At 61.0% G+C, this 88374-nt stretch carries 98 protein-coding genes and 7 pseudogenes; 49 read left to right on the top strand and 56 right to left on the bottom strand.

What is annotated here, in order from left to right:
* Positions 1-302: 302 nt before the first annotated feature.
* Positions 303-455, bottom strand: coding sequence for a hypothetical protein (locus K663_RS24515; RefSeq protein WP_006949649.1), 153 nt, complete (start codon positions 453-455; stop codon positions 303-305).
* Between the two features lie 255 nt (positions 456-710).
* Between K663_RS24515 and K663_RS22750 the strand changes: the two genes are divergently transcribed.
* Genes K663_RS22750 through K663_RS24185 form a run of 17 tightly spaced genes read left to right on the top strand, consistent with a single transcriptional unit; the run spans position 711 to position 14924 of the window.
* Positions 711-1019 carry a hypothetical protein gene (locus K663_RS22750; RefSeq protein WP_004213195.1) on the top strand — a complete coding sequence of 103 codons (309 nt, stop codon included), beginning with the start codon at positions 711-713 and terminating at the stop codon, positions 1017-1019.
* A 59-nt stretch (positions 1020-1078) separates the two neighbouring features.
* The gene (locus K663_RS22745; protein ID WP_011627755.1) at positions 1079-1402 is read left to right on the top strand and encodes a hypothetical protein; all 324 of its coding nucleotides are present in this window, start codon (positions 1079-1081) and stop codon (positions 1400-1402) included.
* A gap of 14 nt (positions 1403-1416) precedes the next feature.
* Positions 1417-2082, top strand: a complete 666-nt coding sequence (locus tag K663_RS22740) for a lytic transglycosylase domain-containing protein (RefSeq protein ID WP_011627754.1) — start codon at positions 1417-1419, stop codon at positions 2080-2082.
* Positions 2083-2103: 21 nt separating this feature from the next.
* Positions 2104-2445 carry a TrbC/VirB2 family protein gene (locus tag K663_RS22735; RefSeq protein WP_004213202.1) on the top strand — a complete coding sequence of 114 codons (342 nt, stop codon included), beginning with the start codon at positions 2104-2106 and terminating at the stop codon, positions 2443-2445.
* A 6-nt stretch (positions 2446-2451) separates the two neighbouring features.
* Entirely contained in the window at positions 2452-2796 is a 345-nt protein-coding gene (locus tag K663_RS22730) for a type IV secretion system protein VirB3 (protein ID WP_006949650.1), read from the top strand.
* Positions 2783-5167, top strand: a complete 2385-nt coding sequence (locus K663_RS22725; protein WP_011627753.1) for a VirB4 family type IV secretion/conjugal transfer ATPase — start codon at positions 2783-2785, stop codon at positions 5165-5167. The genes K663_RS22730 and K663_RS22725 overlap by 14 nt, the downstream gene beginning before the upstream one ends.
* A 13-nt stretch (positions 5168-5180) precedes the next feature.
* Complete coding sequence (locus K663_RS22720) at positions 5181-5894, top strand: type IV secretion system protein (RefSeq protein WP_011627752.1); 714 nt, start codon at positions 5181-5183, stop codon at positions 5892-5894.
* A 2-nt stretch (positions 5895-5896) separates the two neighbouring features.
* The gene (locus tag K663_RS22715) at positions 5897-6202 is read left to right on the top strand and encodes a hypothetical protein (RefSeq protein ID WP_011627751.1); all 306 of its coding nucleotides are present in this window, start codon (positions 5897-5899) and stop codon (positions 6200-6202) included.
* 40 nt (positions 6203-6242) lie between these two features.
* Entirely contained in the window at positions 6243-7259 is a 1017-nt protein-coding gene (locus tag K663_RS22710) for a type IV secretion system protein (RefSeq protein ID WP_011627750.1), read from the top strand.
* 10 nt (positions 7260-7269) lie between these two features.
* On the top strand, positions 7270-7590 hold the full coding sequence (locus K663_RS22705; protein WP_021223057.1) for a hypothetical protein: 321 nt from the start codon (positions 7270-7272) through the stop codon (positions 7588-7590).
* Positions 7591-7599: 9 nt separating this feature from the next.
* The gene (locus K663_RS22700) at positions 7600-8283 is read left to right on the top strand and encodes a virB8 family protein (protein WP_004213217.1); all 684 of its coding nucleotides are present in this window, start codon (positions 7600-7602) and stop codon (positions 8281-8283) included.
* Positions 8280-9122, top strand: a complete 843-nt coding sequence (locus K663_RS22695; protein WP_011627748.1) for a TrbG/VirB9 family P-type conjugative transfer protein — start codon at positions 8280-8282, stop codon at positions 9120-9122. The genes K663_RS22700 and K663_RS22695 overlap by 4 nt, the downstream gene beginning before the upstream one ends.
* Position 9123: 1 nt before the next feature.
* Positions 9124-10392: a type IV secretion system protein VirB10 gene (gene virB10 / locus K663_RS22690; RefSeq protein WP_062121904.1), complete on the top strand. Its 1269-nt coding sequence runs from the start codon at positions 9124-9126 to the stop codon at positions 10390-10392.
* The gene (virB11, locus tag K663_RS22685) at positions 10389-11381 is read left to right on the top strand and encodes a P-type DNA transfer ATPase VirB11 (protein WP_011627746.1); all 993 of its coding nucleotides are present in this window, start codon (positions 10389-10391) and stop codon (positions 11379-11381) included. The genes virB10 and virB11 overlap by 4 nt, the downstream gene beginning before the upstream one ends.
* Positions 11359-13275, top strand: a complete 1917-nt coding sequence (locus K663_RS22680) for a type IV secretory system conjugative DNA transfer family protein (RefSeq protein ID WP_011627745.1) — start codon at positions 11359-11361, stop codon at positions 13273-13275. Before virB11 ends, K663_RS22680 begins: the two co-directional genes overlap by 23 nt.
* Entirely contained in the window at positions 13265-14473 is a 1209-nt protein-coding gene (locus tag K663_RS22675) for an LPD7 domain-containing protein (protein WP_011627744.1), read from the top strand. Before K663_RS22680 ends, K663_RS22675 begins: the two co-directional genes overlap by 11 nt.
* 37 nt (positions 14474-14510) lie before the next feature.
* On the top strand, positions 14511-14924 hold the full coding sequence (locus tag K663_RS24185) for a hypothetical protein (protein WP_145902398.1): 414 nt from the start codon (positions 14511-14513) through the stop codon (positions 14922-14924).
* 25 nt (positions 14925-14949) lie between these two features.
* On the opposite strand, the gene K663_RS22665 is transcribed toward K663_RS24185, so the two are convergent.
* The 9 genes from K663_RS22665 to K663_RS22625 form a co-directional block, all read right to left on the bottom strand.
* Positions 14950-16017, bottom strand: a complete 1068-nt coding sequence (locus tag K663_RS22665) for a relaxase/mobilization nuclease domain-containing protein (protein WP_011627743.1) — start codon at positions 16015-16017, stop codon at positions 14950-14952.
* The gene (mobC, locus tag K663_RS22660; RefSeq protein ID WP_011627742.1) at positions 16004-16555 is read right to left on the bottom strand and encodes a plasmid mobilization relaxosome protein MobC; all 552 of its coding nucleotides are present in this window, start codon (positions 16553-16555) and stop codon (positions 16004-16006) included. The genes K663_RS22665 and mobC overlap by 14 nt, the downstream gene beginning before the upstream one ends.
* Positions 16556-16745: 190 nt before the next feature.
* A complete protein-coding gene (locus tag K663_RS22655; RefSeq protein ID WP_011627741.1) occupies positions 16746-17765 on the bottom strand; it encodes a ParB/RepB/Spo0J family partition protein in 1020 nt (339 codons plus the stop codon).
* Positions 17762-18520 carry a ParA family protein gene (locus tag K663_RS22650; RefSeq protein WP_011627740.1) on the bottom strand — a complete coding sequence of 253 codons (759 nt, stop codon included), beginning with the start codon at positions 18518-18520 and terminating at the stop codon, positions 17762-17764. The genes K663_RS22655 and K663_RS22650 overlap by 4 nt, the downstream gene beginning before the upstream one ends.
* A 30-nt stretch (positions 18521-18550) precedes the next feature.
* A complete protein-coding gene (locus K663_RS22645) occupies positions 18551-18898 on the bottom strand; it encodes a hypothetical protein (protein WP_235589637.1) in 348 nt (115 codons plus the stop codon).
* Positions 18899-18907: 9 nt separating this feature from the next.
* On the bottom strand, positions 18908-19210 hold the full coding sequence (locus K663_RS22640) for a helix-turn-helix transcriptional regulator (protein ID WP_011627739.1): 303 nt from the start codon (positions 19208-19210) through the stop codon (positions 18908-18910).
* A gap of 57 nt (positions 19211-19267) precedes the next feature.
* Complete coding sequence (locus K663_RS22635) at positions 19268-19582, bottom strand: single-stranded DNA-binding protein (RefSeq protein WP_004213277.1); 315 nt, start codon at positions 19580-19582, stop codon at positions 19268-19270.
* A gap of 393 nt (positions 19583-19975) precedes the next feature.
* Complete coding sequence (locus tag K663_RS22630) at positions 19976-20674, bottom strand: recombinase family protein (RefSeq protein ID WP_011627738.1); 699 nt, start codon at positions 20672-20674, stop codon at positions 19976-19978.
* The gene (locus tag K663_RS22625; protein ID WP_235589636.1) at positions 20664-21377 is read right to left on the bottom strand and encodes a sigma factor-like helix-turn-helix DNA-binding protein; all 714 of its coding nucleotides are present in this window, start codon (positions 21375-21377) and stop codon (positions 20664-20666) included. Before K663_RS22625 ends, K663_RS22630 begins: the two co-directional genes overlap by 11 nt.
* Positions 21378-21589: 212 nt before the next feature.
* Between K663_RS22625 and K663_RS23705 the strand changes: the two genes are divergently transcribed.
* Together K663_RS23705 and K663_RS22620 are read left to right on the top strand one after the other, a co-directional pair.
* On the top strand, positions 21590-21811 hold the full coding sequence (locus K663_RS23705) for a helix-turn-helix domain-containing protein (protein ID WP_235589635.1): 222 nt from the start codon (positions 21590-21592) through the stop codon (positions 21809-21811).
* A 113-nt stretch (positions 21812-21924) separates the two neighbouring features.
* The gene (locus K663_RS22620) at positions 21925-22104 is read left to right on the top strand and encodes a hypothetical protein (protein WP_062121890.1); all 180 of its coding nucleotides are present in this window, start codon (positions 21925-21927) and stop codon (positions 22102-22104) included.
* Positions 22105-22121: 17 nt separating this feature from the next.
* Here the strand turns inward: K663_RS22620 and K663_RS22615 are convergent, their stop codons facing one another.
* From K663_RS22615 to K663_RS25025, 3 genes are all read right to left on the bottom strand, one after another.
* Entirely contained in the window at positions 22122-22361 is a 240-nt protein-coding gene (locus tag K663_RS22615) for a hypothetical protein (RefSeq protein ID WP_062121888.1), read from the bottom strand.
* Positions 22362-22423: 62 nt separating this feature from the next.
* A complete protein-coding gene (locus K663_RS22610) occupies positions 22424-22645 on the bottom strand; it encodes a hypothetical protein (RefSeq protein WP_004213291.1) in 222 nt (73 codons plus the stop codon).
* 81 nt (positions 22646-22726) lie between these two features.
* Positions 22727-23260, bottom strand: coding sequence for a hypothetical protein (locus tag K663_RS25025; RefSeq protein WP_235589634.1), 534 nt, complete (start codon positions 23258-23260; stop codon positions 22727-22729).
* Positions 23261-23761: 501 nt separating this feature from the next.
* Between K663_RS25025 and K663_RS22600 the strand changes: the two genes are divergently transcribed.
* The 6 genes from K663_RS22600 (at position 23762) to K663_RS24510 (ending at position 32594) form a co-directional block, all read left to right on the top strand.
* Positions 23762-24052 carry a type II toxin-antitoxin system RelE/ParE family toxin gene (locus K663_RS22600; RefSeq protein WP_011627736.1) on the top strand — a complete coding sequence of 97 codons (291 nt, stop codon included), beginning with the start codon at positions 23762-23764 and terminating at the stop codon, positions 24050-24052.
* A 9-nt stretch (positions 24053-24061) separates the two neighbouring features.
* Positions 24062-24394, top strand: coding sequence for a HigA family addiction module antitoxin (locus K663_RS22595; RefSeq protein WP_062121885.1), 333 nt, complete (start codon positions 24062-24064; stop codon positions 24392-24394).
* A 55-nt stretch (positions 24395-24449) separates the two neighbouring features.
* Complete coding sequence (locus tag K663_RS23700) at positions 24450-26501, top strand: site-specific DNA-methyltransferase (protein WP_062121882.1); 2052 nt, start codon at positions 24450-24452, stop codon at positions 26499-26501.
* Positions 26501-29434 (top strand): DEAD/DEAH box helicase family protein, encoded by a 2934-nt coding sequence (locus tag K663_RS22585; RefSeq protein ID WP_011627733.1) that lies wholly within the window; start codon positions 26501-26503, stop codon positions 29432-29434. Before K663_RS23700 ends, K663_RS22585 begins: the two co-directional genes overlap by 1 nt.
* Positions 29435-29442: 8 nt before the next feature.
* Complete coding sequence (locus tag K663_RS22580; RefSeq protein WP_011627732.1) at positions 29443-32250, top strand: TrlF family AAA-like ATPase; 2808 nt, start codon at positions 29443-29445, stop codon at positions 32248-32250.
* Positions 32251-32450: 200 nt separating this feature from the next.
* The gene (locus tag K663_RS24510) at positions 32451-32594 is read left to right on the top strand and encodes a hypothetical protein (RefSeq protein ID WP_158511244.1); all 144 of its coding nucleotides are present in this window, start codon (positions 32451-32453) and stop codon (positions 32592-32594) included.
* A 17-nt stretch (positions 32595-32611) separates the two neighbouring features.
* On the opposite strand, the gene K663_RS22575 is transcribed toward K663_RS24510, so the two are convergent.
* The 5 genes from K663_RS22575 to K663_RS22555 all read right to left on the bottom strand — a co-directional run bounded on the left by K663_RS22575 (position 32612) and on the right by K663_RS22555 (position 36129).
* Complete coding sequence (locus K663_RS22575) at positions 32612-33874, bottom strand: Y-family DNA polymerase (RefSeq protein ID WP_011627731.1); 1263 nt, start codon at positions 33872-33874, stop codon at positions 32612-32614.
* A gap of 10 nt (positions 33875-33884) precedes the next feature.
* Complete coding sequence (locus K663_RS22570) at positions 33885-34181, bottom strand: LexA family protein (protein WP_443019043.1); 297 nt, start codon at positions 34179-34181, stop codon at positions 33885-33887.
* A gap of 80 nt (positions 34182-34261) precedes the next feature.
* Positions 34262-34792: a GNAT family N-acetyltransferase gene (locus K663_RS22565; RefSeq protein ID WP_007686150.1), complete on the bottom strand. Its 531-nt coding sequence runs from the start codon at positions 34790-34792 to the stop codon at positions 34262-34264.
* Complete coding sequence (locus K663_RS22560) at positions 34789-35340, bottom strand: recombinase family protein (RefSeq protein ID WP_083536069.1); 552 nt, start codon at positions 35338-35340, stop codon at positions 34789-34791. Before K663_RS22560 ends, K663_RS22565 begins: the two co-directional genes overlap by 4 nt.
* Before the next feature lie 24 nt (positions 35341-35364).
* Positions 35365-36129, bottom strand: a complete 765-nt coding sequence (locus K663_RS22555; RefSeq protein WP_001389365.1) for an IS6-like element IS6100 family transposase — start codon at positions 36127-36129, stop codon at positions 35365-35367.
* 61 nt (positions 36130-36190) lie between these two features.
* Between K663_RS22555 and K663_RS22550 the strand changes: the two genes are divergently transcribed.
* Positions 36191-37021: an SRPBCC family protein gene (locus K663_RS22550; protein ID WP_235589633.1), complete on the top strand. Its 831-nt coding sequence runs from the start codon at positions 36191-36193 to the stop codon at positions 37019-37021.
* Between the two features lie 12 nt (positions 37022-37033).
* Here the strand turns inward: K663_RS22550 and K663_RS22545 are convergent, their stop codons facing one another.
* Positions 37034-37627 (bottom strand): recombinase family protein, encoded by a 594-nt coding sequence (locus tag K663_RS22545; RefSeq protein ID WP_013039114.1) that lies wholly within the window; start codon positions 37625-37627, stop codon positions 37034-37036.
* Between the two features lie 139 nt (positions 37628-37766).
* On the opposite strand from K663_RS22545, the gene K663_RS22540 reads away from it, so the two are divergent.
* From K663_RS22540 to K663_RS22530, 4 genes are all read left to right on the top strand, one after another.
* Entirely contained in the window at positions 37767-40724 is a 2958-nt protein-coding gene (locus tag K663_RS22540; protein ID WP_011627729.1) for a Tn3 family transposase, read from the top strand.
* Between the two features lie 65 nt (positions 40725-40789).
* Positions 40790-40942 carry a hypothetical protein gene (locus tag K663_RS24175; protein ID WP_235589632.1) on the top strand — a complete coding sequence of 51 codons (153 nt, stop codon included), beginning with the start codon at positions 40790-40792 and terminating at the stop codon, positions 40940-40942.
* A 46-nt stretch (positions 40943-40988) separates the two neighbouring features.
* Positions 40989-41750, top strand: a complete 762-nt coding sequence (locus K663_RS22535; RefSeq protein WP_007682039.1) for an SDR family NAD(P)-dependent oxidoreductase — start codon at positions 40989-40991, stop codon at positions 41748-41750.
* Between the two features lie 27 nt (positions 41751-41777).
* Entirely contained in the window at positions 41778-42464 is a 687-nt protein-coding gene (locus tag K663_RS22530) for an EthD domain-containing protein (protein WP_011627728.1), read from the top strand.
* On the opposite strand, the gene K663_RS24505 is transcribed toward K663_RS22530, so the two are convergent.
* Positions 42409-42702, bottom strand: coding sequence for a hypothetical protein (locus K663_RS24505; protein WP_145907151.1), 294 nt, complete (start codon positions 42700-42702; stop codon positions 42409-42411). The two genes, K663_RS22530 and K663_RS24505, sit on opposite strands and share 56 nt — an antisense overlap.
* Positions 42703-42857: 155 nt before the next feature.
* On the opposite strand from K663_RS24505, the pseudogene K663_RS22525 reads away from it, so the two are divergent.
* Positions 42858-43559, top strand: a pseudogene (locus K663_RS22525) (IS5 family transposase); the annotation flags it as partial.
* 461 nt (positions 43560-44020) lie between these two features.
* Here K663_RS22525 and K663_RS22520 read toward each other — a convergent pair.
* The 3 genes from K663_RS22520 to K663_RS22510 are packed head-to-tail and all read right to left on the bottom strand — an operon-like array spanning position 44021 to position 45234.
* Positions 44021-44353 (bottom strand): BrnA antitoxin family protein, encoded by a 333-nt coding sequence (locus K663_RS22520; protein ID WP_007682049.1) that lies wholly within the window; start codon positions 44351-44353, stop codon positions 44021-44023.
* Positions 44334-44642, bottom strand: coding sequence for a BrnT family toxin (locus tag K663_RS22515; protein ID WP_007682056.1), 309 nt, complete (start codon positions 44640-44642; stop codon positions 44334-44336). Before K663_RS22515 ends, K663_RS22520 begins: the two co-directional genes overlap by 20 nt.
* Positions 44643-44673: 31 nt before the next feature.
* Positions 44674-45234: a recombinase family protein gene (locus K663_RS22510; protein WP_029987071.1), complete on the bottom strand. Its 561-nt coding sequence runs from the start codon at positions 45232-45234 to the stop codon at positions 44674-44676.
* A gap of 44 nt (positions 45235-45278) precedes the next feature.
* Here K663_RS22510 and K663_RS22505 point away from each other — a divergent pair, with 44 nt between their 5' ends.
* Positions 45279-46043, top strand: coding sequence for an IS6-like element IS6100 family transposase (locus K663_RS22505; protein ID WP_001389365.1), 765 nt, complete (start codon positions 45279-45281; stop codon positions 46041-46043).
* A 159-nt stretch (positions 46044-46202) separates the two neighbouring features.
* Here K663_RS22505 and linB (K663_RS22500) read toward each other — a convergent pair whose 3' ends face one another.
* Both linB (K663_RS22500) and K663_RS22495 read right to left on the bottom strand, forming a co-directional pair.
* Positions 46203-47093: a haloalkane dehalogenase gene (gene linB / locus K663_RS22500; RefSeq protein ID WP_007682110.1), complete on the bottom strand. Its 891-nt coding sequence runs from the start codon at positions 47091-47093 to the stop codon at positions 46203-46205.
* A gap of 85 nt (positions 47094-47178) precedes the next feature.
* Positions 47179-47475 carry a hypothetical protein gene (locus tag K663_RS22495; protein WP_235589608.1) on the bottom strand — a complete coding sequence of 99 codons (297 nt, stop codon included), beginning with the start codon at positions 47473-47475 and terminating at the stop codon, positions 47179-47181.
* Here K663_RS22495 and K663_RS22490 point away from each other — a divergent pair.
* A complete protein-coding gene (locus K663_RS22490; protein WP_001389365.1) occupies positions 47462-48226 on the top strand; it encodes an IS6-like element IS6100 family transposase in 765 nt (254 codons plus the stop codon). The two genes, K663_RS22495 and K663_RS22490, sit on opposite strands and share 14 nt — an antisense overlap.
* A gap of 159 nt (positions 48227-48385) precedes the next feature.
* Here the strand turns inward: K663_RS22490 and linB (K663_RS22485) are convergent, their stop codons facing one another.
* Together linB (K663_RS22485) and K663_RS22480 are read right to left on the bottom strand one after the other, a co-directional pair.
* Positions 48386-49276: a haloalkane dehalogenase gene (gene linB / locus K663_RS22485; protein WP_007682110.1), complete on the bottom strand. Its 891-nt coding sequence runs from the start codon at positions 49274-49276 to the stop codon at positions 48386-48388.
* 85 nt (positions 49277-49361) lie between these two features.
* On the bottom strand, positions 49362-49658 hold the full coding sequence (locus K663_RS22480) for a hypothetical protein (RefSeq protein ID WP_235589608.1): 297 nt from the start codon (positions 49656-49658) through the stop codon (positions 49362-49364).
* Between K663_RS22480 and K663_RS22475 the strand changes: the two genes are divergently transcribed.
* Positions 49645-50409: an IS6-like element IS6100 family transposase gene (locus K663_RS22475; RefSeq protein WP_001389365.1), complete on the top strand. Its 765-nt coding sequence runs from the start codon at positions 49645-49647 to the stop codon at positions 50407-50409. The genes K663_RS22480 and K663_RS22475 overlap by 14 nt on opposite strands.
* Before the next feature lie 409 nt (positions 50410-50818).
* Here the strand turns inward: K663_RS22475 and K663_RS22470 are convergent, their stop codons facing one another.
* Together K663_RS22470 and traA are read right to left on the bottom strand one after the other, a co-directional pair.
* A complete protein-coding gene (locus K663_RS22470) occupies positions 50819-51541 on the bottom strand; it encodes a DUF6118 family protein (RefSeq protein ID WP_015460630.1) in 723 nt (240 codons plus the stop codon).
* 7 nt (positions 51542-51548) lie between these two features.
* On the bottom strand, positions 51549-54683 hold the full coding sequence (gene traA, locus K663_RS22465) for a Ti-type conjugative transfer relaxase TraA (RefSeq protein ID WP_015460623.1): 3135 nt from the start codon (positions 54681-54683) through the stop codon (positions 51549-51551).
* A gap of 172 nt (positions 54684-54855) precedes the next feature.
* On the opposite strand from traA, the gene K663_RS22460 reads away from it, so the two are divergent.
* From K663_RS22460 to K663_RS22440, 6 genes and pseudogenes are all read left to right on the top strand, one after another.
* Positions 54856-55161, top strand: a complete 306-nt coding sequence (locus tag K663_RS22460; RefSeq protein ID WP_015460622.1) for a conjugal transfer protein TraD — start codon at positions 54856-54858, stop codon at positions 55159-55161.
* Between the two features lie 37 nt (positions 55162-55198).
* Positions 55199-55423 (top strand): conjugal transfer protein TraD, encoded by a 225-nt coding sequence (locus K663_RS22455; RefSeq protein WP_015460621.1) that lies wholly within the window; start codon positions 55199-55201, stop codon positions 55421-55423.
* A pseudogene (locus tag K663_RS23685) lies at positions 55416-55968 on the top strand (AAA family ATPase). Before K663_RS22455 ends, K663_RS23685 begins: the two are co-directional and overlap by 8 nt.
* Positions 55969-56028: 60 nt before the next feature.
* Positions 56029-56214, top strand: a pseudogene (locus tag K663_RS25340) (hypothetical protein); the annotation flags it as partial.
* Positions 56211-56411, top strand: a pseudogene (locus K663_RS25020) (type IV secretory system conjugative DNA transfer family protein); the annotation flags it as partial. The pseudogenes K663_RS25340 and K663_RS25020, both read left to right, overlap by 4 nt.
* Before the next feature lie 957 nt (positions 56412-57368).
* A complete protein-coding gene (locus K663_RS22440) occupies positions 57369-58280 on the top strand; it encodes a replication initiation protein (protein WP_015460618.1) in 912 nt (303 codons plus the stop codon).
* A 56-nt stretch (positions 58281-58336) separates the two neighbouring features.
* Here K663_RS22440 and K663_RS22435 read toward each other — a convergent pair whose 3' ends face one another.
* The 5 genes and pseudogenes from K663_RS22435 to K663_RS22420 form a co-directional block, all read right to left on the bottom strand.
* Positions 58337-58618: a hypothetical protein gene (locus K663_RS22435; protein ID WP_015460617.1), complete on the bottom strand. Its 282-nt coding sequence runs from the start codon at positions 58616-58618 to the stop codon at positions 58337-58339.
* A 25-nt stretch (positions 58619-58643) separates the two neighbouring features.
* A complete protein-coding gene (locus K663_RS22430) occupies positions 58644-59279 on the bottom strand; it encodes an AAA family ATPase (protein ID WP_015460616.1) in 636 nt (211 codons plus the stop codon).
* Between the two features lie 80 nt (positions 59280-59359).
* Positions 59360-59493 (bottom strand): annotated as a pseudogene (locus tag K663_RS25015) (transcription elongation protein SprT); the annotation flags it as partial.
* 274 nt (positions 59494-59767) lie between these two features.
* Complete coding sequence (locus K663_RS22425) at positions 59768-60220, bottom strand: hypothetical protein (RefSeq protein ID WP_007685995.1); 453 nt, start codon at positions 60218-60220, stop codon at positions 59768-59770.
* A gap of 28 nt (positions 60221-60248) precedes the next feature.
* Positions 60249-60941, bottom strand: a complete 693-nt coding sequence (locus tag K663_RS22420; protein WP_007685994.1) for a hypothetical protein — start codon at positions 60939-60941, stop codon at positions 60249-60251.
* Positions 60942-61106: 165 nt separating this feature from the next.
* Here K663_RS22420 and K663_RS22415 point away from each other — a divergent pair, with 165 nt between their 5' ends.
* The 4 genes from K663_RS22415 (at position 61107) to K663_RS22400 (ending at position 64995) form a co-directional block, all read left to right on the top strand.
* Positions 61107-61703, top strand: a complete 597-nt coding sequence (locus tag K663_RS22415) for a recombinase family protein (RefSeq protein WP_007685993.1) — start codon at positions 61107-61109, stop codon at positions 61701-61703.
* Complete coding sequence (locus tag K663_RS22410; protein ID WP_007685992.1) at positions 61696-63348, top strand: IS481 family transposase; 1653 nt, start codon at positions 61696-61698, stop codon at positions 63346-63348. The genes K663_RS22415 and K663_RS22410 overlap by 8 nt, the downstream gene beginning before the upstream one ends.
* Positions 63348-64325 carry an ExeA family protein gene (locus K663_RS22405; protein WP_007685991.1) on the top strand — a complete coding sequence of 326 codons (978 nt, stop codon included), beginning with the start codon at positions 63348-63350 and terminating at the stop codon, positions 64323-64325. The genes K663_RS22410 and K663_RS22405 overlap by 1 nt, the downstream gene beginning before the upstream one ends.
* Before the next feature lie 100 nt (positions 64326-64425).
* A complete protein-coding gene (locus K663_RS22400) occupies positions 64426-64995 on the top strand; it encodes a hypothetical protein (protein WP_062121710.1) in 570 nt (189 codons plus the stop codon).
* Positions 64996-65154: 159 nt separating this feature from the next.
* Here the strand turns inward: K663_RS22400 and K663_RS22395 are convergent, their stop codons facing one another.
* Together K663_RS22395 and K663_RS25010 are read right to left on the bottom strand one after the other, a co-directional pair.
* Positions 65155-65829, bottom strand: coding sequence for a TetR/AcrR family transcriptional regulator (locus K663_RS22395; protein WP_062121711.1), 675 nt, complete (start codon positions 65827-65829; stop codon positions 65155-65157).
* 47 nt (positions 65830-65876) lie between these two features.
* A complete protein-coding gene (locus tag K663_RS25010) occupies positions 65877-66206 on the bottom strand; it encodes a hypothetical protein (protein WP_235589640.1) in 330 nt (109 codons plus the stop codon).
* Between the two features lie 39 nt (positions 66207-66245).
* Between K663_RS25010 and K663_RS22385 the strand changes: the two genes are divergently transcribed.
* Entirely contained in the window at positions 66246-67019 is a 774-nt protein-coding gene (locus tag K663_RS22385; protein ID WP_083536068.1) for a TonB-dependent receptor plug domain-containing protein, read from the top strand.
* Positions 66985-67749 (top strand): IS6-like element IS6100 family transposase, encoded by a 765-nt coding sequence (locus K663_RS22380; RefSeq protein ID WP_001389365.1) that lies wholly within the window; start codon positions 66985-66987, stop codon positions 67747-67749. Before K663_RS22385 ends, K663_RS22380 begins: the two co-directional genes overlap by 35 nt.
* Here the strand turns inward: K663_RS22380 and K663_RS22375 are convergent.
* Positions 67721-68098 carry a glutathione S-transferase N-terminal domain-containing protein gene (locus K663_RS22375; RefSeq protein WP_015460613.1) on the bottom strand — a complete coding sequence of 126 codons (378 nt, stop codon included), beginning with the start codon at positions 68096-68098 and terminating at the stop codon, positions 67721-67723. The two genes, K663_RS22380 and K663_RS22375, sit on opposite strands and share 29 nt — an antisense overlap.
* Positions 68099-69063: 965 nt before the next feature.
* Between K663_RS22375 and K663_RS22365 the strand changes: the two genes are divergently transcribed.
* Positions 69064-69681 carry an alpha/beta hydrolase gene (locus K663_RS22365; protein WP_013054035.1) on the top strand — a complete coding sequence of 206 codons (618 nt, stop codon included), beginning with the start codon at positions 69064-69066 and terminating at the stop codon, positions 69679-69681.
* A 111-nt stretch (positions 69682-69792) separates the two neighbouring features.
* Here K663_RS22365 and K663_RS22360 read toward each other — a convergent pair.
* A pseudogene (locus K663_RS22360) lies at positions 69793-70161 on the bottom strand (iron-containing alcohol dehydrogenase); the annotation flags it as partial.
* A gap of 63 nt (positions 70162-70224) precedes the next feature.
* On the opposite strand from K663_RS22360, the gene K663_RS22355 reads away from it, so the two are divergent.
* A complete protein-coding gene (locus K663_RS22355) occupies positions 70225-70989 on the top strand; it encodes an IS6-like element IS6100 family transposase (RefSeq protein ID WP_001389365.1) in 765 nt (254 codons plus the stop codon).
* Positions 70990-71086: 97 nt separating this feature from the next.
* Here K663_RS22355 and K663_RS22350 read toward each other — a convergent pair whose 3' ends face one another.
* The 6 genes and pseudogenes from K663_RS22350 to K663_RS23670 all read right to left on the bottom strand — a co-directional run.
* Positions 71087-71449: a hypothetical protein gene (locus tag K663_RS22350; protein ID WP_007682395.1), complete on the bottom strand. Its 363-nt coding sequence runs from the start codon at positions 71447-71449 to the stop codon at positions 71087-71089.
* Positions 71449-72135 (bottom strand): EthD domain-containing protein, encoded by a 687-nt coding sequence (locus K663_RS22345; RefSeq protein WP_007682394.1) that lies wholly within the window; start codon positions 72133-72135, stop codon positions 71449-71451. The genes K663_RS22350 and K663_RS22345 overlap by 1 nt, the downstream gene beginning before the upstream one ends.
* Before the next feature lie 21 nt (positions 72136-72156).
* Positions 72157-72909, bottom strand: a complete 753-nt coding sequence (linC, locus tag K663_RS22340) for a 2,5-dichloro-2,5-cyclohexadiene-1,4-diol dehydrogenase LinC (RefSeq protein WP_015460611.1) — start codon at positions 72907-72909, stop codon at positions 72157-72159.
* Between the two features lie 39 nt (positions 72910-72948).
* Positions 72949-74319, bottom strand: a complete 1371-nt coding sequence (locus K663_RS22335; RefSeq protein WP_007682392.1) for a TonB-dependent receptor — start codon at positions 74317-74319, stop codon at positions 72949-72951.
* 41 nt (positions 74320-74360) lie between these two features.
* Positions 74361-75125: an IS6-like element IS6100 family transposase gene (locus K663_RS22330; RefSeq protein ID WP_001389365.1), complete on the bottom strand. Its 765-nt coding sequence runs from the start codon at positions 75123-75125 to the stop codon at positions 74361-74363.
* A gap of 54 nt (positions 75126-75179) precedes the next feature.
* Positions 75180-75293: pseudogene (locus K663_RS23670) on the bottom strand (recombinase family protein); the annotation flags it as partial.
* 125 nt (positions 75294-75418) lie between these two features.
* On the opposite strand from K663_RS23670, the gene K663_RS22325 reads away from it, so the two are divergent.
* Positions 75419-78310 (top strand): Tn3 family transposase, encoded by a 2892-nt coding sequence (locus K663_RS22325; RefSeq protein ID WP_011627727.1) that lies wholly within the window; start codon positions 75419-75421, stop codon positions 78308-78310.
* Between the two features lie 276 nt (positions 78311-78586).
* Here the strand turns inward: K663_RS22325 and K663_RS22320 are convergent, their stop codons facing one another.
* The 12 genes from K663_RS22320 to K663_RS22265 form a co-directional block, all read right to left on the bottom strand.
* Entirely contained in the window at positions 78587-78928 is a 342-nt protein-coding gene (locus tag K663_RS22320) for a hypothetical protein (RefSeq protein WP_062121872.1), read from the bottom strand.
* 175 nt (positions 78929-79103) lie between these two features.
* Positions 79104-79580, bottom strand: coding sequence for a hypothetical protein (locus K663_RS22315; protein WP_235589639.1), 477 nt, complete (start codon positions 79578-79580; stop codon positions 79104-79106).
* Positions 79577-79786: a hypothetical protein gene (locus K663_RS22310; protein WP_062121870.1), complete on the bottom strand. Its 210-nt coding sequence runs from the start codon at positions 79784-79786 to the stop codon at positions 79577-79579. Before K663_RS22310 ends, K663_RS22315 begins: the two co-directional genes overlap by 4 nt.
* Positions 79787-79799: 13 nt before the next feature.
* Entirely contained in the window at positions 79800-80189 is a 390-nt protein-coding gene (locus tag K663_RS22305; protein WP_008831643.1) for a DUF3768 domain-containing protein, read from the bottom strand.
* 328 nt (positions 80190-80517) lie between these two features.
* Complete coding sequence (locus tag K663_RS22300) at positions 80518-81675, bottom strand: Fic/DOC family protein (protein ID WP_235589638.1); 1158 nt, start codon at positions 81673-81675, stop codon at positions 80518-80520.
* 126 nt (positions 81676-81801) lie between these two features.
* On the bottom strand, positions 81802-82062 hold the full coding sequence (locus tag K663_RS22295) for a hypothetical protein (RefSeq protein WP_062121867.1): 261 nt from the start codon (positions 82060-82062) through the stop codon (positions 81802-81804).
* 147 nt (positions 82063-82209) lie between these two features.
* Complete coding sequence (locus tag K663_RS22290) at positions 82210-83082, bottom strand: ArdC family protein (RefSeq protein ID WP_011627725.1); 873 nt, start codon at positions 83080-83082, stop codon at positions 82210-82212.
* A gap of 438 nt (positions 83083-83520) precedes the next feature.
* The gene (locus K663_RS22285) at positions 83521-85296 is read right to left on the bottom strand and encodes a ParB/RepB/Spo0J family partition protein (protein WP_011627724.1); all 1776 of its coding nucleotides are present in this window, start codon (positions 85294-85296) and stop codon (positions 83521-83523) included.
* Between the two features lie 281 nt (positions 85297-85577).
* Complete coding sequence (locus tag K663_RS22280; RefSeq protein WP_062121864.1) at positions 85578-85898, bottom strand: hypothetical protein; 321 nt, start codon at positions 85896-85898, stop codon at positions 85578-85580.
* Between the two features lie 116 nt (positions 85899-86014).
* A complete protein-coding gene (locus K663_RS22275; RefSeq protein ID WP_011627723.1) occupies positions 86015-86512 on the bottom strand; it encodes a thermonuclease family protein in 498 nt (165 codons plus the stop codon).
* Between the two features lie 86 nt (positions 86513-86598).
* The gene (locus tag K663_RS22270; protein ID WP_011627722.1) at positions 86599-87480 is read right to left on the bottom strand and encodes a DUF7146 domain-containing protein; all 882 of its coding nucleotides are present in this window, start codon (positions 87478-87480) and stop codon (positions 86599-86601) included.
* A 111-nt stretch (positions 87481-87591) separates the two neighbouring features.
* The gene (locus K663_RS22265; protein ID WP_011627721.1) at positions 87592-88374 is read right to left on the bottom strand and encodes a hypothetical protein; all 783 of its coding nucleotides are present in this window, start codon (positions 88372-88374) and stop codon (positions 87592-87594) included.

Genomic DNA, 88374 nt, shown 5'->3' with positions numbered 1-88374 from the left:
GCGGACCTCCCTTCGTCGGTCCCGCGAGGCCAAGCGCCATCGCTCCCGAAAGCACGCTTTCGAGATTGACTTTCGCCGCCGCACCACCGATAAAGGGAGCCAAGTTAGAAGCGCTCACTTCGGTGGCACAAACAGCCCTCGCTCAGCCAAGCGAGGGTTTTTTGTTGCCCTGTCGCTTCGGGGAGCCACCCCGCACGCAACAGATGAATCGCCGACTCCAAGGCGGAATCAGCGCGTCATAACTGGCTCAAGTTTAAGGGGTTGGCAAGAATAAGCGTGCGCGCACGCTTATAACGCGCTCGTCACGCCAGTTTGCGATAGTGCCGCAAATAGTCGGGATATTCGATCCCGCGTGCCTTCAAGAGATTGATCGTCGCCTCTTCGACCAGGGCGGCAACGGACGTTTGTTCGCGCTCAGCGAGGTTCTTGATCTCGGCCGCCAGCTCGGGTTTCACCGATGCTGCGAGATTGCGCGTGTTAGCGCGGCTCGGCCGACGCCGGGGCAAGGGAACCGGTAGAAGAGGGTCTTCCTGTCTTTTCGGGCGCGCCATAGGTCTAGAACACAATAGGTTGATGTGGTGCCGGAATAAGCGTGTTGACACGCTTAATGGCTGCAATGTGATTGCGCGGCAAGAGACGACAAGCCGGGTTGCCCTCGCCGTCAAAGCGAGGATAGACATATCCTAATCGGTAAAAGGGAATAAATCACGATGCCGCATAGCGACGATTGGCAGTATGATCCGATCCTTGAGCGCGAACTAACCACCCGCCGCCCTGCTGGCGGAATGATCCAAGCGGTCGAGATTGCGCAGCTGCCGTCGAGTGAATGGATCATCAATGTTAAAGTATCGTGGCGTGGCGATAAGTGGCTGAATGTCTGCCTCTTCGAGCAACCAACGCTTAAAACCTACAAGCGCCTGTCAAGCGCTGTGCGGCATGTCGTGCTCGATTACGGATATGAGGATGACCATATTCGATTGGTCCCTGATAAACAATGTAGCAACAAATTGGCGTTTTAGGCTTCCCTTTCCCCTCCATCGTGATATGTGCATAAATCTCGATGACGAGGGAGAAAGCGATGAAAGCTTTTAATTTCGCGCTCGCGACCGCCCTGATGGGGGCTGCGGTGCAATCGACCCCCGCTGTTGCGTCGGATAATACCTGGGCATGTGAGGTTGTGTTGTGCATCTCCAACCCGGGTGGTCCGACACAATATCCAGCCTGTGTTCCGCCCATAACGAAACTGTGGCGCGTGCTGGCTCTCGGCGGCAGCTTCCCCACATGCACGGGCGGGGGCATCGCCAAGACCAAATACAAGAAGCCGGATGATGGGAGGCCTGGGCGCTTGACGGTCACTTGGACTGACGGGCGGCAACAGACCTACTATCAGCCGCGCAACTGACCGGGAACGGGAGCGTGTTCCTCGAAACCGGAGCCGTTCTTTCGCTGGCGGCGCAATGCGCCCCAGCAGTAGCACCGCATACGATCGCGGCGATCGTGGATGCGGAATCCTCGAACTATGTTTTTGCGATCAACGTCAACGGCGTGGCTAGTCAGCCGCGCCGTCCGCGTAATGAGGCTGAGGCAATCGCAACCGCGCGCTCCTATGTTGCGCGCGGCTACAGCGTGGATCTCGGCCTCGGCCAAATCAATTCACGCAACATGGGCTGGCTCGGCCTGACGTGGGACACTGTTTTCAAGCAGTGCGCCAATGTCGAAGCGGCAGGCCGTGTGCTTCTGTCCAATTTCCGTTCGGCCAAGACGGGTCGCACCCCGCAAGAGGCCCTGCGGGTCGCACTCAGCATGTATAACACAGGCTCTCAATCGAGAGGTTTCCGCAACGGCTATGTCGCCCGCGTGGAGAATGCAGGCCGCCGCGTTAGCGGTCGGCCTGCGACCGCAATCCCGACTGTCATCGTGGGCGATCAGCCCGCCAGCGCCGCCATGAGCGACACTGGCGCCGGTCGTGTGCCGGTGGAGCTGGCGGAAATCGCAGCGGAGAACATGGAGGCGGCTCCACCGCCTGCACCGCCTGCGTGGGATGTTTTCGGCCGCGCCCAACACGCGCGGATTGGTTCGTAAGGCGAAGATAGGAGTTGTCGAATGTTTCGTATCTGGAAGATCAAGGCTGAATCCCGGCTCGATGCGCTGCTCGCGCGTCTCAAGCCCTCGCCGCTCATGGCGCGCGCGCTGCCCTTGTCGCTGCTGGCAAGCCTGCTCGTAGCCGAGCCGGCCTTTGCGCAGGCAAACTTTGAAGGCTTGGCCGACAACATTCTCGGCCTGCTGAGCAACGGTTTGCTCCGCACGCTGGCGATCATCGCGATCATCGTCGTCGGCCTTCTGTGGTTCCTCGGCCGCGCGTCGGTGCAGATGCTCGTCACGGTCGTAGTCGGCGTGGTGATCGTGTTCTCCGCGCCGTGGATCGTCGACACGATTACGGGGTGATCGGGGATGGACGGTCAGGAAGAAATGACAAAAGACCCGCTGTTCTTGGCCGTCACCCGCCCCGCATTGTGGGCGGGTGTTCCCATTGAAGCGGGCGCGCTCATCATCATGGCGGGCGCAATCACGTTGGTTGGTTCGGGCAATCCTCTCTACGGCGGCGCGGCCGCCGTCGCGCTTTATGCGATGGCGCGGCTTATCGTTCGGCATGACGTGAACGCATTCCGGCTGATCTTCCTGTGGGGCCGGACCAAAGCGGCGAACCGGAACCGCGTCTTTTGGGGTGGGTCGAGCTACACGCCGCTGCCGCTCTACGGAATCAAGCGAAAGGGATTTGGTCGTGGTGTTCGGTAAGAGCGCGCTCGCTGAGAAGGTGCCTTTTGACAAGGCCAAGCGGGAGGAAATGCCCGAGAAATTCTTGCCGTATTCGCGGCATGTCAATGAGCATGTGGTCGCCCTCGATAATGGCGATCTGATGCTCATGCTCGAACTGGATGGGAGGCCCTTCGAGACTTCGGACGTGCGCGATCTGAACGATTGGCACACGCGCCTCAACGGGGTCTGGCGCAATATCCATGACGAGCGGCTTTCGATCTGGACGCACATGCTTCGGATGCGCGTGCGCGACTATCCTGGCGGTACGTTCCGCTCCCATTTCGCCGCGCAGCTCGATCAAAAATATTATGAGCGGATGACGGCCGAACGCATGTTCCGCAATCGCTTCTTTATGACGGTCGTGATCCGCCCAACAGCAAACACGACCGACAAGCTGATGGATTTCCTTCGCAAGAAGCAGGCGGACAAGAACGCCAATATCGCGGAAGCCCTAGAGCTGCTGGAAGACAAGGTGCGCGATCTGGAAAAGCTCCTTCTGCGCGTTCGTCCCCGCCGTGTCGGCATCTATGAGCACCGCGGCCTCCTGTTCTCCGAACCGCTGGAAATACTGAACCAGGTGATGACCGGACGCTATCGGCGCTGCCCTCTGGTCCGTGGCCGTCTCGGTTCGGCGCTCTATGCGAGCCGCGCGATCATCGGCGCTGAGACATTTGAAGTCCGTGACGCCGACCATTCGATGTTCGGCGGCATTTTCGGCATTCGCGAGTATCCGTCATCGACAACGCCGCGCCAGTTTGAATCGCTGCTCTCGGTCGATTTCAGCCTCGCCATAACGCAGTCGTTCACGTTCCTGTCGCGCACGGCGGCAACAGAGCGGTTCCGGCTTCGTCAGACCCAAATGGCGAACGCGGGTGACAAGGCGATCAGTCAGATGGATGAGCTGATCGACGCGGCCGATGATTTGCAATCGAACCGCTTTGTGCTGGGGGACCATCATTTCACGCTGACGGTGTTCGCGGAAGATTTGAAAAAGCTGCGCGATAACATGTCGATCGCGCGCGCTGCGCTGGCCGATACGGGCATGGTTGCCGCCCGTGAAAGCGCGGCGCTGGAAGCTGCCTATTGGTCGCAGCTGGTCGGCAATTTCGCGTGGAGGGCGCGCCCCGCGCCGATCACGTCATATAATTTCTCGGCGTTCTCGCCCTTCCATACGTTCCCGGCAGGGCACGAGGACGGCAATCATTGGGGGCCTGCGGTCGCCTTGCTCAAGACAAGCGCTCGCAGCCCCTATTACTTCAATTTCCATGCGGCAGACCTGGGCCATTCGATGGTCATTGGTCCATCGGGCGGCGGCAAGACGGTGCTGGTCAACTTCCTGATGGCGCAGCTCGAAAAGTTCAACGCGCGCCATATCTTCATCGACAAGGATCAGGGCGCGGAAATTTTTGTCCGAGCCAGCGGCGGCACCTATCTCGCGCTGCGCAACGGGGAGCCTACGGGCTTCGCTCCGCTCAAGGCGCTCGACAATACGGCTTCCCATCGCGCGTTCCTCGGTCGCTTCATCCGCCAGCTGGTGAAGCAAGAGGGTGCGCCGATCACGGTGCAGGAATCGCACCTGATCGACGATGGCATTGAAGCCGTGATGAAGCTGCCACGCGAGCAACGCTCGCTGTCGGCGCTGCGGACCATGCTCGGCATGTCGGACTCGGGAGGCGTCGGCGCGCGCCTGGTCAAGTGGACCTCCGAGGGGAACCTTGGCTGGGTTTTCGATAATGAGGAAGATTCCATGTCGCTCGAAGCCCGTTTCGTGGGCTTCGATATGACCGACTTCCTCGAAAACGCGGAAATTCGCACGCCGGTCATGCTCTACCTGTTCGAGCGGATAGACGCGCTCCTGACAGGCGAGCGCATGGTTATTGCGATTGACGAATTTTGGAAGGCGCTGGCCGATCCGGCGTTCACGGCATTCGCGCAGGATGGCCTCAAGACATACCGCAAGCGCAATGCGTTCCTCGTCTTTGCAACACAGTCGCCTGCGGACGCGCTGCGGTCAACGATCAGCCATTCGATCTTGGAGCAGGTCGCGACGAAAATCTTCCTGCCCAATCCGTTCGGCCAGCGCCGGGATTACATCGAAGGATTCTCGCTCTCGGAGGCGGAATTTAAGCTGGTGCGCGAAGAGCTGTCGCCGGAAAGCCGCAAATTCCTCGTGAAGCAGGGCCATGACTCCGTTGTGGTCGGCCTGGATCTCATTGGCATGGACGATGAACTGGCCGTGCTGTCGGGGCGCGCTGAGACAACGGGCGTGGCCCGCGAAGTGATTGCCGAACTGGGCAATGATCCGAAGCTCTGGTTGCCGGAATTTCACCGGCGCCGGCGCCCAAGCTGAAAGGAGTGAGACTATGAAGCAGCTTTTCTTGGCGGCTGTGTCGATCGGGAGCCTTGCGGCCGCGACGCCAGCCAGTGCGCAGGGTATCCCTGTGTTCGATAGCACGTCCGTGCTCAAGCATATCGAACAAATCCAGAAGACCATGCAGATGATTGAGCAGGGTCGCCAGCAGATTGCGGAAGCGCAGCAGCTCTACCAAGGGCTGAACCAGCTGACCGATGTTTCCTCGATCGCCAACCAGCTCAAGACGGATTCGCTTCGCACGCTCGGCGTCGATGTGAACTCCCTCCAACGCATGGCGCGCGGCGATTTCAGCGGCGGCGGCGGCTACGGCGGCCGTTCCGATGCGATCTATCAGGACATGCTCGAACGTCTCGGCGTGTCCGCGAATGGCGATCAGACTGATGTTCGCTATCAGTCGGCGCGCTCGATCGCGATGGACAAGGCCATGGCCGAAGGGATGGGCGAAGCGGCCACATCGCGCGGCGAAGGCCTGGAAGAACTGCGCAGCCGCCTAGCGTCGGCATCAACGGCCAAGGAAGTTGCTGACCTTCAAGCGCGCATCCAGCTTGAAAGCGCGTCGATGATGAACGACCAGCTCCGCGTCGATGCCATGGAGCGGGCGCGTCGGGCCGAACAAGCGGCCAAAACGGCGGAAGCGCTCTCTAGCTATTCCCGCGATCGTGAAGAGCAACTGGCCCGCGCGCGGGCAGCGGCGGGAATGTAAGAATGCGGAAGATGGCCTTAGTAGCATTGAGCGCAGCCGGCATAATTGCCGGCTGCCAACGCGCGCCCGTTTTCCCTGAAATCCTCATGACCTACCACGACGTGGAATGGCTCAAAGCCAATGAAGATCAAATTCCGGTGATCGTATCGGAGTGCGACAAGATCATGAACAGCGAACTCAAACAATCCGATCTTCCCATTCCCGTCGCCAAGAATTGCGGAGGCATCAAGTCTGCCATCGCGTCGATCAAATATTCCCGTGACCGAGAAGATCAGATGGCTCGCGCACGCAAAGCGGCGGGAATGTGAAAGCTCGAAGCTCGATTATATAATAACGCGGAGCGATCTGGTGGAATACGATCTATTCACGAATGCCTATCAGGGCTTTGTCAACGAACTCAATTCGTCTGTAGTTTCAAACTACGCTGGGTTCGTTGGCTGGATCGCTGGGCCGCTCCGCACGGGAATGGTGATTTATATTATACTGCTCGGCTACGCTATCATGCGCGGTGCTGTGCAATACCCATTCCGCGAATACGTCTATCGCTCCCTCATGCTCGCTGCACTCTATTGGGCTGTGACAAGCCTTTACGGAGCATCAATTGCACAAATGATCGTGACGGGGCTTCCTAACGAGTTTGCCTCAATCATCGGGAACTCGCCTAATGGCGTCGGCGGGTCGTTTGATACGATGTGGGCGCGCGTCGATGTTGCGCTGATAGGGATGCAGGATGCCACTAAGGAATATGCTGAGCAGAACGCCAGCATGTGGGATTTGCAGGGGGCGGCGACTGCGATCATTCTGTGCATCGGCGCAACCATAATCATCTTGCTAACCGCTGTAGCCGCGTTGTTCGCGCTCGCGGTTGGTTTTGTGATCGTACTCTATGCGCTGTTCGCGCTGGCCTGTCTGGCGGTGGTTGGCCCGATCTTTGTCGGTGCGCTGCTCTTCGATTCCACCAGAAGCTACTTCTTCTCGTGGCTCGGTAGCGTCCTGAATTTCTTGATGCTGTCGTTGTTCGCGCTGTTGCTGGTGCTTGTCGTCGCCAACGTCGCAGAATCCGCAACAGCATCCTTCGACGGTCAGTTCGAGCACGTTTGGGACACATGCGTTCGCATCATCGCCTTCTACGTCCTCGCCTGCTTCTTCTTCCTACAAATCCCCGGAATTGCGGCCTCGCTGGGCGGCGGTGCTGCTGCGATGGTTTCGCAGTTCGGCAACGCCGTAATGAGCGGTGGCGGGGCAGTGGCAACGGGCGCAGGCCACGCGGCCAGCGATGCCCGCGCCATGGGGGCCAGCATGGGACGGGGCTTCTCGTCGGCGGTTCGCCGTTGGCGCAACCGAAACACAATCACCAGAGCTTGAGGGAACGAATATGCGCAAGTTGCTTGGACTCGGAATCTGCCTAGCGCTGGCGGCCTGCGCCGGTCAGCCCGTCAAAAAGCCAGCCAAATGCGAGGGGCCGATGCGGCCCGCAAATCCGCATGGGCTTACCCTTCCCTCGATCCCGGATCAGGCCGCACAGCGAACCGCCCCGGCAAATGTGGACGTGTTCAATCAGGGTGCACCGGCAACGCCGGACGTGGCCCCGGCGGACCCTGCAACTCCGGGCAATGAACAGTCGGACGCATCGCGGGCGGTCGAAGTGCCGCGCCTAAGCGCCTCGCTGCGTGGCCCGATCTACTCGAATTGCTGAGGTGTTACGATGGCAGTTGGTATTCCAAAGGACGAGCTGAAAGCCTATTTTGAAGAGGCTGCAAGCTGGGAACGTGACAAGCTTGCGGCGGCCGAGCGCTCCAAAAAGCTGGCGTGGGTCGTCGCTGGCGTTGCTGGCGCCCTGGCGACTGCTGGCGTTGTGGCCGTTGCAGCCCTGACGCCTCTGAAAACGGTCGAGCCATATGTTATCACGGTGGACCGTAACACGGGCGAGGCGTCGATCGCCGCCAAGCTCCACGGTGACGCGACGATCACCTATGACGAGGCGGTCCGTAAGTATTTCCTCGCAACCTATGTTCGCTATCGCGAAGGCTGGATAGCAGCCGCTCGCGAAGAATATTTCGATGCGGTCATGGTCATGTCAGCGCGGCCCGAACAGGATCGGTGGTCGCGCTTCTACAAGACTGACAATCCCCAAAGTCCGCAAAACATCTTGGCGAACCGCACCGATGTTTTTGTCGAAATCAAGCGGGTGTCATTCCTGGGCGGCAATGTCGCGCAGGTCTATTTCACCAAAGAATCTGTGACCGGCTCGAACTCGACCAAAACCGATGCCGTCGCGACCATCAAATACAAGGTCGATGGCACGCCGAGCAAGGAAGTGGACCGCTTCAAGAATCCGCTTGGCTATCAGGTCGAGAGCTATCGTGCTGACGTGGAGGTGCCCCAATGACCGTATTGAAGTGGAGCGCCCCGTTTGCGCTCGCGATCGCGCTGGCAGCGTCGCCGGCGATGGCCGAAGAAACGCCCCATGCGACTGTGCTCGATCACCGGGTTCGTGAAGCGAACTACAATGATCGGCAAGTCTATGAGATTCCGGGCGTGTTCCGCATCGCCACGGAAATCGTCTTCGCCAAGGATGAAGTGGTCGAGCATGTGGCGCTGGGTGATACCGTGTCCTGGGAAGTCGCACCGGCTGCCAATTCGCTCTTCATCAAACCGCGCGAGCGCGCGGGTCGCACGAACCTGACAGTCATTACCCGTTCGCGCTATGGCCCTCGCAGCTATCGGTTCGCTCTGTCGCCAACGCAGCGGGGCAGCGGCTTCTATACTGTCGTGTTCCGCTATCCTGAACAGGAAGCGGCCGAAGCGCAGGCGCAAGCCGCAATGGCCCAGCTCGCCCAGCTGAAAGCCTTGGAGCGCGGCGCGGTAAAGTCGGCGCTCGATATTGGCGTGCTGGAAGGCACGCGCAACGCCGATTACATCATGCAAGGATCGACGGCCATCCAGCCCTCCGAAGTGTCTGACAACGGACAGTTCACGGTGATGCGCTTCCCCAACCAGCGTGAGTTGCCTGCGTTCTTCGTCGTCAATCCTGATGGATCGGAAGCCATCGCCTCCTTCGATGTGCGCGATGAATATGTGGTGCTGCACGGGGTTTACAGGACGATCCGGCTGCGCCGGGGCCTCGAAGTGCTCTGCATCCACAATCAGAAGACTGATTACTACGGGCGCGATCCCAAAACTGACACGGCCTCGGGGCTGGTCGAGCGAACCACAGGGGTTGAGTAAGATGGCTGCGAACGATCATGACAATGCGCCGCATGGCGACAACATCATTTCGCAGGGCGAGACGGTCGAAAACCGGCCCCTTGCGTCAGAGCCGGTGCCCGATCCGGAAGACATTGAGCGGCAAAGCGAGCGCCAGGCGAAGATTGCCGCTCTTCCGAACAGGTCGATCGACCCCAAAAAAGCGGTCGTTCTCGCTGCGGTTGCCTGCGGCGCGATCGTGCTCGGTTTCAGCACAATCGACGCGATGCGGAGCGATCCAACCGAAAAAGCCGAGAAAGCCGAAAAGCCGGATGAAAGGCAGCTCGCCAACTACGATCCCAAGTCGATCATAGCGCCAACGCTTGCCGATGCGCCAAATGATCCGAACGCGCCGGTGCCCATGACGGAAGTGCCCGCCCTTGATGGAAGCCAAGCGCCCCGCACAGCCGGGGCAAGCGGCCGCCCCCAAAAATCTGAGGGGCAAGTCATCGCAGAGGCCCAACGCCGCGCCGGGATCATGGCTTATGGTGGCGAAAACAGCGGCGGCGTCGGTGGAGCGGTGGCAGCTGCCACCGGCCTGCCCATGGGCGGCGGCACAGGAGCACAGGGCGCGCAGTTGATTGGTGCGTCGGCCGATGGCGATGGGCAGGGTGGATCGCGACGGACCAATCTCGAAAACATGCGCCAGACCTCGCAAATTGATCGGGTCTCGGGCCGCGACATTGGCAACCGCGATATGCTGATCCTCGCGGGTTCGTTCATTCCGTGCGTGCTGCAAACCGCGATGGATTCCAGTCAGCCCGGATATGTCAGCTGCATCATTCCCCGCGACATTTATTCGGACAACGGCCGCGTCGTTCTGCTGGAAAAAGGAACGCGCGTCCTGGGCGAATATCAAACCGGCGTCCAGCGCGGGAAATATCGTCTCTTTGCGGTGTGGAACCGCGCGGTCACGCCTCGCGGCGTGGCGATCGACGTAGGTTCGCCCGCCAGCGATGCGCTTGGCCGTTCAGGCATGGCAGGCGGCGTAAAGAACTTCTTTTGGGAACGCTTCGGGGCCGCACTGTTGTTCAGCTCGCTTAACGACGCCGCCTCGATCGCCGCCTCGGAAGTCTCCGACGCGGATAATGTCACGCGGGTTCCCAGCCAAGCGTCCGACACGATCTTGCGGGACACGATGCAGATTCAGCCGGTGCTTCGCATCAATCAGGGCGCGGAAGTGGGGATCATGGTCGCGCGCGATTTCGATTTCTCCAACATCTACGGCCTGCGGCTTCGGCGCGGCCAATGAGCAATACGGCTGTCCTCGAAAACGCCTTGCTGCCGCTGCGCCCTCTGCTCGCGCGTGAGGACGTAACGGAGCTGGTGATTAACAAGGCTGGCGAGGCTGCGATTGAAACGCGCGATGGGTGGTCCTGGGAGACATTGCCCGACCTCAATGAAAAGTCGCTGCTCGCGCTCGCGCGGGCAGCGGCGGCGTTCACGCATCAGGACATAAGCCAATCCACGCCGATCTGCTCCACAATCCTCCCCAGCGGCGAGCGTGTGCAGCTGGTAGTGCCACCTGCTGTGCCTGCCGGCACAGTGTCCATCACGATCCGCAAGCCATCATCGGTGACGTTGACGATGGAGGATTTCGAGCGCGGTGGGCTGTTTAGCGAGACAAAGATCGCAACCCGGCAAGTCTCGCCGCTCGATGTTGAATTGCGCGATCTGCTCGACGCAGGAAAGCACGTCGAATTTTTCCAAAAGGCAGTCCAGGGCCGCAAGAATATCCTGATTTCTGGCGCTACCGGCTCGGGAAAGACGACGCTCTCTAAGGGGCTGATCCAGCTCATTCCGCCGCATGAGCGTCTGCTGACGATCGAAGACACGCGCGAACTGGTGGTCCCGCATCGTAACGTGGTCCACATGCTCTACGCGAAGGACAAGCAGGGCACCGCGAAAATCTCTGCAAAGGATCTTCTGGAATCGGCCCTGCGTATGCGGCCTGACCGGATACTGTTGCAGGAGCTGCGCGACGGCACCGCGTTCTTCTATCTCCGCAACGTCAACTCGGGCCATCCTGGCTCGATCACGACGATCCATGCGGACTCGGCCGAACTCGCGTTCGAACAGCTGACATTGCTGGTCAAGGAAAGCGAGGGCGGCGCCGATCTGGCCCGTGACGACATTCGCAGCCTGCTCAAGCTGCTGGTTGATGTGGTCGTGCAGACCAAGAAGGTCGAAGGCCGCTTTCGCGTGACGGAGATATATTTTGATCCAGAAAACAGGCTCTAACAGGCTCGCACTGGCCCTCGTCCTCCTTCCGATCACGCTCCTGCTGATCGGCCTGCTGACCGGCACGGTGGCGTGGTTCTTCCTCAAGATGCCCGCCGCGGCTTATGATCCGCTCAAGCTCCCCGGCTTCTTCTGGTATTACCGGCATGATCCTGTCGTGACCGAAGCGCTTTGGCGAGGCGCGGTCATAGGCGTGCCGCTGCCGGTATTGCTCATGGCGATCGTCCTGCGGCCGAAAAAGAACCTTCACGGTGAAGCTCGTTTCGCGCGCGAAGGTGAAATCCGCAAGGCGGGCCTTCGCGCGAAAAAGGGCATTGTGCTCGGCCGCGTCCGCAATGGTTTTTTCCGCAACGGCTTTCTCATGGTGGGTAAGATGGAGCATGTATTGCTCGAAGCCCCTACCGGATCGGGCAAGGGCGTCGGCATCGTTATTCCCAATCTGTTGCAATGGCCGGATTCGGTTGTCGTGCTCGATATTAAGCGTGAGAACTACGAAATCACGGCGGGTTTCCGCCGCAAGGGCGGCCAAAAGGTTGTGCTGTTCAACCCTACGGACAGAGAAGGCCGCACGGCCCGCTACAACCCGCTTAGCTACATCAACAGGGCCGATCCAATTGAGGTCCTGGTCGAATTGCAGAAGATCGCGACGATGCTCTTCGTGCCCCCGGAGAAGGGCGAGGCATTCTGGACAGAATCAGCCCGCACGGCCTTTGTCGGCATTGCATCATGGATCGCGGCCAAGTCTGAACGTCCCTTCTCGTTTGGCGAGATATACCGGACCATCACGATGCCGGGGATGAAGGCATTCTTCGCCAAGGAAGCTGGCGATAGTGCGCTATCGGAAGGGTGCCGCGCCGCGTTGAGCGATTTTACGTCCAGCGCGGACAACACATTCACCGGCATTATCCAGACCGTCACCTCGAAGCTCAATCTCTGGATCAATCCCATTGTCGATCGCGCGACGGCCGAAAGCGACTTTTCCCTGACGGACCTTCGCCGCATCCCGACCTCGATCTATCTCGGCGTTTCGCCGGATGAACTCGATAGGGTCGCGCCGCTCTACAATCTGTTTTTCCAACAGCTGATCGACCTCAACACGCGGCAACTGCCCGACGAAAGCGAAAAGCTGTCCGTGCTGCTCATTCTGGACGAATTTGCGCGGCTCGGCCGCGCCCAGGTCATTGCAAATGCGTTCTCCTATGTGCGCGGCTATGGGCTTCGTCTGCTTCCCGTCATCCAGTCCCGCTCCCAGCTGCGGAATGTCTATGGTGAGCATGGCGCGGACGAAATCGTATCAAACTGCGGGGTCGAAATTGCCTTCACGCCCAAGGAGCTGCGGGTCGCAAAGGAACTGTCCGAACGCCTCGGCTATCTCGGTCAGGATGCGGAAAGCCGGTCCCTGACGATACATGGATTGCTCGCCAATCGAAGCAAGACAATCTCCGAACAGCGGCGCGCACTGATGCTCCCTCAAGAGCTGATGCAGCTGCCCGAAGACGATATTCTCGTCATCCGGGGCGGTATCCCCGTCATTCGCGGGAAGAAAATCCGCTATTTCAAGGATTCCGTTTTCCGCTCGCGCCTGACGACTGCCCCGGCAGTGCCGGCGCTGCCCAAGCCGGTCGCGCCGATCGTGCCCGTCGATGATCTGAGCGATGAAGAGCTGGCGGCTTTCAACGATTATTCCGCACTGGCCGATGACCAGGTGCAGGACATTCCCGAAGACGTTCTCGCCCTCGATCGCGACATGCCGAACCTCACGGTGAAGGACGGCAGCATGGCTTTCGATGAAATCGACTTCGACGACATTATTGGTCCCGATCCGACGAAAGAGGAATGGGAAGGTCAGCGCCGGGATCTAGTTCTAAGTGAAGGAGAAGAATATGGCCGATAACGGAGAACAGGCACCCGCAAAATCAGCAGATGCACCGGCCAAGGCGTCGGATAAAGCCGATGCGCGCCTTTTTACGGTCAGCGACACGCGAGGCGCTAAGGTATTCCAGACCTTCCCCGAAGCCATTCAGGCGTTCGCAAAATCAAATATCCACGGCGATGTGGCACTTGATATGAAAGTCGGTGACAAGCGCGTGCAGCTGGCTTGGACGTCCTGGGAGAATGATGGGTCCAACGCCGTGCCGGGCTACTACAGCCCCTCCGTCAAATCCTACCTCCAGTCGGCGGACAAGGCCACGCCCGATCAGCTGCGCGAAAAGCTGGCGGCCGCGCAGAAAGATATTGATAACTGGCCGAAGAAACCCAAGCGTGAAGCGGTGCCCTCCCCCTCGGCCGACAAGACGCTCAACATTCATGAGGGTGCGCGCGCAAAAGCCGGCCCGGAAGAAATGGCCGCACCTTCGCGGGCCGATCAGGCGGCAACGTCGAAGCCCCAAGCCAAACAGGTTGACGATAAAGCCTTGGCGCTACCGGCCCAGCTCGAACGAAAATATCTGCGCGTAGGCGACGATCTGTTTCGGAGCGGTCGCGATGAAAAGCCCGATATGTCGATCAAGGGGCAAGATGGCATCCGCATCAACAAGGACCATGCGATTGGCGATGCGGTCGCCATTGCGAAGCATAATGGCTGGCAGTCGATCCGTGTTCATGGCAGCGATGATTTCAAGAAGGCGGTCTATCTGGAAGCTGCCCGCGCCGGTGTCGCCGTCAAAGACTTCGAGCCTTCTCCCCAGCTGAAGCTTGAGGGAGAGAGGCTGGCGGCGCGCGATAAGGCCCGCGAAGCTCAAGACCCTACGAAAAGAGCGAGCATGGCAAAGCAAGACCCTACCGAATCTCGCGCGGCGGCCGAACAATTCCGCCGCAACTCTCACCGCGAGAATGCGACCGATCCGCAATTCAAGGCCGCTCAATCGCACGTCCTGGCCGCCTCAATCGAAGCTAAGACGCGCTTTCCCAAAAAGGAGGACCAGGCGCGCTACATCGAGAATGCGAAGGAAACGGTAGCCAAGCGGATCGAGAACGGTGGACCGATTCCTGCGGCCCGTTTTGAGCAACAGCGCCAGAATGAGGCTGTTCGGATAGCACGGGAGGATACCGTGCTGCGCCAGCAAGAGCGCAAGCCCTCTCGTTCGCGGTAAGAACATGATGTGGCTTTTGCGAAAAAGGCAGCGCTCATTGTCCATCCCCCGTCCTCGCTCGGATTTGCCGAAGCGAGCGCACGCGATCGAGCATCATATTGAGTACGTCCTCGGCATGATACACGCGCGAAGCATTGCGTTGTCCGATCTGAGTGAGGTTGGAAAACCTCAAGGACGACAACCCAATCCAACCGAACAGATGATTGCTGCCGTTGGCGAGGACGCACATCAAATTGCGCTCGCCGTGGAAGCTCTTCTCGAAGCATTACGCTATCAACGAAATCGCCACCGAAGGCGTATCGGGACGATCCTCGTTCTGATGATCCCGGTTCTGTTTATCGGGATGCTGGTGGGCGCAAGCTACGGAATTGAGGAAGGGCGCTCGCGCGAACGCTATGACGCCCAATTCAACACGTTGACGATGCTGCCAGAGGAAAGCCGGTTGCGATGAGCTGGCCGGTGGCAGCTGCCACCGGCTAGCGTTGTGGACCGCGTGGCCGATCCTCGTTTGCTTTCTGCGGTCCTGCGCGGCTGACGCCTTCGCGTCGTTCCTTCTCGCGCACCAGCGATGACACAAGCTGTTCGTGCAAGGTAGGCACCCGCCCCGCCCTCACGAACTCGCGCACCTGGCCTGCCAACATTCGGTCCTGATGATCCTTGCTCCGGGCGAGGCGATCTGCCGCCGCGAGGTAGATCCGCTGGGCCTGTCCCCATTGCTCGCGACTTGCGGCCATGAACGGCGGTGCCGATGCGCGGCCAAGAAAATGGTCGCGAGCCGCATTGCGGCAACGATCGCTCGTATGGGGACGCTGCGGACGCTTCCCGCGTGCGAAATCGTCTCGCGCCCGTCTGAGGGCGGTGGTCGGTTCTCTTGTTCCGACACCACGCGCGGCGCGCGGCGTGGCCTCGGCTGTAACTCCCAGCGCCCGCAATTCCTCGGCAAAGCGTTCCCGGTAGTGATGCAGGGTCTGAGGCCGTGGATTGAAGCGGCGGCCTGTGTCCCCCCGTGCGGCGACCGTCAGGTGAACATGCGGCCTGGGCGTGTCCGTGTGGAGCGCCATGACGAAATCCCATTCGTCCGCGATTTCGCTCCGCGCCACTTCCCGAACGGCCGAAAGAACCTTGTCGGGGTCTGTGCCTGCCGGCATCGAGAAAACCATGCTGACAGCTGCCACGGTCGAATTGTCGCGCCAATAGACAGGATCGCCCCAATCGCGCGCCAGCTCCGCCCGATCTTCCTTGTCAGTCAGAATGTCGCCATCTCGCGTTTCAAGCGGCACATCGCCTTTGCGGCCGATATAGTCGAGATGCGCCGCCGCATGGTTCTTTCCTTTCGGCCTGCCCGTAACCTTGACCATGACCTCCGGGGCACGGCTGACGACGCGGGCAAGCCGCGCCCGAGTGCTTCCGCCCTGGCCTGCTCGCCGCGAACTAAGCGAGCGCAGCAACATGTCAGTGCCGCGCCTGTTCGGGTCGCTGGTCAGCTTTGGTTTGAAGAGCGCGGCGAGCTGGCCCGCCTCAAAGCTGCTGTCAAAGTCGCTCACCGGGCACCTCCCAATAGACAAGATCGGCCTTTGTCGCTGCACCGATACCTTCGACGGCCGCGCCGATCGCCGCGCGCAGGTCGTTGACCTTTTGCAGCTCGCCAGCGATCTCCGCTGCATTGTCCGCCAGTGCCATCTTGTTCGCTGCGCGGGCGATCTGATTCACGTTGCGGCCGATGCGCTGCAACGCCTGACGGCAATTCAACAGCTCTTCGCGCAACTCGCGATCGACGGGCGCGGCGATGCCGATGTGTCGCCGCACAAGAGCCATGGCCCAGGTCGCAGGGGTCATGCGCCGCTCTTTTGCGCGATGGCGGATAACGGCCAGTTCGGTTTCGGTCGGCCGAAGATAAAGGCGGTGCTCGCCAGCGGCTTCGCGCTCGGCAATGGGGGCAGCTTCCATAGCCGCTCCGGACTGCCGGAGCACGGCGTCAACCAGCTGACGCATGAAGGGGCCGCGCCCTCCCCTCGTCTGCGCGAGCGCGTCGATCTTTGCGAGCTTGGCCGCCTCGATCTTGAAGCCCAGCGTCTTTTCCATGTGGGGTAGGTATCTCCCAACCGTGAAGCGCGATCCGATGGGATTGAGCGTAACGGTTAACATTAGCCGCCGCAAGGCTTATCCCGCCATACAGTAGATATTTACCCCACAAACAAAAAGCGGTGGCAACTGCCACCGCTCTAAATTCCACGTCGCCTCGATGCTGAGTGAACGTGGACGGTAAAAGCTATCAGAAGTCGAAGGTTTGGGGCGCGGCCTCGCCGTCGAACCGAACCGTGACCTGGCCGCTTAGAACAATCCCGCGACGGCCCTGAATGATGATGGCCGGTGCGTCGGTAGCCTCTTTCGGCTGACGGGGGGCGCGCGGCTTGTGATCGGAAGGATCGGCAAGCTCGGCCCCCTCCCCTTCCCGCTCGTCGTCAGCGTCCAGTTCGGGCCGCTCCCGATTGTCCGTCGCACTGGTAGCAGCTGCCATCGACGCGCGCGATTCTTGGGGCGGCGCTGGATCGTCGATCGCTTTAGCGGCACCGGCCTGCGCGCTCTCTTCATCGGGACTGCCTTGGAGCGTAGCAAGAAACTGCTCACACGCGGCGGCTGTCGGATTTTCGTTTGCTGCCACGAAATTGCGCGTTGCCTGCTCGTCCAGTTCGATCGCGTGTTTGATCGCGACGGCGGCACGCGGAGAACAATTCTTCAACGCGGCAAGAATGTCCTCGGGCAAGGTGCGCAGCGAGTAGAGCCGCTTCACTTCCGAATGCGGCTTGGCGATGCGCGCGGCTAGATCCTTTGTCGAGAGCGTGTCACTGACGCGGCTCGCGATGAAACTGACGCGCTCAGCCAGGCTTAGGGCTTGGCGTTGCTCGTTCTCAAGAAACTGGTCGAGGCCAATATCGCGCTCGGCGTCCGCCTGATCCAGAACGGTGTCGATCTGGTCGAAACCAAGCTGGCGGCACGCGCGATAGCGCCGCTCGCCGTAGCGGATGATGTAGCGACCGTTCGATGTTGGCGCGACAACGATGGGTTGTAGCAAGCCGCGGTCCTTGATGGTCGCGGCCAGTGCATCAATCTCGGCCTGGTCGAACTCCCGGCGAACCTGCGTTGGGTCTGGATCAATGTCATCGAGCGGAAGGCGCTGAAACCGTCCAGCTGCCTTGAACTCGGTATTCGCGGGGACGGCCGAAAAGTCCATCGCGTCCATATCGAAGTCGGCAAAGCTCTTCTTCGCCGGTTTGACAGCTGCCTTGCTCATGCGGCTTCCCTCTCAGCTTGATCGACAATGTAGGAGACGACTTCGCGCACGATCGGCGCGCTACGCCGCGTGTCCTTTGCCAAGCGCCAAACGGGAATTTCGAGTAACGCCGCCTCGCGCATGTGCTCGCGGTGCGGAATGGTGTGCGGCACCACATTGGCAGGAAGCGCCTGCCCAATGCGGTCCATCAGCATTTTTGAAACTTCGCTAGTTGTCTGAACGCGATTAAACACGATCCCGAACCGGGTCGCGTTCCCCTCCCCGCGCACCTTGTTTGCAAGGCTGATGCTTTGCGAGATTTCGTTGAGCGACTGACGCGCGGTTTTGTCGGGGTCCAGTGGGACCGCGACATAATCGGACGCAATCAGGGCCATGAGATTCCGGCCATCCCACGCGGGCGCAGTGTCGATCACGCAGTAGTCGTAGTGTTTGGCAAGGCCAGCACGAATGGCGCGGACATAAGCGCCGATGTGCTGGCCTTGCTGCGGGCTGTCAGTCGTCAACTCGACAATCTGCCGTGTGTTCTTGAAACAGGCCAGCGCCGGAGGTTCTTCGTTCGGCTCGAAATCAAGAATCGACTGAACCGGGCCGATCTGCTCGAACTCGGCTTTCAGCATCCCGGCACTGTGGCATTGCTTGTCCAGGTCCAGAACCACGACACGCTTGCCCTGCTCGGCCAGATGCCACGCGATATGACAGGTAAGCGTGGTCTTGCCGATGCCGCCGCGCTCGTTGGTCACTACGATTGTTCGCATTGAGAATCCCTTCAATGGCTGCGCCACGGGCTACTTGTGCCAGCGGTTGTGGGCGGCGCTGTTTCCCGATCCGAAGCGATACTGCGACTGCATATACCAAGGGTTCGGATCGTCATTCAGGTTGAGGCCCTTGCCCTTGCGGCGCGGGCCGGTCTGTTCGGTTGGCGGGTCTTTGCCGAAGAAAACGATCAGCACGAGGACGGCGACGGTTCCCACTCCGAGCCAGCCAAAAGCGAAATAGGCCGCGAGACCGACTGCAAGGACGACGATCAGCGCAATTGCCGCGATCGCAAGCCACAGGGCAAGCGATGCCCAAAGCATGACAGTCTGTAGCACGCTGGCTGCGCGCCGAAGTTTGCTGGCAATCTCACGGCGCATAGCGGCCTCCTAAGCTGTTCGGCTCTCGCCTCGCTCGGAGCCGATCAACTTAGGGAAAGGCTGCTCCCTGAAGATGTTCGGCACCTCGGTTCGCAGGGCACGCGACATACGGAGCGCCGTCAGCAAAGTGGCGTCCTGCCTGCCGTTCTCGATGGCGGCGACTGTTTCAGGTGAGACTTGAATCCTCGCTGCCAGCTCGGATTGCGTAAGTCCGGAAGCGACGCGCAAGCTCGCTACACGATTGAACAGTTTGGCCGCCACAGATGCCTCGCATAATTGAACCCTATTATTGTTAGGGTCTGTGGAAGGCATTGTCCACAAAAAAGGGTGGCCACAAGGCCGCCCGTTTTAGGAGAAAGGGGAGGGGGCTTAGTCAGCCCCGCCCCGAACCAAGATACCCAGCCCCTCAGCGATCAGGTCCACCGAGTAGCGGGTTTCGCCATTGCTCTCGTAGCTGTTCTGGCGGACCCGTCCGGTGATGTGAACCAGGTCGCCCTTGCCCAAGTCAGCGGCGCGCTCTGCCAGCTGGCGGAAGAACGTCACGCGGTTCCAGTGCGTATCGGTCTTCCATTCATCGCCGTCCTTGCGGTTGTAGTTCGCGGCGACGGAAACATGGGTGACTTTATCGGTCGTATCGACGCTGCCAACGCGACCGATGATCCGAAATTCAGCGATGTTCTGCATGGTAGTCTCCTTTGGATAAGCGTTGCTGACGGATTTTTTGCGGCGGAGCTGAGCCACGCGGGCAAGCTGAAAATGGGAGGGTCCGCTTGCGGAAACCCAAGGCCGAAGGCCGGTTTTCTGCTTGCCCGCATTAGTGGCGATGCGGAGTTCGTATCCGTCAGACAGCAACGCCCAAAGGAAACGGCCCGAGTAGATGCAGCAATTTGGACTGGCGGCGGTGGCAGCTGCCACCGGCCATTGGCGCCCATAGATCGCTGCGCTCGATCGGCGCGGCGGCGATTGGAAAAACCTGTCGCGGTTCCGCCGCTCTTTCCCTGGCTGGTAGTCCGATGACGCGGGCAGGGGACTGCCGGTGGCAGCTGCCACCGGCTTGAAGCCGAACAGAAAGGGCGATCAGCGATCCCGCTCATGGTGATTTCGTTGAGGGCTGGGTTCTTGCACCTGGGCGGCACGATGGGCCGCCCACACCCGCTTGACGGTGCTGCGGTCGCAATCGGCCAGTTCTGCGGTTTTGGCGATGCTCTTTCCCGCTTCGCGCAATGCCACAATGCGGGCGTGCGTTGCCCGATCGCCTTTGCGCCCTCCGCTGCGACCTGCGGCCTTTGCCAAGGCGATACCTTGGCGTTGTCGCTCGCGGCGATCGGTGTAATCGTCGTGGGCCATCTGCAGGGCGATCTTTAAGAGCATCGCCTGAACAGATTCGAGCACGATGCGGGCGATGCCCTCGGCGTCGGCCGCGAGGTCGGACAGGTCCACGACGCCAGGGATGGCAAGTCGCGCGCCTCGCGCACGAATTGTCTCAACCAGCTGCTCGGCCTCGGCCAAGGGAAGACGACTAATCCGGTCGATCTTCTCGGCAATCACCACTTCACCGGGTTGAAGATCGGCAATCATGCGCAGCAACTCGGGGCGGTCGGCACGGGCACCCGATGCCTTCTCCCGATAGACTGCCGCGACATAATAGCCCGCTGCCTTCGCCTCGGCCACGATGGCATCCTGCCGGCGTAAGTCCTGCGCATCGGTGCTGACGCGCAAATAAACGCGGGCGATCTGCGGCGCGAGGGCAGGGGACGGCTCAATATCAGTGGCCATCGTTTGTTGAAGCTTCCTTGCCTAGCTGGGGACCATCCGGGGGAGAAGCCAGCATGTTGGATATGCTGGCTTCTGCGCTCGCGATCGCATCGCGGATTTCATCGGCCTGCTCGCGCAGCGCCGCCAATCGGCGGTCGCGCGGCAAAATTGCCCTCAGCCAATTAGCGCGCTGCTCGATTTGAGCGATCTGTTCGGCAAAAAACTGAGCGTCGGATTTCATCCGATCAAGCTCAGCCTGCGCCACGCGTAGTTTGCGGCTCCAAGCGGAATCGCGTGCCTTCGCTCGCCTGACCTCATCCCGGTCTTGCTTGGCCTTGCGCTTCCGCTCCTGATCTAGCGCCTTTTGCAAGGCATCCAGTTTCCTGATCCGCTCGGCCTCAGCCGCTTCATCACGCCTGCGCGCGATCAAAGCATCCAGCGCCGAACGATCGTGAATGTCTATGTTGTTGCAGACCCATCTGATCCTTCGGAATGCCTTGTCCTCGATTTGGCCGATGCGGCTTGGCGACACACCGACGATCTTTGCAGTCGCGGCAAGAGTGAGCGCGGGAGAGGGGCCAAGCCCGATCCGCAAGCGGACAACCTGTTGCTCATGCGGTTCCAGCATCGCGATCAACTGCTCGACGGTTCGATGGTCGGCGATCGGCCTCTCCACATCGCGCTTTGCAAGCCGAGCTGCGAACAGCTCCATGGCCGATTTCATCGCGTCGTCCTCACCGTCCATGCAAAGTTTGAACCTCGCTCGTCCAAATATGGCGCACAATCTATACCAACTGCGCTAGGCGCGAAAGCCATGGCGCAAATAGCCGTTTGAGCAACCCTATTGCGCCATGCTGCGCGTGCCGACATTCTGCGCCTAGCGAGAAGGACGCGAACACGATGCCAACCATATACCTGAAACGAACATCGCCGTTGATGACCCAGATCGGGGCCAACATCGCTCGCGAACTAAAGAATCTAGGCATAACTCAAGGGGAGTTGTCCGAACGCTCGGGCGTTGCGGCATCGCATATTTCATACATGGTTCGCGGACAAGGCAATCCAACGCTTGCTACCTTGGAGAGCCTTGCCGATGTTTTCAGATTATCGGTTGTCGAATTATTGGCAGCGGATAGCACTTCCGATGATAAGTCCTGAAAGGCAGTCGCTTTATTTGATTGGAACAATCTATGTCCAGTAACCCACCCCACGAATTTGACCGTCTGCTACAAGATGCGCCGCTTGTGCGAGCAATGGGGGGAGCACTCTCGATGTTTGCCACGCTGCTAGCGCGTCAAGGCATTGCCGAGACGGGAGAGGTCGCAAACTTGCTGGGTATCTATGCGGTCGCGACAAGCGAAGTCCATAATGAAGAGGGCATGATTTTGGGATGCTGGGCAGCTATGATCCGCGACATAGCTGAGCAACAGCGCATAGCTGTTCGCGGCTAACCACGACGCGCATGGCGCTAGCCGTGCGTCGCCTCGATCTGCTGGGCCAACTCGGCCAGGTGATCGGGATCAAGTAGATCCTCTGCGGCAAGATCGACCGCGAAAAACTCGCGTTCGCTGGAAGGTGCGCGATCGGCAGCGAAAGCGGCCAGATAGGGCCGCGCCTCGACCGTGGCGATCCAGCGCCAGAAAGCATTACCATGACCGAATAAACCGCTCTCGAACATATCGAGCCGTGCTTGTGCGAAGTCGTTCAATTTGCGCCTCCTGACATTCGGGCGGTTCGGCAAAAAAAGGGAGGCCGAAGCCTCCCTTTGTCTTACTGGAACAGTTTGATGAAAGCGGGCGCAAGGCCGATGACTGCGAGGACGAAACCGACGCTGCCGATGACCCAAGTTTGTGCCGTCAGCTTGCTTTCGATTCCCTTGTTCGCCTCCTGAACCTTCACGGCGATATACTCCTCAATAGCCTCTACAACTTCCGCTGCGGCGTCGTCGGACAGATTAGCCGCTTTCAGTGCTCGAAACAATTTGATGTGCATCCGGTTCTCCTTCTCGTTGGTGACGGGAGACACCCGGCATGGGCACCGGCGCCGGCTGTCAGGGACCGCGACGCGGCCGCGTCAGCGGGCGGTGGGGGAGCCGATTTGCGCAGCAAATTGGGGGAACCGCCGATCCTTGAAAGCTGGCGCGCACCCATGCCAAAATGCCACGACACACAGAGAGAAGAGATTGCGCGGGGCGGGGCTCGATGCCCCGCCCCGCGCTCCATACAGCACCGAGATCATCGGTTTCGCCCAACGGGCGAAAAGGGGCGGGCTTGGCCCGCCCTTCCGGCGTCGGCCGGACTGGCCGCGCTTTGCCTTGGCCTCTAGAACCAAGGCGACAAGCTGTGGATCGAAGCACTCGCCGCGCTCGATGTTGCGGATGCCGGGACCGTTCAGCACATCCTTGATGCGATCCGCAATGATCTGCGCCAGCTCGGCGGAAACAGCCTCGATGTCGGCGCTCGTCTTGCCGATGAACATCGGGTCTTTCGGCCACATGCTCTCCGCATCGAAATGGTCCTTGTCGTTGACCGCATTCCTCAAGGCGTCGATCGCTGCATTTCCAAGCGCGCGCTCGAAAGCCAGCTGAGCGAACAGACGATGAGACATAACAACCTCCTTGTTGCCGGAATTGGCAAGGCCAAGGGGAGGGTCGCGCCGGGTCGGGTCAGGGACCGCGAAGCGGCCGCGCTAGCGGGCGGTGGGGGAGCCGATTTGCGCAGCAAATTGGGGGACCGCCGATCCTTGATGCGGCCTGGTGCGTCCCTCATGCTAGGAAGACACTGACGGGGGGATTTAACAAATCAACGCCTGCCCGAAGGAAAGACCGCTACCTTGGGGCTTCCCTCGCCCGCACCATGGCGCTGTATTCCAGCAGTGCTTGCCGATCTGGTCGGCCATCGCCTCGATCACCTGAGGGGGGATGCAGCGCGGGTACTTGTCGCCCTGCTATACGACACGGGAGGCTGATTTTTTACGGGTCCGCACCTGATATCAGGGCAAAAATATTTGGTCGGCTGCCTTCGGCAGCCGAAGGGCTTAGCAGGGGCGGGGTTTGCTGGGTGTATTGCGTCACTTGACGCCGAACGATCTTTTCTGATAGCCTTAATCATGAAGATTAGAAACGTGGTCCATAAGGGATTGCGACGGCTCATCGAGAGGGATGATGGGAGCGCGCTGCAACCCGCCGTCGTGCCCAAGATACAACGCATGGTGTCCTTCCTGCAGGATATGGAGCAGGAGGATGAGCTTCGCACCGTGCCGAGCTGGAAAGCACATCAGCTGACCGGCGACCGCAAGGGTACGTGGAGCCTGTTCGTCACGAAAAACTGGCGGATGACGTTTCGGATTGACCAGGACGAAATCGAGATCATCGACCTCGATTATGAAGATTATCATTAGGAGGTGGCTATGAACGCTATCACTGGCATTCGGATGAAGAACCCCGCCCACCCCGGCGGCTTCATCAAGCATGAAATCATCGAACCGCTGGGCCTGTCGGTCACGAGCGCGGCCGAGGTGCTGGGCGTGACGCGTGCGACGCTTTCCACGCTGCTCAACGAGCGCGCCCATCTGTCGTCGGAGATGGCATTGCGCATCGAAAAAGCCTTCGGCGTGTCGATGGACACCCTCATGCGGATGCAGAACAGCTATGACATTGCCCAGGCCCGCAAGCGGGAAGGGGAAATCAAGGTCGCGCCATTCAAGGGCAAGCCGCTCGATCCGCAGCCAGCAATGATCTGACCTAACCACGATTTACGACAATACCGCGCGACCAACGCGGGCAGGGGGATATTGAATGAAGAGTTTGCTTGAACAACTTCCGTCTATTGTGGCGGAGGGCAAGCGTGAAGCCGAGCGGGTAATCGAGCGCGCTGAAAGTAACTATCGTTTAGGTCTTCATACTCGTGAGCTGGTCGTGCCCTCGAAAGACAGCAACTGGCGCGATTTGCTCAAGGAAGCCGACAAGCCGGTAACAACGGAAAATGCAGACGAGCTTAGCCGCCTGATTTATGGCGACAATCTACTCGCCGTTGCCGCTCTTCTGTCCGGCTCTGACAATCAGCGATCCATTCGGGGGCGGGTTGACTTGATATACATAGACCCGCCTTTCGACAGCAAGATGGATTATCAAACCAAGATCAACATCTTGGGCGGAAATTTTCACCAGAAACCCACTGCGATTGAACAGTTTGCTTACTCGGATACATGGCACGATGGAACTAAGTCATATCTAGAGTCACTTGTTCCGCTTCTATATATTTTGAAAGAATGCCTCTCCCCTAAAGGTAGCATTTATATCCACCTTGGAAAGACTGTCTCAAATTACGTTAAGGTTGTTGCCGATACCGTATTCGGTGCAGAGAACTTTCACAATGAAATCACATGGAAAAGGTCGCACGCACACGGCGACACCGGACAAGGCGCGAAGCACTACGGGCGCGTGACGGAATCTATTTTCCTATACTCTAAGGGCAGCCCGATCTGGAATCCGGCATACACGGCTTACACGCCCGAAATTCTTGCTCGTGACTATAAGTACGTCGACACGGAAACTGGGGAGAAATATCGATTGATGCCTGTCGATGGCCCAGGCGGTGCTGCAAAGGGCAATCCGTTTTACGAGTTTCTCGGTGTAAAGGGATATTGGCGCTACTCAGAAACGAAGATGAAAGAGCTTTATGAAGCCGGTGAGGTAGTATTATCGTCAACGGGGAAGTCCCTTAGCCGTAAAAAGTTTTTGCGTGACGCGAAGGGAACGCCTGTCACTGAGCTGTGGGACGATGTGAACCGCATCAGTCCAACGTCGAAAGAGCGGCTCAACTATCCTACACAAAAGCCCGAGGCTCTTCTTGAGCGCATTATTTCTACGTCGTCGGAGCCTGGCTCTCTCGTGCTAGATTGCTTCGTGGGCTCCGGTACAACGGCAGCCGTGGCGGAGCGGCTTGGCCGTAAGTGGATAGCTACAGATTTGGGCAAACCTGCCTGCATGGTCGCGCGTAAGCGCCTCATCGATCAGGAAGCCAAGCCGTTCTTGTATCAGCACATTGGGGATTATCAGGTCGAACAAATGCGCTCCACGATGGGCGCGAAGTTCCGAATTGGCGATCTCGCAGAAATCGTTCTCGGCCTCTTCGGAGCGCTTCCGCTACCGGTTGAAGAGAACCCTAACAAGAACATGGGACGGCTTCACGGCAGCAAGACACTCGTGCTCGCGGACAGCCCTAACAAGATGACAGGTCTCGCCACGTTGCGGCGCGCAATCGAAATCCGCGACAACCTTATGGGGGGCTGGGATAAGGTTATCATTCTGGGCTGGAATTTCTCCCCGACCATCGGTCACGATATCGAAGCTTTGGGACAGGGCGACCGCCTTGAAGTGCTGGTGATCCCGCCCGACCTGCTCGACCGGCTCAAGAAGAAGGGCCACAAGCTCAAAGCCGACGAAGTGCGGTTTTCGTCCTTGCAATATCTCAAGCTGGGCGAAGTCAAACGCGAGCAGGCAGGGGAGGGGGAGGCTCTGTCAGTTGACATTGCCAACTATGTCCTTCTGTCGCCGGAGGCGCTTAACCTAGACGATTCCAACCGCGATAAGCTGCAGAAGGTCATTAACGCTGACCCTATGGCATTAATCGAATATTGGAGCGTCGATCCCGACTATGACGGCGAGGTGTTCCGTTCGGTTTGGCAGGATTATCGCGGCAATACCGAGAATGACGATGATCCCTATCGGGTCATCACCAAGGCCCGGCTGACCGGCCTTCCGAAGAAGGAAGGCAAGCGCCGCGTCTGCGTGCGCGTCGTCGATGTGTTTGGCTTTGAAGCCGAAGCAACGGTCGAGGTGGCATGATGGCGAGCATCAACAATCTGACTCTCGCCAAGGGGCTGACCGCCAAGGTCGAGGAGGCCAGTATAGGCTTGGAAAGTGGCGATGCACCGATCCTCGATCAGGTGTCAGAGATGACGGCCGAGCTGCTTAAATGGTGGTTTCAGGCGGAATTTCAGGATGCCCGCCAATTCAATTTCCATCCTGGGCAGCGCCAAGCCCTACTGAACGTCATCTATGCCCATGAGGTGCTTGGCATCAATACGCTGCAGGACCTCTATCAAGTGGCCGCACCGGACGTGATGCTGGCAAGCGCCCGCGATTCCGAAGTGATCCGCGCGCCAAAAAACGCCTATCCGAAATACTGCCTTAAAATGGCGACGGGCACCGGCAAAACATGGGTGCTGCAGGCGCTCATGGTTTGGCAGATTCTGAATGCCAACCGCGCACCGGACAGCGGCCGATATACCAAGAACTTCCTTGTCGTGGCTCCTGGCCTGATTGTCTATGACCGCCTGCTCGATGCGTTCATGGGAAAAGAGCGCGACGGCAAGCGCGATTTCACGATCTCTGACCTAGCCATTTTCCAGGAACTATTCATCCCCGATGCCCATCGGGACGAGGTGTTCCGGTTCGTGCAAGGTGCCGTGTGCGCCAAGGAAGACATTGGCCGGAAGGTCACAGCGGGCGGCATCATTGCGATCTCCAACTGGCACGTTCTCTCGGAAGAGGGCGAACCTCTCGAAGATGAAGATATCGACGCGCCGGGGCGGGTAGCCGACCCGAAAACTGTCGTCCAGAGCATTCTACCCCTGACACCTGGGACAAACGCGGGCAACGACCTCAATGTGCTCAACCGGCGCTTCGAGCGCGGCGGCATCCTCTCCTACCTCAAGGATTTGCCCGCGCTAATGGTCTTCAATGACGAAGCGCACCATATCCATGAGTTCAAGCGGGAAGGCGAGGTGACGGAGGTTGAATGGCAGAAAAGCCTCAACCTGATCGCGGAGCCGAAGGCGAGCCGCTTCGTCCAAGTGGACTTTTCCGCCACGCCTTACAATGAGGTGGGCACCGGCAAAAATTCCCGCAAATCCTACTTCCCGCATATCGTCGTCGATTTCGACCTCAAGACCGCCATGCGGGCGGGGCTGGTCAAATCGCTCGTGCTCGACAAGCGATCTGAAATCGGGGCGCTCAGCAACGATGAGCTGGATTTTAAAGCCGACCGCGACGAGAACGGCAACCCGATGTTGTCGGAAGGTCAGCGTATCATGTTGCGCGCGGGCCTTACCAAGCTGCGGAAGCTGGAAACCGATTTCGCCGCTCTCGCGCCGGAAAAGCACCCGAAGATGCTGGTCGTCTGCGAAGACACCACCGTCACGCCCCTTGTCGCGGAGTTCATGCAACTCGAAGGCTTGTCCGATGACGAGGTGCTGCGGGTCGATTCCAACCGAAAGGGCGAACTGAAACCTGATGAATGGAAGGTGCTGCGCGAGCGGCTATTCGACGTTGACCGGCACCAATCGCCCCGCGTGATCGTCAGCGTCCTGATGCTGCGCGAAGGGTTTGACGTGAACAATATCTGCGTCATCGTCCCCCTGCGTGCGTCGGGTGCCGGCATTCTCCTTGAACAGACAATCGGTCGCGGCCTGCGCCTGATGTGGCGCGGCAACGAATACGACGATATCAAGCGGGAGAACCGGCAGCTTATCCGCACCGGCAAGACTCCCAACAACATGATCGACATTCTATCGATTGTCGAACATCCGGCCTTCCAGAGCTTCTATGACGAACTGATCCAGGAAGGTTTGGCGGCCGAGGCGGATGACGAGGACGACACCAACACTACGTCCACCGGCGACCTTATGTCGGTCGGCCTGCGCCCTGGATTTGAAGAGTATGACTTTGCGATTCCGTTCATCCTGCGCGAGCAGGTGGAGGAGCTAGAGGATACGCAGATTGAGCCGTCCGCGCTTGCTCCCTTCGGGGCGTTCAACCTCGATCAGCTCAAAAGCCAGCTCGGTCACGGCGAAAAATTCCACTCGGAAGACGTGCAGGCAAAAACGCGGTTCGGCGATTATCGCGTGCATGGCGGTGTCATGACCGCGACCGGCTATAATGATTACCTGGCGCGCATCACGCGCCGCATTACGGAGGCCGTGACGCTGACCGATACGACGGCCAGCTCCAAGGCATTCGCTAACGCCAGCAAGTTCCCTTATATCCAAATCAATCGCGCCGAGCTGGCCGAGGGGATCGACCGCTTCGTAAGGCACCACCTGTTCAAACAGGATTTCGAGCCGCTGCATGACGAGAATTGGCGCGTCCTGCTGCTCGATCCCGTCACGGAACATATCATCAAGGTATGGGCGCGCGCGATCCTTGAAGCCGAGGATAGTGTGATCGTCGCCGATGCCGAGGTAGCGCATCGTCGGCTGTCGGAAGTCCCCAAGCTCGCCATGCGCGCTGGTTCGTCCCTTGCGGTCGAGAAATCCATTTACGAGCGGCTGCCTTATCCGTCACGCAACGGTGGCTTGGAACAGGCTTTCATGGAAACTTGCGAGCGGGACGCAAGCGTCGATGCCTTTTGCAAGATCAACGAGCAAAAGCATACCTTCGCGCGGCTCCGCTATATCAAGGAAGACGGTCTTCCGGCTTTCTACTCGCCGGATTTCTTCGTCAGGGCGGGCGATTCCATCTACCTCGTCGAAACCAAGGCGCAGGGACAGCTTTCCAGTCCCAACGTCCTGCGGAAACGACGGGCAGCCGTTGCATGGTGCGACCGGATCAATGCACTGGCTCCCGAACAGCGCAGCAATGCAGACTGGCATTATGTGCTTCTCGGCGAAGAAACATTCTATAACTGGCGGGACAAGGGCGGTTCAGTCGCCGAACTCCTAGCCTACTCACGTCTGCGCCCTGTCGAAGACAAGGGGCAGGCCAAATTTGTATTCTAGGGGGACGGATGGACAAGGGCGCGCACTTTTATCGGTGTGATTTTCAGGTTCACACTCCCCGCGATCTTCGCTGGACGGGTCCTAACGCCACCACCGACGAGGAGCGCACCGCTTATGCAACTAAGCTGGTGGCGGCGTGCCGCGAGCGTGGAATCCAAGCAATCGCGATAACCGATCACCATTGCATGACGTTTGTGCCGTTTATCCGGCAGGCAGCTGCGGAAGAAACCGGACCCGATGGCGCCGACTTGGCAGACAGTGCGCGTCTTGTCGTATTTCCCGGCATGGAATTGACGCTGGGCGTGCCCTGCCAGGCAATCGTGATTTTTGATGCTGATTTCCCGAACGACTTTCTGCCCAACGTGCTGACTGCCTTTACGATCAACCAAAATGGACCTGAGCATTCCAAGATCGTGGAGGTTCAGCGACTTGACCATGTGCAGAGCTTGAAGCAGCTCAAGGATGAGCTGGATAAACATAGCTTTCTGCGCGACCGATATACAATCTTTCCCAACGTATCGGGGGAAGGCCAGTTTTCGTTATTGCGTAACGGCATGGCTGGAAAATATGCAGAAATGCCGTGGGTTGGCGGTTATACCGATGGGGAATTTGCCAAACTCAAGGACGGCCCGAGGAATATTCTATCAGGTCGAGAAAAGGCATGGGGCAATAAGCGCATTGCCTGCATCCAAACGTCAGATAGCCGACGTGACGATCATACCACCCTCGGCACACCTTCCACTTGGATCAAATGGGCAAGGCCTTCGGCCGAAGCGCTGCGGCAAGCATGCCTGGCGCAGGAATCCCGTATCGGGCTCGATGCGCCTCGTGTTCCTGAAACATACATTGCAAACCTTAGTGTCAGCAATTCCAGCTTCCTTGGCCCCGTCGATCTGGCACTCAATCCTCAATATAGCGCCCTGATTGGTGGGCGAGGCACAGGGAAATCCACGGTTCTGGAATACGTCCGCTGGGCGCTTTGCGATCAACCGCCCACCGACGACATGGATGATGCGCCGAACTATCAGGCACGTCGCTCTCGCCTGATCGACAAGACATTGCGGCCGCTCAATGCAACGGTTCAAGTCACCTACATTCTGAATGGTGTGCCCCATTTGGTTCGTCGCTCAAGCGTCGATGGCACTGTTCAGATGAAAATCGGGACAGGCGAATTGCGCCCCTGCACCGAGGAGGAGGTGCGCGCGTTGTTGCCGATTCAGGCATACAGCCAGAAGCAGCTCAGCGACGTGAGCGTGCGGGTGGACGAGCTGACGAGGTTCATCACCGCCCCTATCAAAGGCGATCTTGACCGCTTAGAACGCGCAGCTACCGACCGCGCCAATAGAATCAAGGAATCTTATGCAACGCGGCAACGGTTCCGGGAACTGTCCAAAGTCCTGAGTAACCGCCTCCTGGAAGAGCAGTCGATCACCGAGCAAGCCAATGCCTTGCGCGCGTCGCTGTCCGGCCTAAGCGATGAGGATCGTCAGCTTCTTGAGCAGGGTAAGGACTACTCAGCGGCCAATGCCCAAATTGGGGCATGGCGAGCCGGTGCCGGAACTGTCCATCAAAAAGCGGAAGAGCTGCGTAAAATTGTCGAAGGACAGATTGCATCTCTGCAGCCATCACCTGACAAGCCCGCCGAAGAGCGCGAGGTGCTGGAACAGGCCCGAGCGGCATATGGGCACCTTTTAGAATCGGCATTGTCATCCCTCTCCACGCTGACGGTGACGGCAAAGTCGATAACCGAGCCACAGCCTGATGCGGCTTCCGGTGATCCGTGGAGTGAATGGGATAACCACCACAAGGGATTTCAGGACAAGTATAATGCTGCCGTGCAGCGCTCGTCCTCCCACGGGGAGAAGCTGCAGCAGCTTGGCTCACTAGAGGCCAAAGTGCGCGAACTGTCGGAAGAGGCCACGCGGACACGGGAGCTTCTAGCAACCCTCGCCTCGGCCGATTCCAACTATATTTTGGCCCGCGATGAATGGCTTGCGGCACAAGCCGAGCAGGATGCTCTTGTTGAAAAGGAATGCACCGAACTTACGGCGCGATCAGGCGGCGCAATCCGGGTTAGCGTGAAGCGGCATGCTGACAGCACCGCATTCGTAGAAACGCTGCGCCAAGGTCTTTCAGGGTCTCGCGTCCAGGGTAACAAGGTTGAGGCGCTTGGCCAGGCAATCACCAGCGCCGCCAATCCGGCGGCGGCATGGCTGCAGGTTTTGGACGATCTGGAGAAGATCGCCGACCATGATCCTGGACATTCCCCTGCCGAGGCGCGGCCACAAGCGCCGTCGCTGGTGGCGGCAGGGCTGACTTCCAACGATCTTGATCGCATGTGCCAGACTTTGCAGCCGGAAGTGTGGCTCACGCTTTCCCTGACACCGATTGCCTCGGTGCCGATCTACGATTTTCGCGCACGCGAGGGCGAATATATCCCCTTCGAGAACGCATCTGCTGGGCAGCAAGCAACCGCTTTGCTGAAAACCCTGCTCAATCAGCCTGGGCCGCCGCTCATCATCGATCAGCCCGAAGAAGACTTGGACAACCCTGTTATGCTCGAAATCGTCGAGCAACTTTGGGAAGCAAAGCGCCTCCGGCAGATCGTTTTCGCTAGCCACAACGCCAATCTCGTCGTGAATGGCGACGCTGAATTGGTAGCGTGGTTTGGCTATCGCGCCGCAGGTGACGAGTCACGCGGGACGATCCAAGGCGAGGGAGCTATCGACATTCCCGATGCGCGTGAAGCGATCAAGCGCATTATGGAGGGCGGCGAAAGCGCGTTCAGGCTGCGCCGCGAAAAATACGGCTTCTAGTCAAAATCCTTCCTTGCTGGCGGGCATGACCGCAACGCATATCTGCGGCCCGCCGCTTGTCAGAACTGTTCTGGAAACCCGCTTCGCAAAAGCGACTGCCGGCGACAGGTTTGGAGAACCCATTGGCAGGAGCCCCGTTTGCAAGCGCCTACAGCTACAGGATGGGATTTGCTTGTATTGTGGCCCCAAGGAGACAGGCTATGGACGACGCTACTGATACCGCCGCTGCAATGACCGATGCAGAATTGGTCGCACGCTGGGACCAGGTGCAAGACCCGGAAAATCTCACGCCGCTTGAACAGGCTATCATTGATGAAATGGAGCGGCGCGAAGTCGATTTCTGAACGCCTGCGCTAGTCTGTCAGCGCGCGATAGGAATATCCTTGATCCGGGTCGTCCATGCGGGGCTTTTCTGGCTGCGCTTGGTATCGAAAGCCTTGGGACCGTGGCCCTGCGCGGCCAGCATGATCGTATTGCGCCCAAAGCGGCTGTTGAGGCCGTCCATCGCGGCCAGTAGCGCGGGCGCGCGGGGATCGGCCACGGCGAACAGGTCGGCTTGGCCGTGCCCCTGCGGGGTCAAATCCTCCAAGAGAACGCCGCATTTCGTATAGACGCCCCCCGGCTGAAACATCGCCTCGGTCATCTGCCCGACAATCCGGAGGATGATGCGCGGGTCGTTGGTCGGCGGCGATAGCCGCGCCGATCGCGAAGCCGATGGCGGATTAGGCCGATAGCGCGATCCATGGGCAAAGGCGATCAGGCGGCTCGCAACGAGGCCCTGGGCGCGTATCTTCTCGGCGGCGCGCGCAGCGCGCCGCGCCATTGCTTCGCGCAATTCTTCCAGCGTCTTTACCGGCTCCCCAAATTGCCGGGTGACGGCGGTGTTCTTCAAAGCGTCGGGTTCAAGTTTGAAATCGACGCATTCGATCCCGTTAAGCTCCCGCACTAGGCGTTCCAGCACAACCGATCCCACGTCGCGCGCGACCGCTGGCGGCATCGCGGCCAGGTCAGCGGTTGTCCGAATGCCAAGGGGGCGCAGGCGCGCTTCCAGCGCGCCGCCGATGCCCCAAACCTCGCCAACCGGCCATTTCTCAAAGAGGCGGCGGCGCAACTCGGTATCGTGAAGATCGACCACGCCGCCCCATACCTTTTCGGTCGCCTTGGCGAGCGCATTGGCGACCTTCGATAGTGTGCGGGTCGGGCCAAGGCCGATCCGGGTCGGCAGGCCGACTTGGCGCAAAATATCCTCGCGCAGCTTGTGCGCGGCCTCTACGTCGCCAAGTCCGCTCGGCAAGGTCGGCGCGCGGTAGAAGCTCTCATCAATCGAGTAGATTTCGACGGTATCGGAATGATCGGCAATCACGGCATTGAAGCGGCGATTTAGGTCCGAATAGAGTTCGTAATTGCTCGATCGCAAACGCATTCCGTGCCGCTCGATCCGGTCACGAATTTTGAAAACCGGCTCACCCATGCGGACGTGCAAAGCCTTTGCTTCTTCGCTGCGCGCCACTGCGCAGCCATCGTTGTTCGAGAGAACAAGGACAGGCACGCCGCGTAGCGACGGGTCGAATAGCCGCTCGGCGCTGACGTAAAAGTTCTGCACGTCCACGATGCCATGAGTCATCGGAAGTGGCCTAGCGGCGGAAATCGCGAACGCTGGATCGCACAACGCCCCATATCTCGATGCCTTCGGCGCTGGTCGGTTCATAATGTAGATGCCGGTTCCGGGCCTCCAACATCATGCCGCCCTGACGGCGAGCAAGCTGGCGGCAGACAAAACCGCTATCCACGATTGCGATGACGATATGGCCTTCAACGGGCCGGGTGTCCCGGTCCACGACAACAACATCATCGTCATAGATTCCGGCTTCAATCATGCTGTTGCCGCTGATCCGAAACACAAAGCTGGCAGCTCGGTCGAGCCGTAGCAGCTCGATCAGGCAAATGGGGGGCGTTTGCGGGAGGGGGCGGAATCCTACGCCAAGCTCGCCCAGATAGCCGGCGCGAGATCTTACTTGTTGCTGCCTTCTACGGTCGCGCCAGAAAGGCGACGGCTCAGTTCTATCCGGCGATGGCTACGCATTTTGAAGGTGTCTGGCCCAACGCGCCGATACTCAATGAAGCCGAGAGAACGCCAAAATCGCTCTGCCGCTTCATTCGCTTCCAGCACGGCCAACCGAATCTCTGTGGCACCTCTCGCAGCGGCCCAGCTTTCGACCGTCGAGTAAATTGAGCGTCCGACGCCACGACCACGCTGTGCGGCATCTACGATCATGAAGCCGAGATACCATGTGCCATCACGCGGATAATCGCGGAGGATGGCCGCGATTGCATATAGGCCGCCAGGCCCCTTCCATCCCAGGACAGCTTGATTGTGGGCGCTCTTTTCGGGCGGCACATCGGAGAAAAGCTCGCGAGCATCGTCCAGCGTGGGCGCGGCCCCGTCCTGCAACAGGAAATAGTCGCTGCAACGGTTGTACAGGTCTGCAACGTCTGCGGCGTCCGCTTGGGTAAGTTTGATCGGGGCTCCCGTCATCATCATCGCGTTTTGGCAGCAAGCACGCGCTGACCGTAATCCCGGAGTTCCCCGTTGGGACCGACATAGCGGTAGAGAGTGACGCGCTCGATCCCGAGTTCCTTGCAGAGGTCGGAAACGGACGTGTCGCGTTGGGCCATAGCAGCCTGAGCGAGCCGCACCTGGGCCTTGGAGAGGGCGAACTTGCGGCCACCCTTGCGTCCCCGCGCGCGGGCAGCGGCCAGGCCAGCCATGGTGCGCTCGCGGATCATATCCCGCTCAAACTCCGCCAGTGTGGCAAAAATGCCGAACACCATCCGGCCCGATGGCGTCGTGGTGTCGATCTGCGCGCCCTTGCCGGTGAGCACCCGCAGACCGATACCGCGATCCGACAGATTCTGCACCGTGCTGACCAGGTGGGTGAGCGTTCGGCCGAGCCGGTCGAGCTTCCAAACGATGAGGACATCGCCGTCGCGCAACGATTTCAGGCAGGCGGCAAGACCGGGGCGATCATCACGGCTACCGGATGCACGATCATCATAGATGGCTCTGTTGCAAAGATTGGCGGCAGTCAGAGGTAGGCTGTCGCTCTGCGCCGATCAGGCGGCTGCTGCGAAATGGTGGTTGAGCATGCCCATGGCCTCCGTCAGCGCCGAGGGCCCAATGCCAAAAGCTCTCTCCACAAGGCGCACCTCGCCCCTGATGCCGGGCTGCAGGCACCAGGGGCGAGCCTGTCCTTTGCGCAGGGCTCGCATGACTTCGAATCCCTTGATCGTGGCATAGGCCGTGGGGATCGATTTGAAACCGCGCACCGGCTTGATCAGTATCTTGAGCTTTCCGTGATCGGCCTCGATCACGTTATTGAGATACTTCACCTGCCGGTGGGCCGTCTCCCGGTCCAGCTTTCCTTCGCGCTTCAATTCGGTGATCGCTGCACCATAGCTCGGCGCTTTGTCGGTATTGAGCGTGGCAGGCTTTTCCCAGTGCTTCAGGCCTCGCAGGGCCTTGCCCAGGAACCGCTTCGCTGCCTTGGCGCTGCGGGTCGGCGACAGGTAGAAATCGATCGTGTCGCCCCGCTTGTCGACTGCCCGGTACAGGTAGGTCCACTTGCCCCGCACCTTGACGTAGGTTTCATCCAGGCGCCAGCTCGGATCAAAGCCACGCCGCCAGAACCAGCGCAGCCGCTTCTCCATCTCCGGGGCGTAGCACTGGACCCAGCGATAGATCGTCGTATGGTCGACCGAAATGCCGCGTTCCGCCAGCATTTCCTCAAGGTCGCGATAGCTGATCGGATAGCGACAATACCAGCGCACCGCCCACAGGATCACATCACCCTGGAAATGGCGCCACTTGAAATCCGTCATCGTTCCGTCCGTCCAATCTCCGCCAAGCATGCTCAAGCTTCACGATTTTTGCAACAGAGCCGTGTTGACCGAGCGCGGCCGCGCCTCGCGCTTCTCCTGCAATTACCACAACTGGGTCTACCGCAACGACGGCAGCCTGATGGGCGTGCCAGACGAGGCGAACTTCTTCGATCTCGACAAGAAGAAATGCGGCCTCGTGCCGATCGCCACCGATGTGTGGGAAGGCTGGATATTCCTCAACCACCAGAAGCAGCCCGAAGTCAGCCTGCAGGAATTCCTTGGAGACTTCGGAACGCGGTTTGCCGGGGTTTCTTGGGAAAATACGGATACGTCACTCTATTTCGAGGCGCATCTCGATGCGAACTGGAAAGTGCTGGCCGATGCCTTTTCGGAAACCTACCATATCCCTTCGATCCACCCGGCGACGATCGGCAAGACTTTCGCCAGCGCGGTCAATCCGCATTCCCGCCCGCTCGATGCACGCTTCTGGGGACCACACCGCCAGTTTTCCACTTTCGGCAATCCGGACTACGCTCCGCCCGAAGATGCGATGGTCGAAAAGATGGCCTATGCGAACCGCGATACCGGCAACGTGCTGGGTGCCGCGGAAACGGCGGGGATGACCGAGTATCTCGATCATCCCGCGATCAATCCCAAGCAATCGAAACACTGGGCGCTGGACATCGCCGTCGCTTTTCCCACGCTGCACATAAACCTTTCGCCCGGCGGTTTCTGGTCGCACAGGTTCTGGCCGATCAGCGTCAATCGCACGCGGTGGGAAGCCGAGTTTCATGTACCCAAGCCACTGACCGGGCGGGAAAAGCTGCAACAGGAACTCTATATCACGCGCATCGCGGAAATCCTGCTGGAGGGGGTGACTGCACGAAAGTGACTTATCTGCACGCTAAGAGCGAACGGACCGGGAACGCTGGGACTTTGTGTTCTTCTCCGTGGCTTCGAGGGCTTTGTAGAGGGCGGTTTTGCCGATCTTGAGGCGCGCGGCGGCCTCGCGAACTGTGAGGCCGGAAGCGATATGTTCGCGCGCCTTGCGGAGCTTGTCAGGTGTGACCACTGGCCGCCGCCCACCGGGGCGACCTCGCTCGCGAGCGGCCTTGAGGCCTGCATGGGTGCGCTCCCGGATCAGATCGCGCTCAAACTGGGCAAGCGAGCCGAAGATGTTGAACACCAGCATCCCGCCCGAAGTGGTGGTGTCGATGTTCTCGGTGAGCGAGCGGAACCCGATACCTCGCGTCGCTAGCTCGCCGACCTTCTCAATCAGATGGCTCATCGAGCGCCCAAGACGGTCGAGTTTCCAAACCACCAGCGTGTCGCCGCTGCGCAGATAGGCGAGCGCCTCGGCCAGGCCGGGCCGATCGGCTTTTGCACCAGATGCGTGATCGTCGAATATCCGGTCGCACCCGGCCGCGTTCAGCGCGTCGAGCTGGAGTGAGAGCTTCTGGTCTGCCGTCGAGACGCGCGCATAGCCGATCAACGCCACATGCAGCCCAATCCTGTCCGTTTTCCCATCATTATCTGATCTTGTCCGAATCGCCGTTATAGGTCCAGAGTTAACGGACATATTCCTGCTGGCCGCCAGAGGACCGTCTGACGGACAAGGACGCGGAAGGAGATAGTGCTTGGCGAGACGGCGACTGGTGAGCGCGGAAATCTGGGCAGGGCATTATGGCGCGCCGCTCGATGAGCGCGAGATTGCGCGGCACTATACGCTGACCGGTGACGACCTGGAAATTGTCGGCCGCCGTCGCGGCGATGCCACCCGGCTCGGCTACGCGATGCTCCTACTCTATATGAGATGGCCTGGCCGTGCGCTGGAAGCGGGTGAAGTCCCGCCCGCTCCTGTGCTCGCCTATGTGGCGCAGCAACTCGGCGTCGCGCCCGAAGCCTTCGCGGACTATGCCCATCGGGACCAGACCCGTCGCGAACATCTCGTTGAAATCCGACGATCGCACGGGTTCAGGATTTTCGACCGCAAGGCTTTCCACGAAGTTGTCGCATTCTCGATCCCGATCGCACAGACCATCGTCCACCCCGGCCAGATGGCGGGGGTCATCGTTGACGAACTTCGGCGCCGGCAGATCCTCCTGCCTTCTTCATCGGTTCTCGAAGCGGTACTCCGGCGTGCTCGCCAGCAGGCCGAACAGCTTACCTATGAAGTGCTCACGAACGGCCTGCGGCCCGATACGCTGCAGGGGCTGGACGATCTGCTGGCCCGACGAACAGGGCAAGCCGCGACATGGCTATCCTGGCTGCGCAATGCACCACAGTCGCCGGCAGCGCGCAACATCCTACGCCTGATCGAACGGCTCACTCATATCCGCGCGCTGGATCTCGATCGCGCCCGTGCCGACATGATCCCGGCTTTGACTTTTGACAGGCTGGCGGACGAAGGCAGCCGGATCACACCCCAGCACCTTGGCGAACTCAATGCCCTGCGCCGCCATGCGACGCTGGCGGCGCAGGGCATCCGTCTTGAGGAAAGCCTGACCGATGCCACCCTGACGATGTTCGACAAGCTGTTGGGCAGCATGTCGCGTCGCGCCGAGAACCGGACCCGTGACAAAGCCCTCAAGACGGTGCGCGAGTTGCAAGGCCATCTCCGGACGCTCACAGGGTCTTGCCGCATTCTCATCGAAGCGCGCACCAACGGTGTGGACTCTCTGGCGCAGATCGAGGCGCTGGATTGGCAGCGCTTCGCCGTGGCGGTCGCGCGGGCCGAAGTACTCGGGCGACCGGAAACCGTCGATCGCACCGCTGAATTGATCGAGCGGCATCGCACGGTGAAGCTCTTTGCCGGTGCCTTTCTCAACACCTTCGAATTTCGCGGCGCCGGTGCGGTGCAGGGACTCCTGTCGGCGCTTACCATCATCGCGGAGCTATACCGGACCGGCAAACGGCGCTTGCCTGATCGCGTGCCGCTGCGCTTTGTGCCCTCCGCATGGCGGCCGTTCGTCCTGCGGGACGGCATCGTCGATCGCGCCGCCTATGAACTATGCGCCTTGTCCCAGCTACGGGAGCGGTTGCGAGCGGGAGACATATGGGTCTCGGGAAGCCGCCAGTTCCGCGATTTCGATAGCTACCTCATCCCGCCGGCCACCTTCGACGCGCTTCGCGAGAAGGGGCCGTTGCCGCTCGCCATCGAAACGGACTTCGATCGTCATATCGAGGAAAGGCGCGCCAGGCTCGACACGGCGATCGAACAGGTGACGGTCCTCGCCCGACAGGGCGAGCTGCCCCAGGTCAGGCTTGACGAAAGCGGCCTTATCATCTCGCCGCTGAAAGCGGCAACGCCACCCGCCACCGAGATTGCCCGTCGCGCTGCCTATGACCGACTGCCGCGCGTGAAGATCACCGATCTCCTGCTTGAGGTCGATGCCTGGACCGGGTTCAGCGAATGCTTCATCCATCGGCGTTCGGGCCGGGAGGCCGACGACCGCAATGCGCTGCTCACCGTCATCCTTGCCGATGGCATCAATCTCGGCCTCACACGCATGGCGGAAACCTGCCGAGGCGCAAGCCTGCGCCAGCTCGCCCATCTCCACGACTGGCACATCAGCGAGGCCGCCTATGGTGAAGCGCTGGGAAGGCTGATCGACGCCCATCGCGCCATGCCGCTCGCCGCGCTGTGGGGAGACGGCACCACCTCGTCGAGCGACGGACAGCAATTCCATGCCGGGGGCCGTGGCGCCGCAATCGGCGACATCAACGCGCGCAGCGGCAACGAACCGGGCGTTGCCTTCTACACCCATGTCTCGGATCGATATGACCCCTTCGCGACCCGGGTAATCGCGGCGACCGCCGGCGAAGCTCCCTATGTGCTGGATGGCTTGCTGTATCAGCAGACCGGCCTGACAATCGAGGAGCACTACACCGATACAGGCGGTGCATCGGACCATGTGTTCGGCCTTATGCCCTTCTTCGGCTACCGCTTCGCGCCGCGCCTGCGCGACATCAAGCAGCGTCGTTTGCACCTCCTTCCCGGCCAGGAAGCCGGCCCCTTGCTTGCCGGCATGACGGCCGAACCGATCGCATTGGGTCATGTCGCGGCGCATTGGGATGAACTGCTGCGGTTCGCCACATCGATACGCACCGGCACCGCCACCGCTTCGGCGATGCTTCGCCGCCTGTCCGCCTATCCGCGACAGAACGGACTGGCCCTCGCGATGCGCGAGCTGGGCCGCCTCGAACGCTCGATCTTCATGCTCGACTGGCTGCGCGACATTGATCTGCGCCGGCGTACCCAGGCGGGCCTCAACAAGGGCGAGGCCCGCAACGCGCTCGCACGCGCGCTCTTCTTCAACCAGCTCGGCGAATTGCGTGATCGGCGGTTCGAGAACCAGACCTATCGCGCCTCCGGCCTCAACCTGCTCGTCGCCGCCATCATCCTGTGGAACACCCGCTATCTCGAAGTGGCGCTGGCTGATATCGGCACGCCCGACGAAATCGCACGTCACGTCGCGCCATTGGGCTGGGAACATATCTCGCTCACCGGCGACTATAGCTGGAATGTTGAAGATCGGCCCGATCCGGATGTCCTGCGGCCACTGCGCGCCATCAGTTCGTTGCTCGCCGCGTAACGTTCACCATACGTTCGCGCTTAGCGTGCGGATGCGTCACTTTCGTGTAGTCACCCCTGGAGGACGTGACGAACACCGAACGCACCCAGCGCGGCATCGAGGCCGGCGCATACGATACGATGCAGTTGCAGGATGGCGAAGTACAGATCCGCCACAACCTTCACCACGTCGATCGCTGGGTGAACGCCAGGACCGTGCGCGAAGCGCTGGGCATCTGACAGGCAGCGCCCTTCACTTGCCCGTCAGTCAAAAATGGGGTCCTCAATGTCCGGATTGGAGCAACGCAGCTATATCGTGACGGGCGCAGGCGGCAGTATCGGCCGCGCTGCCGCCCTTATTCTTGCCCGTCGGGGCGCGAATGTGGTTGTCGCCGATATCGTCGAAGCCGCAGCCGAGGAAACGGTCAGACTGATACGCGCGGAAGGTGGCAACGCCGTCTACAGCCATTGCGACGTCAGTATCGAGGACAACGCGTGGTCGACCGTGGAACTCGCCATCACCGAATTCGGTCGCCTTGATGGCGCATTCAACAATGCGGGGCTGCCGCCGGTCAACGTGCCGCTTCATCAACTGACGAGCGCCGATTTCCAACGATCCCTGGATATCAACGTGCTCGGCGTTTTTCATTGCATGAAACATCAGATCGCAGCGATGCTGAAAGCGGGGAGCGGCGGTTCGATCGTGAACACGGCGTCGGTTGGCGGCACCGTCGCGATCCCCGCACATGGCGAGTACATCGCAGCCAAACATGCCGTTATCGGGCTGACGCGGATCGCTGCCGTCGATTACGGGCAACAGGGAATCCGCGTGAACGCAGTTCTACCGGGCGCTATCCGCACTCCGATGCTGATGTCGGTGATCGAGAACGAGCCTTCGCACGCGGAATTCCTGAAAACCGCCCACCCGATCGGTCGATATGGCGAACCGGCGGAGATCGGCGAAACGGCAGCCTGGTTGCTGTCGGATGCCTCTTCGTTCGTCACCGGCGCCGCCATTGCTGCCGATGGCGGCTACACCGCAATCTGAACTGCCAGAACCGTTGGGAACCGGACTATGAGCGCAATACGAATGATGGCGGTCTTCGCACGGAGAGTGGGAATGACGCCTCAGGCGTTTCACGATCACTGGCGCTATCCCCACGGCTCGCTGGGACAAGGCATCCGGATTATCAAGCGCTATGTCCAGAGCCATCAGGTCGACGTCGATTTCCTCGATGCCGATCAGAACCGCTACGAAGGCATCGCCGAAGTCTGGTTCGACAGCGAAGCGGACGCTGCCGCCTTCGTGACCGATCCTGATTATGTGGCCTATGCGCTGAAAGATGAGCCGAATTTCGTCGACATGGACAACTTCTTTGCCGTTTTCGCACGCGAAGAGGTTCTCAAAAGCCGCGCCGAAGCGCTGCGCGGTGACGAGGCGGCCTATAACTGGTCGATCGACCGACGACCGAACTTCGCCAAGCTTACCCAGGTGGTGTTCGAGGAAGGCGGCACGGCCTGGGCCGGAGACGACGATTTCGCACTTGGCGAGCGTCTTGGCGCATTTCGCCATACCCGGTGCCATCCGATCGAAAAGCTCGTCCTCCCCGGCCCCTCGGTGATCGGTGTGCGCGAACTTTATTGGCCGACGCGGACATTGGCAGAACAGGGCATAGCTGCAGCAGGTGACGCTTTCCATGCGCTGTTTAGCCGAGCGCCAAAGGCACAAACGATCTTCTCGATAAGTGAGCGCTACGTCTGACGGTGCAGGTTAACCGCCCCTGCGCCTCAAGACGCTTCTCAACCAGACGCCGCTCCTGCGCAGCCCATGGTAGAGCCAGAATGCGATCCATACCGAGCTTCAGCGGCCCTTCCAGGCGCTTCTGCAAATAGCGGCCGATCTCGAACGGGTTAGTCTTCGCCTGCCCTTCCACCACGGTCTTGCCGTCGGGATCGAGAACACAGATGCTCGTGCTGCGCTGGCTGACATCCAGACCCACGCTGTATGTTGCTTCGTGCCGGATAGGCGAGCCGTCCGATCAGGCGCAGGATGTTGCGCTCTGCCGGCGATTGTGGCGCATTGCGCAGCCAGGATAGCCATGTCGCGGCCTGCCCCGGTCGTCGGGCTAGCAAATCGTCCAGACCCTGAGCCAGCCAGCGCGGACGACGGCGATGCTGGCCGATGCGCGAAATCGTCGAAGCCATTTTCTATCTGCTACGGGCAGGATGTCCCTGGCGGCTTTTGCCCGACAGTTTTCCGCCATGGCGCACGGTATACCAGTGGTTCTGCACCTTGCGCGACGATGGGGTATTCGAAAGCCTCAATCATCATCTCGTTCGGATCGATCGCATCCGGACAGGGCGAGAACCAGCACCATCCGCGGCAGTCATCGACAGCCAGAGCGTGAAGACCACCGAAGCAGGCGGACCTCGTGGTTACGACGCAGGCAAGAAGACCATGGGACGCAAACGCCATGCAATGGTCGATACCGATGGTCGCGCCCTTATCATACTGGTCCATCCTGCCGATGTGCAGGACCGCGATGGCGCGGTGCCCTTGCTCCAGCAGTCTCACCAGCGGCATCCCTTCGTCGCGCGCGCCTATGCCGACAGCGCCTACAACAGCGATCGCGTCCGGGACGCCACCTCCATTACGATCGAAATCGTCCGCAAATTCGCCGATCAGACCGGCTTCGTCGTCCATCCCAGACGATGGATCGTCGAACGCACCTTCGCATGGATCAACCGCAATCGCCGTCTGGCCAAAGACTTCGAGCGGACCATCAAATCCGCAACCGCGCTCCTCTATGCCGCCGCTGCCATCGTCCTCATCCGACGCATCGCTCGTTACCCATGAGATTCAAGACAGACTCTTAACAAAATTTCGTTACTTGACGGATTTCTTGGACTTAGGGTTGCAGTGCGCCGCATGTAGATGGCTGTTCGTGGAGAAAGACAACGTGATACGTATGTTGGGTGAATTTTGGCCAGATATATTCGTGATCTTACTGGTCTGTTCGCTCGTATCATTTGCAAACCAAAAATTCGGAATATTTGTCGCTACTCCGATAACATTGGGATCGACTGCATTAACGCTATTGCTCGGAGCCGCTGGGGCGACATGATTCTACTCTTATCTTCCTTTTGGCCTTGGCTTGTTCCAGCAATTGCGTGGATCGGATTTTTCACCGGTCGCTATTTTAGAAGAAAGAGCATAGCGAAAAACACATGATTGCCGCAACTCTGGCGGCTTCGCGCGCCTACGCCGGGCCGGGTTACTCCCGGCCGTGAAAGCGGCATCCATCTGCGGCCTGCACGTCAAGCGTGTCGGCGCTCCTTCGCAGCCGCCAACATCTCGCGCCGAAGGATTGCGTTCATGCGAGCCTGATAGCCCTTGCCCTGGGATTTGAGCCAAGCAAGCACATCGGCGTCGAGCCGCGCCGTTACCTGCTGCTTGATCGGCTTATAGAACCGTCCACGCTCGGCGGTCTTCCAGAAATCCTCTGTCAGCGTCGGGGCATCACTATAGTCGATACCGCTATCCGGCATCGCCTGCAGGGCATCCAGCTCGGCCTTCTGTGCCTCGGTCAAGGGGGGCAGATTGCCCGGATCGAGCTGGAAGCGGACGGTATCAGCGTCTTTCTTCTTCATAACGTCGTCTTTCCTTTCGATCGGCTTTTCGGGCCGAAATGATATGGATGATCTCCACATATTCGCCGTCGTCGTCATCCTCAGCGACGGTGTGGGCCACCAGCAGGAGTAAATGTCCTTCGACCAGGCCCAAGGTCTGCCATCGTTGCTCGCCGCCTTCGATCCGATCATGCACGCTAAGCGCAAAGGGGTCTGCGAAGGCGCTGGCGGCCGTCTCGAAACTGATGCCATGCTTTCTCAGATTGCTCTCGGCTTTGGCTGGGTGCCAGGAAAAGCGCATGGATAACATGACGGGAATATAATTATATTTTTGTCGTTATTCAAGGCGTATCCTTGACCGGCGCTGACCACCCGATCCGCTCCAACGTGTCCGTCAATGTTGATCGCGGCACGCTGAACGTGCGAGAAACCGACGCTTTGCTGGCCCCATTGGACAGAGCGGCAACTATCAACTGCATCTTTTCCGCGGCGATCGTCGGCGGTCGTCCACCTTGTCGGCCCCGCCGCTTTGCGGCGGCCAGGCCCGCCATGATCCGCTCCCGCGTCAACGCTCGCTCGTATTGGGCGAGCGCGCCGAACAGCGAGAACAGCAACTCGCCATGCGGCGTGGTGGTATCCATCTGTTCGGTCAGCGACCGGAAGGCGATGCCGCGTTCCTTGAGGTCGGTGACGATCGCCAGCAGGTGCGGCAGCGAGCGGCCGAGCCGATCGAGCTTCCAGACAACCAGCGTGTCGCCGGCGTTCATGTAGTCGAGGCAGGCTTTCAGGCCGGCGCGATCGTCGCGCGCACCGGAAGCCTTGTCGGAGTAGAGGTGCCGTTGATCGACACCAGCGGCCGTGAGCGCATCGCGTTGCAGATCGACCGGCTCTGTTGCAAAAATCGTGAAGCTTGAGCATGCTTGGCGGAGATTGGACGGACGGAACGATGACGGATTTCAAGTGGCGCCATTTCCAGGGTGATGTGATCCTGTGGGCGGTGCGCTGGTATTGTCGCTATCCGATCAGCTATCGCGACCTTGAGGAAATGCTGGCGGAACGCGGCATTTCGGTCGACCATACGACGATCTATCGCTGGGTCCAGTGCTACGCCCCGGAGATGGAGAAGCGGCTGCGCTGGTTCTGGCGGCGTGGCTTTGATCCGAGCTGGCGCCTGGATGAAACCTACGTCAAGGTGCGGGGCAAGTGGACCTACCTGTACCGGGCAGTCGACAAGCGGGGCGACACGATCGATTTCTACCTGTCGCCGACCCGCAGCGCCAAGGCAGCGAAGCGGTTCCTGGGCAAGGCCCTGCGAGGCCTGAAGCACTGGGAAAAGCCTGCCACGCTCAATACCGACAAAGCGCCGAGCTATGGTGCAGCGATCACCGAATTGAAGCGCGAAGGAAAGCTGGACCGGGAGACGGCCCACCGGCAGGTGAAGTATCTCAATAACGTGATCGAGGCCGATCACGGAAAGCTCAAGATACTGATCAAGCCGGTGCGCGGTTTCAAATCGATCCCCACGGCCTATGCCACGATCAAGGGATTCGAAGTCATGCGAGCCCTGCGCAAAGGACAGGCTCGCCCCTGGTGCCTGCAGCCCGGCATCAGGGGCGAGGTGCGCCTTGTGGAGAGAGCTTTTGGCATTGGGCCCTCGGCGCTGACGGAGGCCATGGGCATGCTCAACCACCATTTCGCAGCAGCCGCCTGATCGGCGCAGAGCGACAGCCTACCTCTGACTGCCGCCAATCTTTGCAACAGAGCCAAAAATGTCGTCGCTCATGTCGGTCTCTCCTATTGTCCTGCGCGGGTGATCGGCGTCGCCGCGTCTGTGGTTTGTTCGGATCTTAGAAAATGAGCCGGTTCCGGATTATGCTGGGCGCAATCGCCGGACAAACGCCGCAATCGCCGCGCCAATCTCGTCCGGACTGTCCTCCTGGATGAAATGGGCGCCTGCGACCGTGATTTCGGTCTGGTTTGGCCATGTGCGGCAGAAGTCGCGTATTCGGCCCGTGGTCAGGTGTCCCGGCTCGGCGTTGATGAAGAGTTTCGGAATCGGGCTTTCGCTGAGCCAGCCGGCATAGTCCCGGGCGATCGCGACCACGTCGGCCGGGGTGCCTGCGATCGGGATTTGGCGAGGCCAAGACAGGGTCGGTCGACGGGCTTCGCCGGCGGCGAGGAAGGGCTCGCGATAGGCGGCCATCTCCGCTTCGCTTAAGGGGCGCAGGATCAATCCGGGGAGAACTTGTTCGACAAAAACATTGTCCTGCAACACCAATTCTTCGCCCGCCTGCGAGCGAAAGGCCTGAAACAGATCGCGATCCTGTTCGGGAAAATCCGCCCATTCGAGCGGCATGGTGACCGCTTCCATATAGGCAATCCCCTGTACACGCTCGCGGTGGCGGCGGGCCCAGTCGAAGCCGAGGACGGACCCCCAGTCATGCACGACCAGAACAACCCTGTCCCCGAGATCGAGCGCCTCCCACAGCGCGTCGAGATAGTCACGATGCTCGGCATAGGTATAACGCTCGGGCCCCGACGGATCGAGCTTGTCCGAATCGCCCATGCCGATCAGGTCACAGGCGATCAGCCGTCCCAGCCCGGCGCAATGCGGCATGATATTGCGCCACAGATAGGACGACGTCGGATTGCCGTGCTGGAAGAGGATCGGATCGCCGGTCCCTTCATCGATATAGGCCATGCGCCGGCCCTTGATCTCAATGAATTTCTTCTCGCCAAATGGCTTTGCGCCGAGGCTCATCGATATTCTCCTTGAGCGATTTTCTGGTCTGCCCGGTCGGCGATGCATATCGCATGATGAATATCATGTCAATCGAGGAATCGTTCTAGCCATTGCCGTCGAGCGGAGAGTTGCTGCCGGAGCATCGATGGATGACGGCGTAGGCCACGCAGGCGCCTCTCAGGCGGTAGCTTTCCTTAGCCCCGGGCGCATCCGAAAGATCGAGGAAGGTTTTGTGAGTCGGATACCAGACCGCGAGAATCTCATCGATATGTTGAGTGCCCACGGCCTGGCCAAACACGGGCGTGCACCACAGGATCCGCGCGCCGGCTCTGTTGCAAAAATCGTGAAGCTTGAGCATGCTTGGCGGAGATTGGACGGACGGAACGATGACGGATTTCAAGTGGCGCCATTTCCAGGGTGATGTGATCCTGTGGGCGGTGCGCTGGTATTGTCGCTATCCGATCAGCTATCGCGACCTTGAGGAAATGCTGGCGGAACGCGGCATTTCGGTCGACCATACGACGATCTATCGCTGGGTCCAGTGCTACGCCCCGGAGATGGAGAAGCGGCTGCGCTGGTTCTGGCGGCGTGGCTTTGATCCGAGCTGGCGCCTGGATGAAACCTACGTCAAGGTGCGGGGCAAGTGGACCTACCTGTACCGGGCAGTCGACAAGCGGGGCGACACGATCGATTTCTACCTGTCGCCGACCCGCAGCGCCAAGGCAGCGAAGCGGTTCCTGGGCAAGGCCCTGCGAGGCCTGAAGCACTGGGAAAAGCCTGCCACGCTCAATACCGACAAAGCGCCGAGCTATGGTGCAGCGATCACCGAATTGAAGCGCGAAGGAAAGCTGGACCGGGAGACGGCCCACCGGCAGGTGAAGTATCTCAATAACGTGATCGAGGCCGATCACGGAAAGCTCAAGATACTGATCAAGCCGGTGCGCGGTTTCAAATCGATCCCCACGGCCTATGCCACGATCAAGGGATTCGAAGTCATGCGAGCCCTGCGCAAAGGACAGGCTCGCCCCTGGTGCCTGCAGCCCGGCATCAGGGGCGAGGTGCGCCTTGTGGAGAGAGCTTTTGGCATTGGGCCCTCGGCGCTGACGGAGGCCATGGGCATGCTCAACCACCATTTCGCAGCAGCCGCCTGATCGGCGCAGAGCGACAGCCTACCTCTGACTGCCGCCAATCTTTGCAACAGAGCCAAAAATGTCGTCGCTCATGTCGGTCTCTCCTATTGTCCTGCGCGGGTGATCGGCGTCGCCGCGTCTGTGGTTTGTTCGGATCTTAGAAAATGAGCCGGTTCCGGATTATGCTGGGCGCAATCGCCGGACAAACGCCGCAATCGCCGCGCCAATCTCGTCCGGACTGTCCTCCTGGATGAAATGGGCGCCTGCGACCGTGATTTCGGTCTGGTTTGGCCATGTGCGGCAGAAGTCGCGTATTCGGCCCGTGGTCAGGTGTCCCGGCTCGGCGTTGATGAAGAGTTTCGGAATCGGGCTTTCGCTGAGCCAGCCGGCATAGTCCCGGGCGATCGCGACCACGTCGGCCGGGGTGCCTGCGATCGGGATTTGGCGAGGCCAAGACAGGGTCGGTCGACGGGCTTCGCCGGCGGCGAGGAAGGGCTCGCGATAGGCGGCCATCTCCGCTTCGCTTAAGGGGCGCAGGATCAATCCGGGGAGAACTTGTTCGACAAAAACATTGTCCTGCAACACCAATTCTTCGCCCGCCTGCGAGCGAAAGGCCTGAAACAGATCGCGATCCTGTTCGGGAAAATCCGCCCATTCGAGCGGCATGGTGACCGCTTCCATATAGGCAATCCCCTGTACACGCTCGCGGTGGCGGCGGGCCCAGTCGAAGCCGAGGACGGACCCCCAGTCATGCACGACCAGAACAACCCTGTCCCCGAGATCGAGCGCCTCCCACAGCGCGTCGAGATAGTCACGATGCTCGGCATAGGTATAACGCTCGGGCCCCGACGGATCGAGCTTGTCCGAATCGCCCATGCCGATCAGGTCACAGGCGATCAGCCGTCCCAGCCCGGCGCAATGCGGCATGATATTGCGCCACAGATAGGACGACGTCGGATTGCCGTGCTGGAAGAGGATCGGATCGCCGGTCCCTTCATCGATATAGGCCATGCGCCGGCCCTTGATCTCAATGAATTTCTTCTCGCCAAATGGCTTTGCGCCGAGGCTCATCGATATTCTCCTTGAGCGATTTTCTGGTCTGCCCGGTCGGCGATGCATATCGCATGATGAATATCATGTCAATCGAGGAATCGTTCTAGCCATTGCCGTCGAGCGGAGAGTTGCTGCCGGAGCATCGATGGATGACGGCGTAGGCCACGCAGGCGCCTCTCAGGCGGTAGCTTTCCTTAGCCCCGGGCGCATCCGAAAGATCGAGGAAGGTTTTGTGAGTCGGATACCAGACCGCGAGAATCTCATCGATATGTTGAGTGCCCACGGCCTGGCCAAACACGGGCGTGCACCACAGGATCCGCGCGCCGGCTCTGTTGCAAAAATCGTGAAGCTTGAGCATGCTTGGCGGAGATTGGACGGACGGAACGATGACGGATTTCAAGTGGCGCCATTTCCAGGGTGATGTGATCCTGTGGGCGGTGCGCTGGTATTGTCGCTATCCGATCAGCTATCGCGACCTTGAGGAAATGCTGGCGGAACGCGGCATTTCGGTCGACCATACGACGATCTATCGCTGGGTCCAGTGCTACGCCCCGGAGATGGAGAAGCGGCTGCGCTGGTTCTGGCGGCGTGGCTTTGATCCGAGCTGGCGCCTGGATGAAACCTACGTCAAGGTGCGGGGCAAGTGGACCTACCTGTACCGGGCAGTCGACAAGCGGGGCGACACGATCGATTTCTACCTGTCGCCGACCCGCAGCGCCAAGGCAGCGAAGCGGTTCCTGGGCAAGGCCCTGCGAGGCCTGAAGCACTGGGAAAAGCCTGCCACGCTCAATACCGACAAAGCGCCGAGCTATGGTGCAGCGATCACCGAATTGAAGCGCGAAGGAAAGCTGGACCGGGAGACGGCCCACCGGCAGGTGAAGTATCTCAATAACGTGATCGAGGCCGATCACGGAAAGCTCAAGATACTGATCAAGCCGGTGCGCGGTTTCAAATCGATCCCCACGGCCTATGCCACGATCAAGGGATTCGAAGTCATGCGAGCCCTGCGCAAAGGACAGGCTCGCCCCTGGTGCCTGCAGCCCGGCATCAGGGGCGAGGTGCGCCTTGTGGAGAGAGCTTTTGGCATTGGGCCCTCGGCGCTGACGGAGGCCATGGGCATGCTCAACCACCATTTCGCAGCAGCCGCCTGATCGGCGCAGAGCGACAGCCTACCTCTGACTGCCGCCAATCTTTGCAACAGAGCCGATCGACCGATTGCCGATCATCGGTTGACGATACGCGCATGTAGCCAACGAGCATGACGGAAAACCCCCAAAACCATGTTGTCGGACACATTTACAATCCGACAGTGTTTTTCGGACATTATGCGGGATCAGAGAGGCCGCGCAATAGCGTGCGCGGCGGAGATCGTCAGGAGTTGCGCCACGGCATGACGGGATTCAGGTGAAATCCGTGATTCGCCCCTAGCCCCTATAGGCCGATAGGGCACGCCGATACGCCCCTCGGCAGTGCCGCGCCGGCGTAGGGTGGCGGCGATATGGCGCTCGGCCGCTACGCGATCGGCGAAGGCATGACGCTGAGCTTGGCCGCGCGCGCCGATCAGCGGTCATTGTTCGCCGGCTTGACCTCGATCGTGCAGCGCACCGTCTTTTTCGCCTTGGCGGCAGCCGCGCCGCACGCTTCGATCGTCTCGCGATTGTCCCGCGCCAGATTGGCGGCCGCGACGATCCCCTCCCAGCTCGCCGGCGATGCGCGCTGCATCAGATGCGTGCCGGCATCCCATAGCGTCGGTTCGGCAAGCGCCCGCGTCGCCATGCGCTCCGGCAACTGCCAGCTATCGGGCATGGCGCGCGCGATCAGGCCGGCGAGAAGCGCATAGAGCAATATCCCCAGCACCACGCCGCCCAACCCGATCCAAAACAGCCACCGATCCTGTTGCCAGCGCGCGCGCGTCGTTCCGATCAGCCCCCGCAATTCCCGCGCCGCCTCGCTCATGTCCGATCGCGTGCTGTTCACCAGGTTGTGCAGCTCGCCCGTCGCACTCGCCACCGAAGCGTTTACACGCTCTCCCATCGTCTCCGGGGTGAGTTTCATCGCGGGGCTTTTCGCGATCACATCGACCCGCTGGGTGAGCGCCAGCAATATCTTCTCGGTGTTGGCGAGCGTCGGCTGATAATCGGGAATCTCGATGGACTCGCGCGCGCGGGCTAACCCCTCGACCGCAAGGCGCACCAGCGCCACCTCGCCGCGCAACTGCTCGAACGCCGCCTGCGGATCGTCGCCGGCCCTGCCGTTGTTGCGATAATTATCCTCGTCCATCATCCTCTCCTTACCGGCTCATTCCGCGCCCCATGCCTATCCCTAAATCCCGCGCCAGCTCGCGGCCAAGGTCGCCGCTGTTCATGCCGCGCCCCCGGCCCATGCCGATCTCAAGCCCCAGCTCGCGGGTGCGATTACGCAGGACCAATTCCACCTGGGGATCGCGCTCAAGGCTTTTCGCCATGCCCGCCATTTCCTTGCCCGTGCGCTCCCGGCCCGCCATGTCGCCGGCGCGATAGAGGCGGTCGCGCTCCTGTTTGAGGCCCTGCCAGCGTTCCACGAACCGATCGGCGCGCAAGTTCGGATCGGCCCGCACGCGCGCCTCCTGGGCCATCGCCTCGATCATCGGGCCGCTGCGCCCCGCCGCCGCCTCGCGCAGCAAGGCGGGATCGCGCTGCATCGCCGATGCGAGGTCACGCGAGGCTCCCGGCCTGATCTGGTCCAGCGCCTGTGTCGTGCGCTCGAGCGCGACCTTTTGATGCTCAAGGACCGGAGCGCCCGACGCCCGCGCCTGCAACACCGCCTCGGCCGAACGCGAGGCCCGCTCGACCGCGCGGGCATAGTCGCGGCCCTGGCCGCGATCGGCAGGGACCGGCGCGCGCTCCGCGCCCTTCAGCGGCGCGGCCGACAGCTTCAGCCCGTCGAACATGCCGCGCTTGGGGGCCGCCTTCTCGCGCTCGCCTGCCGGCGTCGATTCCGGCGCTGGGCGCTGCGGGGCAGGCCGGAAGCCGTCGAACATGCCTCGCCGCGGTTGCCGCTCGGCCGCGGCTTGTCCCGCGCCAGCGCCGCGGTCGCCGGCATCGCGAACCGTGCGTGGATCTTCGCCCATCTGGCGCATGGTTCCCGCGCGCGGGCCAAGGATCTCCACCGGCGAGCGTTCCGCCCGTTCCGGCAATCGGATCTCGCCCGACAATCCGCGCCGGTCGGCGAAAGCACGAATCTCCGCATCCCGGTCGCGGCCATAGTCGGACGCCATATCCTTCGCCCGCTCGCGCGACAGCGTGCGGACAAGCCGGCGATCGTCGCCGAAGTCGTCGCGGCCGTAATGGAGCTGCACCCCGTCGCGGTGCCGCGACAACGCCACATAGGCCGAATGGCGGTCCATGCCGGGGGTCGCCAGCACATGCGCGCGATCGACCGTCACGCCCTGCGATTTATGGATGGTGGCGGCATAGCCGTGATCGACATGGGCATAATCTTTCAGGTCAAACGCGACCGATCGGCCATCGTCCAGCTTCACCGCCATGCGCTCCGGCGATACCTGCTCGACCTTCCCCAGCGTGCCGTTCCTCACCCCTAGCCCGCGCTCGTTTTTCAGGAACATGATGCGGTCGCCGGTCGCGAAGTCCCGCGCGCCGCGCTCGGCCGACACGCGCACGTCCGGCCCCAGCTCGCCGGCGTCGCGCAGCCGATCGCGCGCGGCCAGGTTCAAATCGCGCACCTCGGCATTGGTATGGGTGAGGATGATCCGCGACTGATCCGGCGCGGCGATGCGCTCGGCATCCCAGCGGTCCACAAGATCGGCGCGGGCCAGCTCACGCGTCTCGGCCGCCTGCACCATGCCATGCGCCTCATAGGCATGGATCGCCTCGCCTGCCCGGCCCGTCGCCAGCGCCTTGGTCGCGTCGCGCTGCCAGTCCTCGCACTGCCGGCGTATCTCGGTGATCTCGGCCCAACCGTGGCGCTCGGTCACGGCCCGGAACGCCGCCCCGGCCTCGATCGCCTGCAACTGCTCGGGGTCGCCGACAAGAACGACCTTCGCGCCCGCCTGTTCGGCATGGGACAGCACGCACTCCATCTGGCGCGTGCCGATCATGCCGGCCTCGTCTATCACCAGCACGTCGCGCGGGCCTAGCAGTTCGCGGCCCTGCTCCCATTGATATTCCATGCTCGCGATCGTCCGCGACGCGATGGCGGACCCGCCTTCCAGATTCTCGGCCGCGATGCCCGACAAGGCCGCGCCGCGCACCTGATAGCCCTGCGCCTCCCACGCCTCGCGCGCGACCCCCAGCATCGCCGACTTGCCGCTGCCGGCATAGCCGACGACCGACGCAAGGCCCTTGTCGCCGGTGATATGCGCCAACGCCCCGCGCTGCTCGGCCGACAGGTCAAGCCCCCTGCCCTCGGCCGACGCCAGCGCGCGGGTCACATGGGCGTCGGCGACACCATGCCCCCGGTCGATCGCCAGCCCCTCGGCCGCGCGTTCCAACCGCTGCTCGGCCGCGATCATGTCGCGCGACGTGAACCGATCCTCGCCCTTCCCGTCCCGCCCCAGCGCCACCAGCTCGGGCGAGGATCGCACCGCGCTCATCACCTGGTCGAACTGATCCTTGCCGTCGCTGTGCCGGAACGCGAACTGCGCCAGGTCGCGCCGGGTGAACGTCGCCTGTTGGCGGGCGATCGCGTCCAATGCGATTTCCGGCCTGGCGATGATCTTCTCGCCGTTCTCGCGCGCGATCCGGGCATGGTCCTCGACCCGCTCGGCCTCAAGCCCCTGTTCGGGCATCCGCGACGCCGCCGGCCCGATCTTGTGTTGGGGTTCAAGGTCGATGCCCTGCGCCTCCAACGTCCGGTGATCTATGCGGGCGTCTATATCCAGCTCGGCCAACCGCTCGTTGACATGATCGGCCCAGGCCACGCGCCATTCCTGCAACAGCGCCGTGCTGTTCCACTCGCGCACCTTCTGGCCGAAGCCCTCCGGGCCAACCTCGCGCATCGACAGCATGACATGCGCGTGCGGCTTGGGTTGCCCGTCCTTGCCCATGTCCCAATGTACATTCATGTCCGCGACCATGCCGCGTTCGACGAACTGCTTTTCGACAAAATCGCGGGCGAGCTGGATGCCCTGTTGCTGGTTCAGCTCGCGCGGAATCGAGAACTCCACCTCGCGCGCCAACTGCGCGTCCTTGCGCTTCTCGCCGGCCTCAACCTCGTTCCACAAGGTCGCGCGATCGTTTAAACGCTCCGGCGCACCCTCGGGAGCCAAGATTTCCGAATGGACGACGCCGGCCTTGTTTGAGAAATCATGGTCGCGCCCTAGCCGGTCATCGTGCAGCCGTTCCGCCGCACGATAGGCCGCGCTGGCAACGGCGCTCGATCCGTTGGCGCGGCTGATGACCTTGGCCGAGAAATGGTAGATCGCCATAACGGCCGCTATACTGCCCTTCTTAGCGCAGGTCGGCAACGATGTATAAGCGCGCACTCACACTCTCTGCCGTTCGCGTGATTGACTTCGCCGCATTTCTTGATCGGAACGGTTCCTCGCGCGCGCTATCGTGCTACGCTGCGGCTCCATTCATGGGCGCGAGGGAGAGAAGATGCGAAAGGTGCGCGACTATGACGCGGAACTGCGGGCGCTGAACGACAAGGCCAAGGCTTTGAAGGCCCGCAAGGTCCAGCAACTCGGCGAGCTGGTCACGTCCACCGGGGCCGATGCGCTCGATCTGGACACGCTCGCCGGTGCGCTGCTCGCCGCTGTGGAAGCGGCCGACGCGAACGAAAAGGAGGCGTGGCGCTCGCGGGGCGCGGCCTTCTTTCAAGGACGCGGTCGCAAGGCTGGCCGACGCACTGGCGGCAACGGTGAAGGCGCAAGGCAAACTGGCGCAGGCAAGGAACAGGCTTGAAGCCGCCGCGCGCCGCACCGATACGAGAGGATGGGTCGTGGCCCGACGCGAGCGCACGCGCCATCTCATAGAGCTGGGCGGCCTCGTCCAGAAAGCCGGTCTGGTCGAGCTGGCCGACGATGATCGCGCCACCCTTTACGGCGCGCTGCTCGATTGTACAGCGCGCGTTCAAGGCGACGACGCTGGCAATGTGCTGGCGCTCTGGAAGCGGCGGGGCAAGCGCGCGTTCGACGCGGAAGCGGAAGGTGCGGGCAATGGCTGATCGGCCCGATTTCCATGTCATCACCGGCGGGCCTGGCTCCGGCAAAAGCACCCTAATCGAAGCGTTGGCGGTGGAGGGTTTCGACCACATGCCGGAAGCCGGTCGGGCCATCATCCGCGATCAGGTCGCGATCGGCGGCGCGGCCCTCCCCTGGGCCGATCGCGCCGCCTTCGCGGAATTGATGCTGGGTTGGGAATTGCGCTCATGGCATGAGGCCCACGATCGCGCAGGGCCGGTGATCTGCGATCGCAGCGTGCCTGATGTGGCGGGCTATCTGCGCCTGTGCGGCCTCCCCGTCCCGGCTCATGTCAGCCAAGCGGCGGACCTGTTTCGCTATCAACCCCGCGTGTTCATCGCCCCCTTGGCGCGAGATATTCGCGGCCGATGCGGAAAGAAAACAGGATTTCGCGGAAGCGCAGGCGACCTATCAGGCGATGGTCGCGGTCTATTCCGGCCTTGGCTACGAGCTGGTGACGCTTCCCCTCGCCTCTGTCGCCGAACGTGTGCGGTTCGTCCGCGCCGCAATCGAAAGGGAGGAATCCTAACATGGGGCCTCGCGCGATCTGGCGGGCGTTCGACGCGGAAACGGAAGGGAGAAGCGCACCATGAACATGCTCGACGTGGACGCAATCCGCGCCCAAGTCCGCGCGCTCGATTTCACGCGCGGCACACCGGCCGACGCCGCCATGCGGCGCGAGGATGATGCCGACGCGCGCGCCAATCTCGCGATCGAAGGCATGGCGCTCGACGCCGGCGAACACGCCCTGTTCGACATGCTGCGCGAGGAAGCCGCGCGATCGACAGCGACGAAACCGGCATATCGTTCGGCCAGCAGCATCTTGCGCGGCCCTTGCTCACGCCGGATGAAGTCCGCTCGCTGCGCGAGGATTACCAGTTCCTGTTCTTCGCGGGACAACGGTCGATCGTCGCCGCCAAGCTCAAATACTATGCCGATCGCGAGTTCGCGGGCCGCTTCGACAAGGCGTGAAGTCTTTAAACGGCCCCGTAGTCGAAGCGGCATCATTCCGATATACAAACGATATTGAATGATGGCGCTCTGCCATCCCTCCCTGGTCATAGAAATCGCTCGAAAGCGCGGAAAATCGCCTACTGGCGTTCTAAAGGTGAGGTTTGGGGTATGACCTCACCATTAGCGATCGACGCAGCGGTGGATGATCCCCTGAAGGTCGAAGATCTAGCTTCCAAAAAATCGGCCGCCCAGGAAGCCCGTAAAGCGCATTTGCTGCTCCAACCTCATTTCCTGTCCCCCACCCCGAAATGCGCCCCAGCGGCTCGGAAATCGCACCAGGGGCGACGTTTCCGCCTGCTCCGCCCTCTCAATTGGATCACCACCCTATCCGTTTGGCTTTCCAAGAAAGCCAATTTGCTACTTGGCCGTTGGCGCTGTCGTTGCGGTAGGGACGTGGTGTTTAAACATTTCTAATCAAACAAAAAGCGTACCGGCGGAGCCGGTCCATCATGGGGATGCCGGGTGGGAGGATCGCTAAAGCGATCCGGGGCGGCTGAAGGTCGCGAGCCGGCGGGGCGAAGCTCCAGGAGACGGTGTTCTTCTTCTTCTTCTTCGGGTCTGACGATGCGGCGAGTTCGGAGTTATCCACAGGCAGGGCTACCCTAAAACTCACCTAAAACTCACCGTTCGCGTTCTGATTCAAAGATTCTTCTTAGATTCAAGATTCAGGGTGCCTCAAACCCGCAGAAAACCAAGAAAAATTGCCCCGAAAAGTGAGTTTTGGGGTCGAGTCGCGTGAGTGTTGGGGTAGCCTTCGGTGAGTTTTGGGGTCGGTAAAAGTGAGTTTTGGGGTCGAGTCCGGTGAGTGTTGGGGTAGCCGCCAAATCAACGGTGAGGTTTGGGGTATCCCCTCCCCACCCTCCATCGGGGAGCTTTAGGAATTGCCTAGCTCACCGTTGCTGCTAAAGTGAGGACATGACTCGCGCAAGCTCACCTGTAAATAACGGAAAGGCAAAGATTGCCCTAGGCGATGATACCGCCCTCACCCTCTCGCAAAAGGGGCGCGGAAACCCGTTCGATCCCGCCAATTACGGGGAAATCGTCAAACCCGGCGAGCTGGTCGATATTGTCGAGCTGTCCCCCCTCACCCTCGCCGATCGCCGAATCTACAATCTGCTGATTGCCAACGCCTGGGAGCGGATCAGCGAGCCGGTCATTCACCGCATCGCCAAAACCGCGCTCAAGGGCACGCACCAAGGCAACGAGCGCATAGAAAGCTCGCTGCTGCGCCTGATGGGCACAATCGCCATCGTCACGATCCGCAAGGGCGGCAAGAGCTACAAGCGCCGCGTTCAGCTTCTCGGCTCCAGCGACGAAAGCCTCGAAAAAGACGGCTTCCTGCATTACCGCATCCCCGAAGAACTGATTGAGATTTTGCGTAACAGCGAGGTCTATGCGCGACTTAAGACGCAAGTGATGTATTGTTTCGAGTCGAAATACGCGCTGTGCCTCTATGAAATGATCGAACGCCGTATCGGCCTCGAATATAAGCAAAGCGAAGAGTTCACGATTGCGGAGCTACGCGGCCTGCTCAACGTGCCGGAAGGCAAGTTGGAACGGTTCGCTGATTTCAACAAATACTGCCTCAAGGTCGCCCAGGAGGAAATCAACAAGCTCTGCCCCTTCTGGGTCGAGTTCACCCCGATCAAGAAGGGGCGCAAGGTCGAGCGGGTTTCTATGATGTGGCTCCCGAAAACCATGAGCGGCCGTCGTGACGCGCAAAACCTGATCGACCAACATAGCATCGTCCGCCGCGCCAAACTGCGCGGCGATATACCCGAAATGCCGGTGCTGGTGGATTTCAGCGCGCCCGCCGCCCAAAGGTGAACCCCTACCCCAAAACTCACTTTTCGCGCGCCGGGGCCGCCTCGCCCTAGCCGGCCCTACCCCTCGCCGGCATCGAGCGCACGGCTCACCGTGAACTGTATCCATGCGCTGCGGCTGATCCCGCGCCGCTTGGCCGCTGCATCGACCTTCGCCAGCAACGCGCGATCGAAACGGAGCATCACCGGCGACTTGCGCGGCTCGGCCCCCTGCCCCGCCTCGTCGGCCTCGGTCGCGATCGGCTCGGCCTTCGGCTTGGCCGCCCCGGCAATGAAGGCATCGGCCGCCGCCTCATCCATCGGCGACTTGGGCTTGCTGTTCGGTTTACGAGCGATAGCCATCGAAATTCACTCCGCTATCATTATGCTATACAAATACCGCGCTGACCAATGCGGCCAGCTCGTCGATCGCCTTGGCGTCACGCGGCGATTGCTCCCCTACCGCCCTGCCCTCGGCCGCCGCGTTCGGGAACGCCTTGCGCCGCACTATCGACGTGGGCAGCACCTCGATCCCCTCAATGTCGCCGATCATTTCCAAGGCGGCCTCATTGTCGGCCCCTTGCGCGTCCGCGCCGTTCAGCACGGCGACGGCGCGCAAGCCCTCGTTGATCTCGCGCGCCTCGGCCACCAGCGCCGCAACCTGGTCAAGCGCCCACACGTCGAAGCTGCGCGGCTGCACCGGCACCAGCAACGTGTCAGCCACGGTGAGCGCGGCGCGCAGCGAGCCGGTATCACGGCCGCCCACGTCAATGATAATATCGTCATATTTGGCCGCGAGCTGGCGGACCTGGCTGCGAAGCGCCGCGCCGGTGAGCGCAACGGCGGTATAGCCAGCTTGCCCAAGTCGATCGGCGCGCAGCTCGGTAAAGGTGAGGGCGGTCCCCTGCTCGTCGCCGTCCACCAGCAAGAGGTCGCGGCCCGCAAGCGCGCGCGCCACCGCGAGGTTGACGGCAAGGGTCGTCTTGCCGACACCGCCCTTAGTGTTTCCGACTGCCAATATCATTCTGCTCTCGCTCCGCTGGCAATATGGTTGCGCTGTAGCATGGTTTGTAATGCTAAGGGATATACATTTGATTGGGGCGCTTATTCCCCCTCGTCGCCCTCATCCTCGCTGTCGTCGTCCAGCGGCTCTGGCTCATCTGGCCGTGATCCTCGATCGGGCAAAGCGGCGCTCCGGCCTGCTCAAGCCATTTGCGCGCGGTCCTGACGGTATGTCCCAGCACTCGCCGATCACCTTACGCTTCTGCCAAAGTAGTGCTAAGTTAGAGACAAAGGCCTGATTACTGCTCGTGCCGCAGCGACCTCAGCTACATGTAGGCGCTTGCAACCGTAGCAGCTTCTGCTCGCAAACAGCGCCTTTTCCTGCCCAGATTACCTGACAACGAGCCGACTATGCTGCTCACGCTATCCGACAATGTGCTCGCCATCATCCGCGTCTGCTCGCAAACGGCAAAGGGCCGCTCATGGTATCTGCCAACTACAAAGTCGAGATTAGCAGTCATTTGCTGATGCGCGATGCTCACGCAGCTTTGTGGAACCCAAGATCAGAAAGTACACGATGGGGCAAACCACCATCAGCATCACTGCTGGATCGGTAGCCCATCTCGTTGGGCCATCGCTGTCCGGCTCACTTGCTACCGCGAGCATGAGCGCGATTGATCCTCGCACAGCGGCGTAGGTGGCAGGAACAAGCAGGATGTGGAGAAGCCACCCGTAGCGGAACCGCATGGCGCCAAACCAGCAGAGTACAGCTATGGCGGGTGGAGCGAGTGTGGCGGCTACGAAGCCGCAGAACCAAATGGCAAACCCTGCCGGAGTCAGCGTATCGCGATAGTAGCTGGCGATCCCATCCGGTCGCAATCCGAGAGCGACGAAAGAGCCTGCGACGACAACGGCACCCAAAGCCGTCAGTCCGACGCCACGCAATGTCCCGTGTCTCGGCATCAATCTATGCAATCCAGTAAGCCATTGATCAGGCTGCTCGCACTTTGGCTCGGAAGAAGGTCGTTTCCGACCCAATCAGATCGGGGTCGATCCCGCTCTCCTCGGCGGCCAGTTGCTGGATGATCCGCCAAATCTCGGGGGCGGTGAGGCGCGCGCCGTCGCGGGCAAGCCTGCCACGGTTCTGCTCCGTGACCAGTCGGGCGAGATCGCCGATAGTGTCGCACCTCCGAGGTAATCGCCGGCGGTCGAGGTGCCGTAACCATAGCCCCGCGTAGGCGCTCGCTCCAGCAGCGAAGATGCGAAGGGGAGGTGCCAGCGTCGTGAAGGCGAGGATCGCGACCGCGACAGCGAAGCAGAGACCACTGACAATCCCAAGCCATCCGGCTCGCGTCGCCGGCATCTTGAGGTCGGTATCGGCTTCCAGGTCGCTGAACGCTTGGCGCAGCTTCCCACCGATCAGCGGCGCCAACGGCGCATCCGGCCCGACGTGCCGGCCAAGCCCGAGCGCGCGTCGAAGCCTGTAGAACGTCATCTGCGTGGCGCATGTCGTGCCGCCCCCGCTGTAGGCTGCGACATGCGCGACGACATGGTCACGCACCTCGCCGAACGTTGTCCAAGGCAGGTTCGAGCGCAGGCGCAGATCGAAGGTGCGCTCGATTGCGAGGAAGAAGTCGGTGTCGTCGCCATCACCGACCCAGCCAACCGTATCGAGCACCTGCATGAACCCGGCTCCTCAGCGGTTCTGCAAAACGACCGTTTCTGACGAGCCGATCGCCTTGCTGGGCCGGCAACGTAAATCTGCGGGCCGCACTTTGTCAAAACTGTTCTGGAAACCCGCGTCGCAAAACGGTATGCCCCGCACGAGTTTGGAGAAGATCAGACGCTCATGCGGGTCGGCTATGCCAGGGTCAGCACCAGCGACCAGAACCCCGAGCTCCAGCTCGATGCGCTGCGGCGGGCCGGCTGCGAGCGGGTGTTCACCGAAAAGGCGTCGGGCGCGCGCGATGACCGGCCCGAACTGGCGCGCATTCTGGAAGACGTGCTGCGCGCAGGCGACACGCTGGTTGTTTGGAAGCTCGACCGCCTCGCCCGCTCGCTCAAGAAGTTGATCGCCACGGCCGAGGATCTGGAGCGCGAGAAGATCGGGCTGGTGTCGCTGACCGAGAGCATCGACACGACAACGCCGGGTGGCATGCTCACCTTTCACGTGTTCGGCGCCATCGCGCAGTTCGAGCGTGCCCTGATCCGCGAGCGAACTACCGCGGGGCTAGTGGAGGCGCGCCGGCAGGGTCGCAAGGGTGGCCGCCCATCGGCAATGCGCCCGAGCGACGTCGCCGCGGCACGGGCGATGATGAAGGAGGGCACGTTGCCGGTGCGCGACATCGCCAAGCGCATGGGCGTGTCGGTCGCGACCCTCTATCGCTATGCAGGCAAGCGCGGCAGCGGTGCATCGATCAAGGAGGCTGCAACAGCCCATGGCTGACCGGGCGAAGCGACCGCCTGGAGAGGCGCTGATCGATCTTCGCCGACGGTTGTCGCTGTTGCCCCCACGCGACCCCGGTCGCACCGAGATCATCGCCCGTGCGGCCGAGGCCTATGGCATCTCCATCTGGACCCTTTACCGGGCGTTGCGCGAGCTGAACCGCCCCAAGTCGGTGCGCCGGTCCGACCATGGTGCGACGCGGGTTGCCCCGCAGGCCGAGATGGAGCGCTACGCCGAGATCGTCGCCGCACTGAAGATCAGGACCACCAACAAGAAGGGCCGGCACGTTTCGACCGCCCGCGCCATCGAGTTCCTGGAAACCGATGGCGTCGAGACGCCGGAGGGCCTGGTCAAGGTAGCACCCGGCCTGCTGAAGCGGGCGACCATCGACCGGCTGCTCCGCTCATCAGGGCTGGACTATGCCCGCGTGACCCGCCCCCACGCAGCCGTTCGTTTTCAGGCGCGGCGATCCAACGAGCTGTGGCACTTCGACATGAGCCCGTCCGACCTCAAGCAGGTCGAGGCGCCGCTCTGGATCGAGCAGGGTCGCGGCAAACCCACGCTGATGCTGTTCTCGGCCGTCGATGACTGCTCGGGCGTGGTCTACCAGGAATATCGCAGCGTCTATGGCGAGGATGCCGAGTCCGCGCTGCGCTTTCTATTCAACGCCTTCGCCGCCAAGCCTGAGCCCGAACTGCCGTTCCAGGGCCTGCCGGTCACGATCTACATGGACAACGGCCCGGTCAGCCGGTCGCGCGTGTTCCAGTCGGTGATGGGCAGCCTCGGCGTGCGCGTCCTCACCCATCTGCCGCCGAAGGCCGACGACCGGCACACCGCGGCCCGCGCCAAGGGCAAGGTCGAGCGGCCGTTCCGCACGGTGAAGGAGGTGCACGAGACGTTGTACCACTTCCACAAACCCAAGGACGAGGCGGAAGCCAATCTGTGGATGCGGCGTGCGCTGGTCACCTACAACAACGGCGACCATCGTTCCGAGCCACACGCGCGGATCGAGCACTGGCTGCGGCACCTGCCCGGCGATGGCGTGCGGGCCATGTGTTCATGGGAGCGGTTCTGCGCCTTCGCTCGTGAGCCCGAGCGGCGCACCGTTGCGGGCGACGCGACCGTCTCGGTTGAGGGCGCTTCCTACGAGGTCGAGCCCGAGCTCGCCGGCGAGACGGTGACGCTGCTCTGGGGGCTGTTCGACCAGCAGCTCTTCGTGGAGCATGACGGCAAGCGGCATGGCCCTTACGAGCCGTCGCGCGGCGCCGTGCCGCTCTACCGCTATCGCAAGTATCAGAAGAGCCGCGCCGAGGAGCGGCTCGACAAGGTGGTCCGGCTCGCTGACCAGCTGGGGCTGCCCCGCGCGACCGTGACGGGCGGCGACCGGCCGCTGCCGTCGCTGCCGCCCTCCACCGCAGGGCTCGCGGTGCGGCAAACACCTTTTCCGGAGCCGGCGGTCGAGACGGCATACCCGACCGGGCTCGCGGCGCGCCACGCCATCGTCGACCAGCTCCGGCGACCGCTCGGCTCGCTGCCTGAGGCAGACCGCGCCTTCATCGACGCGCTGCTGGGCGAAACGCTCGACAAGACCATCATCGCTGACCGCATCCGAGAGCGGTTCCAGTCAAGACGGGGGACAAGCTGATGCTCGCCGACGTTCAATCCAGCTACGGGCTCGCCCGCCCGTTCCAAGGCGTCGGCAACTTCGAGACAGAGCATCAGCGCAACCTCGTGCGCGAGGTCTGTGCGGCCGTGCAGACCGGCAGGTTGATCGTCGTCTCCGGCCTGGTCGGATCGGGCAAGACGCACCTGCTGCGCCGCATCGAGGACGAGCTGGCCCGGGCGGGCAAGGTCGCCGTCGCCAAGTCGCTTGCGGTCGACAAGCGCCGCACCTCGTTGCCCTCGCTGATCGAGGCGCTGTTCTACGATCTCTCGCCCGGTGACCGTGCCCAGGTGAAGATTCCCAAGCAGGCCGAGCGCCGCGAGCGCGACCTGCGCGACATCATGCGCAAGGGCAAGCGCCCGGTCGTACTGGTGGTCGACGAGGCGCATGACCTGCACCACAAGACGCTGACCGGCCTCAAGCGGTTGATGGAGGTGGTGGCTGATGCCGGCGTGCTGCTGTCGGTCCTTCTGGTCGGCCATCCTCGGCTACGCAACGACCTGCGCCGCCCGCAAATGGAAGAGATCGGCTACCGCACGACCACCTTCGACTATGAGGGCATCGGCGCCGAACGCCGCGACTATGTTGCCTGGCTGCTCGGCGCCTGTGCGGCCGAGGGGGTCAAGGTTGCCGACTTGATGAACGAGGACGCGATCGACCTCATCGCCGAGCGCCTGCGCACCCCGCTCCAGATCGAGATGCACCTGACACTCGCCTTCGAGCAGGGCTTCCGCTTCGCTGCCAAGCCCGTCACGGCCGAGATCGTCGAGCAGGTGCTGTCGCGGGCGATTGACGACCTCGAACCCACGCTGACGCGCAACGGTTACGATGCGGGCGCGCTCGCCAGCCAGCTCAACACCCGGCCGTCCGACATACGCGCGTTCCTCGCCGGAACGCTGGACGCCGAACACACCCGCGACCTGACCGAGCGGCTCCGCGAAGCCGGTGTGCCGATATGATACTGGCTGTCCTCGCCTTGGTATCTCCCGCACGCGGACGCAACGCATGTCGTCTGTGCCACCGATTGTGGACGTTGCGCTTCTCTCATAGCCTGCCGGCATGAACAGGCATCTTACCGCAGCTTCTTTATCGATCGTCAGCTTGCTCAGCGCGTGCTCGGCCTCGGCCGAGAGGAGGTTGGAGGGACGAGTCTTCGACATCCCGAGAGCCAACGACATATCCGACAATGATAAGCCGTTCTTTCTACCAGCGCTCGATCCCAGCGACGGGTTCTCGTTCTACCTAAATCCGAGCGCAAGCTTGCCGGAGCGAAACTTGGTGGGCGTGGCAAGCAAGAAGCGGATGTGTGCCCGCGCAGCGGGAACAGAGGCGCTTGTCAACTCGACTGTCTGCGCAAGTCGCCCGCTTTCATGGCGCGGCCGAACACTGCGCAAGGTAAGTGATGGTGTTTTCTGGACATACCAGTTGCCAGCCGAAGCAGGTCAGAAGCGTCCTCCATCGCTGGCGAGTTGCTCCGCCATGGGCGGAGGCTCGCGGCCGGGGCTCTGCACGGCCAATCTGCCGTATGACAATCTCGTGCTGACGATTCACTTCCGAGACAATCAGGTCGGCTCGCTCCAGGCATTATACGATCAATCCGTTGCTAGCCTGAGGAAGTGGGAGCGCTGATGCTTACGGCAAACCCGGCGGGAACGATCGCTGCCAGACCGCTCACCGGCACTCCTCGCTATTGGCAGAAAGCGAGAACAGGCCTTCTCCGTTTGCGAGCAGGCGCGGATGATGGCGAGCACATTGTCGCATAGCGTGAGCAGCATGGCCCACCTGCTGTCAGCAAATCTGAGCAGAAATCCGCGCTGTTTGCGAGCAGAGGCCAGTATCTTTGCAATCGCCTACAGCTACAAGTCTCGCTTCCCATTGTTTATTGCCACATGCGAGCAGCGAAATAGCCATGGCGTGGCGTATGTGCGCAAAGAACACGGCCGCATCAATGTTGTCGTGGCTCCAGAGGCCAAGCGCTCCGCCGAAATAGGTGTTGATCATACTGGCGAAATCTTCCGGAGACACGTGGCCCACCAAATCGCCACTCTGCCAGATCGCCAAAGCGACCGCATGCCAGTGCCGCACGCCTTTATTCATGAAAGCCGGGCGCAGTTCGGCGTCGGAAACACCGAACAGGAACCGTAACAGCGGCCTGAAAAAATCCGGGTCAGATACGTAGAACTCGACTGCCAAGTCGCCCATGTCGAAAGCATAGCTGAGCGGATCGAAATTGGGGTCGGCCTGGCTGGGCAAATTGGTTATGCGATCGATTGCGCGATGCAGAAGGGTGTAAAGGACCGTGCCCTTGTTCCCGATCAGGTTGTAAGACGTATAATGGCTGATATGTGCGCGCGCAGCGAGTTCTCTCATCGAGAACTCCACAGTGCCCAGTTCCCGGATCAGCTTTTCAGCAGCGCCGAGAATACGACTGCGGCGTTCCTCCTTGTTCTGTTCACGTACCACTAAAGCCGGATCCCCAGAGATACTGCGCCCAATGTAGGCCTTGGCCCCTATCGTAAAAAGCCCGGTAATCCAACGATCTTTCCTTTGCGTGTTTCAGGGCGTCCGTCGCCGACAATATGGAAAAATTGGAGGCAGACTAATTTAGGCTTTACACTAAAAATGAGATCGGCGATTATCCGAGTCGAAAGCAGCCGGGCTTCGCGCGGCTTTTTCCAAGCAAATATCAGCAAGACAATGAAATGCAGGGAGAGGTTTATGAGCGAGGTCAGATCTTTGGCGCTGGTCACGTGCGCGGTTTCGGCGGCGTTGGCGGTGCCGGCGTGGGGACAGGATGGCCCTGCCGCAGGTTCCGGCGATGAAATCATCGTTACGGCCAACAAGCGCAGCCAGAAGATGTCGGCCTTTCGGTTTCCGCGATCAGCGGCGATGCGCTGAAGAACCAGCAGATATCGAACCTTGCCGATGTCGCGCAGATCGTGCCCGGCCTGACATTCTCGCAGACCGCCAACGACACACCGGTCTATACGCTGCGTGGTGTCGGCTTCTTCGAATCGACGCTGGCCGCCTATCCTGACGTCAGCGTCTATCTGGATCAGGTGCCGCTCCCTTTCCCGACGCTCACATCGCTGACCGCGTTCGATCTCGATCGGCTTGAAGTGCTCAAGGGGCCGCAGGGCACGCTGTTCGGCCAGAATTCAACCGGCGGCGCGATCAACTATATCGCGGCCAAGCCCACCAGCGACCTGTCGGCCGGTGGATCGCTGTCCTACGGCCGGTTCGATACGGTTGAACTGGAAGGTTTCCTGAGCGGACCGCTCACCAACACGCTGCGCGTCCGCCTTGCAGGCCGGGTCGCGCGCGGTGACGAATGGCAGAAGAGCCATACCCGCGATGACAGGCTGGGCAAGAAGGACACCAAGGCGATCCGTTTCCTGGCGGACTGGAAGCCGTCTGAACGCCTGTCCTTCGAACTCAATCTCAATGCCTGGCAGAACAAAAGCGATCCGCAAGCGCCGCAGGCCATCGCTATCGTGCAGCAGAATGCGGCGATCCCGTCAGACTATCCGGCGCTGAACATCGCTTTCGCCCCGGCCGGCTCTGTTGCAAAAATCGTGAAGCTTGAGCATGCTTGGCGGAGATTGGACGGACGGAACGATGACGGATTTCAAGTGGCGCCATTTCCAGGGTGATGTGATCCTGTGGGCGGTGCGCTGGTATTGTCGCTATCCGATCAGCTATCGCGACCTTGAGGAAATGCTGGCGGAACGCGGCATTTCGGTCGACCATACGACGATCTATCGCTGGGTCCAGTGCTACGCCCCGGAGATGGAGAAGCGGCTGCGCTGGTTCTGGCGGCGTGGCTTTGATCCGAGCTGGCGCCTGGATGAAACCTACGTCAAGGTGCGGGGCAAGTGGACCTACCTGTACCGGGCAGTCGACAAGCGGGGCGACACGATCGATTTCTACCTGTCGCCGACCCGCAGCGCCAAGGCAGCGAAGCGGTTCCTGGGCAAGGCCCTGCGAGGCCTGAAGCACTGGGAAAAGCCTGCCACGCTCAATACCGACAAAGCGCCGAGCTATGGTGCAGCGATCACCGAATTGAAGCGCGAAGGAAAGCTGGACCGGGAGACGGCCCACCGGCAGGTGAAGTATCTCAATAACGTGATCGAGGCCGATCACGGAAAGCTCAAGATACTGATCAAGCCGGTGCGCGGTTTCAAATCGATCCCCACGGCCTATGCCACGATCAAGGGATTCGAAGTCATGCGAGCCCTGCGCAAAGGACAGGCTCGCCCCTGGTGCCTGCAGCCCGGCATCAGGGGCGAGGTGCGCCTTGTGGAGAGAGCTTTTGGCATTGGGCCCTCGGCGCTGACGGAGGCCATGGGCATGCTCAACCACCATTTCGCAGCAGCCGCCTGATCGGCGCAGAGCGACAGCCTACCTCTGACTGCCGCCAATCTTTGCAACAGAGCCGCAGCGCGAGCCATTCCAGGGCCCGGGCGCGGGCAAGGCCTTCCGTGGGCAGCAAGGCCTTTTCGGGCACGAGTTCCGCGATATGGTTGAGGATGGCGATATTTTCGGTCAGGACATCATCGCCGATCTGGAGCGCGGGCACCCGCGCCCACGGGTTTTTCTGACGATAGGCGTCTGAAAACTGGGCGTTTTGCGTCAGGTCGATCAGCTCCGCCTCATAAGGAAGGCCGGCTTCCTCCAATGCGGCATGGGACGCCAATGAGCATGAACCTGGATTGTAGTAGAGCTTCAACATGTCCCTGCAATTCTCCTGCGGACTGGGCAAAAAATGGCTTAATGCATATGTTCGGCACCGGAGCGTCGCCCCGAACGGAAGCAATCATCCGCCCGGTCGGAAAACGCTCCGAAACGACAGGCCGGAGCATTCCATCCGATGCGATCAGGCCGAAATGTTCAAAAATCCATCGGCTTCGAAAACCTTTCTGGCACGTTCCTCAATCCGATCCGCAAGTGACCTGCGAAGCGGCATGCCGTTCGAGACTTTTCTCAGCGTGTTATAGCTGAAGCCGAATGTTTCGAATATCTCCTCATTATTTCTCATCGTCGACAATGATGTGATCCGATCGGCGATCGAGGGATCCAAACAGCGCATTCCATTAGGCATTCGATCTTCCCCTACTGACGAATTCCAGCCGGTGCACGGTCGCAACTTGCCTGCCCGCGCAGTTCATCGGGCCATTCCCGCCGTTCCGGAAAACAGGCGGCGGGGTTTCCCCCTGGACCATGTTGCGCATGGGCCGGACACGCAGCGAGCGGGCCAGCGGACGTCGAGGCCGGGAGCGGATTGCGACGGACGCGCCGCGCATTGCCCGGAGATCGAAGCATAGGAATATCCTCTCCATGCGCTGTTATGGATCAGCGCCTGTCTTATCCGGCACGTCGGTGATTATTATGCTTATCGGGCCGTCCGGAAAGGATCGCAGCTTTCGCCTGCGGAGGAAATTGCTGCAAATGAATTAGGAATATTCGCGATACGGATTTGATCGAAACGGGGCCAACTGCCCACAAATCGGTCATGGGGATTGAGCGACCGCGCTTTGAAAGCAGCCATCGCATGCTATGGTCGCCTTGAGCATTTCCCGGCAGGCGGAATATCCGCCGACCGGAAAGCCCGCTAAAACAGGAAGCCGGAGCAGCCGGGCCGACGCCGTCGGACCGGACGCCGCTTCGGCTTCGCATCGCCAGGAATTGGAAGCGAACATGTCTCGAGACAATGCCATCGTCATGCGATACGACAATCCCGACATTCCGTCCGGCCGCGACATCGTATATCTTCACGGCCGCGGCAGCACCGAAAGGGAAGCGGGGTTCGCGCTGCCCCTTTTCGGCCGCGCGAATGTTCGCTCCTATCGCGGGCCGCTTCCCCAGGGGCCGGGGTTCGCCTGGTTCGAAAATGCCGGGATCGGCGTCGCCCTGCCCTCCAGCCTGTCGGGCGAAACGTCGAAGGTCGGCGACTGGATCGCCGCAGATACCGGCCGCCAACGGCCCTGGCTATGCGGTTTCAGCAACGGCGCCGCGATGGCCGCCAGTCTTCTGCTCAGCAATCCGGGGGCCTATAGCGGCCTCATCATGATCGGCGGCTGCTTCGCGGTGGAGGACGGCGACCTGCCGGACAACGGCCTGCTCGACAAGCCGGTCCTCTTCTGCCGGGGCCAATTCGACGATGTGATCCCGCGCCACAAGTTCGAGCAGGCGGAAGCCTATCTCTCCGGCCCCAGCGGCGCGCGGGCGACTTTCATCCCTTATGAAGGCGGGCATGAACTGCCGTTGCCGATCAAGGCGGCGGTGCAGGGCTGGCTCGGCGCGGAAAGCCGCTGAATTTCGTCCCGTCCTTGGCCATGGCCGAACGGGAGCGCCGGATGATCGAGAACCGGCCGCATCCGGAAATGATCGGATGCGGCCGGCACTGTTCCAGGATCAGGCCTTTGCTTATGCGGTGATCGGCGGAAGCCCCTCCACCGCGCGGCTCAGAAGCTGCACGATGCCCTCCTCCGTGATCGGACGGGGGTTGGGATAGGGGTTGGCGACCGCCAGCGCGGCGGCCTTCGCGATGCCGTCCTTGGGCATGCCGAGCTTCGCCAGCGACATTTCCGCGCCCAGGCCCACCGCCAGTTCGTACAGCTTGGTCGCGGGGTCGCCGCCGCCTAGTGCGCGGCTAGCCCGTTCCATCGCCTCCGGCACCGACGGCGCATTATAGGCGATCGCATGGGGCAGCACGGCGGTGTGGGTCTGCGCATGCGGCATGTCGAAGGTGCCGCCCAGCGTGTGGCAGAGCTTGTGGTGCAGCGCGACGCTCGCCGGGCTCTGTTGCAAAAATCGTGAAGCTTGAGCATGCTTGGCGGAGATTGGACGGACGGAACGATGACGGATTTCAAGTGGCGCCATTTCCAGGGTGATGTGATCCTGTGGGCGGTGCGCTGGTATTGTCGCTATCCGATCAGCTATCGCGACCTTGAGGAAATGCTGGCGGAACGCGGCATTTCGGTCGACCATACGACGATCTATCGCTGGGTCCAGTGCTACGCCCCGGAGATGGAGAAGCGGCTGCGCTGGTTCTGGCGGCGTGGCTTTGATCCGAGCTGGCGCCTGGATGAAACCTACGTCAAGGTGCGGGGCAAGTGGACCTACCTGTACCGGGCAGTCGACAAGCGGGGCGACACGATCGATTTCTACCTGTCGCCGACCCGCAGCGCCAAGGCAGCGAAGCGGTTCCTGGGCAAGGCCCTGCGAGGCCTGAAGCACTGGGAAAAGCCTGCCACGCTCAATACCGACAAAGCGCCGAGCTATGGTGCAGCGATCACCGAATTGAAGCGCGAAGGAAAGCTGGACCGGGAGACGGCCCACCGGCAGGTGAAGTATCTCAATAACGTGATCGAGGCCGATCACGGAAAGCTCAAGATACTGATCAAGCCGGTGCGCGGTTTCAAATCGATCCCCACGGCCTATGCCACGATCAAGGGATTCGAAGTCATGCGAGCCCTGCGCAAAGGACAGGCTCGCCCCTGGTGCCTGCAGCCCGGCATCAGGGGCGAGGTGCGCCTTGTGGAGAGAGCTTTTGGCATTGGGCCCTCGGCGCTGACGGAGGCCATGGGCATGCTCAACCACCATTTCGCAGCAGCCGCCTGATCGGCGCAGAGCGACAGCCTACCTCTGACTGCCGCCAATCTTTGCAACAGAGCCGATGCTGGCAAGCTCGGTCATCTCGTTCATGCGACGAACTCCTTTACAGCGTTGGCTCTGCCGTCCGCAGGATGCGGACCTGGTGCGGATAGGGCGAATTGTGCGCGCGCGGCTGCTTGTGCAATTCTACGGACATCGCCGCGTGAGCCAGCGCCAGCTGTAGCCTGAACAGGCGCAGCGTCGGCGCCGGCATCGCGTCGAGCGGAAAGGTCTCGACATGGTCGAGGATGGCTTCCGAACGGGAGAGCAGCACATCGTAGAAGCGGGTTATCTCCGCCATAGTCGCGCGCGCCCGGATATCCCATCGTTCCTGCGCCGTCTCGCCGATCCAGTGCGGCACGAATTCGAGAAGATCCTCGAAGCCGGGGGGCAGCACGGGCTCCTCGTCGAGCGCGGGGGCCGGCATCAGATCACCCGCTCGGCCGATGCCAGCATCGTGTAATGCTGGCCGGCCTGTGCCAGGAGCGCATCGAACGCCGCGCGATCACCCGCCACGCCGCGTTCGAAATCGGATAGCGTCGGCCACCACAGTTCGCGCGCGCCGATGAACGGCGAGGTGCCCTTGTGCACCGCGTCTATCGCGAACGAGCGGACATGCCGAAACGCGCCGATGCGATCGCCCAGCGCCTTGTCCTGATCGCCTGCCCAGGCCGGATTGCCATCCGCCTTGACCAGTTGCAGGATCTTGACGCTTACCGACCATTCGGTGGGCGACCACTGCACGGCCGCATCATCGGGATCGTCCACCGCCGGTCGCGAGCGGATAATGTCCTCCTCGAAGAAGGTGAACTTCAGTCCGTCCATGTCGACGAACAGCGGTTCGTCGGGGATGTTGTATTTGCGATGCGCGGGATCTTTGCCCATGTTGAGCGCATCGTCGAGACTGTCATACCACAGCTCGGTAATGCCGTCGTAGGCCAGCTGTGTATCAGGCAGCAGCGGAGAGACGATCCGGTGCGATTGCACATAGCCGCGCAGGCACGCGATCTTCTTGCTGAGTGTGCCGTGCGGATGGCGCCAGTGATCGTGGAACTGCTGTTCCGAAATGTCCTTCCGGCGCGGGATCGTCGCGAGTATCTTGATGCTGTGCATGGAGGCTGCTCCGTAAAATGATCAGATCGCGGTAAAGCCGCCGTCTGCTGCAAGGCAGGAGCCGGTGACGAACGAAGCCGCGTCGGACAGCAACCATACGGCGGCCTGGGCCTGCTCGTGCGGTTCGCTGAAACGGCCGATCGGGTGGATCGAGTTCAGATAGGGCTCAAGGCCCGCATCATTGTCCATCGCGCGCTGCAGCATAGGCGTGCGCACCGCGCCGGGCACAAGCGCGTTCACGCGAATGCCGTGCTTGCCATAGTCTGCCGCCGCCACGCGGGTCAGCCCGACCACCGCATGCTTCGCGCCGACATATTCGCCGTGCATCGGCACGCCGACCACGCCAGCGACGGATGCGGTGTTGACGATCGATCCCTTCGTCCCGCGCTCGATCATCGCAAGGATCTGGTACTTCATGCACAGGAACGTGCCGGTTACATTGATATCCATGCTCTGCCGAAACCGTTCGAGCGACACTTCGGCAAGCGGCAGTCCGGCCTGCGGGATCGCCGCATTGTTGAACGCGCCGTCAAGCCCGCCGAACGCCGCCAGAGTCTGCGCGACAAGTGCCTTCACGTCCTCTTCCTGTGCGATGTCGCACCGGAAATAGGCGGCCTTCCCGCCAGACGCAGCGACGACCGCCTCACCGGCCTCGTCGTTGATGTCCGCCACCGCGACGTTGGCACCACTGGCCACCAGCAATTCCACGGTGGCGCGCCCGATGCCGCTGCCACCACCCGTCACGATTATCGTCTTGCCGCTCAAATCAGACATCTATCCCTCCAACAGTTTCTTATCGGCGTTCCGGTTTCATTACTGGAACTTGAAGCGCACGGTCAAGCCATATTCGGCGGGTCGACCAGCGTAGCGAACAACGGTATCGTAAGTCTGGATCGTGTTTGTCCAGTAATACTTGTTGAAGATATTGCGACCCCAGCCGAAGACCGCCCAGCGGCCATCAGGCGCTTCCACGCCAAGCCGCGCGGAAACGAGCGTGCGGCCATTCACCTCGTAGAGATCCTTGTCCGCGTTGGTGATGGCCAGAACGCCCAGCGATTTGCTTTGTGAGGAGATCGTCGTGCCCATGGTTAGGTTCACGCCACCCAGCGGCAGGCTGTAGTCCGCGCTCAGGCTCGATTGCCATTTGGGCGAAAACGGCAGCCGTGCGCCGCTGAAATCGCCCCGGATCGGATCGAACAGGCCCACTTCGTTGGCAACGGAGCCGACGATCCCCTGATAGTGGCGAACCTTGGCGTCGATATAGGTCGCGGCCGCACTGACCGTGAGCCCCTCGACCACTCTGGCGCTCAGTTCCAGTTCGGCACCCTTGACGCGCGACTTGGGGACATTGACCAGGCCATCCAGCGCATTGAAGAACGGATCGACGATCTTGGCGCGCAGCTGCTTGTTCTTGTAGTCATAATAGAAAACGCCGCCATTCAGCGTCACTTTGCGATCGAACAGTGTGGTCTTGAAGCCTGCTTCGTAATCGACCAGCGATTCCTGCGTGACGGCGGCATATTGCGCGAACGTTCCGGCGGAGACGCCCGGGAAACTTCCCGCCTTGTACCCTTTCGAAACATTGGCGTAGAGCAGGAGCGTCGGCGTCGCCTTGTAGTTCACGCCGAGCATCCATGACGTGCTGTTTTCATTCAGCTTGTCCCGAAACGTGCCCGGCAAGCCCGTCTGGCTGTTCAGCGAAACCGAATCTCCCAATGGCACCAGCGGTATCGGGCCGCCGAAATCGAAGATCTGGCGATAGGTGTTGATGACGGTGGTGAACAAAGACGAGATTGAGCCATCGCCAAGGTCGAATGTCTTGTTGACCGAGGAACGCTTCGCCTCGGTATAGCGTATGCCGCCCTTCAGCGTCAGTTGATCGCTGATGTCATATTCGACATTGCCGAAAACCGCATAGTTCTTCAGGCGCTGCCGGTTGTTGTAGCCGGCCTGATCATAATCCTGCCCGATAACCTGTGTATTGACATAGCTGGATGTCGAATCGGCGTAGTTGACTTCATCGTCCTCGCGCACACGGCTGTGTTCGTAATTGGCACCGACCACCCATCGGAAAGACGAGCGTGCGTCGTTGGCCAGACGCAGTTCCTGATTGAACGACTTGATCGAACCATCGTTGCGATTGACGTCCAAGATCTGGAGATAGGTGCCGTGGCTCTGTTGCAAAGATTGGCGGCAGTCAGAGGTAGGCTGTCGCTCTGCGCCGATCAGGCGGCTGCTGCGAAATGGTGGTTGAGCATGCCCATGGCCTCCGTCAGCGCCGAGGGCCCAATGCCAAAAGCTCTCTCCACAAGGCGCACCTCGCCCCTGATGCCGGGCTGCAGGCACCAGGGGCGAGCCTGTCCTTTGCGCAGGGCTCGCATGACTTCGAATCCCTTGATCGTGGCATAGGCCGTGGGGATCGATTTGAAACCGCGCACCGGCTTGATCAGTATCTTGAGCTTTCCGTGATCGGCCTCGATCACGTTATTGAGATACTTCACCTGCCGGTGGGCCGTCTCCCGGTCCAGCTTTCCTTCGCGCTTCAATTCGGTGATCGCTGCACCATAGCTCGGCGCTTTGTCGGTATTGAGCGTGGCAGGCTTTTCCCAGTGCTTCAGGCCTCGCAGGGCCTTGCCCAGGAACCGCTTCGCTGCCTTGGCGCTGCGGGTCGGCGACAGGTAGAAATCGATCGTGTCGCCCCGCTTGTCGACTGCCCGGTACAGGTAGGTCCACTTGCCCCGCACCTTGACGTAGGTTTCATCCAGGCGCCAGCTCGGATCAAAGCCACGCCGCCAGAACCAGCGCAGCCGCTTCTCCATCTCCGGGGCGTAGCACTGGACCCAGCGATAGATCGTCGTATGGTCGACCGAAATGCCGCGTTCCGCCAGCATTTCCTCAAGGTCGCGATAGCTGATCGGATAGCGACAATACCAGCGCACCGCCCACAGGATCACATCACCCTGGAAATGGCGCCACTTGAAATCCGTCATCGTTCCGTCCGTCCAATCTCCGCCAAGCATGCTCAAGCTTCACGATTTTTGCAACAGAGCCTCATAGATATTGCCTGGCTCGACACCGGCAGCGCGAAGGGCATCGTGCTGCAGGTCGAGCGACTGCGAGCCGTCGGCTTTGGACACGCGGGCGTAGCCGATCAGCATGGATCACAAACGAAGGTTTGAGGCGGTGACGAACATGAGCACATAAGATTGGGCTATTGTGTATCTTAACCAGCATCTCAATCAAGCTATCTCAAACCGTAGCTCGGAAAGAATAAGGAGCATGTATGCCGCGTCGCGTGACCCTGACCGATCGACAGCGCGAGGCGCTGCTTCACTTGCCGGTCGATCAAGGTGAGCTGCTGCGGCACTATACCCTCAGCGATGAGGATCTCGGGCATATCCGCCAGCGCCGGCGCGCCCACAATCGTTTTGGCTTCGCGCTGCAACTGTGCGTCCTGCGCTACCCGGGCCGGGTGCTCGCTCCTGGCGAGTTGATCCCGGCGCAGGTATCGGATTTCATCGCGGCCCAGCTCGGCCTGACCAGCGACGATCTACTCCTCTATGCCGCGCGCGAGGAGACCCGGCACGAGCATCTGGCGGACCTTCGCCGAATCTACGGCTATCGCTCCTTTTCGGGGCGGGGCGCACGGGATTTGCGCGAATGGATCGCTCGGGAAGCCGAGGCGGCGACATCGAATGAGGATCTTGCCCGTCGCTTCGTTGCGGAGTGTCGCCGCACCCGCACGATCCTTCCCGGCTCCTCGACGATCGAGCGCCTTTGCGCCGATGCGCTGGTTGAGGCCGAGCGCCGGATCGAGGATCTTATCGCCCATCGCATCACGCCAACCCTGAGCGAGAATTTGGCTCACCTGTTGGAGGATACGGTGGATGGTCGCGTCACGCGCTTCGTATGGCTGCGACAGTTCGAGGTTGGCGCAAATTCAGCAGCCGCTAACCGGCTGATGGATCGACTGGAATATCTTCAAAGGTTCGATCTTCCGGCGGATTTGCTGGACGGCGTGCCGGCGCATCGTGTGACCCGGCTTCGCCGGCAGGGCGAGCGCTATTACGCCGACGGCATGCGTGATCTGCCCGAAGACAGGCGGCTTGCGATCCTCGCTGTCTGCACCCTGGAATGGCGGTCATCGCTGGCCGATGTCATCGTGGAGACCCACGATCGCATCGTAGGCCGTCTCTATCGGGCCTCCGAACGCCTTTGCAACACCAGGATCGCCGACGAAAAGGCGGCCGTTCGGGACACGCTGAAGTCCTTTGCCGAAATCGGTGGTGCTTTGCTTGGAGCGCAGGACGATGGCACGGCCCTGGACGGGATAATCGCCACCGGGCCTGGCTGGGAACGGTTCAGAACCCTTGTCGCCACGGCCTCCGCGCTGACCAACGTGCTCGCGGCCGACCCGCTCAGCCGTGTGCTGGACGGCTATCACCGTTTCCGCCTCTACGCGCCCAGGATGCTGCGCCTGCTCGACATGCAGGCGGCGCCGATCGCCACGCCTCTTCTGGCGGCCGTTGCGATGCTGCGTAACGGGATCAAGGTCGATCCGCCGGTGGATTTTCTACGTCCCAACTCGAAATGGCATCGTCATCTTCGCGCTGAGCCCAGCGGCGACCACCGGCTTTGGGAAATCGCGGTGCTGTTCCACATCCGCGACGCCTTCCGGTCCGGTGACATATGGTTGGCGGGATCGCGCCGCTATGGCGACCTCAAGCAGCTTCTGGTCCCGCCACAGGCGATAGAGCAGACCGCGCGGCTCGCCGTGCCGCTGCGACCCGGCGAATGGCTGGCCGAGCGCAGGGCTCGACTGGATACACGGCTGAAGGAGTTTGGCCGCGCGGCGCGAACCGGCACGATCCCAGGCGGCATCATCGAGAACGGCAAGCTGCACATCGACAAGCTGAGGGCCGACACGCCCGAAGGGGCCGAGGATCTCGTGCTCGATCTCTATCAACAGCTCCCGCCCGCGAGGATCACCGATCTGTTGCTGGAAGTCGATGAGCGAACCGGATTTTCCGAGGCGTTCACGCATCTGCGCACCGGCGCGCCCTGCAGCGACCGGATCGGCCTGATGAACGTGTTGCTGGCGGAAGGCGTCAATCTCGGTTTGCGCAAGATGGCGGCGGCGACCAACACGCACAGCTTCTGGGAATTGCTGCGGATCGCGCGCTGGCATGTCGAAGGCAGCGCCTATGATCGGGCGCTCGCCATGATCGTGGAGGCCCACGCCGCCCTGCCCATGGCCGCCTTCTGGGGACAAGGGCAATCGGCATCCAGCGACGGGCAGTTCTTCCTTGCTACCGAGCAGGGCGAGGCGATGAATCTGATCAACGCGAAATATGGCAACGTCCCGGGCCTCAAGGGATACAGCCATGTGTCCGATCAATATGCGCCGTTCGCAACCCAGGTGATCCCGGCAACGGTCAGCGAGGCTCCCTATATCCTGGACGGGCTGCTCATGAATGACGCGGGCCGCCGCGTTCGCCAGCATTTTGCCGACACGGGCGGCTTCACCGATCATGTGTTCGCCGCCTGCGCCTTGCTCGTCTACAGGTTCGCCCCCCGTATCCGCGATCTCCCTCAGAAAAGACTCTATGCCTTCACGCCCAACGCGACGCCGGCCAATGTGCGAGCGCTGGTCGGAGGTAAGATCAATGAACCGCTCATCGAGCGCAACTGGCCCGACATCCTGCGCATCATGGCGACGATCGCAGCGGGGATCGTCGCCCCCAGCCAGATTCTTCGCAAGCTCGCCTCTTACCCGCGCCAGAATGAGCTGGCCCTCGCATTGCGAGAGGTGGGCCGCATCGAGCGAACCCTGTTCATGATCGACTGGATTCTTGATGCCGGCCTCCAGCGCCAGGCTCAGATCGGCCTCAACAAGGGTGAGGCCCACCACGCCCTAAAGCGCGCCATCAGCTTCCACCGCCGAGGTGAAATCCGGGATCGATCCGGCGAAGGCCAGCACTATCGCATCGCCGGAATGAACCTGCTCGCCGCCATCATCATATTCTGGAACACCATGAAGCTCGGCGAGGTCGTCAATACCCGGGCCGCCAGCGGTACCCATATCGCGCCTGATCTACTCGCCCACGTCTCGCCGTTGGGATGGGAACACATCAATCTAACCGGGGAATATCGCTGGCCCAAATCCTTAGCGTAGGATTCCGCCCCCTCCCGCAAACGCCCCCAAATGGCGTCCTCCTGCCAGTCCTGGCTTGGAGACGGAAAACCGGCTCCCGCTGCGCCGATGATGTGAGGAATTAGACCCTCTGGCACCTCGGCAAGCGGGACCGGCTGCATTGGCGGCAGCAACATGATGATTCCCTTCGTCGGCCCTTATAACGCAAGAGAGAACGAAAAAGGAACATCTTCAATCCAGCCATCCGCGATTGCGAAGCTGAATGCCCCCCTGCCATCGAATTAGGCAATGGCTTCGTCATCGCCCCTGATCGCGTAGATAGTAGCGAAGGGCGAGAATGGCCGCTGTCATGTGTGTATCCCACGCCTGGCGTTCATGTTGAGGGCGTGACGAGTAGGATTGCGGGGTGATTTCCAAGCCTGTTTCATCGGTTGCAAATAAGGTCGCAAGACTGATGGCGAAGCCGGACTTGGGATCGGATAATCCCTGTAAAATCGCCTCGCGGCCTATATGAGTTGGCTCGTCTGCATCGGGATCGAAGAATAGCGGGTCATGTGGCCCCGGCGCTCGCCCGAACTTCTTCTTGAAGGCCGCATATTGGGCTTGCAGCACCTCTTCGGGGATCGGGTATTTTGACATTTGAACCCTTCATTGCCGCTTATCCGGACAAGCGCGAACATTTCATATCACTGCGCCAGTAGCGATCCCAGCGAACAACGGTGCGGGTCGCCAGCATGGCGCAATTGAGGTTCGCGATTTTCAATCACGGCCCTCAAAGCGCGCTATCAACCGTTCAGCAATTGGCCTGATTTCATCAGCTGGCGGTCGCGGTGCAATCCGAACCTATGGCGGCACTGTAAGTGCCGCCATCGAGTTGCACGACGCGCACAAGCCAAACATCACGCCGGATTTCGCACTGATCCGGCAACGGGCGTTGCATGATCTCATGAAAGGCGAGGTCAACCCATTGGCGCATGTCAGGATCGCGAGCCGCGTCGGCGTAGTCGGCGCGGCTCGCCATGACGCTATAGTCGTCGCCAATCACGAATTGACGTTCTCGCGCACGCCGATCCTTCTCGATCCGCGTCACGCGATCTTTTTCCGCCCGCTTCATGGCCTGTTTCATCCGAACATCGTCGGCGCTGCGCGTCAGCGCCGCAATGATGCTGGGGACGCGCGCGGGCATGTAATGCCCCGCGCACTCAGCTGCCTCGATCACAAATTGCAAATCGCTGATCTCGGTGGGGGAGAGGGTGACGCGAACCGCGCTCGCGGTGTTGCTGATTTTCATGGCTGCGGCTCCGGCTCTTCCTTCGCCTTGTAGGCGGCAAGGCCGATCCACGATCCGTTGTCGCCGCGAAACTGGCGCACAACATCGCCACCGTCCCAATGGCCGGTAAAGATGCCGCGCCGATTGATGCCGCCGACGGGGCGCGTGCGTGCCGCCAGAAGGCGGGCGCGGCGCGTGTCTCGATCTATGTGGCGCATGGGTTGCATGGTCGATCCTTCCTCAATATTCGCTGGTCAGGAGAATGGTGAGCACGCGGGTCGTGGCATCGGGATTCCACGGTTCGGCGCTGCCAAATTCAAGATCGCGGTCGTAATAGTCGAACTTCCACATGACCGAGAGGGCAGGGCGCGTGCTGTCGTCGGTCCAGCGGGTATGCCATTGGCCGATCACATCGCGATAAAGGAAACCGGCGTCATGCTCGCCGTGCGGGTCGTTGTCGGGCGTGAAATCCTCAAAGCCTTCGATCATCTTGAGAATGTCGCTCTGCGTATTCTCGTCCAGCGCCGCGATGCCTTGCGTAATCACGGTGCGACAAGTCACGCCCATCGTTCGCCGCGCAATGTCGTTCAGCGCCGCAATGGTGGCGATCTGGTCAGTCGTCGCTTCCATTTTCCTCACTCCTTTAGGCGAAGCCGCTGCCTGCGGCCTGCGGCTCTGACCCGCTGGCGAAGCGCGGGATGGGGAGGGGGAAGCAAAATCGATGGGAGTGGTGCGGGCGGCACGGTTAGGGAGGCCCCGGCGCGCGCGAGCGCGCCGGAACTGGCCGAACTTGGCGTGCAACCCGGTCCTGTCGATTATGCTTCGGGAACGAAAGGGCGGGTGCCCTTGGTGTTCCCCCCGGTGGCAGCTGCCACCATTGACGGGGCGCGGCCCTGGGCCGCTCGATCCTATGTGGCAGCTGACAGACTATTAAGTGCGCGGCCCTGGCCGCTCATTATCAGCGCTCGCGGTCCTTTGCTTTCTCGGCTGCCTGCGTCGGTAATTTGCCTTCGCGCAATGTCGTGGCGACATGGGCCTTTGCGCTTTCGACGATCTGTGCCAGCTGTTCCTTCGATGCGCCGCGCTCGGTAGCGGCGGCGAGACGCTTATCAATGGCGAGCTGGAATTGCGCGAACCTGGCATCGGCCCGGTTCTGCTCAGGCGAGTTTTTCTCGAATTGCGCAGCAAGGCGTAGATCAACCTGACTGACGCCGGGGGGCATGACTTGCAGACGTAGCGCGCGATCGGCGGCCTGAATGTCGCGGTCGCTCATTTTCGAAAGGAAATCTGCGGCGCCCGCGCTGATGGCGCGGACTCTTTGCAGCGGGTCCATGCCCTCGGACCAATTGACCTCAATCTGATGATAGCGGCGCTGTTCAATCAGCTGAAGGTGATGCATCGGCCCTTTGGGGTCGCGGAAAAAGGCAAGCTCCTGCGCTGAACGCGCGGCCAGCTGGCGCATGTCAGCGGACGTTTCCGCGATCCGGTTAAGCTGCTCATACTGCCGCGACGCGACGGTTTGTGCAGTAGGTAAGTAACGGCTGATCTGATCTTTGGCTTGCTCAATGCTCATAGCGCGCCGTTCGCCAGCTGGCATGAGAGATTCCATCGAGGGCGGAAACGCGATGCCCGCTGGCCCACGCGCTGGCTCGACGCGGTTCTGTTCGAGCGGCATGGCATCACGGATGACTTTGGCGAGGGAGGCGTGATTTCCGGTGTGGAAGCTGTCGCGGCTCGCCTCCATCCAGTCCTTCGGCCCCATTGCCTGGATCGAGACGAATTTTTCGGCCGCAAGGGAATGTAGCTGCAAGTGCAGGCGCATGGTGCGGCCATTGCCCTCACGGAACGGATGAAGGGCATTTAATTCGGAAATATGCCGCCCCATGGTATCGGAAAAGCGATCACGATCCATCGACTTGAGGGTTTGGAGGTCGGGCAGCTGCTTAAATTCGTGCTCCATGCTGCGGGCAATGAAATGCGCTCGGGCAAAAGTGCTGCCCGGTTTGCTTATGTCCACAGTCCGAAAGCGCCCCGCCCAATCATATACGTCCTGAAACAGATGATCGTGCAGTTCGCGATACTCGCGCGCGTTCGTCGCCGGCGCGGCGCGCTGCACGACCAGCTCGCCATGTCGGACAACCGAGAAGAAAGCTTCTCGCTCCTTGAGGATATTATCGTCGCGGATTCCCAGCTTGTTCCGAAGAACGTCGCTGTTACGCCAGGTGTAAGGGTCGCTCACCTGTCATGCAGCGAGTTTCTGGCGGGACAGAACATCACGGTTGTAGTCCTGCGCCAGACCAATCGCCACATCGACGGGAATTTGGGTTTCGACCAACAGCAAACAAAAAGAGTGGTCATCCGAAACCAACTCAAGTCCTTCAATCTTGCAATTTGCGATTGCCTCGCAATAAGCTGCCGTCACGGCAGGAATGTCTTCCTGCCGACGAGGCTCATACCCCATCGCCTTGATGCGATTCCTGTAGGTGTCGATGATATTTTCCATTTTGCACCTAAAAACGACCTGCTCCCGCCTATAGTTAACATGTCGGGATTTGTATATAAACCACATTGAGTAGCCCCCGAATTTCACCTTCCCAAATCGAGACGCCGCGCTTGCGCGGCGTCTCGTGCATTTTGCAGGCCGGGGCATTCAGTCCGCTTGGTCGGTCATCATCGCCAACAGGTAGTCGGCGGCGTTTTGTGCCTCGCGGGCGGCCTCGAAGATCGCGCGCTTGTCATTGCGGAGCGCGGTCAACCAGTGCTCGATATACGCGGCATGATCTTCGCGTTCCTCGACCTTGAAACCAACAATCGCACCGATGAAGGATGCGCCCAGCTCGGCCACGAGTTCGTCCCTCGCGTAGTCGGCGCGGCTCGTTGAAATCAGGGTTTTCCGGTTGAGGCGGCTTTCATGCCCTGCATGATGCACGGCTTCGTGCGCAAGCGTGGCATAGTAGTCGTCGGCGGAATGAAACGCTTCAAAAGCGGGCATTTGGATATAATCGTCGCGGGTGTGGTAATAGGCTTGCGATCCGCCAATGCGAACGGTTGCGTCAATGCGAGAGAACATCAGTTCAAGCTCAACGTCGCGGGTTTCGGAATTGGTGATGATCGGGGCGGGCGCGGGATATTTGCCGTCCAATCCCTCGACCTGATCGGCATTGAAAACCGTGTATCGTTTCAGGAACGGAATGGCGCGTTCGTCGTCCGTCTCGGAGTCCTTCACGACAAGCTTGTTGGCATAGACAACGGTGGTCCCCTTGCTGCCCTTCCTGACATTACCGCCAAGCTCCAATGCCTGTTTGAAGGTCAGCCAATAGGGCGAGGCGAAGCCCTGACGCATGGCGCTGGCCCAAAGGCTGAGGACATTGATTCCACGATAGGCAACCCCATTGTGCCGGAGCGGAATGGTCGGCCCACCGCTCCACGGCTTCACCCAAGGCTTTGTCCCCGCTTCCAGCATCGCAAGAATGTCGTCGGTGACGGCCTGATAAATGTCGATCCGGTTCGTTTCCTTAGCCATTTTCCTCACTCCTTTAGGCGAAGCCGCTGCCTGCGGCCTGCGGCTCTGACCCGCTGGCGAAGCGCGGGATGGGGAGGGGGAAGCAAAATCGATGGGAGTGGTGCGGGCGGCACGGTTAGGGAGGCCCCGGCGCGCGCGAGCGCGCCGGAACTGGCCGAACTTGGCGTGCAACCCGGTCCTGTCGATTATGCTTCGGGAACGAAAGGGCGGGTGCCCTTGGTGTTCCCCCCGGTGGCAGCTGCCACCATTGACGGGGCGCGGCCCTGGGCCGCTCGATCCTATGTGGCAGCTGACAGACTATTAAGCGCGCGGCCCTGGCCGCTCATTATCGCGAGCGATTTTTACAGCCTACGTCGTGTAACAAAGGGGAGGCGGTGGCAGCTGCCACCGCCTCCACGTTTGCGGGGAGCGCGGGAGTGAAGCGCGCTCCCCGTGCCGTCATGCCGCTTGGCTTTCGCTATCGGCGGCATCGGGCAAGGCAGAGGGTCTAAGGGCGGGGGGTAGGATGCGCCGCCCCGAAAGGCGCTCGTTGACCGTCACGGCAAGGTCAGAGCGCTTCATGGTCTGGCAATTCTCTACAGCGTCGTTGCCGCAACTTTCGGCCAGCAGCTTCAAGAGCGTGGCCTTGCTAAGCTGGTCATAGAATACCTGATTAGGTTCCCACTTGTCGGCCATGTCGATCTGCGCGGCCCCGACGATCTGCGCCAGCTGGCGGTCGCGGTCGCTGTGGAACGAGAGGCTCGTGATCTGCGAGGCCACGCAGTAGGCCAGCAGCCGCAATTTCGCTTCGCTGTCCATCTGGCGCATGTCGTCCAGCGTGGGTGTTTCCGCCAAGCGGTCAAGATCGGCCCTCGCGATCTCGTCAATGTCGGCAATCGTGGAATGGCCCATGACCGCATCGTCAACATGGAAGCGGTTCTTCTCGGCGGTGATTTCGGCGGCTTGTTGCCACGAATAGGCATTGCCGCGAACCTGTCCCAAGAGGCCCGTCAAGAGCACGTCCAGCGCCAGTTCCGGGTCGCTGGCAAGGGCTTCTCGAACCGCCATCGTGCGGATGCCGCCCAGCTGATCCATGACTTTCTGCGAGTAGTCGGGCCTGGGAGGCTTGGGGCCATCGGCGGCGGTGCCCTTGGCGCTGCGGGTGAACGCGACCTGCTCGATACCGTCATGGCCGATAAACACGATAAGGGAGTGCTCGGCCTTCTGCTCGGCAGTGAAAACGCGGCAAGCCGATACGATAGCGTCCTGCTTGCGGGTCAGGGCGCGCAACTCGTCGTCATAGTCGTGTTCGTCCTCGTCCACCTCGCTTTCCCGCTTGGCGATTGCCGCCTCGATCTCGACCAGCAGCGCGGTTTCTTCCTCGGTCGGATCGCGCTCGCCTGCGGGTTCCAGATGGCCGCGCATCCAGTAGGAATCAGGCCGGTAGAGCTGCCCTTCTGCATCGCGCCAGCCATCTTCGCGCGCCGCCTTGGCGATGGCGTCAAGCCGATCTTGCACAAGGTCCATGACAAGGCCCGCATCATCGCAATAGCGACGTTCTCCGAAAAGATCGGTGGTGAAGGTGCCGCCTGCGGCGCAATAGGCTTCCTCGCCCACAATGCGGAAATGCTTGTCGGTGTCGGCAACCTTCTCCTGGGTGAGCATGGCGCGGATTTGGTGGGCGTTGTCGCCGGTGCGCTTGAAAACCTCAAGCTGGCGGTCCTGATCGTCGGTGAGCGCGAAAGCCTGCGCCGCGCCCATGCCGATTTCGTCCTTCTGGAAGGCTTTGAGAATGGTCGGGTGTAGCGCCGCCAGCTTCAACACGCGGCGGACATAGGCGGGGGAGACGCCGAACGAGGCTGCAACATCGTCAACGTCCTTGCCGCTGTCGATGATCGCCCGATAGGCTGCGATGGCATCGGCGGGGTGCATGTCCTCGCGCTGTGCGTTCTCGGCAAGCGAGATTTCCAAGGCCTCGTCCTTGCTGCGAATTTCAACAGGAACCTCGAAAGTGCCGGGGATCGCCTTTGCCTTCTGCAACAGCTTCAAGGCCCGGTAGCGCCGCCCTCCTGCGCAAATCCTGATCTTGCCGTCTTCGTCATAGCCGATCAGGTTTTGCAGCACGCCCCGCGCCTGAATGTCAGCTGCGAGGGCTTCGATTTCCTTGGGCTTCACCTTCCGCACATTGAGGTCGGAAAGCGCCAGCTTGTTCAGTTGGATGGTCTGGATGGTCATTTTTCACTCCTTTAGGCGAAGCCGCTGCCTGCGGCCTGCGGCTCTGACCCGCTGGCGAAGCGCGGGATGGGGAGGGGGAAGCAAAATCGATGGGAGTGGTGCGGGCGGCACGGTTAGGGAGGCCCCGGCGCGCGCGAGCGCGCCGGAACTGGCCGAACTTGGCGTGCAACCCGGTCCTGTCGATTATGCTTCGGGAACGAAAGGGCGGGTGCCCTTGGTGTTCCCCCCGGTGGCAGCTGCCACCATTGACGGGGCGCGGCCCTGGGCCGCTCATCTAGCGGCTAGAGAATGGCGAGCGCGAGAACCGCAACGATAGAGCCGCACAAGGCGGACAAGAGCATCAGGCGCATCGTTGTGGCATTGATCGTGATCGCAGCGCCGGCACAAGCCCATAGCAGGGCAATTGTGGGGCCAGCGCGGTAGATCAGGAAGCCGATATAGCTGTTCGGCAGGAACTGCGGATAATCGAGGATCAGGCGTGCGACGATTCCGCCGCCTGCGAGAATGAGCGCGGCGATCAGCCATGCGGCGATTGCCTCGGCGCGCGGCGATACGCTGTGCCTGGGCACGGCCTGCGTTGTCGTTCGCGTCGCATCATTCATGCTGAACTTCCCTTTTAGCCCTGACCGTCACCCGAATGGGCGGAGACTGCTTTGCTGGCTCCGTGGAACCGCGCGGCGCAGCCGTGTGGTGGAGTAGGGCAGGTTCCCGGCTCCGGTCATTTGCACTTGTTCGGCAGCTGGCCCCTCTCGATCGCCAGATTCCTCATCGCCTCATAATCGACACCCCAAAGGCCCCGTCGCTCATTGGCTGCGTCTTTCATGAAACGGGCATAAGCCAGCCCTGAATGTTGCCTGTAATCAACGGCATATCCATGACGCACCATCGTTGCCGAAACAGATGCCCCATTCGACCGAAACCGGCACGACATGTTAGACCGGCCCCAGCTCGTTCGCCGCGTGTTGCATATCGGCTCAATCGTCAGCTTTTCGTCCTGAAAATCGCTCGTGCAATCCATGCCGCCATTTTGCTTCACCAGTTCTTCCAGATAGAGGCCCGCTGCGATCTTGGGCACATTGCCCTTGCCATCATCATCCGGCGCATCAATACCCGACAACCGCACCCGCTTTTTATCGAGCGTTTCGAGCGTATCGCCGTCGATAATGCGCGGGTTCTCGATGTAGATCGAAACAGGCTCGCCATTCCTTGCTTGCATCTGATTGAACAGCGCCCCGAACGCGAAGATAGAGAGAATTGGCAACGCGATTTGCTGATTTCGCGGCCACTTTTTGAAACCTCGGATTAGCACCTGGCTCTCTCCTGAAGAATGTCGTTCCAGTCCATCGGCGCCGGGGCTGGCGGGAGGATGATTTTCAGTTCGCGGTCGTTAGCAGTGAGGTGGTCGCGCGCGTCCTCTATGGCCTGTGCGGCTTCCTGGCCGTGCTGCGAGTAGATCACGATTTTTCGGATGCGTTCGGGGATCGCGATCAGGCCATAGCGGCGAATGCCGCCCGCGCCCCACACCTTGAATTTCCCGGCGCTTAGCTGGGTGACGGAAACGGCTTCCTCGAAGCCTTCCGCGAGGCGCAGAACATCGTTGGTAGGCTGGCCGCCGATCCGCATGGCGGCGTGTCGGACCAGGCCGAGCGTCAATTTCGCCTCGCGGAGCGCCGCATGATAGCGTTTCTCGCCAGTTGCTGGATCGAGCAAGATCCGCTGCACGGCGATTATGCCTTCGTCGGCCTCGAACGGCACGAGAAGGGCAGGATGCTCTTCGCGGGCGTCAGGCGGACCAACAATGCAGCGCGGAGCGAAGCGGACCTTAAGGCCGGTCGGGTCGATCGCGCGCAAACGCAGATAGCGTTCAGCCGCGGTGCCTGCGATCGGCACGGCGGAATCCCATAGTTGCAGGGCGAGCTTCCGGCGCGAGGGTTCGGGAGCGCGATCGACCGTTTCGCCGCTTGTGTGGCGATTGATTTTGCGACTGTTGAGCGCGGACCACACGGCTTCTTGACTGCAACCGGCCCAACATTTGAACAGGACGGCCTTCTTGCCGGGGGTGACTTGGAGCGACGGATTGCGGTCGTTGTGGGCTGGGCAGCAAACCATGCCATATGAGCCGCGCCAATGGCCGCCCATATCCGCTACGATCTGACGTGCGCGTGCTTCGACGTCCATTTGCATCGAACTTCTTCCGTCAACGGTATCCCGACATTGGGATTTATACACATTTCACGTAGGCGGGCAAACGGTCGGGATATATGCCAATATCGCGCATGGCCCGGCTAGGGCCATTCAATATAAATATCTCCGCCGGTTATCTTCACTCGCGGATGACTCACGTTCTTTCGCCTCGATCGCTTCACCCAAGCTGGCGAGAATATTCGCCAGCTTGCGCTTGTCCCGCTCTTCGCGGGTAAGCTCCCATAGGGGCAGCTGATCCCTCATGCGCTCCATGTCGCGCGCCGCCTCGATCTGGCGATACTGCTCGCAAGCGGGGGCTGGGTCGGCCGCGATGCCGCGACGGCGGCGAGCAGCGAAAATTTTCGAGAGGAAGGCAGGGAAGAGGAAGCGATAGGCGTTTGTGGCCTGCTTGATGCGCGGGCCAGCCCCTTGCGCTTCGTGGTCGGGAACCGGCTCGTAGCGCCTGAACCAGTCAATAATGCGCGCGTCTTTAAGCCGCGAAAGCGCCTGAACAACGCAATTCTTGCTTAGGCCGGTTCCATCCATGATGGTGTGAAGGCTGGGGAACAACGCGCCGGTGCTATAGTCGATGACGCGGGCCAGGAACTCGATGATCTGGATGCCGGCCTGTCCGATCGCGCCGTTGCGAATGCGCGGTGTGGTCGTTCGTCGCTGCGCGAGTGTCTGCCGCTCGTAGAGCTTTGCAGCTTCAATCATCTCGCGCATCTGGCGCGCATTGCGGATCGGCGTGTAAGCCTTAGCCCGCTTCTCGTGGCCTACGGCTATGCTGCCGGCCCAGACTTTGACGCGCGGTTTTTCGGCACGCGCAAGCAAGGCGCGGTCGATCGTGGCGAGGCCAGTGCTACGCAGCACGGCGCCTATGGAAGTGGTCAT

This window comes from Sphingobium sp. MI1205 (genome assembly GCF_001563285.1).
In the GTDB taxonomy this organism is placed as follows: Bacteria; Pseudomonadota; Alphaproteobacteria; order Sphingomonadales; family Sphingomonadaceae; genus Sphingobium.
The sequence above is the reverse complement of the archived record's forward strand: the minus strand, read 5'-3'. Positions and strand labels throughout refer to the sequence as shown.

What these genes read in the sequence shown, in the direction of transcription:
- K663_RS22365 (WP_013054035.1), top strand. Translation starts at nt 69,064, where the DNA reads ATGTCTCGAGACAATGCCATCGTCATGCGATACGACAATCCCGACATT.
- K663_RS22640 (WP_011627739.1), bottom strand. Translation starts at nt 19,210, where the DNA reads ATGCCTTCCACAGACCCTAACAATAATAGGGTTCAATTATGCGAGGCA.
- K663_RS22275 (WP_011627723.1), bottom strand. Translation starts at nt 86,512, where the DNA reads ATGCAAGCAAGGAATGGCGAGCCTGTTTCGATCTACATCGAGAACCCG.
- K663_RS22330 (WP_001389365.1), bottom strand. Translation starts at nt 75,125, where the DNA reads ATGACGGATTTCAAGTGGCGCCATTTCCAGGGTGATGTGATCCTGTGG.
- K663_RS22325 (WP_011627727.1), top strand. Translation starts at nt 75,419, where the DNA reads ATGCCGCGTCGCGTGACCCTGACCGATCGACAGCGCGAGGCGCTGCTT.
- K663_RS22265 (WP_011627721.1), bottom strand. Translation starts at nt 88,374, where the DNA reads ATGACCACTTCCATAGGCGCCGTGCTGCGTAGCACTGGCCTCGCCACG.
- K663_RS22555 (WP_001389365.1), bottom strand. Translation starts at nt 36,129, where the DNA reads ATGACGGATTTCAAGTGGCGCCATTTCCAGGGTGATGTGATCCTGTGG.
- K663_RS22630 (WP_011627738.1), bottom strand. Translation starts at nt 20,674, where the DNA reads ATGGCCACTGATATTGAGCCGTCCCCTGCCCTCGCGCCGCAGATCGCC.
- K663_RS22700 (WP_004213217.1), top strand. Translation starts at nt 7,600, where the DNA reads ATGGCAGTTGGTATTCCAAAGGACGAGCTGAAAGCCTATTTTGAAGAG.
- K663_RS22650 (WP_011627740.1), bottom strand. Translation starts at nt 18,520, where the DNA reads ATGCGAACAATCGTAGTGACCAACGAGCGCGGCGGCATCGGCAAGACC.
- linB (WP_007682110.1), bottom strand. Translation starts at nt 49,276, where the DNA reads ATGAGCCTCGGCGCAAAGCCATTTGGCGAGAAGAAATTCATTGAGATC.
- K663_RS22470 (WP_015460630.1), bottom strand. Translation starts at nt 51,541, where the DNA reads ATGATGGACGAGGATAATTATCGCAACAACGGCAGGGCCGGCGACGAT.
- K663_RS22295 (WP_062121867.1), bottom strand. Translation starts at nt 82,062, where the DNA reads ATGGAAAATATCATCGACACCTACAGGAATCGCATCAAGGCGATGGGG.
- mobC (WP_011627742.1), bottom strand. Translation starts at nt 16,555, where the DNA reads ATGGAAAAGACGCTGGGCTTCAAGATCGAGGCGGCCAAGCTCGCAAAG.
- K663_RS22270 (WP_011627722.1), bottom strand. Translation starts at nt 87,480, where the DNA reads ATGCAAATGGACGTCGAAGCACGCGCACGTCAGATCGTAGCGGATATG.
- K663_RS22350 (WP_007682395.1), bottom strand. Translation starts at nt 71,449, where the DNA reads ATGCCGGCCCCCGCGCTCGACGAGGAGCCCGTGCTGCCCCCCGGCTTC.
- K663_RS22580 (WP_011627732.1), top strand. Translation starts at nt 29,443, where the DNA reads ATGGACAAGGGCGCGCACTTTTATCGGTGTGATTTTCAGGTTCACACT.
- K663_RS22620 (WP_062121890.1), top strand. Translation starts at nt 21,925, where the DNA reads ATGTTTGCCACGCTGCTAGCGCGTCAAGGCATTGCCGAGACGGGAGAG.
- virB10 (WP_062121904.1), top strand. Translation starts at nt 9,124, where the DNA reads ATGGCTGCGAACGATCATGACAATGCGCCGCATGGCGACAACATCATT.
- K663_RS22380 (WP_001389365.1), top strand. Translation starts at nt 66,985, where the DNA reads ATGACGGATTTCAAGTGGCGCCATTTCCAGGGTGATGTGATCCTGTGG.
- K663_RS22745 (WP_011627755.1), top strand. Translation starts at nt 1,079, where the DNA reads ATGAAAGCTTTTAATTTCGCGCTCGCGACCGCCCTGATGGGGGCTGCG.
- K663_RS22735 (WP_004213202.1), top strand. Translation starts at nt 2,104, where the DNA reads ATGTTTCGTATCTGGAAGATCAAGGCTGAATCCCGGCTCGATGCGCTG.
- K663_RS22645 (WP_235589637.1), bottom strand. Translation starts at nt 18,898, where the DNA reads ATGCGCCGTGAGATTGCCAGCAAACTTCGGCGCGCAGCCAGCGTGCTA.
- K663_RS22460 (WP_015460622.1), top strand. Translation starts at nt 54,856, where the DNA reads ATGCGAAAGGTGCGCGACTATGACGCGGAACTGCGGGCGCTGAACGAC.
- virB11 (WP_011627746.1), top strand. Translation starts at nt 10,389, where the DNA reads ATGAGCAATACGGCTGTCCTCGAAAACGCCTTGCTGCCGCTGCGCCCT.
- K663_RS22625 (WP_235589636.1), bottom strand. Translation starts at nt 21,377, where the DNA reads ATGAAATCGGCCATGGAGCTGTTCGCAGCTCGGCTTGCAAAGCGCGAT.
- K663_RS22595 (WP_062121885.1), top strand. Translation starts at nt 24,062, where the DNA reads ATGAACGCTATCACTGGCATTCGGATGAAGAACCCCGCCCACCCCGGC.
- K663_RS22705 (WP_021223057.1), top strand. Translation starts at nt 7,270, where the DNA reads ATGCGCAAGTTGCTTGGACTCGGAATCTGCCTAGCGCTGGCGGCCTGC.
- K663_RS22435 (WP_015460617.1), bottom strand. Translation starts at nt 58,618, where the DNA reads ATGGCTATCGCTCGTAAACCGAACAGCAAGCCCAAGTCGCCGATGGAT.
- K663_RS22610 (WP_004213291.1), bottom strand. Translation starts at nt 22,645, where the DNA reads ATGCACATCAAATTGTTTCGAGCACTGAAAGCGGCTAATCTGTCCGAC.
- K663_RS22490 (WP_001389365.1), top strand. Translation starts at nt 47,462, where the DNA reads ATGACGGATTTCAAGTGGCGCCATTTCCAGGGTGATGTGATCCTGTGG.
- K663_RS22530 (WP_011627728.1), top strand. Translation starts at nt 41,778, where the DNA reads ATGAGCGCAATACGAATGATGGCGGTCTTCGCACGGAGAGTGGGAATG.
- K663_RS22405 (WP_007685991.1), top strand. Translation starts at nt 63,348, where the DNA reads ATGCTCGCCGACGTTCAATCCAGCTACGGGCTCGCCCGCCCGTTCCAA.
- K663_RS22400 (WP_062121710.1), top strand. Translation starts at nt 64,426, where the DNA reads ATGAACAGGCATCTTACCGCAGCTTCTTTATCGATCGTCAGCTTGCTC.
- linB (WP_007682110.1), bottom strand. Translation starts at nt 47,093, where the DNA reads ATGAGCCTCGGCGCAAAGCCATTTGGCGAGAAGAAATTCATTGAGATC.
- K663_RS22355 (WP_001389365.1), top strand. Translation starts at nt 70,225, where the DNA reads ATGACGGATTTCAAGTGGCGCCATTTCCAGGGTGATGTGATCCTGTGG.
- K663_RS22715 (WP_011627751.1), top strand. Translation starts at nt 5,897, where the DNA reads ATGCGGAAGATGGCCTTAGTAGCATTGAGCGCAGCCGGCATAATTGCC.
- K663_RS22720 (WP_011627752.1), top strand. Translation starts at nt 5,181, where the DNA reads ATGAAGCAGCTTTTCTTGGCGGCTGTGTCGATCGGGAGCCTTGCGGCC.
- K663_RS22515 (WP_007682056.1), bottom strand. Translation starts at nt 44,642, where the DNA reads ATGTTATCCATGCGCTTTTCCTGGCACCCAGCCAAAGCCGAGAGCAAT.
- K663_RS22535 (WP_007682039.1), top strand. Translation starts at nt 40,989, where the DNA reads ATGTCCGGATTGGAGCAACGCAGCTATATCGTGACGGGCGCAGGCGGC.
- K663_RS22600 (WP_011627736.1), top strand. Translation starts at nt 23,762, where the DNA reads ATGAAGATTAGAAACGTGGTCCATAAGGGATTGCGACGGCTCATCGAG.
- K663_RS22410 (WP_007685992.1), top strand. Translation starts at nt 61,696, where the DNA reads ATGGCTGACCGGGCGAAGCGACCGCCTGGAGAGGCGCTGATCGATCTT.
- K663_RS22345 (WP_007682394.1), bottom strand. Translation starts at nt 72,135, where the DNA reads ATGCACAGCATCAAGATACTCGCGACGATCCCGCGCCGGAAGGACATT.
- K663_RS22750 (WP_004213195.1), top strand. Translation starts at nt 711, where the DNA reads ATGCCGCATAGCGACGATTGGCAGTATGATCCGATCCTTGAGCGCGAA.
- K663_RS22635 (WP_004213277.1), bottom strand. Translation starts at nt 19,582, where the DNA reads ATGCAGAACATCGCTGAATTTCGGATCATCGGTCGCGTTGGCAGCGTC.
- K663_RS22575 (WP_011627731.1), bottom strand. Translation starts at nt 33,874, where the DNA reads ATGACTCATGGCATCGTGGACGTGCAGAACTTTTACGTCAGCGCCGAG.
- linC (WP_015460611.1), bottom strand. Translation starts at nt 72,909, where the DNA reads ATGTCTGATTTGAGCGGCAAGACGATAATCGTGACGGGTGGTGGCAGC.
- K663_RS22695 (WP_011627748.1), top strand. Translation starts at nt 8,280, where the DNA reads ATGACCGTATTGAAGTGGAGCGCCCCGTTTGCGCTCGCGATCGCGCTG.
- K663_RS23700 (WP_062121882.1), top strand. Translation starts at nt 24,450, where the DNA reads ATGAAGAGTTTGCTTGAACAACTTCCGTCTATTGTGGCGGAGGGCAAG.
- K663_RS22375 (WP_015460613.1), bottom strand. Translation starts at nt 68,098, where the DNA reads ATGTTGAAGCTCTACTACAATCCAGGTTCATGCTCATTGGCGTCCCAT.
- K663_RS25025 (WP_235589634.1), bottom strand. Translation starts at nt 23,260, where the DNA reads ATGTCTCATCGTCTGTTCGCTCAGCTGGCTTTCGAGCGCGCGCTTGGA.
- K663_RS22285 (WP_011627724.1), bottom strand. Translation starts at nt 85,296, where the DNA reads ATGACCATCCAGACCATCCAACTGAACAAGCTGGCGCTTTCCGACCTC.
- K663_RS22305 (WP_008831643.1), bottom strand. Translation starts at nt 80,189, where the DNA reads ATGGAAGCGACGACTGACCAGATCGCCACCATTGCGGCGCTGAACGAC.
- K663_RS23705 (WP_235589635.1), top strand. Translation starts at nt 21,590, where the DNA reads ATGACCCAGATCGGGGCCAACATCGCTCGCGAACTAAAGAATCTAGGC.
- K663_RS22585 (WP_011627733.1), top strand. Translation starts at nt 26,501, where the DNA reads ATGGCGAGCATCAACAATCTGACTCTCGCCAAGGGGCTGACCGCCAAG.
- K663_RS22730 (WP_006949650.1), top strand. Translation starts at nt 2,452, where the DNA reads ATGGACGGTCAGGAAGAAATGACAAAAGACCCGCTGTTCTTGGCCGTC.
- K663_RS22520 (WP_007682049.1), bottom strand. Translation starts at nt 44,353, where the DNA reads ATGAAGAAGAAAGACGCTGATACCGTCCGCTTCCAGCTCGATCCGGGC.
- K663_RS22280 (WP_062121864.1), bottom strand. Translation starts at nt 85,898, where the DNA reads ATGAATGATGCGACGCGAACGACAACGCAGGCCGTGCCCAGGCACAGC.
- K663_RS22505 (WP_001389365.1), top strand. Translation starts at nt 45,279, where the DNA reads ATGACGGATTTCAAGTGGCGCCATTTCCAGGGTGATGTGATCCTGTGG.
- K663_RS22315 (WP_235589639.1), bottom strand. Translation starts at nt 79,580, where the DNA reads ATGAAAATCAGCAACACCGCGAGCGCGGTTCGCGTCACCCTCTCCCCC.
- K663_RS22440 (WP_015460618.1), top strand. Translation starts at nt 57,369, where the DNA reads ATGACTCGCGCAAGCTCACCTGTAAATAACGGAAAGGCAAAGATTGCC.
- K663_RS22320 (WP_062121872.1), bottom strand. Translation starts at nt 78,928, where the DNA reads ATGTCAAAATACCCGATCCCCGAAGAGGTGCTGCAAGCCCAATATGCG.
- K663_RS22430 (WP_015460616.1), bottom strand. Translation starts at nt 59,279, where the DNA reads ATGATATTGGCAGTCGGAAACACTAAGGGCGGTGTCGGCAAGACGACC.
- K663_RS22415 (WP_007685993.1), top strand. Translation starts at nt 61,107, where the DNA reads ATGCGGGTCGGCTATGCCAGGGTCAGCACCAGCGACCAGAACCCCGAG.
- K663_RS22425 (WP_007685995.1), bottom strand. Translation starts at nt 60,220, where the DNA reads ATGCCGAGACACGGGACATTGCGTGGCGTCGGACTGACGGCTTTGGGT.
- K663_RS24510 (WP_158511244.1), top strand. Translation starts at nt 32,451, where the DNA reads ATGGACGACGCTACTGATACCGCCGCTGCAATGACCGATGCAGAATTG.
- K663_RS22475 (WP_001389365.1), top strand. Translation starts at nt 49,645, where the DNA reads ATGACGGATTTCAAGTGGCGCCATTTCCAGGGTGATGTGATCCTGTGG.
- K663_RS22420 (WP_007685994.1), bottom strand. Translation starts at nt 60,941, where the DNA reads ATGCAGGTGCTCGATACGGTTGGCTGGGTCGGTGATGGCGACGACACC.
- K663_RS22675 (WP_011627744.1), top strand. Translation starts at nt 13,265, where the DNA reads ATGGCCGATAACGGAGAACAGGCACCCGCAAAATCAGCAGATGCACCG.
- K663_RS22565 (WP_007686150.1), bottom strand. Translation starts at nt 34,792, where the DNA reads ATGATGATGACGGGAGCCCCGATCAAACTTACCCAAGCGGACGCCGCA.
- traA (WP_015460623.1), bottom strand. Translation starts at nt 54,683, where the DNA reads ATGGCGATCTACCATTTCTCGGCCAAGGTCATCAGCCGCGCCAACGGA.
- K663_RS22310 (WP_062121870.1), bottom strand. Translation starts at nt 79,786, where the DNA reads ATGCAACCCATGCGCCACATAGATCGAGACACGCGCCGCGCCCGCCTT.
- K663_RS22655 (WP_011627741.1), bottom strand. Translation starts at nt 17,765, where the DNA reads ATGAGCAAGGCAGCTGTCAAACCGGCGAAGAAGAGCTTTGCCGACTTC.
- K663_RS22290 (WP_011627725.1), bottom strand. Translation starts at nt 83,082, where the DNA reads ATGGCTAAGGAAACGAACCGGATCGACATTTATCAGGCCGTCACCGAC.